The organism is Denitrobacterium detoxificans (assembly GCF_001643775.1).
Lineage (GTDB): Bacteria > Actinomycetota > Coriobacteriia > Coriobacteriales > Eggerthellaceae > Denitrobacterium > Denitrobacterium detoxificans.
Map to the genome: position 1 here is coordinate 1,891,802 of NZ_CP011402.1, position 115,343 is coordinate 2,007,144.

Here is a 115,343-nt window from a genome sequence, read left to right on the forward strand (position 1 = left end):
GTGCCCGAATACGCCCCCATGCCATGCACGGTAGCCAGATACCCCGAGCCCAGCTCCACGGCTCCCGCTTGGGGCTCAACGTAGTAGTCGACATTCTGCACGAGTTCCTGCCCCGCAAGAGTCACACTCACGGTGGGCACGCTTTCCCCACCCGTATACACGGCGTCTTTCGCTACCACGGCAGTCCCCGCGGACAAATCAGTTGCAGACGACCAGGGCGAATTCCACGAAATCATGGGATAGCCCATGTTCGCGTCGTAGCTTTCCGCATCGCCATTGGAAGCGACCCAATACGTGCTCCACGCCCCTGCATTGCCCACGGTATTCAGCAGTGCGACGGCATCGGCGGAACGCAGCTGCTCGGTCGTGTACACCACGTTATTCGACGCCGAACCCGACGCCTCCGTCTCGCTTTCCTCGTCGCCATATACGCAATTGTCGTTTTCGACCATGCCCCGCACCAAAATGTTGTCGTGCACATAGCCTTCATTCTCGCCCACGATGCCGCGCTGGCGCATGCCGCTCTTTGCGATGATGGTGCCCTCGTTGTAGCAGCCATAGCATTCGGGAATGGGCGAAGAGGGCTCGTAGACATTCGTGGCCTCATCCTTCTTCTCGTAGGGAGTGAGGAAGCCCGCGATGCCCGCCGCGTAATAACCACTCGCCACGTTCACGTCACGAGTAGACTCGTTGCTCCAAGTGGCGCTCATAATGGTGGCGAAATTCGCGCAATAGCACACATCGCCATGCGTATTGCCCACAATGCCTGCGGGTGCGGGCTTGTTCCAGCGCGTCGCAACCACGTACGAACGAACTTCAGTCGTGGTATCGCCCGAGGTATACGTCTTGTACATGTTCATACAACCCGAAATGGTGGTATAGCTACCCGAGGCGCCAACAACGCCACCCACGGAATTCAGGCCATACAAGTCACCATAGTTCACGCAGTCGGAAACCACGATGGGGTCATTCTCGTTGCCGTCGTCGCCCGAGGCAATGCTCGTAACGTTGTCGCACTGCATGAAGTAGCGCAAAGACCCCACGATACCGCCCACGCTCGTGCCATGCTCGGCGCGAATGTACCCAACATTAGACACGCTGCCATTCGAGGCCTGCCTACCATTTACGCAATTGGAGACGGAACCCTGGCTATATCCCACGATGCCACCCACGGCCTCGCTGCGTGCATACGCGGTGCTGCCGAAACGATCGACGCCCGAGGTGCTCGGCGTATCGACGGTGATCTGCGCCGTATTCACGCAACCCGAAATGCTGCCATGTTGCGACGCTTCGGCCTCAACCGCCTCCTTTGACGTTCCCACACGCGTCTCATCGCCGCAGAAGCCTGCGACGCCGCCTACGTACTGCACAATGCGCGAAGTCTCCAGGTCGGTTTCCGGCGTGGTACCCGACGATATGGTAAGCGCTCCGGCATTCGAGCAATTGGTTACACTGCCAGCGCACGAACCCGCTACACCACCTACGTAGCCCACCATCTGCAGGGCGTCCTTGGTTTGCACCGCATCAGACGACACCCGCACGGAAGCCGCATTCGAGCAGTTGGACAACGAGCCGCCACAATACCCGGCAACCATGCCCACGTGATTGAACACAAGCGTGTCGCTTTCCGCCACGAGGCTTGCATTCGAGCCAACGGCAACGTTGCTTACGTCGCCACCCACATACCCAAAGAAGCCCCGGTAACTTGTACGGTCGATGGCGTCGGCATCGCTGGTGCCCACGCAGATGCGGAAGTTGTCGAAGGTGCTTCCCCCGCCATTGAACGACCCAAGGAAGGGATGCTCGGCGCTACCAATGGGCGTCCACGACATGCCACCAAAGCTATACGACCCGTTCCAAGACTCGGCCACCGTAACCGTGGCCCCCTGGAACGTAACTGCCTCATCGGCCACGCCGTCGCCATCCACGTCGGCCGTGCCATTTACCAAATTGGCAAAGCCGCAAATGTCGCCCACCGTGCTCAGCACGTAGGAGCTCTGGCCTGGCGTATACCAATCGTACGTGGGGTCGGTCGACAAGGCACGCGCTACACCCACGCCCACCACCAGGCACGCCGCAGCCAAGGCCAACGCCAAAACGGCTGCCATTCCTCGTTTCACTACGCTCATCAGACATGCATCCTTCCCACGGACCCTTCCGCCTTCGATACGCTATTTGACTGCAACGCCCTTTGGGCTGCGCACCTGCATGCGGAATCGCACGAACGACTCCACGCCACCCGCGGCGACAAGCCCCGCCGCACTGGGCAGTGCAAAGGGCTCGAACGGGTTCTCGACATCCAACTGATCGGCAATCGACTGGTTATTGCTTACCGCCTGGAGCACCGACCAGGCACGCTCGTTGGCGCTTCCATCCTGCGTCTCCGCTTCCTCTTCGGAAGTGGAAGCGGGGGTGGTATCGTCGGCGGTTCCCTGCGCGCCGCTATCAGCTTGCTCGGTAACATCCGAGGCGTCATCTTGCCCAGACGCTTCGCCCGCTACCGTAGCGTTGGCGGAATCGCTGCCCGAACCACTCGTCGCATTTGCCGAGGTACTCCCCCCTTGCGATGAGCCAGAATCGGCGTCGTCGCTTCCGCTCCCCGTTCCTTCCGAGGAGCCATTCGTTGCCGGTGGGGACCCCGCCAAGACGATATGAATCGTATGAATCCACTTGATCTGCTTGCTCGTGGTAGTGCCACCATCCTGCGTGGCGCCGAACAGCAGACGGAAACGCGTTGCGTCGGAAAGCTCATCGGCGGAATACACGGTGCACGAATTGACCGCTTCCTTCGAATCGATGGCGATCATCGGCCACACGGGCTCCGCCTCGGCATAGCTGCCGATGTCAATATTCGGGTAGAAGTAACGGCCCGTCTCACCCAGCAATGACCAGCTGATCGTAAAATCGCTGTCGTACGCCTTGACCTGCAGGCTCTTCACGCCGCCGCTGGTATCCACCCCCGCAGCCTCCAGCACGTCATACAAGTTCGGACCACGACCGGTAAGCGTAATGTACGAGCCGCCACCCAGGGCGGTATACGCCTTTACGCTCGTGCCAAGGGCCTCGAGGTCCCCCACTGTAAACGTCTTAGAAATGGCAATGACGCCCGGCTGGGTCTCCCATTCGGCTTCGACGGTAAGCGTGTCCTGCGGGTGGGCGTCGCTACCCTGGCCGTTGTCGTTTTCGTCGGGCATGATAACGGCAACGCTGCCACTCACCAGCGCCCCGCTTTCACCAGCCGTAGACGAGGCCACCACTTCATTCGTAGCAGCCACCGATGGGCGATATATGCCCTCTTCGCTTACGGTGCCAAACGCACCCACCGTCACGCTCCACGTAAGATCGGGGAGCTCGCCGCCCGTCTGCGAAGCAAGCCCCGACGCAGGCGTAACCTGATAGACCGTGCTCGCGCCCGCAACGGGGTCGTACACCGTTACCGCAGCCTGCAGGTCCAATTCGGCCGTTGCCAACTCGGAGCCCTTGGGAAACGAATACGATCCATCGATGGGGACGCCGTCTTCGCCGCACACCACGATCTTGGTTACGAACGGCGCGGTATCTTGTCCGGTAATGGTGACGTTCACCTGGGCTTCAAGCGTGGAGCCATTCGTCTCGCCCGACTTCGTGGTAGAGCACGTAACCGTAACGGTGCCGTTGGCCTTCGCCGTGAGTTCGCCGGAACGGGCGTCGATCGTTGCCACGCTTGCGTCGTCCACGCTCCACGTCACATTGGAATACCCGCCCTCGGAAGAGCCATCATCCCAGATGGAAAGGGCGTCAAAGTCAATCTGACCGCCCCGCGAGCTAATCTCGGCAGACCCCGCCTTGCTCGTGGCGTAGGCATACACCGTACGCGGGCTGTCGTGATCGTAGATGCCGATATCTTCGACGTAATGCGTCGTTGGCTGCGTAGACGAACCACCGGAATCGCCCGATGCGCCCGTCTCACCCGATGCGCCCGTCGAGCCCGATGCGCTCGAAGAAGCGCCTTCACTCGCGTCGGAAGACCCAGCCGCAAATGCCCCCTGAGCGCCCCACGTGAGCGAAAACGTCAGCACAAAAGACAGGGCTATACGGCAGATAGAAGAGAGCCTCATTAGTCGGCACCCGCCTGACGTTGCGTAAGCGCATCACTCGACAGCCCGCTCGACGATGATCCGCTCTGTGCGCCATCGCCCGAATACGTATACTTCGCCTGTCTTCCCACGGGAGGATAGCTGTTCCCCAGTAGGTCGAGCGCCTGATCGACGGTGATATCGCACCAGTACATACGACTATAGAAGTCGCGCGTAACATCTACCATGTCGACATCGTAGGCATCGGGGTACAGCATATTGGCCAACCATTGAATGCCGATGAAGCGATTGACTCCCGGCGGACGATCGAGCCACGCAAAGGGAGCATTGGGCATGGTATACACACGCTCGTTCTTCACCGCGCGAATGCCCGCCCAGGTATCCTTCGTACGAATGATTTCGTCGGCACCGCCGCGAATGGCGTCATCCCAAGCCACGATGACCTCGGGGTCCCAAGCTATGACCTGTTCGAGCGACACGTTGCTCATGCCCAACCCCTGATTGGCATCCACCGCAGCGACGTTCTTCGCACCCGCCACCGCAAAGGCGAGAGCATGTTGGCTTTCATCGGGTTCCGTTTGCAGGCCCAGCGGGCCCTCTGCATAATACACGCTCACGCGCTCCGATTCCGGCACCGTGGCTACAGCGGAAGAAACGTTCTCGTAGACATCTTCCAGATAGGTCGCAAGTTCTTCGGCGCGATCGGCGCACCCCAGGATGTCACCCAGGAAGCGATACGCCTCGGCAATGCGGCTGAAGCTGCCATCGACCAGGACTACGGGTATGCCCGTCTGGTCCTGCAGCTTTTCCGCTTCCGAGATATTCGACGCCGTAAGGTCGGTGCCCGAGATGCTGAAGACCACCTGCACGTCACGCGCAATGAGCTCCTCGCGGTCGATTTCCCCATTGGAAGACAGACTTCCCAAGTTGGGTAGATCGGCCATGTAATCGGGCATCATGGCAAGCTCCTGCTGCGAAAACGTGATTGCTGTTCCCGCCTGAAGCTGCGGAATGAGGCTGAACACGAAAACCTGCGCCAACGCGCTCGTGAAGTAAACACGCTCGAGCGAGGAGGCAACCGGCACCGTCACTTCACGCCCCGTATGGTCGGTAATGGTGCGCTCGCCCAGCAACAGCTCGTCGCCAGCAGCAGAGCGACACCCCGTAAGCGCCGAAAGCCCACCCAGCGGCAAAGCAACGGATAGCGCAAGCGCACCACCAAACTGAATGAACCCGCGACGCGACATGCCGCACGCGTTGGGGGTACCCCCACCCACGCTGTTTTCGCTCACCAGAGACGCGTTCGCGCTCATCTTTCCCCTATGCACTGCAGAACTCCTCCTCGTCGGCAGGCACGCATACGCGCTTCAACCGACCGTCTTCCAAACGCACATCAAGCACATCGACCCTCGTCTGGTAGATGCGCTGCAGAACCTCCGTCGTAATCGTTTCGCCAGGCGTGCCCTCGCAGAGCTTCCGCCCCGCATCCATAACGACCACCTTGTTTGCGCAGTACAGCGCATGATCGGGGTCGTGGGTAACCATAACAACCGCCATGCCGGCACGCGCCAGCTTGCGCATGCGCGCAAGCACCAGCTGCTGATTGCCGAAATCGAGACTGGCAGTGGGCTCGTCCATAACTAGCAAGCGCGGCTGCTGGGCCAGCGCGCGGGCAATGAGCACCAGCTGGCGCTGGCCACCCGAAAGAGCCGTATAGTCTTCGCCCGCCAACCCCTCTATGCCCATCTGGCACATGGCATCGAATGCAATGCGGCGGTCCTTTGCGGAAACGAACGAAAGCCTGCTCAGGTAGGGGGTACGCCCCATAAGGACCACGTCGCGCACGGCAAAGGGAAACGGCGGCGTATGCTCTTGCGGAATGTAGGCGAAGCGACGCGCCAGCGCGCGCTCATCCATGGCGAGCACGTCTTCCCCGTCCATGGAAACGCTCCCCGCCGTGGGGTGCAGTAGCCCCATCGTGTTCTTCAGAAGCGTGGTCTTGCCGCAACCGTTTGCGCCAATGATGCAGCAGAATTCACCCGCCTCCACGCTGAAGCTCACGCCGTGCAGTATTTCTGTAGCGCCATACGACGCATGCAGATCCTTCACTTCCAGCAAGGCCATTACTTCCACCCCCTCATGTTGTGGCGGAAGATGATCACGAAGAACGGGACGCCCATAATGGCGGTCAGGATGCCAATGGGGATTTCCACGGAGAGCATCAATCGGGCGATATCGTCCACGATCAGCAAAAACGTGGAGCCGATAATCATGCTGGCAGGCAGAAGCACCCGATAATTGGGCCCCACCACGGCACGCGCCACATGGGGCACCACCAGGCCCACCCAGCCTACAATACCCGAAACGGCAACCGAGCAGCTTACCACCAACGTGCTTGCGAAAATGACCACCAGGCGCACCAGGCGCGTGTTGATGCCCATGCTGCGCGCTTCCTCGTCGCCGAACGAAAGCACGTTGAGCTTCCAGCTTTCCAGCAACAGCAATGCGAAGCCGCCCAACATGGGAAGGATAATTACGGCCAGCTGATCGGCGTCTTCGCTCGCAAAGCTGCCCATCAGCCAAAACGTGATGGAGGGCAGCTTGTCGTTCGCGTCGGCCAGCAGCTTTACGACGCTCGTGCCGCTCTGGAACAGGGTGCTCACCAGAATGCCGCCCAGCACCAGGCCGAGGATAGGGTCGTACCGCACGAGCTTGTTCAGCCACACCGCCAACCCCACGGCCAGCATGCCGCCACAGAAGGCAAAGAGCTGAACGTAGGCATTCGGCAGGTCGAGCAGCAATGCCAGGCACGCGCCAAACGAGGCGCCCGCGCTGGCGCCCAAAATGTCAGGCGAAACCAGCGGGTTCTTGAACATGCCCTGATAGCTGGCGCCGGCAACAGCCAGGGCCGCACCCACCAAGAGCACCACGCAAATGCGCGGAAAGCGTATCTTGAACAGCACGTTTTCCAACGTTCCATCGATGGGCGCACTTGGGTCGATAAGATGCGCGAAATGAGCTATCACGCCCTGGAACCATTCCACGGGCATGACGGGGTACCTACCCAGCATAAAGCTGCCAAAGAACACCACCACGAACGCCGCAACGATGCCCAGCTTCACCCACGGCGAGAGCTTGCGATTGAGAGCACGCTCCGCCTCCTGGGCAAGATGTTCTTCTATGATGCGCTCCTCTTGCGCGGCTGCTGATTCGCCTCTTACTTCCGTCATTCAGAGGAACCTTCGCTCGAAGAGGAATCGCTGGAACTCGCACCGTCGCCGTCTTCCAGCAAGTAGAGCTTACCCGTATGCGGGTCCTGATACACCGTACCCTTTTGAATGTACCCGCTTCCGCTGCTATCGGGATCTTGCAGCTGCTCAATATCGGCGTCAGAAACTTCCTGGGATTCGTCGATTTCGACTTGCGTAGCTGCGGAAATGTTAACGTTGTACGCCACCACCAGTGCAACCAGAATGCCGCACGCAAACACGAGCATGGCGTCGCTTAGGTTGGCAAGGCCTGCAAGGGGGTCGCTTTCCGCGTGCATTCGACGCGTGTGTCGGAACGAACCGGCATCACCATAATACCCGGCCATTATGCCTGCGCCTTTACGGAATCGTGCGCCATTTCCTGCGCCAGAGGCTCTGCATCGGGAACCTTGGATGCTCCCACCGCGCCATTGGCGAACACGATGGACGCAGCAGAACGATTTGTATCCATGGTCGTTTCACCAGGCTGTTTAACGTCGGGGCCAAAATCCGCTTCGCGCATATCGCCAATCTTCTGCAGCATGGTGGCCATGGCGGAATCGAGCGCCGTCATGTAGTTCTCGTACCAACCACGGCGGACCTTCGCCACGATCAGGCAAACTACAGCGGTGGCCAAGCCCGCAACCGTCGTGTCGAACGCAACGATAATGCTCTGCGAAAGCGACGTGACGTCACCCGTTCCCAGCGCCGCAATGCCCGGACCCAGCGGAATCAACGTGCCCATAAGGCCTAGCATGGGAGCAACCTTCGAGGCGATGTCGTTGCGACCCACCACCTTATCGCGGCGCGCTTCCTCCTCGGAGACAGTGCGACGAATAAGCGCCAGCAAGCTATCCCCCGGCAGTGCGCGGTACTCGTATACGGTGAGTAGGGCATCCTTCTGACGATTCAGAAGGCCCGACGTGCGAACCACCTGCTCGATCTCGTTGGGGGCAGCATCGTTGAGCGCTGCAAGGAACTGGGGCATCGTTACGTGGAAATGCCGCCGCTCGATAATGCCCTCCACCACTACGCTTCCGATGCAAAACAGGGCATACCCCATAAACACTAGCAAGAGAACGACATCGGGCAGCAACAACGCCTGCGACGCATCGTGCAAAATAACGCCCAAATACGTCTGATTTGATACAACATCCATGCTATTTCTCGTCCATTATTCATCGCTACGTATAATGCACGTCGCAGTATATTCCTGTTTCTAGATAATGTCTATCATGCACTACCTATGATTTCGGCGAAAAACGCCCAGCCATGAACAAGGGACGGAGGGCATAAGGAAAGGGCCCCGGAGGGCCCTTTCCAAGGAAGGTACTCGTTCGTGCGATTAACGAGTGGTGGTTAGCTAACTACGGCAACAGCATACCAAGCAGTGCCCTCGTCGCGCCAACCAAGCGAAACAAGATGCTTATGTTCGCTTTCGCTGGTGGTGAAGTTATGCGAACCAGAAGTCGCATTCGGGTTGTACTCGCGCAGTACCTTCACGCCCATGGCGTCATCGGAGTACCAGCCGATGCCCTCATACTTCCAGCCAGCCTTCTTCAGCATGTCGCGCTCGTTGACGCTGACGGTGTAATGATGGTCGCCGCCATTCGGATTGTACAGGCGATAGACCGGCGTATTGCTGCTGGAAGGAGCATACCAGCCAATGCCCTCGTACTGCCAACCAAGCTTCTTCAGGTTATCGCGCTCGTTGGTGCTCTGCGTGTAGAAGTGCTCGCCCGAATTCGGGTTGTACAGGCGGAACATCGGTACCGACTCGACGATCTTGAACGTGCCGGTGGCCGTGCCCGTATAGTTGCCCTTGCCCGTTACGGTAATGGTGGCTGTGCCCACTTCCTTATTGTTGGAGTACGCAACCGTGTAATCGGTGTTGTACGTGAGCGTATCGGAACCCATCTTCACCGTGGCCGCAGGCTCCAGCGGAGCACCCGTGTAGGCCATGTTGGAAGCCGTCACGGAAGCCGTGGAGATGTTGGCCTTGGCAATTTCGGTATCAAGCTCTACCGGATCAATGTCATACCCGGTCGTGCCTTCCAGGCCATCGACCCAGCGATAATTATCCGTATCGACCAGCATAGCAATAACGGTGTATTCGTTAGCGTCAATAGCGGTAGCATCCTTACCCTCGGGGAAGGTTGCATCGGGATCAGGCAGACCCGTCATGTGAAGGCCGCCATCGTACACGCCAAGCGTATAGCCCTCGCCGCCCTTCACGAGCGTCTGGGCGGTGCGGTTGTACACCAGGCCCTCAACCGCCTTGGGCTTGATGACCTTATAGCGGTCGATGGTGCAATTCAGGTGAACTTGGCCATCGAGATTGCCAACGAGATTCCAAACGTAATTATCCGAATAGAGCGTCGCGGTAATCTCGTAATCGCCCGCATCGGTAGCAGTGGCATCAGTGCCCTCGGCAAGAGGCTCGCCAGTGCCCACGGCCAGCTGATAACCCTCGCCGCCAGCAACCATCGTCTGGGCTTCGCGGTTGTAGGTCAGATCCTCAACAACCGTGGGAGCCGCAATGGCCTTCGGGGTAACCGTAATAGTGCTCACCCTTACGCCGCTCGCCTTGTCGGCCCATTCGGTGTTGGCCGTGTCGTCGAGCGAGGCAACTACAGCGTAGACGCCTACGCCATCAACCACAACGCCATCCTCCGTAATTACGGGGCTACCCGCAGAGGGAGTAAACGTGTAGTAATCGCTTGCTTCAAGCGCAATCTGACCATCGCGGACGTATTCGAGCTCAAGCGTCTGCTCGGGAATCTCGATGGGCTTCTTTGCGATGACCGCATCGAATTCCTGATCGATGATGGCGCCATTAGCCCACATGTAGTGGTCGGGGTCCACCAGGGTTGCAGAGATGCGATACGTGCCCGCATCCGTAGCCAGGACGTCGCCCGTAAGCGGGTTGAGCTCGGCACCGGCAGCAATTGCCTCGGCGCTGGGAACGAGACCGTACTCACCCAGACCGCCTTCCGCAATTACCTGCTCTTCGCCAGAAAAGACGAGCTCTTCCACTCCAGCGGGAACGGGAATGCGGCCCTTCGAAATCATGGCATTAATGGTCTTGTTCTCGGTGGTGCCATCTTCCCAGACGTAATTGTCCGAGTCGACAAGCTTCGCAGTGACAACGTAGTTCTGATTCTCTATAACCACGGCATCCTGGCCCGGCTCGAGCCATTCACCATTGTCAATCTTCAGCTGATAATGCTCATTGCCAGGAACGATGACCTGAGGCTCACCCGTGTACTCCAGGTTGGCAACGGCCTCGGGAATGGCGACCTCATCCTCGCTGATCTCGACGTCGTAATCGAGGGGGTCGATGCTGGGCTCGGGATCATCATCCCACGCATAGTGCTCAGCAAGCGTAGCGGTAATCTCGTATACGCCAACCTCGGTTGCGATGGCGTCGCCCGTCTCCGGATCGATGGTCACGTCGGGATCGTCGGTGGAAAGCGTGTAGCCCACACCGCCCGCAACGAGAACCTGGGGCTCGCCCGTGTAGGTAATCAGCGGCTCATACTCAGGCTTGTCGATAACAATGCGATCGATGCTTACCGCAGCAACAAACGGCTCGGTGTCCGGATTGGGCACGCCAGCCCACGCATAGTTGTTATCGAGCGTAGCGGTAATCTCGAACTTGCCAATTTCCGTGGCAATTGCATCGCCCGTTTCCTCGTCGATGGTCACATTGAGGTCATCGCAGGAAAGCTCGTAGCCCTCGCCACCCGCAACGAGAACCTGGGGTTCACCCGTGTACTCGAATGAAGAAGGATCGGGGATGGGCTTCGTAATCTGATGGCGCGCAATTTCATCGTCGAAGACCTTGGGGACTTCGGGATCTGCGCCCGTCGCCCATTCATGGCCCTCGTCGAGCACGGCAGTAATGTGGTAATCGCCGGCATCCGTGCCAACCAGGCAATTCGTTTCGGTGTCGAGGTCCACGATGGGCTTGCTATCGTACACGAGCGAATAACCGGAATCGGTAAGCGCCGTAACTACGCCCGTATCGGGATCGGTCGAGTACTCCAGAATCATGGCGTCGCCCAAGTCGACGAGCGGCTTTTTGTCGCCATCATAGACATATGCCTCATGCTCGATCTTCGTAGGAGCAGGCGTCAGGATCTTCGTGATGGAAACTCTAAATTCACGCGGATCAGTAATCGGCGTCAAGACCTCGTCGGACCACACGTAGTTATCCGCATTCTCGCGATATGCAGTGATGTCATAGTCGCCAACGCTCGTTGCATACAGTTTGCCATTGTCGTACGTGACATTGAGCGGATAGGTAAGGAAATAACCCTTGTTCGTGTAGGCTACCGTCTTGCCAGACTCCACGTAGGTACGCAGCACAACGGCGCCCTGAAGATCCATCAGCTCGATAGGCTCACCCGTCCATTCCGTAGTGTTGCCTTCAACGGAAACGGTGGGAACGGTAATGACTGCCTGGTCGATAGCAGGGTACAGCGGAATGGGATCCGTTGCGCTATATCCCTCGGGAGCATCGAACCACTCATAGTTATCGTCGAGATAGGCTTTAACGTTGCTGTAAACGCCTGCATCCTTGGCAATAAGCTGCCCGCCAGAGACATGCAAACCAGTCGCATTGTGCGGGTAGATGATGTAATACCCGCCATCCGTCTCCGCCTTATACGGGTCACTTTCTTCGTTTCCGGGATTATCAGCCGTAATCTCGTCGCCGTTGAGGTCGACTACCTGCTGGAACGCACCCGTGTACGTAAGATCATCGATAGCCTCGGGCACGAGCACGGGCTTCCTGGCGATATTGCCCGTTACGCTATAGGTAGCGATGCTGTTATCAGACCAAATGTAGTTGTCGTTGAGCGTCGCCGTGAAGGGGCCGTACGAACCCGCATTCGTTCCGACAATCTGCCCCTCGCTAACGGCAAAGTCAGCGTAGTAGGCGCACTCGAAGTTGTAGCCCAAATTGGTATACACATTAATCGCGGTAGGATTGGCGGGAACGTCATAGTCCCAACCAGTAACCATCCCTTCACCCAAGTCGATGATCTGCTGGGCTTCGCCGTTATACACCAGGTCGTCAATTGCCTTCGGCTTATCAACGGGAGCCTTGGCAATAGTAGCGTTGATCGTCTTATCCGCGCTACCACCGTCTGCCCATTCGTAATTGTCGTAGCCGCCCGCAATGGAGGCCGTAAATGTATACGTTCCGGCAGTGTTTCCGACAATCTCATTATTAACGTTAAGGCCAACAGCGGTACCCGGAGTAGCAGGTTTAGCCGTCAGCGCTATCGAATAACCCGCACTCGTAACAACAGGAACGTCAGGGAACGTAGCGCCAGAAGCGAAGGTTACACCGTCGCCGTAATCAATGACTTCCTGAGCGCTGCCCGTATACACCACGTTTTCAACAGCAGTAGGCACCGTAACGGGCTGCTTCTGGATAGTGCCAACAACCGTAAATTCACCCGTGGAGCCATCGGGCCACGTAGTGTTCGTCGGATCAACTAGATTTACAAGGATGCCGTACGAGCCAGCATTCACCGCATTGATGGTATTGGCATCGAAATCGACGGTAATCCCAGAGTTATCGAGATAGTAAATCGTATAGCCCTTATTCGTGGATACCCACTTATAACCGTTGTAGGGGCTGGTGCTGTCATCAACAGTGCCGTGACCGATAAACACCGTGCCCTCTTCGAAGGTATACAAGCTCAGAGCGGCGCCGCTATACACGACATCTTCCTTCGGAGTAGGCGAAGCAATGATGTCCGCAATGATGGTGGTCGAGACAACCTTCGGAGCAGTAGTGCCGTCGGCCCAGGTAAAGCCATCCTTAAGCGTAGCAAGAACGTTATAGTCGCCCAGGTTTTCGGCCATGAGGGTCTTACCCTGATCGCCAACGCTTACGGATTTCTGATACTCAAGCGTGTATCCGGCATCGGTGTCGGCAACAACCTTCGAGTCGTACTGCACGGGCTCACCAATGACTTGGCCGCCCTCCAGGCTAATGATGCTCTGCTGGCCGGCGTAATCGAACACCGGGGCAATGGCAACAGGTGCATTCGGGGCCTTGTTGATGACCCACATATCCTTGGACTCAAGGTACGTGCAAACATATCCCTCTTCGATTGCCTGATACGGAATCTTGTTGTTGCTCAACACGTTCGCATGAACCAGAACCGCCAAGAGATCTCCGCCAACCGTATAGCCTTCGTGGCCGAGAATCTTCGTTTCGTTTGCACTCTCGCTAAATACCTCAACGGAGCCGGGCAACTCAGCATAAATGCCGTACTGATTGTCGGCTAGAGTTCCCACCATCGAATTATCCTGAACGACCGCCGAACCGCCAGTAACGGACAAGCCGTATCCCCCATCCGAAATCACCATAGAGTTATCGACGATAAGATTGCCGCCGTACACCACCGCGCCAGGAGCGGTAGAAGTGGAGTTGACATACACATGCGTCAGAGAGACAGACGCATTGCCTTCGACCATAACGCCAGCGCCAGCGGAGATAATCACAGGACCGGAAACATCAAGCGGAGAGACGGAGGAGCCGTTGGTGTTGAGCGAGGAGCTGCCCCTCAATTCAACCTCGGCACTGCCCGATGCGTAAACGCCACCGTTAAGATTGCCGTCACTCATGGAGAAGGAGCCGGCAACGGAAACAGCAAATATGCCGTTGTCCGCGGACACCGTGCCATCACGCATGACAAACGAACCGTCTTCGCCAACCATGATTGCGGCTTCGTCCCCGGCGTCCAGGCCGGTAACGTTAATTTCGCCCGAGTCGAGCGTGAGTTCGCCCGCCTGGATCGAGATAGCGTCGTGACCGGAAGCGGTAATCTTGCCGCCATCCGCGGAAGTGGAAATGCTAAGAGCGGCATTGTCGCCAGAGACAACCCACGCCTGAGTATTCATATCGAGCGTCTTGCCCTCGAGCAGAAGCGTGATGTCCTTCTTAATGAGGGCGTCGCTGGTTTCCGACGAATTACCAATCATGGTGATGGTGGCTTGCGTAACGGTATCGTCTGCATCGATGGCAGCAATCGCTTCGGCAACCGTTACGTAGTACTGGTTATTCCAAATGCAGGAAACACCTACCACGTTATCCGCGGGACTGAGCTGAGCATCGCCCTCGCTCGCGGGCTGAAGTTGGGCAGCGCCCTGAGTTGCAGCCTCATCAGGATCTGCCTGCGTTGTCGTATCTGACGAAACTGACGTTTGCGCAATATCAACCGATTCCTGAGCGGAAAGCTGCGCAGCCTCTTCCGCTACTTGTACCGAAGCTGGTGGAGCGGATTCAGGCTCGACGGCATGCGCCTGATACGGAACGATGGGCGTGAAACCCACCACCGTAACAACGGCCATGAAAGCGCTTAGCACCCCCTTGGCGAATTTCATACGCGAGTTGCGTATGCTTGCAGACCCACTCATTCGATCACCTTCCTCAATCGCACGGACCCAACCCCCATAAGCAAAGGGCGATGAACGATGGAATGCAGGTATAGAGCGAGCGGCAGAAAAGCTCACTCTGCCCCCTTCATACCAACTTCACAATTGTAGCATCATCTGAGGTGGCAAAAGTCCCAATTCGTGGATTTGCTAGCACATTTTTTTCGTTACGGAACCGTCATTTTAGAAATAGTCGCGCAGTTCACAGGATTCCTATAAACCGTACTTTATCAGGGGAAATGATATCGTTCCGATTGCATACTATGCGAATCCGAAAGAATCACCTTCCCCAATCGCGGTAACAAGGAGACAAGAAGGCAACCAACACCCACTCACATCAGGGCGAACAGCGAAGCGCACGAGCCCGGCGCACCCACCCGCAAAACAAAAGAGGAACGCGAGGGAAAACCTCACGTTCCTCTATGGTTCCAGCAACACGCGCCGTGCGAGCAGCGGAGCGGGTGCCCCGCCGGGTTATGCGCCCCGCCGCCCGGGACGACTCGCAGATCGCCCCGGGCGGAAAGGGTTAGATGCTAAAGAGCCCAAACTGGGCGCCTACGTAAGCGACCAGGATGATGGCCAACAGGATGGGGCTGACGTACTTAATCATGACCACCCATACGCCTTCCAGGCGGAACTTGCTGGAGCGCTTCACTTCTTCGACGATGACCTTCGGCTTCACGATCCAGCCAACGAAGATGACGGTGAGCAGGGCCACGATGGGCATGAGCACCGAATTGGAAATGAAGTCGAACAGGTCGAGCAGCGTGCTGCCCTCGCCCAGCGGCTCCAGGAACGAAAGCCCGTTGTAGCCCAGGTTCACGAACACGCCGGCGATGACGACAACGAGAATGGTGACGATAAGCGACTTACGACGCGTCCAGCCCGTGCCGTCGGCGATGATGGAAACGCAGGCTTCGGCCAGGGAAATGGCGCTCGTGAGAGCGGCGAACAGCACCAGCACGAAGAACGCGAAGCCAATGATGGGGGCGATGCCGCCCATCTGCTCGAACACCGTGGGCAGCGTGATGAACATGAGGGAAGGGCCACTCTTCGCAGCTACCGCTTCCGCGGAACCCATGGCGATGAACGCAGCAGGCACGATCATAAGGCCAGCCAGCGTGGAGACTACCAGGTCGGTACCGCCGATCCAGGGAACGCTGCGCGTGAGGCTTTCCTTCTTGTCCAGATAGGAACCATAGGTGACCATAATGCCCATGGCCAAAGAAAGGCTGTAGAACATCTGGCCGAGCGCGCCAATGAGCAGTTCGGGCGAGAACTTGCTGAAATCGGGCAGCAGATAATACGCCAGACCGTCGGTAGCACCGGGCCAGGTAAGCACGTAGATGGCAATGGCCAATGCCGCCACCAGCAGCAGGGGCATCATGATGAGGTTTGCCTTTTCGATGCCGCCCTTCACGCCCAGCGACACGATGAGGAACACCACGGCCATGAACAGCAGCATGAACACGAAGCTGCTATCGGGGCTGGTGATGAAGTTCACGAAGAACGTGCCGCCATCGGCGATTTCGGCAGGAGAATTCACCAGGTAGCTGGTGGCATACTTGGCAACCCAGCCGCCGATGATGCAGTAGTACGGCGTGATGATAAAAGGCACGGCAGCAGCAAGCACGCCGATGAATGAATACTTTTTGCCAAACGAGCTATACGCGCCAATGACCGACTGCCCCGTCTTGCGACCAAGGGCAATCTCGAGCAGCAACATGGAAATGCCGAACGTGAAGACAAGTACGACATAAGTGAGAATGAACATGCCTCCGCCATACTTTGCCGCCAGGTACGGGAAACGCCACATGTTTCCCAGACCCACGGCGCTTGCGGCAGCGGCGAGGATGAACATCCACTTACCCGACCAAGACGAGCGCTCCTTCGCGTTCTGCACCATATAAAATCCTTTCCTATGTAAGCATCCCGTTATTATATACAGAGTAATGCGTCTACACCGATGCGATTCTATTCCGCGGTGAATTAATAAAGCCGAAATACACATAACAATGCACCCGCGCGTAATATGCAGTTTTACCCCGTTTTAACCACTCGCGAACGCCAGCGCGGTACCATATCGCACAGCAATCGAATCGAAGGAGTTCTGCCTATGTGCGGCATCTGCGGTTTTACCGGCGCAAACAAGCGTTCCGATAGCACCGAAACCCTAAAGGCCATGTGCGACATCATGGCGCATCGCGGCCCCGACGGAGAAGGCCAGTACATCGACGGCGATATCGCATTGGGCCACCGCCGCCTTTCGCTCATCGACCTTGCGGGTGGCAACCAGCCCATGGTGCGCTCCACTGGCGAGCACGAGGCCATCATCACCTCGCCCGCGCGCCAGCTGGACGGCACGCCGTGCGGCACCGAAGAGGACATGCTGGCCACGGGCGATTTCGCCATCGTATTCAACGGCGAAATCTACAACTATCGCGACCTGCGCGCCGAGCTTGAAGCAAACGGCTGGACGTTCCGCACCAACTCCGACACCGAAGTGCTGCTCACCAGCTACCTGGCCTGGGGCAAAGACACCCTCACGCGTCTGCGCGGCATGTTCGCATTCGCCATTTGGAACCGCGCCACCGGCGAGCTCTTCTGCGCACGCGACTACTTCGGCATCAAGCCCTTCTACTACACGCAGCAGCAGGGCCAGTTCATTTTCGCATCGGAAATCAAGTGCATCCTGGAGCACCCCGCTTATGAACGCCAGCTGAACGAAGAGGCGCTGGCTCAGTACCTGTGCTTCCAGTTCAGCGCCCTGGACGAAACGTTCTTCAAGGGCATCTTCAAACTGCCGCAGGGCCACTGCCTGACCGTTCGCGCGAATGGCGAAGTCGAAGTCGAGCGCTGGTGGCATCCCACGTACAACTTCGACGAGAGCCGCAACGAGGCCGACACAGTGGAGGCAATCCACGAAGCCATGCGCGAAAGCGTGCGCTACCACAACGTCGCCGACGTAGAAGTTGGCTCGTTCCTTTCCTCGGGCATCGACTCCAGCTACATGGCTGCGCTGCTTGCCAAGGAAAACCCCGACATCCATACGTTCACCGTTGGCTTCGCCGAGTACGAAGGCGAGCGCGACGAGATCTCGTGGGCCAGCGAATTGGCCGATGAGCTGCACATTGCCAACGACCACAAGCACATCACCGAGGAAGAGTACTGGGCCAGCCTACCGCGCGTGCAGTGGCACATGGACGAGCCCTCCGCCGACCCCAGTGCCGTAGCCCTGTACTTCGTGGACCAGATTGCGGCCAAGAAGGTAAAGGCAGTCCTTTCGGGCGAAGGCGCCGACGAGTTCTTTGGCGGATACCGCGTATACGAAACGCCGTGCGCCAACGCGCGTTTGTCTTGGTGCCCCAAACCGCTGCTGCGCGCTGGCGCCGCCGTGCTGGGCAAGCTGGGCATTCGCGGAGCCAACTACCTGCGCCGCGCCAGCGAAAGCGTGGAAGACTGGTATTACACGAACGCAAACGGCGTCGCGTTTTCCCAGGCCGAACGCGCGAAGCTGCTGAAGCACCTGCCCGAGAGCCTTCCCACGCCGCAGCAAGTGGTGGCCAAGGCCTACTCCGAAGTTGCCAACATGGACGAGACCACGCGCATGCAGTACGTGGACACGCAGTTCTGGCTGGTGGGTGACATTCTGTTGAAGACCGACAAGATGGCCATGGCACATTCGCTGGAAAGCCGCGTGCCGTTCCTGGATACACAGGTGTTTGGCGTCTCCGCTACCATCCCCACGCGCCTGAAAGTGAGCAACGAGCAGAGCAAGCTCACGCTGCGCCAGGCCGCCGAGCGCGCCATCCCGCAGGCATGGGCGCAGAAGCAGAAGCTTGGCTTCCCCGTTCCCGTGGTGGGCTGGCTGCGTCAGGACACGTACTACAACCAGGTAAAGGAATGGTTCACCGGCCCCGAAGCGCAGCAGTTCTTCAACACCGACGAACTCATGCGCTTGCTCGACGAGCACAAGGCCGGAACGCGCGACAACACGCGCAAGATCTGGATCATCTTCATGTTCCTCATGTGGTACCGCATCTACTTCGTTGACCGCACGGTACCCGAAAAGGTTGTTGCGTAACGCAACGACGTTCATGCGACTTGTAGGCCTCGCTTCCCCTGGGAGCGAGGCCTTTTCATGGAAGGCGTTGACTACGCGGCACCCACGGCATACCAGGCAATCTTTTCGTCGCGCCAGCCGAGGCCGACAAGATTCTTGTGCTCCGAGGCGCTTGCCGTGAAGTTGTGGGCGCCCGACTTGGCATTCGGGTTGTATTCACGCAGGATGGTCACCGCCTGAGCGTCGTCGGAATACCAGCCAATACCCTCGTAGTTCCAACCCACACTCACCAAGTGGTCGCGCTCGTCTTCGCTCGTGGTGTAGTGATGGTCTCCCCCATTCGGATTGTACAAGCGGTAGACTGGCGTGGAGCTTTCCTTCGGGGCCACCCATCCAATGCCCTCGTACACCCATCCGGCTTTCGCCACCGTATTGCGCTCGCTTTCGACTGCCGTATAGAAATGCTCGCCCGAATTCGGATTGTACAGGCGATACATGCGATTGGTCGTACGAGAATCATAGGCATCTGCCCACGATTGCGCATCATAGCCGTAGTATTCCATGACGCCGATTGCATCAGCATAGCCAAGCTTCTTCAACCACGACTTTTGCTGCAAAAGGGGCCCGTCTTCAGGGCTGTCCACGTACATATGCTCAACGAGCACCGACGGTAGGTTGTTCTTGCGCGGGATACGCAGCATGCCGTAATAGTCTGTCAGCGATCCGTCGGGGTAGTAATCGCCGCTCGACAGGCGAATCTTCAAGCCGTTGTACGCAGGATCTTGCGGATGCACGCCCGCAGCCTGCAACTGGGCGGCAATCTCCTCGGCAATGGCGCGTGAAGGCGTCGCCGTACGGGAAAGCCTGTATCCGCTTTCCACGTACTGGTGATACACCTGATAGCCCGAAGCCCCTATCGTGTCTTCGCCCTGGGCGTTGTTGTGCAGGCAAATGATTACGTCGGCCCCCGCCGCCACGGCACGTGCCGTACGCTCGTTCAAGGAAACCGTCTCGTTCTTTCCACGCGTAAGCACCACGCGCACGTTCGGATACTGCACGAGCTTTTCCTTGCAGTATTGGGCGATTTCCCAGTTCACATCCTTTTCCACAACGTAAGACACCGCGCCATTTTCGCTGCCACCATGCCCGGGATCGAGCGCCACGATAAGCGTGCGATCGCTTCCGTACGAAGAGGGAATGGATTGAATGGAAAGGGAAAGCCCGTCGTCGCCCTCGTCGACAAGAGAAACATCTTCGCCGTCGGAGGAGTAGGCATCTTCGGGAGCATATTGCTCAGCCGCGAACGCCACGTGCGGCTCGAAGGCAAGAACGAACGCGAGCGAGCACGCCAAACACAACGCCAAAGCACCAGTAAAACGTGCAAACCAACTCAATGTACGCATGCCCACTCCCAACCCATATACTTCCCTGGCCCGAATATACCACTCCCCGAACCGGCCTCATCCCACGTTCGCTTGGCAAAAACGCGAGGCAAAATTGCAAAAATTCGTCGTTCTGAACATTTTTTCGGAGTCAACGCGCCCCAAACCTGCCAACTTCGCAACCCCGAAGCACGTTTCCCCAGGTCGGCATTTTCGAACCTCGACAAATTGGGCTCAAGGATGTTCAGAACGGCGAATTTTTTACAAACAGGCACGTCTTTTTGCGCGGTGGGCAACTAAGGGCGCAAAAGTAGCACGACATCAGCATCAAACGCGGAAACGACGTGATAATTGGCGGAGAAACGATGAACGCCCGTCCCTTGTTCACGCCGCCCCACCTCCACAAACGCAAAAGCCCGTGCGGCGAAAAGCCAGCACGGGCGCGAGAGACTGTACGAGAACGGCTAGGAAAGGCGATTCGTATCTACCGAGATGATATGACCTTCGGCATCTTCGTAGATGGCCAGCTTGCCATCGCGGGACGCATACAGCTGACGGAAGGTTGCGGGAGCATCATCGTCGCGATTCTGCTTGTCGCGCTTCTTGTCCTTTTCCTTCTTCATCTTCTTACCTTTCTTGCCCTTTTTCTTCTTCCCCTTCTTGTCCTTGTCCTTCTTGCCTTTCTTCTTTTTCTTCTTGGGAGCCTCTTCGAAGGCATCGTAGTCAACGGGCGGGAACGAAGTGTCATAAGACAGGGTGGAGCCCTCAGCGATGAGGCGCTCGACCGCACGATTACGCAACTCAGCGGCCTTGCGCTCTGCCTCGTAATCGGCAGCAGCATGGCGATCGCGCTCGTACGAAGGATTCAAGGGGCGTTCAGTGCCCTGCTCGGGTTCGAATGCGGGCGCCGTTACGTAAACGAACGAGGGCATGTTTGCCGCACGCGGCTCGGTGCTGTCGAGGGCACCCGCAGCTTCCTGTTCGGGGAAACCCGCATACCTGCGACGCTCGCGTTCCACGCTCTCGGCGACCTCTTCGGGCTTGGGAGATTCCTCTTCGGAAACGATGGACACCTCTTCACCCAGGGCATCGCTTGCAAGCGTCCCGTCGGGCGCAAATGCAGGTGCTGCCTGATCGGCGGAAATGGCAAATGACCCATCCTTGGGCTCGTACTCGGTGGCAACGGCCGCAGCAGCCTGCTGAGCAGCGCGCTCGGCCTCCTTCTTCGCCTCGGCTTCGCGCTCGGCGGCAAAGAGCGACTTCACGATCTCGTCGTCTTCGACAGCCGGAGCTTCAGAAGCAGCAGCCTGAACGGCAGGCTCGTCCTGGGCAACAGAAACGACATTGTCTTCGTTGACCCGCAGACGCGGAAGCGGTTCGGAAATGCTTCGTGCAAAGGCGCCTGCAGCCGCAGACGCCGCAGCAATGGACGACGATGCAGAATCGGCCTGCTGTACAGGCTCGTCCGTGGATTGGGCTTCTTCTTGCGCCTGCCCAGTCGATGCAGAATCTGCAGCGAGCGACGAGGGCATAACGCGAGGCTCGGGCTCTGCGGGAGCCGGCTTTGCCGCCTGCTCCGTCGATACGGCAACTTGCTCCGCTTGAGCGGGCTCAGGCGCGGCCTGCTCACCCGCACTACGACCCAGCACCTCGGCAACGGACTCCAAATGCAAACCCGGCACCGATTCGAGCGCGATCGTCTTTTCGGCATGGGGAGCAACAGACTCTTCCTGGGGCTCATCCGCAGGAGCGACGTTCAGCTGCTTCTTCAAGGCTTCGCCAAGCGATTCAAGCTCAACCATCTCGGACATCGAAAGGCCAATGGACTTTTCGGCCTCCAGGAAGGAAATCTCCGGCTCGGACGTTTCCTGCTCAGCAGGCGCAGGAGCGGACACTCCCAGCACTTCCTGAACCACCTGGTCGGGAATGGGCACCTCGGCCACCGGCACGTTTTCGACAACCTCTTCGGCGGAAGCGGGTTCCGCAGGCTTTTCGGAAAGCACCGAAGACAGCGAAGCCACTTCGGCAGAGCCCAACGACTCGAACTTGATCACGCGACCCGACGGAGCATGAGACTCGGCAGCGGGCGCGGGTTCGCTTGCCGCAGGCTGCTCGACAGCAGCTGCGACCGACTCGGCTTCCGCAGGCACCTTGGCAGCAGGCTCGCTCGCCGCGGGGGCTTCGACCACGGGGCTCAACGGCTCAGCGGCCTTCGGAGCAGCATCAGGTGCTTCGGCCGCAGGGGCCTGGGGCGTCGCAGAGGGCTGCTCGGACTCCGTCGTAGGAACAGAGGTTTCCTGAACGGGAGCGCTCGGCTGGGCGGCAGGCGCTTGTTCGCCGGAGGCCGCATCGGCCATGGCGCCGCGGAACACGAGTGGTTCCTGCGTCTGCACATGCTGACCACGCGGAATGACAAACGGGCTCGTAGCATCGTCGTCGACGGGCGCATTGAAGAAACTATCGACCAGTTCCTGGGCCTTGTCGTCGGAAGGAGCCCAATCGGGAAGCACGCCCTCGGAATGCGCGGTAGATTGCGCCTCTTGCGACGCAGATTGCTGCGCGAGCGCACTACCCTCGGAGGGTTGCTGCGCCACCGGCTCGGCCTCCGCAGGCTTTACGGCTTCCCCGGATTGATTCGTCGCCGCAGCTTGCTGCGCAGGCAACTCTGCCTCTGCACCCTGCTGGGCAGACGCGACAGCCTGAACGGGAGCCGCGGATTCCGCAGCGGCTTGAGCGGCTGCGGGCTGTTGCTCGGAAGCATCTGTGCTTGCGTCCTGTTTCTGCGCTTCAGTTACTTCTTCGGCGGCAGGCGCAGACTGCGAAACAGGTTCTTCCGCAGCGGTAACGGGCTTGATGACCTCAGTCTGATCCGAGACGGGCTCTTCCTGCGGCTCTTCCACATGAGCCACCTGAGCTCGATACGTGGAGCCAAGCGACTTGGCGGTTGCGGCCTGCGCCGCATACGTGGTGTCATGGCCTTGCGCACGGCTCGACTGGGCCGCATAGGTGCTTTCCGAAGGAACATTACGCGCAACGATGCGCTCGAGCTCGACGGCAAGACCAGCCAGCTCGGCATTAGACGCCGGAGAATGCTCGAGCTTCTGCGCAATGGAAGCCACACGTTCCCACGAGGCTGCATCTACGGGCGCATCGCCCTGAGGAGCTGCAGACTGGGGCTGTTCCGGCTCCGCGGAAGCTTCGGCGGCAAGCGCCGAAGCAATACTACCCACCACGGCTTCGCCAGGCGAAGCAAGGGGAATCACCTTCTCGCCCATGGGAACCACAACAGGCGACGTGGGTTGTACAGCATTGGCGGCTGCGGGCTGCGACGCTTGAGGAGCATTCACCGCAACGGGTTGACCACCCTGCGAGGCCGCGACCGCGGGTTGGGTCGCTTGTGCGGGAGCGGACGCAGGATCGGCAGTGGCCGTCGTTGGCTGAGCCGCCTGCGCAGGAGCAGGAGCAGGCTCGGCGCCAACCGCTGCAGGCTGAGCTCCTTGCGCAGACTCGCCCGCAACAGGCTGGGCCTGCGGCGCAGCAGCGGAAACCGGCGCCTGAGACACAGACGCAGCCGCTTCTGGCGCACTGGAATCTACGGATTGTTGCGCGGTGGCTTGCTCGCCCGCCGACGCAGAGTTGCCATCTCCCCCATATACAACCACTGAACTGTTCGCGGAAACGACGGCACTTTCCACGACTTCGGACGCCTCTTTCGCGTCCTTCTTCTTACGCTTACGGAATAGCATAGGCGTTCCTTTGATATCTCTACCCTAGGTGCCTATTGTACCCCTCATATCCCACCTGCCAAAAGACCAAACCTTGAGCAGGTGCTTTTTCTCCTGCGGCATCGCGCGAGCACGCTTTGAGCACGCTATCGACCCATGCGGGTTCGCGCAAGCCGCGCCCCACGGCAACAAGCGTTCCAGCAATGGTGCGCACCATGGAATGCAAGAATGAACTGCCCACCACGCGAATGCAAACCAGATCCTGACCGGCAATCTGAACGGGAGCAACGCTCAAATCGAGCACGTTACGGCACGTGGGCTTCCCCACCGCACTGGCAGCCAGGCAGAAGCTCTTGAAATCATGCTCGCCGATAAGGTACTGCGCAGCTTCATTCATAGCCTGAATGTCGAGCGGCTCGCACCGCAAATGCCAGCAGAAATCAGCCATGACGAGCGGGGGCAGGGGCCCCACGGAAAGGTAGTAGCGATACTCGCGCCACTGCGCATCGAAGCGCGCCGAAAAGCCATCGGCCGCCTGCCACACATCGCGCACGCCCATATCTTCCGGAGTAAGCGCGTTCAGCGAACGAAGCAGAACGCGCGGAGTGCGCGTTTCAAGCTCTTCTTCCGAGACATCGTAGCTAATGACCTGGCCCAACGCATGCACACCCGCATCAGTGCGGCCCGCGCACGTGGTATCGACCGGACGACGGTACAACACCTCGAGTGCGCGGTTCAATTCGCCCTGCACCGTGGCAAGGTCGCGGCCATTATGCGGCTTCTGCGTGGCGAATCCGTGGTAGCCCGCGCCGTTGTACTGCAGCAGCAGCGCCATGGTAGCCATTACGATGCAGCGCTCCAGACTTCGCGGCCGAACAGCGAATACAGCTCGCGGTACAAACCGCTATTGCGCGCGTCGACCGTGAGCGGCAATTCCGCGCGAAACTTCTGGCCATTGTTCTGGCGCACGAACAGCACAGCGCCATCGCGACCGGGGTACTTCTTCAAAATCTGCGTGAGGAACTGCATGTTCTGCTGCGAAAAATCGCTTTGCTGAATGGTGATGCCCAGCGTTTTCGGCGGTGCGTCCTCTTCGCTTTCGCCCAGGTCGAGCAGAGAGACCTCGAACGCCATAAGCTGATTGCGATCGCCAGCTTCGTACTTGCCCTTGATCTTCACAATGGCATCTTCCCGGATGGCATCGGCGTAGTCTTCGTACTTGAAGCAAACGCATTCCACGTGGCCCGTGGTGTCTTCCAGCGTAAACGTAGCCATGCGCGTGCCCTTCTTGGTGAGCTTCGTGGCCGCAGCGGAAATCATGCCCACAAACGTAGAGTTCTTGATATCGCGCTCACGTTCAGCCAGGTCGCCAATACGGAACTTGGAAAGCTTACGCAGCTTGCTCTCGTACGGACGCAGCGGATGGTCGCTTACGTAGATCTTCAGAATGTCCTTTTCGAACTTCAGTTTCGTGCGCTTGTCCCATTCGATGCCATCGGGCTCGGGCACTTCCTCATGGAAACCCGAATCCTCGTCATCGGCAAACATGTCGAACATGGAAATCTGGCCGGCATTGCGGTCCTTCTGACGACGCGCAGCGTTTTCCAGCAGCGGCGTATCGTCCAGGAAGTGCATGCACTGCTTACGCGTGTAACCCGTGCTGTCGAACGCACCTGCCTTGATCAGGGCTTCGAGCGTCTTGCGGTTGTAGCTGCGCGCATCCATGCGGCGCACGAAATCGTGCAGACTGGTGTACGCGCCACCCTTCTCGCGCTCGGCGATGATGTCCTCTACGACCTTTTCGCCTACGCCACGCACGCCGGCAAGGCCGAAGCGCACGCCCTCGTCGACAGGGGTGAATTCCAGGTTCGACTCGTTGATGTCGGGCGGCAGTACCTTGATGCCGCTGCCGTTGCAGCTAGCGATGTAGTGAATAAGCTTGTCGTTGCTGCCCAGGTAGCTGGAAAGCACAGCGGCCATGAACTCGTTCGGGTAATGCGCCTTCAGGTATGCGGTGCGCATAACCAGCACGGCATAGCAAGCCGAGTGCGACTTGTTGAACGCGTACTGTGCGAACTTCTCGGCGTCGGACCAGATCTTCTTCGAAACCTCCAACGAGTAGCCGTTTTCCACGGCGCCGTTGTTCCAGTCCTCTTCCAAGGCCTTCATGACCTCGAGCTTTTTCTTACCCATTGCCTTACGCAGCTTGTCGGCCTTACCTGCCGAGAAGCCACTCATGGCCATGGAGATCTGCATCAACTGTTCCTGATAGACGATGGTGCCGTACGTTTCCTCAAGAATGGGACGCAGTCGATCGTCGTAGTACTTTACGGGCTTCTTGCCGCTTACGCGATCGACGTAGTCGTCGACGAAGCCGTTCTGCAGAGGACCCGGTCGGTTCAGTGCAATCGATGCAACGATATCGGAGAAGCGGCGCGGTTTCATGCGCGCGAACAGCGTAACGTACAGGTTGCCTTCCACCTGGAACAGGCCGTCCATGTTGCCGCCGCACATGAGCTTGAAGCTCTCGGGATCATCCAGCGGAATCTTACCGGGGTCAATCTCGATGCCGTGACGCTTCTTCACGTTGGCGCATGCGCGAGAAATTACGCCCAGGGTACGCAGACCCAGGAAGTCCATCTTCAGTAGGCCCAGCTCAGGAGTGTAATGGCCGTCGTACTGGGTGATGATGCCGCCGCCCTTGGTATCGCGCTTTACGGGCACATGGTCGGAGAGCGGGTCGCGGCAAATGATGGTGGCGCAGGCATGCACGCCCTCGCCACGCACCTGGCCTTCGATAGATTGGGCGGCTTCGATTACCGCCTGACAATCGGGGTCGTGCTCGTAGACGTCCTTCAAGTCGGGGTTCGTATCGAGCGCCTGCTGAATGGTGATGCCGATTTCGCCGCCGATGAGCTTGCAAATCTTGTCGCCCACCGCATACGGGTAGTCGAGCACGCGCGCGGCGTCACGCACGGCGTTCTTCGCCTGCAGCTTGCCGAACGTGATAACGCCCGAGATGTGGTCTTCGCCGTAGAACTCGCGCACGTGCTCGATAACGTCCTGGCGATGCTGGTCGTCGAAGTCGACGTCGATATCGGGCATCTCGACACGTTCCACGGAAAGGAAACGTTCGAAGAGCAGGCCATACGGCAGCGGATCGAGGTCGGTAATGCCCATGGCATACGTAACGATGGAGCCAGCAGCGGAGCCACGGCCTGGGCCTACGCCGATGCCGTTGTTCTTGGCCCACATGATGTATTCCTGCACGATGAGGAAGTACGCGGGGAAGCCCTGCTGGATGATAACGCCGGCCTCGTGCTCGTAGCGCTCGATAACGTCGGGGCGCATCTTGCCCAGCTCTTCCATATTGGTGGCCTTGCCCTCGCCATAGCGATTGATGAGGCCCTTTTCGCATTCCTTACGGAACCATGAGACTTCGGTTTCGCCTTCGGGCACGGGGAAGCGCGGCAGAATGGAGTCGCGTTCCAGCACGACGTTGCACTTTTCCGCCAGCTCGACGGTGTTGTCGCATGCTTCGGGGAACTCGGCCATAGCGGCGCGCATTTCCTCTTCCGTCTTCATATAGAACTGGTCGTTCGAGAAGCGCATGCGATCGACGTCGTCGACCTTACTGCCCGTGCCAATGCAGAGCATGATGTCCTGCGCTTCGGCGTCTTCGTGCGTAAGATAATGGAAGTCGTTCGTAGCAATGGTCTTCAGGCCCAGGTCACGCGCGATGCCGGCAAGCTGATGGTTCAATTCCGTCTGCGTTTTGCCATGGTCGGTGGTAATGCCCTGGTTCTGAAGTTCGATATAGAAGTCGCCCGGCTCGAAGCACGCAGACAGCTTGCGCACCCATTCCACGGCGTCTTGGTACTGGTTCACGTCGAGCAGACGCGGGACGATGCCGGCGATGCAGGCCGTGGTACCGATGATGCCCTTGCCGTACTTCTGCAGCATGGCATAGGTGGTGCGCGGCTTGTAGTAGAAGTTGTCGACGTGCGATTCGCTGACGAGGTTCACCAGATTGTGGTAGCCCTCGTTGTTCTTGGCCAGCAGCACCATGTGGTACAGCTTGGGCTTGCCTTCCTTCTTCAGCTCGTCGTCGGTGGTGAAGTAGACTTCGCAGCCAAAGATGGGCTTGACCTTCTGGCCCGTTTCCTTTTCCAGGGCCATGCAAGCATCTTCGAGTTCGGGCACGCCACTCATGACGCCGTGGTCGGTAATGGCAACGGCCGGCATGCCCAGATCAGCCGCACGCTTGACCATGGCTTTTACCTTTGTGGCACCGTCGAGCAGGGAATATTCCGTGTGATTGTGCAAATGAACAAACGCCATAACCAAACCTCTTCGTTGCGTGCGTAGCTTCGTTTCTTGTTTCTCGTACGCCATTCTAACAGCCGTCGCCCATGGGCGGGCAACCGCTTTCAGGTTTCCATGCGATGTCAAAAAGCGAAGCGCAAAGGAAGCGCCTTAAGCAGCATTGGGATTACGCGGCGAGATGGCCGAGGAGTCCAACGACATTCGAAAACACAACGGACGACATGCAATCGAGCCCTATTCGGGCAAAAAAGAAGCCCCGCGAGTGTGCGTGCGCGAGGCTAATAGCCAGCAACGAGAGGAGGGGTATGAGGGGGTCTGGGGTGCCTCCCGCTGTCTGTGGTTACAGTATGCCCAAGCTTCCTTAAAGCAACCTTAAAGGTTTCCTAAAAAAGCTTTAGCCTTGCCCGCGAACGGCATTCATGTGAGCAAACGCCCAGGCGACAGCGCTCGCAGCGCAGGAATGCTATCATGGCGCGCATGGTTTCTGAAGCCGTACATAACGTCATGGTCGCGAACAAGCGCGTAAACACCAAGCCCGAGCTGCTGGTGCGCCGCATGCTGCGCGAAATGGGCTGGTCGGGCTATCGTTGCGACTGGAAGAAATGCGTGGGTCACCCCGACATCGCCTACCCCGGCCGCAAGATTGCCATCTTTGTGCACGGCTGCTTCTGGCACCACCACGAGGGCTGCAAGCACGCCACCACGCCCAAGTCGAACCTCGACTACTGGAATGCAAAGTTCACGCGCAACCGCGAGCGCGACGAACGCGTGCGCGCCCAGCTAGAAGAAGAGGGCTGGCACGTCGTCGTTATTTGGGAATGCGAGCTGAAGAAGGACAAGCTGGAAGAAACCAAGCAGGCACTCCACGACGAGATTGAATACGCATTCGTCACGCTCGACGACGCAAACCAACCCGAAGAGCAGCCCCAAGAATAACGAAGGGCCATCCGGTTCGCACCGAACAGCCCTTCCTTCAGCAATTCCAACTGCGCAATGCGCTACAGCAGATCCTCCTGGGTAAGCGGCTTGAAGCCCGCTTCTTCCAGCGCCTTGGCCGCTTGTTCGGCTTCCTTCGTGCCGGCAATCTTCAGCACGTCGACGGCCTTGTCGCCATTCACGGAGAAGCAGTAGCCATACTCGATGTTCAGGCCCATCTTCGCCAGCGTATCGAGAAGGCTGGCAAGCCCGCCGGGATGGTTCGGCACCTCAATGGCACTCACCTTGGTAACGAGCGCACGGAAGTCATTCTCACGCAGCACGTCCGCCGCACGTTCGGGTTCGTTGCAGATAATGCGCACCAAGCCATAGTCAGCCGTATCGGCGATGGTAAGCGCGCTCATGTTAATGCCCGCAGCGCCCAGCGTGCGCACCAGAGCATCCAAGCGACCCTCGGAGTTCTCGAGGAAAACGGTAAGCTGATCGATCATTAGCGAATCCCCTCTCGTTTGTCGATGACACGCTTGGCCTTGCCCTCGCTGCGCGGAATGCTCTTCGGCTCCACGATGCGCACCTGCACGGCCACGGCCAGGGCCTTCTTCAGTTCGGACTGAATGCTACGCTGCACGCGTTCCAGCGCGGCAATCTCGTCGAAGTCGAAATCGGCTGCCGGTTCCACCTTCAACGTTACCACGTCCATGGAACCCTTGCGCGTGAGCTCGATAACGTACCAGCTGCTTACCTGCGGGAACGTACGCATAACGTCTTCAATCTGGCTGGGGAACACGTTCACGCCGCGAATGACGAGCATGTCGTCGGTGCGACCATGCAGGCGGTCGATGCGACGGTGCGTGCGACCGCATGCGCACTCTCCCGGAATGATGCGCGTGATGTCGCGCGTGCGATAACGCACCACAGGCGACGCCTCGCGGTCGAGCGTAGTGATGACCAGCTCGCCCCATTCGCCGTCGGGCAGAACCTCACCCGTTTCAGGGTTGATGATTTCGCAGTAGAAGTGGTCTTCCGCAATGTGCAGGCCGTTCTGCTCGAGGCATTCAACGGCCACGCCCGGGCCCATCGTCTCGGTAAGGCCATACACGTCGAGCACCTTGTAGTTCAGCTTGCGCTCCAGTTCAGCGCGGAAGTTATCGCTGAAGGGCTCGGCACCGTGAATGCCCGCACGCAGCGTGAATTCCTTGGCCGGGTCGATGCCCATTTCGATAGCCGTATCGGCAATGTGCATGGCATAGCTGGGCGTGCACGCCAGAATGGTAGACCCCATCTCGCGCAGAATGCGAATCTGACGCTCGGTCTGCCCTGCCGACATGGGGATGGTGGTGCAGCCCGCAGCGATGCCGCCATAATGAGCGCCCAAGCCACCCGTGAACAGGCCATAGCCATAGCATACGTGGAATACGTCATCGGGCGTGCCGTCGGCATAACGAATGCCACGCGCAAAGCAATCGGCCCAAATCTGAAGGTCGTGCTCGGTATAGGCGCCTACGGTCGCCACGCCCGTGGTACCGCTGGACATGTGAATCTCGCGCACCTCGCTCTGGGGCACGGCCAGCATGCCATACGGATAGGCATCGCGCAGATCCTGCTTGGTTACAAACGGAGCCTTCTGCAAGTCCTCGAGCGACTGCACGGCATACGGATCGAAGCCTGCGTCGTCAAACGACTGCTTATAAAAGGGAATGTGCTCGTAACAGTTGATGACGGTCTGCTTGATGCCCTCGATCTGAATCTGTTCGATCTTTTCGTGGGGCATCGTCAGGATATCCTGTTGTTCGGACATGCGATTCCTTCCTTGCCCAATTCGCGCCTGCCCATGCAGGCACTCCACTCGAATAGAGCATATCCTAGCGCATTGCACTCCAGCGCGCGATAGTGAACCAGAAGAAATCGGGGAAATGGCCTAGGAAAAGTTCATGTTCTGAAAGCGATCGGACATGAACTCGTCGGTATAGTTCTGATCGATCCACACGTCGAAGCCCGTTGCGGGAGGAATGCCATCGTGACGTTCGGCAACGCGGTTGAAACACGACAGCGTCATGAAGACGTCGAGCGCCAAATAGACACCCAGCAGCGACACGAGTATCACGCGACGGGGCGTAGTGGGCTCGCCAATGATGAACAGCAATTCGGGCATGATGCACACATACCACACCAGGCCCAACGCACCCCAGAACACTAGAAACGGCACGGCCACCCACTGCGTTATGGCACCCGGTACATTCGAGTAATCCCACGAAGAGGCGTGCATAAACGTGCTCATAGACCAACCGGTGATCTGCTCAAGCAAGCCACCCACCACCAACGCCACCAAAAACACCTGCCATGGAGCGCAGTGCTTACGGCGCATATAGAACGTGATAACGGTAAGCAACGTGGCGCCTACGCCATACAAAGGAGAGAACGGACCCCACACCAAGCCCACGCGACTTTGCGTAAGCCCAGCCGTGACGAACATCCACGTCTCTTCCAGGAAAAGACCCAGAACGCTACCCACAAAGAACAGCAAGACTATCTGATACCAGCCAATGTGCAGCTTGTCGAGGAAGTCTTCGCGACGTTCAATATGCGCAGCACGCACTTTCGCACGCTGCACGCGCGTAAGGTGTGGTTTCTTCTTGCTCACGTGAGGCATGGAGAGCTTGCGCTCATCACGCCATTTCTGCGCATCGTCGATGGCCTGACGCACGTCGTCGCTCAGACGCTGCTCTTCCACCAGGTGGCGAATGGTACGGCCAAAACCCGAACGCACCACAAGCACGCGAATGCCGTAGATGACACCCCCGATGACCACAATAAGAGCAAACAAAGTTGCGATTAAAACGAGCAAGCCGGACTCCCCTTCTTACGGTTGCGCACAGGGTCATGATACCCTATGCCGCATGAGTTTATTTGCACTGCATATTCTGGCCAGCGGCAGCAAGGGCAACGCGGCCATCGTAGAAGACACTTCAACGGGCATGGGCGTGCTCATCGATTGCGGCATTAGCGGCAAGGCGCTCATCGAGCGCAGCGAACAATGCGGATTCGACCCATGCAAGCTTCAAGCGGTCCTCATTACGCACGAACATACCGACCATATCAGCGGACTAGGCGTCTGCCTGCGGAAACTCGCAAAAAGCGGCGTAAACCCCACGGTATTTGCGCAACAGGCATCCATTGACGGCAGCAACACGCTGCGCGAGCTCGCGAACAACCACGACTTCCGTACGTTCAAGGCAACCGAAGACGACTTTGTCCTGGCCGGCATGCGCATCACACCCTTCCCCACCTCGCACGACGCCATGGGATCATGCGGATTCCGCTTCGAAACCGAAACGGACGCGCTGGGTTTCATGACCGATACGGGCATCGTGACGGGAGAAGCGCACGAAGCGCTGCGCGACGTTCGTCTGCTGGGACTGGAAAGCAATCACGACCCGGCCATGTTGCGAGCCTGCGCGTATCCTGCCTACGTGAAGGCGCGCATCGCGGGCGACGGAGGGCACCTTTCGAACGAGCAATCGGCCGCCGAACTTGCCGAGTTGCTAAGCGACAGGCTCGAGCATGTTGCCGCCCTGCACATCTCGCAAAATTCCAACGACTACCGCATGCCCGGCGAAACGCTGCGTGCAGCTGTAACGCGCGCCAGCCACCCCGCCAACGTACACGTGGCCTACCAAAGCAAGCCCATCACCATTCGCTAAGCACACTGCGGCCATACCCAGCCGCGCGCGAAATCGACGAACGAGCTTCCCACCGAGGACACGCGCGCCTTATTCCACGCCACGCCATACCGCATATGCGTCGCCAAATCGGAAAACGGAACAGATGCGATGCCCGTATACTCGCGGCAAAACGTCTGCGGCATGCACGTAATGCCGCACCCCGCATGCACCAGCGAAATCGTCGCCTCGTGATGATTACCCCGCACCACCTTATCAGTATGAATGCCAATGCGCTCAAATGCAGCATAAAGTTTTCTAAAGAATCGGGGAGACGTTTCGGGGCTGAACAGCATCATGGGTTCATCTACGATATCCATGACCGAAACCGTATCCCTGCCCGCAAGCGGATGCGAAGGCGGCATGACCACGCATACGCACTCTTCGAACAGAGGATCAGCCAGAATAGCAGACTGACCCTCGATTTCCGAAAGCTCCATGAATGCCACGTCGAGCTTGCCATCGTCAAGGCGCTTCATTAGGTTATTCCAGGTATCAATTTCGATATCCACTTCCACGTTTGGATTCTGCCCACGGTACGCACGCACCATGTCGGGCACACCCGCCCAGCTCACCGGACCATGAAATCCTATGCGCAGCAGACCGCCCATGTGATCGCCCTCAAGAGCGATGGCGCGTCGCGCGGCATCGTACTCGTCGATTATGCGAGAAAAACGCTCAAACGCAACCTGCCCCGCAGGCGTAAGCGAGATGGTTCTCCCCCTGCGGAGCAACTGCGTACCCATTTCCGACTCAAGCGCTTTCATCTGAGCAGACATGGCCGGCTGCGTGATGAACTGCTCGTGCGACGCCTTCGACAGACTTTGGGTCTGCGCAACGGACACGAAGCATCGCATGCGAAAGATATCCATAAAAGCACCTTTCCATAACAAGACGGCGACGCCCTGCAGAAAGCGTCACCGTCCCTATCATCAAGCCGACCGGGAGGGGAAGGTCAGCACATGATGGTATACCAAATATGCTCTATGCATTAGCAATGAACTCTGCCGCCAAGCGTCCGCCCGTGGCACACCAACCCTGCTCGGCACCAGCCATCACGTCAACGTCATAGCAGAAGCCCGTATAGCTGCTGGCATCGGTGCCCAGTGCAAACAGATGCGGAATGGGCTGCTTGTCGACGTCGAGCACACGTAGGTACTCATCGACATCCAAGCCACCAACGCTCGTGAAGATGGCGCGCTGAATGTGAGCGCCATAGAACGGCGGCGTAGCCAACGGCGCGAAATGAGTCGTGCCGTACACGGGGTCGGCGCCTGCCGCAGCACAATCGTTGTATTCCTTCACCGTTGCGGCCAGCTGCTCGGGATCAAGTTCGAGCTTCTGGGCCAACTCTTCGATCGTATCGGCGCGGAACACATTACCAGCGGCAATGTTTTCCTCTACGGCCTGGCGACCGCCCTGAATGGGCTCGCCCGCGACATGGCCCACAGACACAAGACCAATGGTCATGCCCACATCGCACAGCTGGTCCAGGTATGCCTGGTCCATAATCGTATAGCACGCTTCCTGCGCCACGATGGCATTCGACGCGGCGGAAAAGTCGGCACACATTTCCTCGTTGAAGAAGCGTTTGGCCTGCTCGTTTACGCGCATGGCAGGCTGCCAGGAAAACACCCAGTTAGCGGGCTCTTCGAACTCCGAGCATCCGGGGATGCGCGTGGAGCCATACATGAGGTTTGACGGATTGCGAAGCACGCCGCCCACCTGCCGGGCCATGGTAATGCCATCGCCATCGCGACCAGCAGCGCCCCAGTTCCAGATCTTGTCGTAATCGGCATGGCAGAATTCCTCCACCAGGTCCTTATTGTTGCTGTAGCCGCCTGTGGCCAAAATGACGTTCTGCGCCTTCAACGCGTATTCCTTCTTGGCTTCCTGGAAATACACACCGGCAACTTCGTCGTTTTCCACGATAAGCCCCGTGGCGGGAGCTTCCTTGCGCACGTCTACGCCCAGCTTCTGAGCGAGCTCCACCATGGGATTGATAAGGCCCTTCTGCACACGCTCCACGTTACCCTGCGCGTCGGCCAGCAAGTGCCAACTGGGATACGAGTTTGGCGACACCACCGTGGCCTGATAGAAGTTGATACCACATTCGTCGTGCAACCAATCGATCGTGGCGCCCGAATTATCGATATAGCGATGAAGAACGGCACTGTTGGCGGCCCAGTGATGGTATTCCTGCGTACGCAGGAACACTTCGTTCGTATCGAACTGCAGGCCCTGCTCACGATGCATGTACGAATTCACAGCGCCCAGGCCCTCGGCGTAGCCCGAAGAACCGCCATACACGGCATTCTTTTCGAGCATGACCACCTTGAGGCCCAGCTGAGCCGCGCGAACAGCAGCGCAGCAACCTGCCGTACCCGAACCAACGACAACCAGATCGCACGTAAGCGTTTCAGACGGATTGTGTTCGCTCTTCACAGCAGAGGACGTATCGCCACTTGAAGTGCTCTCGTCCTTCTGGGTCTTTGCAGGCGCGCAGCCCGTCATGGCAGCGGCCATAGCTCCACCGGCAACCATAGCGCCAGCAAGAAAATTCCTGCGAGTAAGTTCCATTCTTTCCTCCATTCCAAAACCGGGCCTCCCGTATGACCCCGGATGGAACTAGCGTAGGTTTGCCATGCGCCAGAAGCAATTTGCAATGGATTATGCAGGCATAAACGAGGGTAATATAACCAGCTCAGAGGCTTATAGACAGAAAAAGGCTCCGCTGTGTGCGGAGCCTTATGCCATGCGATATGTCTGAGTTATGCCTAGGAAAGACGCACGGCAGTGCCATACGCGAGCATTTCCTGCGTGCCCTCCATGACAGTCGAGCCAGCGTAACGCATGGCCACGATGCCATTGGCGCCCAGGGCTTCCGCCTCTTGAATCATACGCTGCTCGGCAATGGCGCGACCCTCGTTCATCATGTCGGTGTAGCTCTTGATTTCGCCACCTGCAATGCTCTTGAAGCCAGCCATAACATCGCGACCAATGTGCTTCGAGGTGACAACATTACCGCGTACGAGGCCCAGGACCTCCATCTGACGGCCGGGAACGGAATCGCAAGTGGTGATAAACATATTGAACTCCCTTTCTCAGAACGACCAATGGCACCATTTTAGTGAAAGGGCCAGACCGGAGCCGTATAACGTTCACAGACGAGACCAAAACGTTACGAATGGTGAGCAGGATGCATCTCGCATACCTCGTCGCACAGACCCATAGTGGATTGGCGATGCGACACAAGCACCACCGCTTCGCCCGCATATTGCTCGCGAAGCGACTTCAGGATGATGGCCTCGTTCAGAGAGTCGAGATTGCTCGTAGGCTCGTCGAGCAACAACAATGGAGCATTGTGCAAAAACGCACGTGCCAAGCCAATACGCTGCGCTTCACCGCCCGACATATTGTCACCCATCTCGCCCACGTTTGTATCGTACCCATGCGGAAGCGTTTGCACGAATTCGTGCAGAGACGCCTTCTTGGCGGCTTCCACCACCTCTTCACGGGTAGCGCCAGACTTGCCCACCGCAATGTTGTTGGCAATGGTGTCGCGGAATAGCCACGTTTGCTGCGTAACGCACGATTCGAACGAACGAAGATCGGACGTATTAAGCTCGCGCACATCGCGCCCCGATACGCTCACCTTGCCCGCGTCGGCATCCCAAAAGCGCATGAGCAACTTCAAGATGGTGCTCTTGCCCGAACCACTGGGACCATGTATGCCCACAACGCGACCGCGGGGCATGCGCAGCGAATAGCCTTCAAGCACGCGCTCGCCCTCGTACGAGAAGGAAACGTTTTCCAGCGCCGCCGCCTCTTCGAGCAAGGCTCGCCCTTCCCCGCTTGCCGGCATAGCGTCGCACACCTCACGTACTTCGGGTTCTTCGTCAAGCAGATCAAGCACGCGCTGGCCAGCGGCAAGCGTGGCATTCAGCGTACTCGAAAGGTTGGAAAGCGCCGTCACCGGACCAAACGAACTCATCATGGCCACTGTAGCCACGAGAACCTGAGCAAACGTTGCCTGACCATTCGCAAAAGCGGACAGCATCACGAAGAGCATCGTCCAGGAGAACACCTGAATGAACAGGCTCGTCACCGAAAGCTGTCCCGCGACCACACGGTTCATTTCCCCGCTCATGCCCGCAATTTCCGTCGAACGCTCTTCCATACGGCACGCGCGAACTTCGCCCCCGCCATATTGGATTGTCTCGTCGAGTCCGTAGAGCGAATCGAGCACAAAGCTATTCAGGTCACCCAACGCATTGCGCATACGATAGCTGCGCTGCGCACCACGACGCCCATTCCATAGTGGAATCCCCAGGCCAACGGCAAGGTAGGCCACCAGCGCTACCACGGCGGCAAGCGGATGCACCCATGCCATGAAGCCCACCATACCAAGCGACGTGAGCACGGCAATGGCGATAGGCGAAATGGTATGCGCGTAGAAGACCTCGAGCAGTTCGATGTCGCTGGTGATGATCGAAACCAAGTTGCCCTTGTCGCGCCCCTCCAGCTTTGCCGGAGCCAGCAAGCGCAGGCGTGCGAACACCTTGTGACGTATGAGCGCGAGCATCTTGAAGGCAATATAGTGATTGCAATACTGCTCGCCGTAATGCAGGAATCCCCTGGCCACGGCGATGACGACAATGACGGCAAACAATCGGCCGGCATCTGCGACGAACGGCCCGCCCAAGGAGGACTGCCCCAACGCCTGCGCGGCCACATCGCCAATGCCCAACGCCGCCAGAATCGTAAGGAAGATGGCGCACAGGAAACCCAGCACGCCCAACACGATAGCAAGCACCATTATGGGCATGAGGGGCGCAACGAGGCCGATAAGACGGCCCATGATGCTTATGCCGGAAGAACGCTTGGAAGACACTTCTTGCGTGCTCATGCAAGCACCCCCTCCTCTTCCACGACCATGCGCGCGGTGGAAACCGTCGCATACTCCTCGAGCTCTCGTTGTGCGTTGAAAAGATGCGCATACGCACCGTCGAACTGCATCAGTTGGGTATGGGTACCCTGTTCGAGAATCCGGCCATCGCGCAGCAGATAGACGACGTCGGAATCAACCACATTCGCCAGGCGATGGGAAATGAGCAGGACCGTCTTGGTCTTTGCCAGTTCGTGGATGACGCTCATAATGTCCTCTTCGCTCTCCACGTCGATGCTACTGGTAGCTTCGTCGAACACGTACACGGGAGCATCGTGAAGCAGTGCGCGAGCCAAGGCCAAACGTTGGCGTTGACCACCGGAAAAGTTGCTGCCACCTTCTGACACGGGCGTAGCAAGACCCTGCTGCTCTTCCAGGAATTCCAGCAGGTTCACCGAAGCAAGCGCCGCATTCATGAGCTCATCGGTTGCCTGGGGGTTCCCCAGCATGAGGTTCGAGCGAACAGTACCCTTGAACAGATGCGCATCACAGCTGACCAGGGTAATGTTCTCATGAAGGCTTGCTTCATCTACCTGCGAGAGCTCTACGCCATTCACGCGGATGCTGCCGGAATACCCGCGGTTGCGCCCCGCCAGCAGGCCCGCAATGGTGCTCTTGCCACACCCCGACGTACCCACCAGCGAAACAAACGAACCCGCAGGAAGATCCAGCGAGACGCCGCGCAGAATGGGGCGTTCGCTTACGTAGGAAAACGAAACATCGCGGAATTCGAAGGACACGGGGCCTTGAGGTACCTGCACCCCCTTCGATTCAGGTTCGGGCAGGTCGAGCAAGGCGAAAATATCATCGCTCGCCGTCATGCCGTTCATGGCAACGTGGAAGTAGCTCCCCAAGCGGCGCATGGGCAGGAAGAACTCAGCAGCCAAAAGCACGATGGCCGTGGCACTAGCCACGGAAATGTTCCCAGCGAACAGCTGCGACAACGCAACCACCATGCCCAGGGCAGCGCCGCCGTAGGCACCAATATCCATAACCGACGTGGAGTTGAGCTGCATCGTAAGCACGCGCATCGTTGCCTTGCGAAAATCCTCGGCCTCCTCGTCCATGCGCTGGGCAGCAGCTTCGTCAGCCTGGTAAATCTTCAACGTGGTAAGGCCCTGCAGGTTATCCAGAAAGCCATCGCCCAACTGGGTGTAACTTCCCCAGTAGCGCTTGAACAAGCGGCCCGCAATCTTTTGCACCAACACGATGGAAAGCGGAATGAACGGCACGCACACCAGTAGCACGCCTGCAGCCATGGGGCTTACGAAAAAGAGCACCGCAAACAGCGTAAGCGGCGCAAGCAGGGCGTAAAACAACTGAGAAAGATAGAGCCCGTAGTACGTCTCCAACTGCTCGACGCCCTCTACCGCCAGCTGCACCACCTTCGATGTGGACACATCGGCCCGGTAGGAAGCACCCAGACGCAGCAGCTTTCGATAGACCTTGTCACGCAGCACGCGCTTCACGTCGACGCTGGCCAGGTACGATGCACGGGTTTCCGCGCGTCCCGCAAAGATGCGCACGGCCACGCCCACAACAACCACCAGCGCGCATAGCGCAACCGCCTGCACGGAAAGCGCGCCATCAAGCGCCGCCTGCAACAACGCAGCCACCTGAAAAACGATGACGATTTGCGCAATGAGCGAAATCCACTTCCAAATTACCTGGTAAACGATGTACTTCTTCGAATCTGCCAGCAATTTGAGCAGCCGGGTCTTAATCATTTCGCATCCGCCTTCGCACAACCGCGCACGCAGGTCGCGGCCCTATTTACCCACATTCAAAACAAACGGCTTGCCGTTCACGGACACCACGTCCAAATCGATGCCATACACTTCGCGCAACAGCTCGCCCGTGACGATTTCCTCGGGCGCACCTTGGGCGGCGATGCGCCCATGCGCCAGGGCGATGACCTCGTCGCTGTAATGCAGTGCCTGGTTCATGTCGTGCAGCACCATGATGATGGTCATGCCGTATTCGCGATTCAGCGTACGCACCAGTTCCAAGATGTCCAGCTGATAGCGAATATCCAGGTATGTCGTAGGCTCATCGAGCAAGAGCACGCTGGAGCCCTGGGCCAGGCTCATGGCGATCCACACGCGCTGACGCTGGCCACCCGAAAGGGCAGAAACTGCGCGCTTGCGCACGTCCTGCAGGTTGGTTACGTCGAGAGCCCAGTTCACGCAGCGCTCGTCTTCCTCGATGGCTTCGGCGCGATGCGCCGTGCACGTGCCATGACGATGCGGGAAGCGGCCAAACGAAACCAGATCCTCGACGGTGAGGTCGGAAGGAGCGGTATTCGTCTGATGCACAATGGCCACGAGCTTGGCGAAATCGAACAAGCGCAGGTCGGCTACGTTGCCGCCACGCAGAAAAATCTGACCGGACATGGGCGAGAGGTTCTTCGTAAGCAAATTGAACAACGTCGACTTACCCGAGCCATTCGCACCGATGAGCGTGGTGATACACCCCTCGCGAATGGTGAGCGACAAATCCTCAAACAGCAGGTTGTCGCGCGTGTACCCAAACGTGAGGTCCTGTACGGTGAAAACGTTATGCGCCATAGGTATCACGCGCCCTCCGCAGCAGGAAGATGAACACGGGGCCGCCGACGATCGACATGATCACAGCAGCGGAAATCTCATACGGAGCAACGATAGTGCGTCCCAGCGTATCGGCAAGCAGCAGGCAAAACGCACCCAAGAGCATGGAGTACGGAATGAGCACCTTGTGGCTCGTGCCCACCAGCAGGCGCGCACAATGAGGCACGATCAGGCCCAGGAAGCTAATGGGGCCAATGATGGCCGTGGTAATAGAGGCCAGGAGCACCGCGATAGCCGAAATGGCCAAGCGATTGAGATTAACGTTCACGCCCAGAGAGCGCGCCGTCTTATCTTCCAGGGAAAGCAGGTCGCAGCGCTTGAACACAAGCAGGGAAAGCACCAAGCCAACAACCGCGTACCCCGCCAACGTGGCAAAATCATCCCACGTCTTCATGGTGATGCTCGACTCGACGATGCTCGTAACGCTCGAAGAAACGCCACCCGTGGAGCCGCTTAGGCAAGCAGCAATGCCGGTGAACATGGCACTCACGGCAACGCCCACCAGAATGATGCGCAAGGGGGAGATACGCCCCGCATGCCACGAAAGCGTATACACCATGCCGAATGCCAGAAGGCCACCGCAAAACGCCAAAATGGGCGTGAAGTAGAACAGCATGGGGAAAAACGCTGTTATAAGCACGGCGCAACATTCCGCACCTGCGGAAATACCGATTATTCCTGGATCGGCCAACGGGTTGCGGATAACCGCCTGCAACAGCACGCCGCTGCACGCCAATGCAGCACCGCCCACCAGCGCTATGAAAATACGCGGGAAGCGCAGGTCGTAGATAGTGGCTACGCTATCGTCATACGACACGAACAGACCGTTGATAAGCTGCTCGGGCGACACCTTCAAGCTACCCGTGTTCACTGCCACGAAAAACAGCGCAATGAGCGCCACCGCCGTTACGACAAACGCCGTAACACGCCGCGCCGTGCTGGGCACCTCGGCGCGCGGGCGCCTCTTCTTCGCTAGATGATGCATGCTACCTTCCGGTTTCCGCGCCTAGGCGCTTTCATAGAGATACGTGCGCAATTCGTTGAGCGCATCGGGGTACGAGAACGTGGCGCTCATGCCAAAGTTCGAATAGGTAAGGTCGTACACCCTACCCTCTTGCACGGCCCTGAAGTGCTTCCAGATGTCGTTCGTCTCGAATTCCTGGGCGAACATCTGACGCACGTCGTCGGGCAGAGCGTGGGCGGTACGCAGGATGATGTCGGGGTCGCGCGAAAGCATGTCCTCGGTATTGGCATCGAGGAATTCCTCGGTAGTGCCGGCGTAGACGTTTTCGGCGCCCGCCATCTGCACCAAACTGCCCGCATAGCAGTTTTCCGTGGCAACCATGTACGAGCCGGGAACGCCCATGAGCACCAACACACGCGGTGCGGTGCTGTCGCTAATGGTGGCATTATACGCACGCATGAACTGCTCATATTCCGCGCGCTGCGCTGCCGCCTGCTCTTCACGGTCGAATTTGCGACCCAGGTAATCAATGGAATCGTACAGACCGGCAACGCTGGTAAGGTCGAGGAATATGCACCCTACGTGAATACCCGCGTACTTCGGCTGCAGATCGGACTGCAGCGTATTCGGCGAGATGACGCACGTGGGATGCATACTGGCGAGAAGCTCTAGGTCGGGCGCCATAGCCGTGCCCACCTGAGTAACGTTTGCATAGCGTTCGGGGACGTCGGACGTCGTGGTGGGGATGCCAATAAGATCGAGCTCGAGCTTATCGGCGATATGCAAGCCCGCGGGGCTCGTCATAACGAGCTTGGGACTACCGCCCTCTTCGAGTTCCGGATGCTGGTTCACGCACCCACACAACGACGCAGGCAAGGCAGCCGCGGCACATGCCACAGCTGCCCAGCCAACGAACTTCCTGCGAGAAATGCACAGCAAGATTAGTCCTGATCGCCCTGATGGGGCCCACGGGCTGCGGCGGCAGCGGCAGCTGCAGCAGCATCCTGCTTGGCGCGATTCGGCTTCAGCACCGCAACGTACACAATAATGCCCGCAACGACCACCACAGCCAGGATAATGCCAATGATGAGCGGGTAATTCAGGCTGTCGGCGCCATTGTCGGCAGCGCCGTCCTTAACCTGGTTGCCATCGGCGTTGTACTCGGACACACCCTTAACAGAATCGCCCGAGGTGGAAACGCTGCCCTCCGAAGAGGCGTTAGATTCGGAACCCGTGGAAGCGCTGGAGGAGTCCGCGGAGGCCGCATTCAGCGCGTCTACATCGATGGTCTGGGCAAAGCCAGCGGTATTGCCCTCGGCCAAGTCGGATATCGTCACGAAGAACGTAACCGAACGGCCCATGGGCGTAACGTACATCTCAAAGCGTAGCGTAGGCGTGGTGTTGGCTGCCGTAAGCTGCAGGTCGACCATATTGGTCTCGGCATTGGTGGAAAGCTTTTCCGCCTGCTGCGACGCACCATACGAAGAGCCATCAGCGCTAGCGGCAACGGTAACATCGCCAATCTGATCCGCCTCGTAGAAACGCACTGATACGAGTACTTCGCCGTTGCCCTGATCCTGCACGAAGGCTTCGGGCTGCACGATGCCCGTAACCATGGTGGCACCCAGGGTCTGGCCGCTTTCGCCGCCGCTATCTTCCACGGCACCCGTAACGGGGTTGGTGTAGCTAGGCGTAGCGGTAGCGGTGTAGACCGCAGCGTTTGCCCAAGCGGCACGGGGGCACACAATGGCGAGTGCAACCAAGGCGCATGCGAAGGCGCACGCCGCAAGAGAAGTGAGTTTCACTCGGTGAGTCATAGCTTGATTCCTTTGCAACTAACTTGCGAAAAACGAGACAGGCTTACTGCTCGTTCATCTTCCTACGCGCAGCAACGGCAACGGCGCCAGCGCCAACCGCAAGAACGGCCGCAGCAGGCACGGCACCCGCGGGCAGCTCGTCGCCGGTATTGGGAAGAACGCTACCGCTGGTGGACACGCCAGAGTCCTTGGCGGACGTTGCGATCTGGCCCGTGTCGCCACCCTTGTCAACAGCCTGTGAATAGTAAATGCGCATATCGGCGGAAACAGGACCGCCACCCAGTTCCTTCATGGGAACGATGGTCATGGTCACGCCATACACGGCGTCGCTTTCCGTGGCAGGCACCGTCATGGTGTACTGACGGCTACTGGAACCTTCATTCGTGATGGAAACCTTGCCCGCGCTGCTTGAAAGCCCCTCGATGTAATCGGGGCGGTTGGTGGAGAAGCTCACCGTATACGTGCCATTCGGCAGATTAGCGGTATCGAGCGTGCCGTACGTGCTATCGGAAACCGTAGCAGCTGAAGCAACGCTTACCGGAGCAACGCCCGCCGTACCGGCAACCAACGTCGCAGCCAAAACGGCGGAAAAGGCAACGCGGCCGCCGCGCATAACCATCGACTCGTTATTCATTCGTTCATACCCTGCTTTCTATCGCATAACGGAGCGCGAACCCCGCTCTTATATACACATGGCTATAGTTAGCCCAGCCTTACTAAATGGGTAATTCTACCCCAATCGGTCATGCTGTCTAGCCCGGTTGGACGAACACCCCAACATCACACGCATGCTCCCCATCAAGGAAAACCGCACCCGAAAAGGAGCTCCGCGCACGTACGCTATTTCACGCCATACCAGCCAACGCCCTCCTTCTGCCATCCCAGGCTCGCCAGGAAGTCACGCTCCTCGGCGCTCGTGGTGTAGTGATGGGAACCCGCAAGGGCATTCGGATTGTACAGGCGGTACAGCGCTTGGCCATTGCTAAAAAGCATGCGAATCCATGCTCCAAATGGAGAATGGATGAACGAATACAGCCCGAAAAGACGCCCCACAGGGACCAATTAACGGCCTCTCCTAAAACGGCAGATATGACCTGGGAAAACGCAACGGCGCCCTATCCCACCATACGGGACAGGGCGCCTGCAACAGGTAAGCAAGACTACTATGCGAGCGGCAATTCCACCGTGAACGTCGTACCCTCCGCGGCGCTACTGGCTACGCGAATAGTGCCGCCATGGTCTTCGGCAATGCTCTTCGCAATGGAGAGGCCCAAACCGTATCCGCCCTTGCCCGACGTACGTGCCTTGTCGGCGCGATAGAACCGGTCGAACAGATGCGGCAAGTCATCGGGCGCAATGGGCGTACCACTGTTATGCACTGAAAGGCGACAGACCTGCGAGCGCTTTTCGAGCGTAACGCGCACCGAACCATTCGATTCCGTGTACTTGCACGCGTTATCGACCAGCGTGGCAACCATGCGCATCAGGCGCATCTGATCGCCCTTGACCTCCATGTTGGGGACGATGCTGCTTTCAATGAGCACGCCGCGCTCGAATGCCACGCTCTCGAATTGCAGAGCGACATTTTGCACCACGTCGCTGAAGTCCAAGCGGCTGAGCACGTGCTCTCGCTCCCCATCTTCCATCTGGGCCAGATAGAGCATGTCGTTTACCAGGCCCTGCATAAGGCGCGCTTCGGTTTCCGTGCTTTCGATCCACTGCATCTGAGACGCCACCGTGGCATCGGGTTGGGAGGCAAGAATGGAATCGTTGGCGATGATCACGGTAAGCGGGGTCTTTAGCTCGTGGCTGGCATCGGCGATGAACTGCTGCTGCTGACGCCACGCACGCTCCACGGGGCGTACCGCCCAGTTGGAAAGCAGCACGCTCACGACGAAAAAGGCCGCCAAGGCGCCCAAGCCCGCAAGCAGGAAGGGCCCCAGCAGAGAAAGCGTTCCCTGGCTTACGTACGTATCGGACGCAAAAGCAAGCATGTAGCCCGATTCGGTCTTTTCGATGCGATAGTAGTACCCCAGACCATCGGCATGTCCCTGGGTCATGGACTCGCCCGATGCCGCAAGGGCATCTTGCGCAACGGAAGCAGCCGACGCGAGCACATCGGAATCCATGCCAAGCGTGTCGGAAATTGCGGTTACCTCGCCGCTTTCGGCATCGATGGAAAACGACGACGTTGCCACCATCTGGCTGCCCATGCCGTCGCGACCCATCTGGTTGCCGTCAACGAATTCCGCGCCCGACGGCTGCTGGGACGCATCACCTTCCGTCGCGTTCCCCGACTGCGCGCTCTGCCCAGAATCTGCTTCCGAAGAATTTTCCAAAGTCTGTTCCGAGGGGGTACCCTCCCCCACGTTTCCTGCGGAAACGGAAGTGTTATCCGCGTTAATGGGTTCGACTCCCGCAGGGGGTACGCTCCCCCAATTCGTAGTTCCGCCAGCAGAATTACCCGCCTTCGACTGCGCAACATCGATGCTCACGCGATGCTGCAACGAATCGTACACTTCGCTTACGCGCTGCGAATAATTGGCCACGCCCACGGCAGAAAGCACCGCCACCAAAACGACGAGCACGAACGCCATGTTCGTAACGACGAACTTCCGGCGAAAGCCTTCGAACGCCGTGTTCCCCTTGCGTTTCTTATGCGTCTTCACCATTGTCGTCCCTTAGGCGATAGCCAAGCTTGCGAAGCGTTTCGATATGCACGGACGAACCCACGAAATCGAGCTTCTTGCGCAGAAAGGAAATGTACGCTTCCACGTTATTGTCTTCCGCAGAGGAATCGTAGCCCCACACCTTGGTAATAAGCGTTTCCTTTGACGTAACGCGCGAGGGATTCGCCAGCAGGATTTTCATGATGGAGAATTCCTTCTGCGAAAGGCGAATGCTCTTCGCGCCACACGAAAGCTCGCACGTATCCAGATCGAGCTTCACGTTGCCGAAGTCCAACGACTCGAACACCACATCGCCCTGCCTGCGCGTAAGCGAACGAATGCGCGCAAGAAGTTCCACGGGGGCAAAGGGCTTGGTCATGTAATCGTCGGCGCCGCTGTCCAGGCCACCCACCTTGTCGGCGATGGCGCTGCGGGCAGTGAGCATGAGAATGGGCACGGGATTCTTCTCGCGACGCAGCTGCTGCGAAATCTCGAATCCGTCCTTATGGGGAAGCATCACGTCGAGCACGATGCAGTCGTAGATGCCGCTCTGGGCGTAATACAGGCCCTCTTCGCCATCGTTCACCACGTCAACCTGATAGTCATTGTTACGCAGGATAGTGGCAAGGGCATCAGCAAGGCGGATGTCGTCTTCTACAACCAGTATTTGCATGTCGGTCCTTTCCCCTCATACATATACATCCCTATTGTATCAACGAACCTGAAACGCCCCTGAATACAAGAAGGGGCAGCTAGCATGAGCTAGTTGCCCCATACGCTATGAAGCTAAACTACAGCGCGAAATCGGCTTCGCCGTTGTAAACGGCCAGAGCGTCGTCGACCTCGTAGTCGGCCAGCGTGATGGCGCTGATGGCCTTCGTGAGGCGCACGGCCTCTTCCAGCGAACGCATGTGGATGTTGCGGCCCGTGGCGTTACCGCAGGCGCCGCCCACATGAATCTGATCGTACAGGTTGGACAGGAACTCCTTGGCGTCGGCCTTGGAACCGCCAGCGCACACCAGGCCGGTGCGGCCAGCAGCCTGGGAAGCGATGGCCAGGCTCTGGGCGCTGGTAGCTTCCTCGGTGTCTTTCGGAGGGTTGACCTTCACGAAGTCGGCACCCAGGCACAGGGCGGCACCAGCAGCGCCAGCGATGAGCGCGGGGGCCTTCTCGTCGGCAACGGCCTTGCCGCGAGGATAGATCCACAGGACCACGATCAGGCCATTTGCATGAGCCTGAGCGATGAGCTCGCCAGCCTCGGCCAGCATGGTGGATTCATATTCGCTGCCCAGGTAGATGGTGTAGCCAAGGCCCACGATGTTGACGCCAGCCTCGCGCATGGCCAGAACGGCTTCCAGGTCGTGCAGCTGGGGAGAATACGGATCGTCCTGAGCCGTCTTCACCAGGTTCGTCTTGGAGTTCATCTTCACCAGGAAGTTGATTTCCGGGTAATCGGGAGCATAGCGAGCAATAAGGCCACGCTGACCAGCCAGAACGCCAATGACGCCTTCCTGGCCAATCTGGAACAGATGCTCGGGATCGTTATCGGAGGGATCGATGCCCTCGCCGTAGAAGTCGCCGTTCAGGTGCTCCATCTTCTGGTCGCAGGCGAACAGCATGAGGCGACCGGTGTTGCGGGTTGCCTTCAGATAGTTGTCGATGTAGGTTTCACGGACCTCAGGCATAACGTCGGCAGGGACTTTCACCTGATCACGAGTAATGCTTGGCATGTGGTTCCTCCTTAAGGAAAGGTCATACTGTTACCGATGTAACCAGACCATTGTACGCGATGCCAGCATATCGGGCTGGCTTTTTGCCGAAAAAGGACGCAAAAAGGCGGTTGACCCCAAGGTCAACCGCCCAAGCATGCGGGGCGCTCCTCCCCGCCCCGCATTATGCAAGGAGACGCTATACGGTAGTCGTCTGCGTCGTGCCGGACTGCTGGCCCTGCCCCGAAGAAGCACCGCCATTGGCCATGTCGCCACCACCGCGACCGCCAAATCCGCCGCCGCCATTACCGCCAGCCATGCCGCCACCAGAGCCCATGGTCGTCGTAGCAGCCTCGGTACTGGCCGTTGCCGTGGTAGCTTCCTGGCCATTCACCAAGATGGTGTACTCTTGGCCATCCACCAGGCTTGCGTTGGAAACGACTACATAGCTGAATCCATTGACCGAGGTATAGCTAGCCACCACATTGCCCGAGGAGTCTTCCACGGTAACCGTCGAGCCGGCCTGCCCGCTGGCGCTTACCGCAATGAAGGGCTGCGTGCTATCGCTGGTGAACGCACCGTCCATGCCCGAGTTGCCCACGACGAACGCCGTTCCGCCCGTAATCGTAGCCGTGGACTCATAGTCGATAGCGCCATTATCGCCGCCCGATACGCCCGAGATATACAGCTCGCCCGCGGTCATTTCGATATTGCCGTTGGAGTCCATGCTGTCGCCATCATCAGTGCAGACAAGCGTGGTGGAGCCACCGGAAATCGTGATGTTGCAGGCGCTCGACGCGCCAGCCATGCCGCCTCCGGCATTTCCGCCAGCCATGTCGCCACCGGTAGAGCCGGAGGCATCGGGGGGCGTACCACCCGCGTCACTGGGAAGCTCGCCACTAGGAGCTTCGCCGCTTGGCATGTCACCCGAAGGAGCCGTGCCACCCGCTGCGTCGCCGCTCGGCGCCTGGGGGGCCTCACCCGTCGTCTGGGTGCTATCGGACGTTGCGGCTGTGCTCGTTGCGGTCGTGGCAGTAGCATCGGTCGTCGCGGTATCGGTAGTGGCGGTCGCGGCATTGATGCCATCATCGCTGGAATACACCAGGTTCTCACCGCCCGAGATCTCCACGCACTGGCCTTCCAGGCCCTCGACGCTCGTCTCGACCGTGGTCTGACCGCCCTCGATACTCAGGTTGTACTCGGCATGCACGCCGTCGTCACCTGCGTTGATGACCAGCTCGCCATCCGCAATCTGCACATCGTAGTCGCCGTGAATGGCGTCGCCCTCGACGTCAATCTCCAGCTCGCCACCGGCAATGCGTACGAGCTTGCTCGCTTGAATGCCATCGTCAACTGCGGTAATGGCAATCGTGCCGCCATCGATGGAGACATAGCCCTTGTCATCTTCGTCCGTTTCCGTGGACTTGATGCCATCGGACTGAGAATCGATGGTGATATCGCCATCGGCGATTTGCACGCTATCCTTGCCATGCAGGCCATCGCCCACCGAGGTAACGTCAATCGTGCCACCCGTGATGGTAAGGTCGTTCTTGCTGGAGATGCCGTGGTTCACCGTGGCATTCACCGTAAGCGATCCACTGCCGTTGATCGTAAGGTCGCATTCGCTGTAGATGGTGGCATTCGGTTCGCCATCCTCACCCGTCAGAGTCCAGCCGCTGCCATCGGAAAGCGTGTTGGTGGAACCGCTATCGAGCGTAATGAACACCTTGTCAGCGGTTTGCACGTTAATGCACGGCCCGCTGGAGCAACTCATGGTCACGCCATCAAGTACCAGCTGCACCTTTTCGTCGTCCGCCGCAGCCACCACGATCTGGGCATCGCTTGCGCTACCCGAGATAACGTACGTACCAGCAGTGGTGATGGTCACCGTGGAGCCATCGGCCGTAGCACCCGACCCACTTACCGTGGCAGAGGAATCGCCAAGCGTGATAGTCGTGGCACTCGATGCATCGTAGCTGGCATCGCTATCGCGATTGGAATACTCGAACGTCATCGACGCAGTATCGGCGGCAACGGCTTCCTTGGCATGCGTCGCCGTACTTTCCGTCGTGGTGGTCGAACTCGTGGACGAGCTGGAATCGCTGCTCGACGCAAGCGACGAGAGAGCGGAGCATCCCACCACGCCAACCAGGGCCAACGTGAGACCGGCCACGGCCATGGCGCGCACGGGGTGCGCAAGCGCGTTAAGGCGATCGCGCACCGTGCGCTTCCGCGCAACAGGCGTACGGTTTGCAAACCGGCGGCTTGCCCCCATCGCATGAAACTGTGGGGAATCCACCGTGGGGTACGTACTCGCCGATTCGTGCTCATGCCACGCGCCGCTCGAGCGGTCCTGCGGCTGCGCACTGGTATCCGACATCGAATACCCAGAGCGAGCGTGTTTGGGTGTAGTCATTGTTAGAGCCTTTCCTGGAACATGGTGGGCCTACCGCATTGGACGGTCAGATTGCCGTTACGCGTGCGGATGGCATCGAGCAGCGTCTTCTCTGCGCGCGCATCCTTCAGCGTGACAAGGTATTCCAACTTGTACAGGCTGCCCATGTTGGTAGTACGGGTATTGACGAGTTCGTGCTTGGAAGTGAAGCGCTCAAACAGGTCGTCGAAGAGGTTCGTGTAGTCAATGTCCTCGGGGATGGTAACGGTAAGGGCACGCTCCACGCGTTCGCCCATCTGGCTGCCCAGCGGGGAAAGCACGAATACGATGTTCGCGATGGCCACGATGACCGTGAACACGCACGCCAGCGCCAGGTAGCCCATGCCCGTAGCCAGGCCCACTGCCATGGCCAGGAACACCGAGCCGATGTCCTTTGCGCTACCCGGAATACTGCGGAAACGCACCAAATTGAACACGCCCATAACGGCAATGCCGGCGCCAATGTTGCCGTTCACCAGGCTGATTACCATCTGCACGATGATGGGCAGCAGGGCGAGCGTCACAACGAAGCTCTTCGAATACGAGTGCTTGAACATATAGATGAACGCGATCGCCACGCCAAGCACGAGCGAGACGGCCGAGCAGAGGAAGAAATCGACGCCGGACATTGCCGCAGCCGTCGAATCGGTGCTAGCGGTTAGCACGCTGGTGAACAGGGAATCAAGCACAATGAGCTCCTTTCACGCGACGCGCGACAGGCGCGCCGTATCGGTCTTTCGTCTGAATGCGTTCAAGCGGCTGCTTCTGGTAGATGGGAACGCGCTTGCCACCCACCTGGGCCACCGGCACAAGGGCCGTATAGGCGCCCGCAATCTTCGAACAGGGCTGCGGATACATCCGCAAGTTGGACAACGCGCGCACCAGCCACAGGGGGTACGCCTTCTGGCATTTGATCTCCAGGATGATGTTGCGCTCATCTTCGCCATAGATGAGATGGCCGCCTTCTCCCTGGTCAAACGTCAGGTTCTGATGACGCCACCGCGCGTTGAAGCCGAAGGTGAAGCGAATGTTGCTGCCGTCGATGCTCTTCAGGGACAGGCGATTCACCACGACCATGATGCGCGGACGCAGCTTCGGGTAGCGCGCAATGGTGGCGTCGATTTCGCGCACTGTCTGCAACTTGCTGGGAGACAGCGCCTCCTCGGCATCCAGCGCGCCAAAACTTGCCGCCACGCGCACGGCCTCCCGGTACGACACATCACCTTGCATATAGGCGATGGCCAAGTCGCGCGGAAGCTGCACGCGACGCTTGTACACGATGCCGTCGAACTTCTTCTTGAGCTCCACGAACACCAGGTCGCTCGCCGCTGCGGGACCGTACGACCGAATGCGCAGCTTCTCCTTGTAGAAGGGCTTTTCCATGGAACGATTGATGAGCGTGTCTTCCATCGTATCGAAATACAGGCTCGAAATCGTGCTGCGCGCGTACTGGTCGTCACGGAGCTTATCGCCAATCGCCTGCATGAGCAGGTCGAACTGACGACGCGTGATCACGTACTTCTTTTCCGTGCGCTCGAAGATGGCAATGGGCTTCGGGCTTGGTTTACTTGCATCAGTCATCGTCATTCCTCTCGTTGACTGTACCCGACTCTACAAACCACGCCTTAAAACAGCCTGAATAACAGGCTGTCGCGAAGTCGAAAACCAGCTGTTTACTGCACCTGAACTGTGAAAATGATAGAATTGAGATTGCATTTCACGCGCGGCAATGGGGGGTCGTTATGCACGTACAGTCGCACTTGAATAGTCCGAAGTCACGGGAAGCAGCACGTTCCGCGGTGGGCCTGGGCGCCCTGCTCTGCGCTGCGTTCGCAATCGTGATGATTCTTCTACCGGCATCCGCCTTTGCGGATACCGAACCCGCCACCTCGTATGCAGGGGGCACGGGCACGGCAAGCGATCCGTATCAGATTGCCAATGTGGCCCAGCTGCGCTACATGATGAGCGAGGTGAACAAGCCCGGAGAGCTCTCGGGCGGCACGTACACGCCCACTGCCGCGCAGACGGCCCACTATGCGCTTACCGCCGATATTGACGCATCGAAAGAAACCGCCTGGTCACCCATTGGCTGGGGCGAGCATACGACCATCGGCGAAGGAGACGAACGCGTAGTCGATTACGCGTACTTCTGCGGCACCTTCGACGGCAACGGGCACTCCATCAAGCTCAAACAAATTGGCATCACCGACTTGACCCTGACCTACAAAATGGCGTCACTCTTCGGAGCCACAGCAGCGGGACATAGCGCCACGTTCAAGGATTTCAACCTTTCGGGCACCACCACGGCCGCAGGCGTGGGACAAATCGCCGCAGGCGTGCTGGGCGTTGCGGATGGCAACGTTACGTTCGAAGGCGTCACGTGTTCCGTTGCAGCCACGGCAAACGGCAGTAACGGCATCGCTGGCGGCCTGGTTGGCAAGGCGACGGGGACTCTCACCATCGACAGATGCAAAACCTGCGGGCCCGTAAGCGGTATGAAGGCCGCAGGCGGCATGGTGGGATATGCGCTCGATTGTAACCTCTCGCTGCACGCATCGCGCAACTACCTGGACTTCAACGCCGCAAGCACCAACACGGGGCTCATTAGAGCAGGCAGCGTGGGCGAAAACGCTGGCAACGCCGGCGGGCTTGTGGGCCTCTGCGAGTCGACATCCGCAAGCTCCCCGAGCGAGGTAACCATCAGCGCATGCGGCAACACGGGCACTGTTTCCGCTTCCGCCGCAGGTGGCGGCCTTGTGGGCGCGAATAGCGGATGCAAACTGACCATTTCGAACTGCTTCAGCGCCGCGGAAAACGACTTCGAATACACCGTCATTGGAACCCCCGTAGGTGGAACGGCGTACCTGGGAGGCATCGTAGGACGTACGCAAGGCGGACTATACCGCCTGGCCATCATGAACACCTATAGTGCAAGCCTCATGGGCAAGCAAAGCCAAGCCGACGGGTCCGCTACCGTAGGCGGCCTGGTGGGCCTGGTGGGCGTGGGCGAAGCAGGCAGCGAAATCCGCATTGGGAACTGCTACTTCCGTGGCGACGCAGCCGCAGGCTGGGACGGCGCGCGAGGGGCCAATACCGGAGGACTCGTTGCCCCCACCATCAGCCAATCAAACGCCCTGCCCCTCTCGTTCGACGATCTGAAGCGACAAGGCGCAAGCAAGCTGGGGGCATACTTCAGCGACGGCCACGAAAGCTCAACGCCCAACTACGGATACCCCGTGCTCTATTGGCAGCTGGGCCAGGAAGAGCCCTCCGTGAATCTGGAGGATGCCGATATCTTTTGTTCCGACGAGGATGTTACGTATACAGGCAAAGCGGTTCTGCCCTCCGATATCCGGGTCGTGCTGAATGACACCGAGTTGGACCCCGAGTCCGACTACACGATTACGGGCGCCAACAACATCAACGTGACCACGGATGGCAACCCCGCTACGTTCACCGTTGTGGGTGCAGGCGCCTATGCGGGCACGCAAAGTGGGCCCAATGAATTCAGAATCATAGCCGCCAACCTGGGTACGAGCAATTGCACGTACACCGCCACGAGCACCTGGAACTTCGGCGGCAACAATCTAGTGCGCCCCTCCATCACCATCACCAATTCCGCAGGCGTACAGCTACAGGAGAACGTGGACTATACGCTAGACTGGAGCAGCAACAACACAAAGATCACGGCACCGCTTGGCAGCGTTGACGCGGTAGCCGTGCCCGGAGGCAACTACAGCGGCAGCATGCAAGTTCAATTTGCCGTTGCCGCAGGCCCCGATTCGTTCGCCAATGCAAGCACAGGCACCGAAAACGACCCCTACATCATCGACTCCGTAGGCGCGCTTGCCTACATGCAGTACTGCATCGAAAACGACTTCCCCACCTATGGCTCGGCGCATTACAAGCTGACCGCCGACCTGGACCTAGACACCGAAACCTCGCCCCTGGTGCCCTCCATTGGCATTGCGTCGCCCTTTGCGGGAAGCTTCGATGGCGGCGGGCACACCATCACCATGCATGCAGGCACCACGCAGCCGCTGTTCAATGCCATCACGGGCTCGCCCGGACGAACGGAGGTCAAGGACCTCGTCCTTGAGGGGACCATGTCGCGACCCGCCCTCGCAGAGTCGGTAAACGGTGGAGAGACAACGTTCTACAACGTCAGCAGTAGCGTAGCCGTTTCCGCGTCTGCGGCCGATCTGGGAGGACTCGTGGGCATCATGAAAGAGGGATCGCTCACGTTCAATTCCTGCTTCACGTCGGGGTCTGTTACCAACGGACTGGAAACCGAAGGCGTGGGAGGCATGCTGGGGCGCGCGCTCCCCAACGCGCACGTCGTGTTCCAAGACTGCGCCAACACCGGGAACATTCAAGCGCCCAACGCTACGCGCGTAGGCGGATTGCTGGGCTTTGCAGGCAACGCGAATGGCGAATCCTGCGCAAGCAGCAGCGAGTTTCTGACGTCGTACAACAGTGGAAACATCACGGCACGCGGCATGGCAGGCGGCCTGGAAGGCTGCGGGTACAATGTACGCGTGGAAAGCGCATACAACACGGGATACGTTACCGTATCGGGTCTAGCCGCCGACGGACCGTATGCCGGCGGCCTGGTGGGCTGGGCGACGAGACAGCTTACCGTAAAGCGTGCCTACAACACGGGGCTCGTAACGTACAACGAAGTGGACCTTACGGGAACCGCGGCAGGCGCCATCTGTGGCGACGTTGCCAATGGAAACGCATCCTTCAGCAATACGCACTACCTGGAGCTTTCCTGCACGCAAGCGGCGGGCAGGCTCGATGGGGACGGCATAACCAAGCAAACGTCGGAAGTGATGCAGAGCGTCGACTTTGCCGACACGACGCTAGGCACGCCCTTCCACTTCGATTCGAACAACGTGAATGGCCACTTCCCCGTCTTCATCGCGAACGTTGTGGATCTAACCACCGAAACCGACGTGATTATCAACGTCGTTTCCCCGCAGGCATACACGGGCAAGGCCGTAACGCCCAACCCCTCGGTCATCGTTAAGGGCGTAACCCTGCGCAAGGATGTCGACTACACCCTGCAGTACGTCAACAATATCAACCCTGGCACCGCAACGGTGTACGTCATTGCCACGGGCCACTACTACAAGGGCTCGCGTCTTGCCGCGTTCCAAATCGTGGACTCCAGCGGTACGAGCAAGCAAAGCATGTACCGCCTGTACAACCCGAACGGCGGCGAGCACTTCTACACCGCCAGCACCGAGGAGCGCGATGGGCTGCGCAAACTTGGCTGGAAGTACGAGGGCATCGGCTGGACGGCGCCCGCAACGAGCAACACGCCCGTATACCGCCTGTACAACCCCAACGGCGGCGACCACCACTACACCTCCAGCGCCGAGGAGCGCGACTGGCTGCGAGGGCTGGGCTGGAAGTACGAGGGCATCGGCTGGTACTCCGACGACAACAAGACGACGCCGCTCTACCGCCTGTACAACCCGAACGCCAAGTCCGGGTCGCACCACTACACGACGAGCGCATCCGAGCGCGATGGGCTGCGCAAACTTGGCTGGAAGTACGAGGGCATCGGCTGGTACGGGCTGTAGCTCTACCCCCTCGTTCCGTCCCGGGGCCGGCCCGCGTCCCCCTGCGGGGCACCGCTCCGCTGTTCGCTCGGTTTTTGCCCCTCAACGGGGCAAAAACCATCGCTCATGCGCTGCGCTGCTTCATGCTTTTACTTCGCGCTGCCGGGGCTTCCGAAGGCGGAGCGGAAACTGCGTTTCCGCTCCGCCTTCGGAAGCCCCTTGAGCAGCGCAATAGAATGATTTCAGAGTGCCCCGCAGGGGGACGCGGGCCGGCCCTACAACCGGTGGTTGCGCTACAGCCCGTCCCATCCGTGCGGGACCTCTTGGAAACCGGGAACCCACTTGGGAGCGGTCGCACGGGCGGATGCGCTTCGCTGTCCGCCCTGCTGCGACTAGATTCCGCTCGCCGGTTCGCAAGCTGGAGCCACGGGCGCTCGCTTCGCCTTGCGCCCTGCTGCGGCTGAGTTCCGCCCGCTGGGTCGTGACGTCGCCGTACGGGCGCCTGCGCCCGTGAGGCGATTCCCGATTGGGAAAGCGCGCCCCAAAGCGCGCGCTTCTGGGGGCACAAGCGGATTGGGTAGCGCTGCGGGGCGGGAGATGCCCTTGGGGGCACTCTGAAAGCAAACAAAAAGGCCCAGCTGAGCTGGGCCCGATTTTTCGCCTTGGGCGAAAAATCCAAGTATATGCATGAAGCAGCGAGCGCACGAGCGTAGGTTTCGGCCCGTGCGGGGCCGAAACCACGCGAGCAGCGGAGCGGGTGCCCCCAAGGGCATCCCCCGCCCCGCAGCGCGGACACTAAATCATGAAGAATGCCACCAGGAACGCAGCCGACGTACCCCACATGAGCGGATGTACTTCCTTGAAGCGACCCATGGCGAACATCACAAAGCAGTAGAAGATGAAGCCGAAACCGATGCCGTCGGTGATGGAGTAGGTCATGGGGATGCCAGCGATCGTCAAGAACGACGGGATGGCCATCGCGGGATCCTTCCAATCGATATCCGCAATCGAACTCATCATCAGATAGCCAACAACAACCAGGGCACCGCAGGTAGCGGAGCTGGAAATCATGCCGATGATGGGAGCCAGGAACGCGCACAGCACGAAGCAGATGGCAACGACCACGTTGGAAAGACCCGTACGAGCACCAGCGGCAGCACCGGCGGTAGATTCCGCGTAGCTCGTAATGGAGCTTGCGCCAATCCAGCCACCAACGGCAGCGGCGATGGAGTCGACAACCAGGATCTTGCGCAGGCCGATGATGCGGCCGTTATGCTCGGCGAAACCAGCCTTCTCGCCCACGGCAAACACGGTGCCGATGGTATCGAAGAAGTCGCTCATGATCATACTGAATACGAACATCAGCAGAACGGGCTCCAGGAACACCTGCAGAATGGCAATGGTGCCTTCGGGCGTGGTCTGAATGGGAGCGGCGAAAGCGCTGAAGTCCAGACCGAAATTCCAATCGGTAGGCAGCACGGTAACGCCCAGCGGAATGCCCACGATCGTGGAAATGAGAATGGACCACATGAGGGCACCGCGTACCTTCAGCACGGTAAACCCGATGGCTAGCACGATCGACAGGATAGACACCACGGCCACAGGCTGGCGAATGCTGCCCATGGTGATGAGCGAGGCGCTGCTATCAACGATAAGGCCGCCGCCCTTCAGGCCAATAAAGGCAATGAACAGGCCAATACCGATGCCAATGGCATGCTGCAGGCTGGTGGGAATGGCGTTCAGGATGGCCTCGCGCAGGCCAAACGCAACCAGCAGCAGAATGACCAGGCCTTCCAGCAGCACGCACGCCATGGCTACGCGCCAGTCGACGCCCGTACCCAAGCAGATGCTGTATACGACCACGGCATTCAGGCCCATGCCCGTGGCCAGAGCAACAGGACGGTTGGCAACCAGGCCCATGATCAGCGTCATGATAGCCGCACCGAAGCACGTGGCAGTGAGCGCCGCGTTAAACGACATGCCCACCAATTGCAGCATAGCCGGATTGACGGCGACCACATATGCCATGGTAAGAAACGTCGTCAGGCCGGCTATAACCTCCGTTCGCACACTCGATCCACGAGCGGAAATCTTGAAGAACTCGTCCATTACCCAACCTTCCATTTCAAGACTCTAAAAACGGAGAAATTATAGCCCTATTGTTACGGAAGGGGAACAATACGAATACGCGAAAGCAACCAGAATGCACGCGCAAACAAGAAGAGAAGGGGAATTTAGAACCATTCGCGACGATCGCGAACGTACAACATTTCAAAATCCTCGGGCGTGCGCGTAAGGTAGATAACGCCCTCGACAATGCCAATAACAGCCATGGCACCTGCGGAAATGCCGAAGCTCAAAATGCCAAGCACCAAAGACATGCCCATCATCATAAGGCCAGCGCCAAAATAGCCAAGGTAAAACTTATGCAAGCCAAGGGCCCCGAAGAACAGGGCAAGCAGCCCCGCTACGACGCGGCTTCGATGAGGCGCATACGTTTGCTCACTCATGCGAATCTCCCCCGCCTTTCCCATGCGTGCCCAGCGCCATAATGCGCTCGCGGAAGACAAAGCCAAGAACCGCAAGCACACCCACGATGACAAACACCGCAATGCCCATGGCGAAGTTGCCCTCGGCCAGGCCCGACGCGGCAAGGGTTGACATAACGACCCCCGGAATGCGCGCAAGCGTGGTAATGGCCAAATAGCGCCCCATGGGCATCTCGGTAAGGGGCACCAGATATGTAAAAACATCTTTCGGCAGACCAGGAATAAGGAACAGGATGATCACCATGATGTCGAGCTTGCCGCTTTTCTCGAACGCCCGAAAGCGCTCGAGATGCTTCGTGGGAACCATGTCCTCCACGAATGGCTGACCCAGTCGATGCACGATCAGGTAAATGATGAAGCTGGAGATAAAGCAGCCCACAAGGATGATAAGCGCGCCAAACCAAGGGCCATACAACATACCCGCAGCGATCTGCACGACTTCACCAGGAATAAACGCAACAATGACCTGCAGCAACTGCATGGCAAGCAGAATGCACACGCCAAACGCACCGGCATCCTGCACTTTGGCGATGACGCGCTCCACGCCACCCTCTTCAAAAAGCTCGCCAATGAACGGCCACACGGCCACAACTGCCGCAATAGAAACGACGAAAAACGCAATGAGCCCCAAAAGCTTGAACAGGTCGGCCTTGGGAACCACATGCCCAAAGACGTTTACGGCCTCCGCATTCCGCGTGCGTTCCTGCTTCTTCTGCCCCATCTGCTCACCCACGAAAACTCCTGCACACTATTTTCCCGACTTCGGCTGATCGTCACCCGAAACAGCCTTGTCGTACTCTTCCTTGAACGCCGAGAACATACCCTTGGCACGCGTGAGCTGGCGCCCCGTAAGATACGCGCCCTTGTTGACGGCCTCGCCCGTGGCCTTCGCCGCCTTCTTCATGCCTGGCTTAGCGGACTCGGCAACCTCGCGGATCTTCTCCTGCGCAATCGCGGCACTCGCGCCCGCTTTTTCCGCAAGGCCGCCCTCCGACTGAAGGCTGAAGATCTCGTCGGAAACCAGAATGGCGCCCGTTTGGGCGTCGTCGTCTTCCAACTGCTCGCCCACCTGCTGTTGCGTGGCAACCGCCACACCGCCAATGCCCAGGCGGAACCCCTTGATCATCTTCGAGGGAATAACCGTGCGACCCAGAAGCGCCGCGTCGAGCGAGCCCTTGTCGGGGCGAACAGCCACGATCTTGCCACTGGACTGCAGAAACTCGATGTCGCCCACCGTACCGCATTCCTTGCCACTTACCGTGAGGATGGGCATGTGCTCCCAGATGGTGCAACGATCCCAGTCGAGCCCCAGGCGCTTGATGGCCGGACGACCGCACGCATACTTGTCTTCGTCGTGAATGCGAATGCGCCCGTCTTCCATTTCGAAGCCGTCGAGCGCAACGAATTCGTCCTTACGGCGGAACATGAGCGCCAAATCGGGACGCTTTACCAGAAAGCCCACGCAACGCTTCTCGGACGGATGAAACACGAAGTAGCGCACCTTGCCAATGTGCTTGGTGCCACTCTTTCCGCCCACTACGCGCGTACCGGAAAGCGCCTTGGTACTGTACGTTCTTGCCGCCATGCGGACCCCCAAACAATCACAAAGCGGCACCCCCGTAGAGGTGCCGCCCAAAAAGAACCACTACATACTATTCTTCGGAAGCGCCTTCGGCAATTTCCTTCGGCTCTTCCGCAGCATCGGCAACCTCGGCCTCTGCCTGAATGGGCTCGGCAGGAGCCTCTGCCTCCTTCGCCTCTTCGGCGTTCTTGGCCACCTGCGCAGCAATGCGCGCACGCGCGGCATCGATCTTCTCACGCAGTTCGTCGTTACGCTCGGTGAAGACGGGCTTCACGTTGCCCGTGGCCGTACGCATGCGATCGGACACATCGTTGATGGCGCCCTGGGCGGCTTCCGAAGCCTGGCCGTATACCGTACGAGCACTCGCGCTGGCGCTATCGTATACTTCCTGGCCCTTGACCTTCATATTGGCATAGATCTGCTGGCCGCGAGACTGAGCTTCGGCTCCGAACTGCTGAGCGCTGCCCCAAGCATCGTTGGCTTTATCCGCAACCAACGCACGCGTTTCCACGCCCGTGCGAGGAGCGTACAGCAGCGCGAGCGCCGCACCGATGCCTGCACCTGCTACAAACCATCCGAATTTTCCACTCATTGCTGCCTCCTATTCACCGTGTTTACGGTTGCAGTGCCAATGTAGTGCCACGAGGGCTTTCAGCCATTATAGAATACTCTTCGCAGATGAGACGTGCGGTTTACAAGTCGTAATAATAGGAATTGACGGTCAAAAGCAGGAGGTTGGGGCATTGCGCCCCAACTGTCTACTCTTCCGACTTTTTGCTAGCCATGAACTGAATCACGAACGCAACGACGCACAAAACCGCTTCAAAGATGGTGCCCATCCAAAAATCGCCATACGCAATGAATACTGCCACGAAGTAGAGGATGCCCGCAAAGAGAGCGAGCAACGCAATGTCGCGCTTTGCCAAAGCGGCAATGTTCATAGCAAGGGCAACCGCCGACACAATCGCCCACGGCACAAGACGCGAAAACGCGTAATCGATACTGTATTGAGCGATAGACGACAACCCGCCCAATCCCGTTGCGCTCAGCGCCGTACTGGCGCCAGCACTGATATACACATAGTAGACTCCAAACCCTATCAAATTCAGAACCCCCAGAATCAACGAGATGATGAGAAGCGGCTTTACGGCGTTTTTCATAAGTCCCCCTTTGTTGTACGTGGTTTTCATACGCCAGCCCCAAGTTTCACCTTGCGAGACGCTAGTTTCATTAACTCGGAGTGTATAAATAGCAATTTCTGCGGCATGCAATGAGCAAAGCCCCCGGCGAGCCACATTGCACTCCCCGCGCAAAATAGCCTTTGCACCACAGATGCATCCGAAATGGCACAAGAGCACTAAACTTATAAGTAGCCCAATAACGGCCTGTCCGCTTTACGGTACAGTCCCCAAGCTACGAAATCGTATTCTTTGCTCAATGCCACACGAATACGTAGCAAAGGAGACACCATGGCATTGATGGACAGGGTGAAAGACGCCGCAAACTCAGCCGTGCAGCAAGCGCAGGGCGCAGTTCAGGAAGCAATGGAGCGCGACGAAAGCAGCGTTCGCAACCAAGGCGCGGGCGGTATCATGCAGGGCCTCATGGGGAATTACTCCTCTCTGTCCCCCGAAGACGCTACCAGGCAATACGGTATGTATCTCATGCCTGGAGAATCCTTCGTCAGCTGCTTTGCACTCCTTCGCGACAAGATGATGTTCACCAACAAGAGAATTATCTTTATCGACCACAAGGGCATGACGGGTACCAAGGTACGCGTTGATTCCATCAACCTGAATAGCGTCATCGACGTGCGCCTGGAAACTGGCGGCGCGGGTTTCGATCATGCCGAACTGTCGTTCAGCTACTTCACCAGTCCGTATTACAAAGCCTACAATCCCACCACCGATTCGAAGGTGCTTGAATTTCCCAAGGGATTCAACGTGCAACCTCTGTACTGCATGCTCGAAGAGCTCGCGTACGGCAACGTGGAGCGCTTGAACGCATAGCTCGCGCCTCTGCCCACACAGTCTTCCACGACCCTTCCTTTCTCTTGGCGCATAATTCCGTGGAAGACGCGACAGCTAGCGTCACCCCCGTAAAAAAAGAACCGCGCTTCCCGTGGGCTGAGCGCGGTTCCTCGTTTTTGACGCGCATGCGATTTGGCAGCTACTTGGCCTCGGGATTCCTCATGGCTACCGACACGATGGCGCACAGAATACCGCCAATCGGCCACACTACCCAGAAGTACGAGCAGACGGTAGTGAGAGTCGCATTGCCCATGTCAGAAGCGGCCATGGAACCAAAGAGCATCAGCAGGCCGAGCGCCGTTGCGACCAGCATGATGATTCCACAGGCACGCGAAATACGCGGGTCGTTGTACTCGTTCTTCTCGTCCTCGCGCTCGCGATTGTAGTTCTCAACGTCCATCAGGCCATGAATGATGCCACCGTGAACAATGAGCCATACGCCTACTGCAATAAAGGCGAGCATTACCGCACCACCAGACTCGCGCAGAAGATCGTTCGAGGAGACATCCGCAACCGCAGCAGTGGCCACCCCCAGCACGATGAGCACGATGCCAATCGTAATGGAGCGAGCGAAACTACGCTGCTCGGCAGCTTTCTGCTTCTCGGTATAGAAGTCCTCCACGAAGGGGTGGGACTTGGCGAACGACGAATGAGCCATGCCCGCCGGCAAGATAAACGCCAAGCCTAGGGCAACGCACAGCAAGAACGCCGCCGGGGAGGCAGCCTCCGACACGCTGCCCAGTGCCAGCGCGTCAAACAGGGCAGCCAGGGCAAAGCCGACAATGATAATGGCGACGCCCGTCGCGACTTTCAGGGCGAACGAACGCATGTGGACATCGTAGCCGCACACATCATCTACGGGCGTACCCTCGGGAATGACCTCCCGCGCGTCGACCTCACGCTGCGTGAGATCGCCAGAGACCAGCTCATCGAGCGTGCAATCAAACAAGTCGGCCATGCGCATGAGCTTATCGACATCGGGCGTCGACTGGCCGGATTCCCATTTCGCCACCGACTGGCGGGAAACGCCCAGCAGCATGGCAAGCTGTTCCTGCGTCATGTTGCGCTGCTGACGGAGGTGCAACAGGTTGTCCCTAAACTTCATTTCTAACTCCTTAGCGGTTTTGCGTTGTCGTTCGTTGCGCGCACCGAGAATAATGCGGCTGCAAACGGCAAAAGGCCATACACCCTGCTTGGCAAACTGCCAAAAGCTGGCAACCAGCAGTTGCATTGCCTGGTCAAGGGCATATTATGCCGAAACATATTCATTCTTGCCATCCCAAGGGAAAAGATCGAAAAGGGCAATCATCTACCCGTGCGCAACCGCCCGGTGCACCATACAAGCCCTTGAAAAGAAGCAGTACGCCCTTCGCAACCATCTACGTTCGCGAGTTGCATTTTCCCAGGTTGTGATACCCTATCTGCTTGCGCGACAAAAGCGCATCATCGAAGCAAGGAGTGTAACTATGTTTTGTCCGAATTGCGGTAAGCAACTTGCCGAAGGCAGCTCGACCTGCGATTCCTGCGGTACGACCGTACCCAACCAGGAAAGCGCCCAGCAGGCAAACGCCACCTACGAGGCACCGCAGCAGCCCAACTACCAGCCTGCAGCCAACCAGAAGGTCTACGCCCAGACCACCGGCACCTCGCGCGCCCTGGCCATGAGCGTCTACTGGGGCCTGCTTCCCCTCATCTTCGCCGCATGTGTGGCCGACAAGGACACCGACCCCTTCATCAAGCACCATCTGAACCAGGCGCTCGTCATCTTCATCGGTTCGATTATTGCGGCCTTCCTGTCCATCATCCTCATTGGCGGCATCCTCGCCATCTTCCTGCTCGTTGTTGGCATCATGGGCACCGTTCAGGCCTACCATGGCGAGCTCACGGAACTGCCCCTCGTGGGAAAGATCAAGCTCCTGAAGTAACAGGACCTTCCATAGCAACGAAAAGAGCCACCAGCACAAAGCCGGTGGCTCTTTTTACGCTCTATCTGAACAAATGCGCTACGCACCCACAATGAGGTTATTGATGAAATTCGCAGCATCGCGGAACGCGGCAAACGACTCAATGTCGCTGAGCATGGATACCTGCACGCGCGCAACGCCACGCTCTTCGTCGAGCCATTCGGTCACGCCCGCGTATACGTAGTCGGAACGCTCCGTTCGCTGCGTAAGCAGGTCGATCGTGACATGCTCCAGCAAATGGGGCAAAGGAGTATGCTCGATGGCGCTTGCGAAGGTATCGCCATTCTCATTCACACAGGAATGATGCGCCAAGCTGGGCATCTTTTCCAACGCGCGATGCGCCATACCCGGCGTGGTGTAACGCAGTGCAGGGCTTACGCGCACGCGACACACCATGCGATCGGAACGCACGGTAATATGGTCGATGACAAGCGGCAAACCCGCCACGGAGTGCTTTCCACGCGGGGCGTTATCTGCCTGTTTGCCTTCCTGCTCCTGCATGGGAGCCTGAGACATCGTTTCTTCCATGGGTCCTCTTTCTAGTTCACGCGGGTAAGCACCGTCGTGCCCGCCCCTGGCGTTTCCGTCAATGCGGTGTCGCTGGCAACGCCCAGGATAACCATCCAGTCCGTCGTTCCGCCATCTTCGATGACCAGCTGCTGCCGGTCGGGGCTGAAATGATAGGCGGCCTGCCCCTGCGCGTTAGCGTACGTAAAGGATATCGTTTTCGCCTGCGTGTCAATGGTATACGCATACGATACGGTATCGGTAAGCCGCATCTGGCTGCCATCGATAATGAGCGCGGCACCCTCCTGGGAAATCCATTCGCCTTGGATATCGGCGGCATCGTCGTAGCGGTACCAGATATCCCAGACGCAATATGCCACCGTAGCGCCCACGGCTAGCACCACCGCCAGCACAAGAGCGAGCACGATCTTCATGCGCTTCGATACTTTGGATGCCCGCTTGGGCGTGGCATTCTTGGACGCTTGCTGAGGCTTCGCCTCTGCCGCCGCCTGCGCCTTTTGCTCGCGCGCCTCGTGCTGCGAGCGCATCTGCGCGACACGCTCGCGAGCATTCACCGTTGCACGACGCGCCTGCTGCTTGGCATCTTCGCCCACGGACTTGCGAACGCTGGGCCTAGCATGCGCACGCGCAGAAGTCTCCTCCTGCGCGCTTGCCTGAACCTTCTTCTCTTTGGCCTCGCTCGCCTTCGAACGCTTGCGGGGCGTGGGCTTCTTGGAATTACTCCGGCTCAATGACCGTAACCCCGCCCATGTAGGGCACGAGCACCTCGGGCACGGTAATGGTGCCGTCGGCGTTCTGATAGTTTTCCATGATGGCAGCCATGGTGCGGCCAACGGCCAGACCCGAGCCATTCAGCGTGTTCACATAGCGCGTGCCCTTGAAGTTCTCGGGGTCGCGATACTTGATGTGCGCACGACGTGCCTGGAAATCGCCACAGCAGCTGCAGGAGCTGATTTCCTTGTAGTCGTTATAGCTCGGCAGCCACACTTCCAGGTCGTACGTCTTGGCGGCAGAGAAGCCCAGGTCGCCCGTGCACAGCGTGATGACGCGATACGGCAGGCCCAGCTGCTGCAGAATGTATTCCGCCTCTTCCGTAAGGCTTTCCAGCTCGTCATAAGCCTCTTCAGGCTTGGCGAACTTCACCATTTCGACCTTATCGAACTGATGCAGGCGAATGAGGCCACGCGTGTCGCGACCCGCGCTGCCGGCTTCCTCGCGGAAGCAGTTCGTGAACGCGGTGTAGCGCAGCGGGAGGTCGGAAGCTTCCAACACTTCGCCGGCGTGGATGTTCGTAAGCGGCACCTCGGCCGTGGGGATGAGATACAGGCTCTCGTCCTTGGTCTTGAACAGGTCCTCTTCGAACTTGGGGAGCTGACCGGTACCCGTCATGGTCTCACGGTTCACCAGGCTGGGGCACCACCATTCCTTGAAGCCACGGCTCGCATGCGTGTTGGCCATGAAGTTGATGAGCGCGCGCTCCAGGCGAGCGCCCATGCCGCCCAGCAGCACGAAGCGGCTACCGGAAAGCTTCGTGGCACGCTCGAAGTCGATCATGCCCAGGTCGGTGCCAAGATCCCAATGAGCCTTGTATTCGAAGTCGAACTCACGCGGGGTGCCCCAGCGGCGCACCTCGGGGTTCTCCGTTTCGTCCTTGCCCACGGGAGTGGACTCGTGCGGAATGTTCGGAACGCTCATGAGCAGCGTATGCATGGCCTCTTCGGCCTCGCGATGGGCAACGGCAAGCTCGTCGAGCTTCTCGTTGATTGCGCGAACCTTGGCCTTGGCCTCTTCGGCCTCGTCCTTCTTGCCCTGCCCCATGAGAGCGCCAATACTCTTCGACATGGCGTTGCGCTCGGCCTGCAGGGCCTCTTCTTCGGTGATGACAGCGCGACGCTTTTCGTCAAGCTCACTGAAACGTGAAGAATCCCAGGGGAAGTTGCGGTTCTTCATCGCGGTTGCGACAAGTTCTGGGTTTTCTCTTACGAAACGTGCGTCGAGCATGATGCCTCCTGCTAGAGCTGATAGTTCTACACGCCCGCGGTTGTTGTGTTTTGCGGCAGAGCACCGCGAAATCCGCTGGGCTAATGCGATGGAATAGTATACTCTATTCAGCAACTATCCTTTGAAACTACAACGTAAGAGGCATGCATGGATTTCGAGGCTGTATATCATTTTCTGTTCGAATCGTACGCTGGCTTGGGCGTACTGTTCGCCGCAACCATCGTCATCTGCCTCATTGCGTGCGTCATCATGGAACGCCGTACGCGCCAGATTTACAAGAATCACGAAAAGTCGGAAGACGACTGGAGCTTCTTCGACGACGATGATGACGACGAGGAATAATCCTCCCAACGCACATTGCTGGAACTTTTGGGGCGTCCGACGGGCGCCCCTTTCTTGTTGGTGCGGGTTGCAGGTCGCCGCAGGCCCGCCCGCGTATCCCCCTTTGGGGCACCCGCTCCGCTGCTCGCGGCTCCGCGAGGTTGCTTCCCGGACGGGAACGCTCGGCTGCGCCTCCGTTCCCGCCGGCAGGAATCGACGGAGCCGCTCGTGCGCTCGCTGGTTCATGCTTTTACTTCGCGCTGTTCGATATGGCCGCGGAATTGCGTGAAGCTTCGCTTCCCGCTCTCCGCGGCCATATCGAACATAGCGCGTATTTGGAATGCTTTCACAGTGCCCCGAAGGGGGATGCGCGGGTGGGCCAAAGTCGGGAGGTTTGACCCACATCAAGCTGAGAGGTTCACCGCATGCCCTGAAATCCAGGCTGGGCGTTGAGCGGATTATAGGCTCCTTTTAAACCAGGGGACCAGTTGAGCAGAGTGCAAATGACCTGCTTGCATGGCGGAATTGCAACATACAGAAGCATAGAGACAATTGCTGTCCGATGCATCCAGTAATAACATGAACCAGCGAGCGCACGAGCGTCGGCTTCGGCCCGTGCGGGGCCGAAGCCACGCGAGCAGCGGAGCGGGTGCTCCGAAGGGGAAGCGCGAACGGGCCCACCGCGCTACAGCCAAATAAAGTCATTTACGTAAATAACCGCAACCGAAGCCACTTTGGCATTGATTGCAACGTACCCTAGTCGTAGAATGTGCCGAAATCATACCAAACTGGAAGGAATTACCTTGAACAAGCCGCTCTATCAGCGCGAAGGCGCCTACATTCCTCGCATCGCCGCCATTCACGATCTGTGCGGATACGGCAAATGCTCGCTCGGCGTGGCAATCCCCGTTCTCTCGGCAGCGGGCTGCGACGTATGCCCCGTCCCCACGGGCCTGTTCAGCAGCCACACGGCCTTCCCCGGATGGTATATGCACGACACCACCGAAATCATGGAAGACTACCTGAACGCTTGGAAGGGCATCGGCGTGGATATCGACGCCGTGTACTCGGGCTTTTTGGGTGCACCCGAACAGGTAGACCGCATTCGCGACGTCTACGAGACGTACCCGAACGCCATTCGCGTGGTAGACCCCGTTATGGCCGATCATGGCAAGGTGTACCCCACCTACACGCCGGAACTATGCCAGGCCATGAGCGATCTGGCCGCAAGCGCCGACATCCTCACGCCCAACCTCACCGAAGCCGCCATTATCCTGGGCATCGAATGGCCTGGTGCCGACATCTCTGAAGATACCGTCCACAGCATGATTGACGGCCTGTTGGAAAAAGGCGCCAAGAATGTCGTGCTGAAGGGCATCGACCACGGTGACGGCAAGATTCACAACTACGTGCAGGGCGAATCGGTCGACTTCACCGTCACCGAAAACGAACTGCTCCCCTACATGCTGCACGGCACGGGCGACCTATTCGCTTCCAGCCTGATGGCCGCCGTTATGGCCGGCCGTGACGTTGCGGAGGCCACGCGCTTCGCCAGCGACTTCGTGGTACGCGCCATGAAGGTTACCAGCCACCAGCCCGATTTCCAGAACCGCGGCGTGAGCTTCGAGCCGCTGCTGGGCGAAATCGCCAACTTGCTGCAGTAGCCCAATAGCGCAGAGCAAACAACGGGGCGCGGGACTTCGGTTTCGTGCCCCTTTTGCGTGAACAGAGGACGAAGCCGCGTTCACGCAGAAAAACAAAAACGGCGACCCGTAGGCCGCCGATCATTTTGGTGCGGGTGAAAGGACTTGAACCTTCATGGGGTTGCCCCCATACGGACCTGAACCGTACGCGTCTGCCAATTCCGCCACACCCGCATGGTGCTTCGTTCGCTTGCCGCGAACAGGCAGGAAAGAATACTAGCGTACGCCGTCGCCCTTGGCAAGCGCTAAAAACAAGTTATTATGGCCTGGTACACATTTTTCGCACGATTCGCCGCCAACACAGCGTTTATCGGGCGAAATCGTGGACCACATCACGAAGAAAAGCCCGCATGCCTTGGCATGCACCACTAAAACGCACCGCAAACGAAGGAACCACGTGGCCGAAGGCGAACTCATACTCAACCGATACAAACCCCTGGGCGAAGCTGGCCGCGGCGGGTTCGGTACCGTACAAGTCGCTTTCGATACGCGCATCAAGCGCCGCGTTGCCGTAAAGAGCATGCAGATCGACGAGCGCATCCTGGCAGCCACGGAAAACGGCGATGCCTCTTCCCTGCTCGATCCAGATGGATCGCCCATCTCCGCCAGCGACATTCCCGGACTCGACGAAGCCCGCACCGCAGCCATGCTGCAAGACCCCAACATCGTGGGCATCATCGACTTCGAAGCCGAAAACGGCACCGCCTACCTCATTATGGAGTACGTAGACGGCATCACGCTCACGCGTCTTCTTGACGAGTTCCCGCAAGACCTCACGCCCGACGTCATGGCGGCCATCTTCCAAGACGTTTCTCACGCGCTGCAGACGGCCCACGAAAACCAGGTGCTTCACCTGGATATCAAGCCCGACAACGTGCTCATCAACCATCAGGGACAAGTAAAGGTAGCCGACTTCGGCCTTGCGAAGCTTTCCGACGCGGAGGGATTCTCGAAAGCAGGCGGTGGCACCATTGGCTACATGCCGCTCGAGCAAATGCGGCTGGAGCCCCTCGACGAGCGTTGCGACGAATGGGCGCTTGCCGCGCTCACGTACGAGATGATCGCAGGCGAGAACCCCTTCTTTGCCCCCGACTTGAAACGCGCGCAGACGGCCATCGAGGAAGCGGAGCTGGTACTCCCGTCGCTCTGCCTCGACGGACTGTCGCCTGAAGCGGACGACGTACTCTTCTACGCACTCGATCCCGATCGTAACGAACGCTACGACTCCGTAGAGGAGTTTGCCGAGGAGTTCCTTCCCCACCTGGGTTCGCCCCGCGCGGGCCACAAGCAGCTCGCAAGCATCGTGGATGCCGCTTGCGAAGATACAGGCGAAGCGAAGCAACCCGCCACGCCCAGCCTGCCCCTTGGCGAGCGCCTACAGGAACGCACGCGCCGCATCGTATATCGCGCCTGGTCGGGCATGGGGTCTGGACTTCTCGGCTTTGCTGCATGCGCCAATATGCCAGCCGTCAACGGTATGAACTCCCCGCTTTTCTGGGGTCTCGTCGCACTCACCATCGCCCTGGGGGCCGCATTGCCCAGCGTGGGCATAGCCGTTGCCGCCATCATCTTCGGCTGCGCGCTCATCGCGGGCAACGCCACAGGGGCAGGCATGCTCCTCGTGGGCATCTCCATCGCCTGGTGGGCCGTTAGCGGGCATGCTCGCTTGGGCGAGCCCCGCGAAGAGGGCGAACGCTCCCACATCCTGGAAGCAGGCGCTTCCGCAGCATGCGTACCCGCGGGCGGCGCGGTGGGCTGCGGCCCGCTCGCTCCCCTGGTATGCGGATTGAACCTGCGCGTCCGCGATGCCCTTGTCACGACGATTTTCTGCTTTGCTTGCGCCCTCTTCCTTGGCGCGCTGGGAAGCTCGAGCCTGGCATTCTGGAACCCCGTTGCGTTCTGGATGGGAATCGACGGCGGCTACTCAGGAAGGCTTGGGCTCATGCTCTCCAACCCCGCCACCTGGATTATCGGCGCAACCTGGCTTACAGCGGCGCTCACCGCCTCGGGGTTCTCGCTGCGCGGGACGCGCGCCTGGTACATGACGGGCACCATCATCGCCGGCCTCATTCTCATTGCAGGCACCTGCCTGGCAGCATGGATGGCAAATGGGCAACCATCGGTAGCGCCCATGCTCACCGACGCCCTGGGCCTGGCAGCGGCATGCACCATCGCGCTCTTCGCCGCCTGGATCAAGGAATAAAACGTACGCCCGCCTGATTACAAGGCGGGTACGCCCGTGTAAGTTGCATTGAAAATGCCCCGCTGATACCCTTTTGTGGCAATATAGACTCCGTATACTAAGTACCCAGTAACGAAGCATACAAGGAGCACTCATGGGCATATTCTCGCGATTCGAAGGCCATGTGGAAGACGGCCTGGAAGGCGCCGCGAACAAGATGTTCGACGCCCCGATCTCTCCTGTTCAGATAGCGAAAAAGGCTGAAAAGGCAATGCGCCGCGAAAAGATGGTCGGCGCGGGCCGCCAATACGCCCCCACGCTGTACACCATCCTGGTGAACCCCGACGACGACCAGCGCCTGTTCGGGTACTACCCCACGCTGGCAGGCGAAACCGAAACGTACCTGGCCGCCAAGGCCAACGAGAACGGCCTGGTCATGGACGGACAGCCGCTCGTGCGCTTCATCGTTGACGAAGAGCTGCGCCACGGCAAGTTCGACGTCATCGCCGAAATGGTCTCGGCGCCCATCATCTCGCAGCTTCGCCAAGAGGAAATGGCGCGTTACGGTCTGGCAGGTGGCCCCCAGATGGGTGGCTTTGCACCGCAGCAGGCATACGCTCCCCAGCGCGGGCCGCAAATGGGCTACGACGCCCCCTACCAGCAGCAGCAAGCATACGCTCCCGCTGGTGGCGGCTATACGGCAGAGCCATCCATGGCGCAGCCTCCGCACAAGGAACCGCTTCCCTACGTGCCGGAAGAGGAAATCGACCGTTCCATCGACTACGGCGAGTACACCTTCAATAGCCAGGATTTCGAAAACTACGAGGAAAACGGCGCAGCCTACACGCCTTCCGCCCAGGGCCGCGAAGGATACGGGCGTCGCACCTCCCAGCCGCTCGACCCCGCATACGCAGGAGGCTTCCCCGAGGAAGACCAGTTCGCAGGCTTTGGAGCTCCGGCACGCCCCACGCCCGCTCCCGCACCTGCGCGTCCGCAGCCCATGCAGGCTCCCGCAACGCGCACGTTCAACGATGCCTCGCCCGCAGCGGCGGTCTACCCCGCACGCTTGGTGAACACGGCAACCGGCCGCACCTATGCGCTCACCGTATCGCGCATGGTCATGGGTCGCAGCAGCGGCTGCGGCATCGTAGTCGACGACATCAACGCTAGCCGCAGCCACGCGGAATTCACCTGCGATGGCAACGGCGTATGGACCATCACCGACCTTGGCAGTACCAACGGCACCTACGTGAACGGCCAGCGCATCACCTCGCAGCCGCTCTACGAAGGCGACCGCATTTCCCTGGGCATGACCGACCTCATGTTCACGCAGAACTAAACGAAGGGATCATCTTTGATCAACGTAACTCTGCTCGTCGGGCGCCTTCTTTTCGTGGCGCTCCTGTATCTGTTCCTGTTCGCCATCATGAAAACGGGCATTGGCCTGGTACGCGGACAGCGTAAGAAGGAAAAGTCCTGGACAATCGCCGTCGAACGCGGTCCAAAAGAACTGCGCGGCGTGCAAATCGCCGTACACGGCCCGGTTATCGTGGGCCGCAACCCCGGAGCCGACATCGTCATTGGCGCAGGGTACGTTTCCGGGCGCCACGCGCGCTTCACCCTCATGGGCCAGAACCTGTTCGTGGAAGACCTGGGCAGCACCAACGGCACCACGGTTAACGGGCACCGCATCTTCGAGCCCACCGCCCTGCGCGACAAAGACACGGTCACCATCGGCGACGTGGTAATGAGGGCGAGGTTCGCATAATGGCGGCCGCACGCACTCAGGCGCAGGTACGACGCGCCCCTTCCGCGAAATTCGGCAGCCGCACCGATATCGGCTGCGTTCGCGAGCACAACGAAGACAGCCTTATCGTGGCCCCACCCCTCTACGCTGTGGCCGATGGCATGGGCGGCCACGCCGCAGGCGAAGTGGCAAGCGAAATTGCCGTTCGCACGCTGGCCAGGCAAGCCCCCAGCGAAGCCGACACGGAAGCGCTGGGCAATGCCGTAATCACCGCCAACTACGCCGTCATCAACGCAGCCCAGGAAAAGGGCCGTTCAGGCATGGGCACCACTATGACCGCCGCCGTGCTACGCGGAGAACGCCTGGCCATCGCCCAAGTGGGCGACAGCCGCGCATACCTGCTCCACCAGGGGCAGATGCAACAGCTCACGCGCGACCACAGCCTTATGGCCGACATGATCGAAGCTGGCGAGATCACCCCCGAGGAAGCCCGCGTCCACCCCAAGCGCTCCATCATCACGCGCGCATTGGGCAGCGACCCCTCCATGCAGCCCGACTTGTACGAGCTCGACGTCTGCACGGGCGACCGCCTGCTGCTATGCTCCGACGGCCTTACGGGCATGCTGGAAGATAGCGAAATCGAGACCATTCTCATGCGCACGCGCGACCCGCAACGGTGCGCCAGCATCTTGGTGAACGAAGCCATCGCCGCAGGCGGGCAAGACAACGTCACCGTCGTGGTCGTCGATGTGGAGGGCAACGAAGAGCAGCGCGTGAAGAAGACGCGCCGCCGCGGACGCGCTTGGGCGATCGTCATCATTCTTGCCATCATTGCTACCGTGCTGGGCATTTGCTACGGCGCGTACCACTACAGCCAAACCTGCGCCTACCTGGCTTCCCAGGACGGCAAGGTCGCAGTCTACCAAGGCGTGCCCGATTCCGTATTGGGCGTTTCCCTGTCGCATCTCGACCACGTGACCAGCGTGGAAGTAAGCGACCTGGAACCCGGCGTTGCCAATCGCCTTTCCGAAGGCGTCATACGCGTCGACAACCTCGACAAGGCAAATCAGCTGGTCGATACCTACGAGGAATACATCGAGGAATCGAAGGCGGCATCTGCCTCCGCAAGCACCTCGAACGAGTCTTCCGAAAACGCAGAGGGCTCCTCGAGCGAATCCGCTGAGAGCAATGAGGAAACCGAAGAGGCAACCAACTCGGCAACCTCGAGCGCATCGAGCTCGCAAGAAGGTGTTGCCTAATGACGCGCCGCAACACCGAACTCCTGCTGCTGCTCATCGCAGCGCCCATCGTCATTCTGCTCTACGCCATGATCGTCATGAACGAGGGGCAAACGCTCAGCGTGGAAACACTTGGAGTTCCCCTGGGCATTTTCGGTTCCTTCGCCGTGGCTCATCTAGCCGTACGCAAATGGGCTCCCGCAGCTGACCCAGCCATCCTGCCCATTGCGTTCGCGCTTTCGGGCATTGGCATCGCATTCATTACGCGCCTGGCGCCCGACATGGCAATTCGCCAGGTCATGTGGCTGTTCCTGGGCATCGTGTGCATGATTGGCGTGCTCGTGTTCATGAAGAACATCGACCGAACGGCCAACTACAAGTACACCCTCATGATCTTCGGCATCCTGCTGCTGCTCTCGCCCATGCTGCCGGGCATCGGCACCGAAATCTCGGGTAGCCGTATTTGGCTCTCCGTGGGCTCGTTCAGCTTCCAGCCTGGTGAAATCGCGAAGATCCTCATCGTCTTGTTCCTTGCGGGCTACCTTGCCGCGAACCGCGAAATGCTCTCCGTCTTCACGATGCGCCTGGGGCCGCTGCGTCTGCCCGACATCCGCACGCTGCTGCCCATGCTTTTGGTATGGGGCCTGGCGCTCATCGTCGTCATCTTCGAGAAGGACCTGGGTAGCGCTCTGGTCGTATTCTTCGTATTCCTCACCATGCTCTACGTCACGACGGGCAAGCGCGTCTACATTGCCGTGGCCATCATCCTGCTGGCCATCGGCGGCGTATTCGCGTACAGCGCGTTTTCCCACGTGCAAATCCGCGTGAGCACGTGGCTCGACCCCTTCGCCGATGCGCAGGGCACGGGCTACCAGCTCTGCCAGGCCATCTACTCCATGGCCGACGGCGGCATCTTCGGCGTGGGCATCGGCAACGGTCTGTGCGACAAGATCCCCGTCGTGGAAAGCGACTACATCTTCGCCGCCATCTGCGAGGAAGCGGGCCTTCTGGGCGCTGCTGGCGTGCTACTGCTGTTCGTCGCGTTCGCCGTGCGCGGCATCGTAACCGCCGCCCGCGCCAAGAGCGACGTAAGCTCCTTCATCGCCACGGGCCTCACCGCCTCCATTGTGCTGCAAGCATTCATCATCGTAGGCGGCGTCACGCGCCTCATTCCGCTTACGGGCCTCACGCTCCCCTTCATCAGCCAGGGCGGCTCTTCGCTGCTGGCGAGCTTCATCGCCGTAGGCATGCTCCTGAAATGCGGCGACGAGGCCACGGGCGTAGGCCGCGAAATGACCGGCGCCATCGGCGGTTCCGCCCACGCGCAAATGGGCGTGCTGGGCCGCGTGGCCTTGGGCAAGCGCCTCACGGGCCTCATGATTGTCATCTGCCTCATGTTCGCCGTGCTGGTAGCAAACCTCACGCTGCTCATGGTGGTCAACGCCGACTACTATCAGAACCTCTCCACGAACAACCACACCACCGCCAAGGAAGCCACGCGCGAACGTGGCACCATTTCCACGAGCGATGGCGTGGTGCTGGCGCAAAGCATTCAGAACGAAGATGGCACGTACACGCGCATTTACCCCGCAGGCGTTTTGGCTTCGCATGTGGTGGGCTACTCGAGCACGAAGTACGGCACAAGCGGCATCGAAAATGCCTGCAATGACACGCTTTCCGGCAGCACCGACTTTGCCACCTGGACCGACGTCATCAACAACTACGCCGGCATCTCCACGAGCGGCAATGACGTGAAGCTCACCATCAATTCCGAGATTCAGCAGGCTGCGCAAGACGCGCTCGACGGCTATTCGGGCGCCTGCGTCGTACTCGACCCCGAAACGGGCGCCGTGCTGGCACTGGCCTCCTCGCCCACCTACGACGCCGCGGAATTCGAGAGCCTGCTTTCCAACAGCACCGATTCGTCTTCCAGCGACGCGCTTTACAACCGCGCCACCCAGGCGCTATACGCCCCCGGCTCCACGTTCAAGATGCTCACGCTGGCCACGGCCCTGCAAAACGGCATTGCCAGCGAAGACACCGTGTACGACGCCCCGGGCAGCATGGACATTGGCAATGCGCCCGTTACCAACTTCGACGACACCAGCTACGGCGAGATCACCCTCGCCCGCGCTACCGAAGTTTCCAGCAACACCGTATTTGGCCAGGTGGGCGTGCAGATTGGCCCCGAACTGCTGGTGCGTAGCGCCGAACAGTACGGATTCAACAACACCACCGCCTTCGAGCTTCCGCTTTCGATGTCGCTCATGCCCGACCCCAGCGAAATGACCACGTGGGAAACCGCATGGGCCGCAGTTGGGCAGCCCGTAGGCGAACACGAGAGCGCCGCCGGCCCGCAGGCAACCGTCCTGCAGATGGCCATGGTAGGCGCAGCCATCGCCAACGGCGGCACCATCATGCAGCCGTACCTGGTAGATAGCGTGTACAACGCCGAAGGCGAAAAGGCGAGCGAGACCTCGCCCACCGTATATGCCAACGTCATGTCCACCAGCACCGCCGATCGCGTGCTCGAAGTGCTGCAGGGCGTTGTGGAAAGCGGAACCGGCAAGGGCGCCGCTATCTCGGGCGTGAACATCGCAGGCAAGACGGGCACGGCCCAGACCGACAAGGAACTCGACAACAGCTGGTTTGTTGGCATGGGCCCCACCGAGGATTGCAAAGTCGTCATCGCCATTGTTCTCGAAGAAAACGATGGCTCTACGAATGCCGCTACGCGAGCAAATAATGTGTTAAGCACCGCTTTGAAAGTACAAGGAGCACTGTAAATGGAGTATGCTAGCGTTAAGGTAATATCTCGCTAGCATGTGCCCAAAAGGAGTTTATACGTGAACGGAAACATGGTAGGCAGAGTCTTCAATAACCGCTATCAGCTCACCGACCGCATTGGCATCGGTGGCATGGCGGAAGTATACCGCGCGCAAGACCGCGTACTCGGTCGCGTCGTTGCGGTGAAGGTCATGCTCCCCCAATACGCCGCCGACGCCGATTTCACGCAGCGTTTCCGCCAGGAAGCTGCATCGGCAGCCAACCTGCAGAGTCCCTACATCGTAAATGTGTACGACTGGGGCCACGACGGCGATACGTACTTCATCGTCATGGAATACGTACGCGGAAGCGACCTGAAGACGGCCATCACGCAGCGCGGCGCCATTAGCCAGCGCAAGGTCGCGGAAATCGGCTCCCAGGTGTGCCAGGCTCTTTCCGTGGCGCATAACCAGGACATCATTCATCGCGACGTGAAGCCGCAGAACATCATGGTCCAGCCCGACGGCAACGTGAAGGTCATGGACTTCGGCATTGCACGCGCGAAGAACTCCATGAAGCAGCAGACGTCCGCCGTACTGGGCACTGCGCATTACATTTCGCCTGAACAGGCGCAGGGTAAAGACCTCACTCCCGCAAGTGACATCTACTCGCTCGGCGTGGTCATGTACGAGGCCGTTACGGGCAAGCTGCCCTTCGATGGCCCCGACAGCGTAAGCGTGGCCATGAAGCAGGTGAGCGAATACCCCGTTCCGCCGAGCGAAATCAACCCCGAGGTCGACCCCGGTCTGGAGCAGATCATCATGCGCGCCCTGGAAAAGGATCCGCTGGCGCGTTTCGCCACGGTAAGCGACATGAAGCATGCGCTGAACGATTACCTCGCCGGTCGCCCGGTGAACATGGCCGACGCAACGCATGTCATGGCAGGCGCATTCGTACCGCCCATGGCCGACGGTACGCAGGTCATGCCTGCCGTCGACGGCGCTACGGGCGCCCCCACCCAGGCGGCGCGCACCATGAAGGCCGTCGACGAAGAGGCCCTGCGCAAGAAGAAGCGCAATCGCAACATCGTGGTAGCCTTGCTGCTCATTGTTGTCGTTGCGGCCATTGCCGCAGCCGTGTTCCTCATTACCAGCAACAAGGAGGGCACGGTTCCCGACGTAACGGGCCAGAGCGCGCAGGCAGCTGCTGTAACGCTGAAGGCATCCGGCTACGAAGTGGGCACCACCACCGAGGTGTACAGCGATACCGTTGCCGCAGGTAACGTGGTCTCCACCGACCCCTCGGCTGGCACAAAGGCCGCCGAAGGCACCACGGTGAACCTGAACGTTTCCAAGGGCAAGGAGCAAATCGAAGTTCCCGACCTTTCTGGCATGACGGCCGACCAGGCGAAAGCCGCGCTTAGCAAGCTGGGGCTCACCGCCAAGGAAGGCACCTCCGAATACTCCGACAGCGCCGCCGAAGGCACGGTAGCCCGCCAGGACGTTACCGCCGGCACGAAGGTAGACGCGGGCACCACCGTTACGTACTACCTGTCCAAGGGCTCTCAGAACGTTTCCGTACCCGATCTTTCCGGCATGACGGAATCCGAAGCCAAGGAAGCACTCGAGGCTGTTGGCCTAACGGGCACCGCAGGTGATTCCCAGTATTCCACCTCGGTAGCCAAGGGCTGCATCATCTCGCAGAATCCCTCGAAGAGCACGAAGGTCGAAAAGGGCACCAAGGTCACCTACGTGGTATCGCTGGGACAGCAGTCCGTTCCCGACGTCATTGGCCTCACCCAGTCGGAAGCGCTTTCCGAGCTGAGCGACTTTGACGTACATGTGGTCGATCAGTCCAGCAGCAGCGTTGCCAAGGGCGTCGTCATCGACCAGAAGAAGAACTCCGATGGGTCCATCTCCATCTACGTCAGCACGGGCCCCGCAAGCTCTTCCAGCTCCTCTTCGAGCAGCTCTGGCTCGTCGAGTGACTCCAGTAGCTCTAACTCTTCCAGTTCGAGCTCATCGAGTTCCAACTAACGCTTACGCGTGATTGCTTTAGGGCCAGCTCTTTGGGGTTGGCCCTTTTCGTATCTATTCGCTCCCGGGCGGACAGGCGGCGTCCCTCCCCGAGGCACCCGCTCCGCTGCTCACGTGGTTTCGGCCCCGCACGGGCCGAAACCTACGCTCGTGCGCTCGCTGGTTCATGCATTTAACTGGTTGCTTGGCTAAGCCAAGCAACTTCGTTATTTGCTTTCACAGTGCCTCGGGGAGGGACGCCGCCTGTCCGCTAGCGCGGATTCGGGTGGGGCCACCACGATTGGCTATCCCCTCAACATCACACGAAACGCTAGTCGCAACTCAAAGAGTCTTGTTGGAACGCGTATGTCCACACGAGGCAGTACACACTCGTTAGCCAACCAACCCCTCGAGAGCGCTACGAATCCCGCGGAGCCCGCGCTGCCGAAGCTGAGAAGGTTTAAACCTTTAAACCCAATTGGCTACAACAGAGGATGGCCAGCAGCGCAAATAAGAGCCGCAACAAAGAAAAGATTTACAAAGGGCCGCACTCATCGTGGTCGGGCAGCCTACATGGTCGCGCCTTGCTTCAAGCCAGCTCGTTGCGAATGAGGTAGTCGCTGGCGCTACAACCCTAAATGGGTAAGGTCGACCGGCATATGCCCGCAGGGGCACTGTGAAAGCAAACAAATGCGCTGCAAATGGGCCTTCCGAAGGCGGAGCGGAAACGCAGTTTCCGAAACGCCAAGGAAGACCCAGGCAGCGCAAGTAAAAACATGAACCAGCGAGCGCACGAGCGTAGGGCAAGGCCCGTGCGGGGCCTTGCCCACGCGAGCAGCGGAGCGGGTGCCCCGAAGGGCATATGCCGGTCGGCCGCGGGACCAGACTAGACTTCAGCAGCAGAAAGCTGCCCCTGTTCAGCAGCGGGCTTGGATTCGAGGCGCGAAGCCACAACGGTGGAGGCCACGATGAGGGCGGCACCGGCGACCCCGAGGCCAGTAAGCACCTCCCCCAGCGCCACGGCACTGATAGCTGCAGTAAAGACGGGCTCGGCGCACAAGATAACGGACACAGTAGCGGAAGGCACGTGGGCCAAAGCGAAGTTCTGCAGGAAGAACGCCAGGCAGGTTCCGAACAAACCCAGGAAGGCGATGGAGGCCCAGCTGGCAACAGGCACCGCGGAGAAGACGGGCATCGGCTCGAATGCGATTGCGGCACCCAGGGCAGCAACGAACGTAACGCCTATCTGGGCCGTGGAAAGCGCAATGGGATCAACCTCGCCCAAACCGCGCTCGCCGAACACCAAGGAGGCAGCGAACGTGGCCGAGCTGAACAGACCGAACAACTCGCCCCATCCGAACTGGAGCGCACCGCCATTGCAGCACAGCAGATACAAACCCGCTATGACCATGCCCTGCAGAAACACCGTACTCTTGCCGAATTTGCTCCCCGTCACGAGAAGGGACAACACGGGCGTGAACAACATGGGCAGAGCAATGAAGAAGCCGGCATTCGTAGCGCTCGTAAGGTTGACGGCCAGGCTGCACGCAAGATAGCTCACGGCCATGAAGGCACTCGAAGGCAGCCAGGCGCCTAGGCGGACGCCGCGTAGCAGGGGCACAACTTTGCGCCCGAACACGAGCATGAACACGGCAAACGCAATGCCAAAGCGCAAGGCGGCACACCACAGGGGAGAGATACCCTCGTAGGCGATCTTCATGACGACGTTACCCATCCCATAGATGGCCGTCTGCATGACAACGAGCCCGATAAATATCCACCTCTTGTTGAACACCGCTTTGCCTTCCTGCGCGCACGAACCTAAGCAGGGGCTACCCCGCTTGCCGCATATGCAACTGATGTTTGGCTCGTGCAACGCGCTATGCGCTGACTTACTACGCTCATACTATCGCGCTTGCATAAAAAAGTATATCGAGAGTATTCTAAGCATATACAAGAGAGTCTTATATACCTCTTGACGTGCTCGTTTATCAATATGAAGTGGGCAAACAATGAACCAGAAGTATGAAGCGTTTGTAAAAGCAGCCGAAACAGGCAGCTTCAAAGCGGCAGCGGAAGAGCTGGGCTACACCCAGGCCGGCATTAGCTACATCATCAATGCCCTCGAAAACGAAATGGGGACATCGCTGTTCATTCGCGACCATGCCGGCGCACGCCTTACGCCCGACGGACGGGCACTCCTCCCCTGGGTTCAAGACGTCTGCAACGCCGAACGCGCCCTCCAAACGCGCCTCGACGACGTACGCCACGTAGAAGGCGGTACGGTACGCATCTCGGCCTTCGCCAGCATCGCAATCCACTGGCTTCCCCACATCATCCGTGAGTTCCAGCAAGACCACCCCAACGTAGAATTCGACATCGCGGTATACGAGGAGCAAGACGCGCAGGAGGCAACTCTCTGGCACGGCGAATACGACTGCGGCTTTTTGGTGCTGCCCACGTCGAAGCACTTCTTCACTATCCCCCTTGCGCAAGACCCCATGTACTTCGTGGTGGCAAAGGACCATCCGCTGGCCAGCGCCGACTTCTTCCCCACCGAGGCCATGGAAAGCGAACCGTACATCAAGGTTCGCAATGACACGCACACGGAAATGGATGCGCTCTTCGAAAACCACAACGTGAAACCGCACGTGAAAATGGAGATCGACAACGACTATGCAGTTATGGCCATGGTGAACCAGGGGCTGGGCTATGGGCTATTCCCCCAGCTGCTCCTGCGCGATATGCCGTACGACCTAGCCATGCTCGAGCCGGAAATCCCCATGCACCGCCAGGTTGCCATCGCGGTACGTAGTTACGAAAAAGCATCCATCGCCGCAAAGGCATTCATTGAATGCACGCGTAACTGGATAGGCTCACAGCAGTCCAAATAGGGCAGCATGCAGGCATAATTCTCCGCACCCAAGAACGGGCATGCATTCATCAATTTCGTACTGATTTTATCCTCATATTGGTATATATTTATCCGTGTTTAACCTCGTATCGGAATAATCTCATACGAGCATATTAGAACAATGGGAGAGGCACACATGGAAGAACCGTTTGCAAACCAGTACACACGTCGTGACATACTCAAGTACTCGGGCGTCGCCGCCCTCACGCTCGCCGTAGGCGGCATATTCGTTGGCTGCGCCAAGCAGTCCACGCAAACCGAAACGGCAAGCGCCAACAGGGACAACGCTGCAACTACCGCATCGCTCGCGGGAAGCTCATTGAACATCTACTGCGGCGCCGGCATGACCGACCCGTTCCAGGAAATCGCCGATGCATTCAAGGCCGAAACGGGCTGCGAGATGAACATCACCTTCGCGAATGCCGCGCAGATCCAAACGCAGATTACCACCACGCAAGAGGGCGACTACTTCATCGCTGGCTCCGCCGACGAACTGAAGCCCGTGGCGGATTACGTAGAGACCAGCACCGACCTGGTAAAGCATATCCCCGTCATCGCCGTGCCAACCGCAAACCCGAAGGGCATTACCGCACTGGGCGACCTGGCGAACTGCGACACGCTGCTCATTGGCGACCCCGATTCCACGCCCATCGGCAAGATCGCCAAGAAGGCACTTACCGACGCCGGTATCTGGGATACCCTTCAGGGGAAGAACGCCATCACCACCACCACGACCGCTCCCCAAATCGCCACGGCACTGGCGTCGGGCGAAGGCGACGCAGGCATCGTATGGAAGGAAAACGTAAAGGCCGACGGCGCCTCCATCCTGGAAACGAGCGATATGGACGCTTACGTAAAGACCGTCCCCGCCGCACGCCTTACCAGCGTTGCCAACAAGGACGCAGCCGACGCATTCGACGCATTCCTGCAGACCAGCACGGCCAACGACATTTGGCAGAAGTACGGCTACGAACTGGCCGGCAAATAGCACCTCCCCTTTGGCCGGGGCGTCCACTCGCGCCCCGGCCAAATGTTGCCATGAATCGACGAAACAAACCTCCCATAAAGCATGCGGGACGACTGAAGGACCGCTTTGGAGCGGTATGCATTGCCATCGCCTGCATTCCGCTTCTCTTCATCGGGTGCGCCATCCTAACCATCATCGCAGGTGGCGTTACGCATCTTTCCGAAGCCGTCTCTTCGGCGGAAGTTCTCTTCTCGCTGCAGATGAGCGTTGCAACATCGACCATTTCCACGGCGCTCTGCCTGCTCATCGCGCTGCCAACGGCGTACGCATTCACGCGCACTAACATGCCATGCAAACGCGCCGCCGAAACGCTCATGCAGCTCACCATGTCGCTTCCGTACATCGTGCTCGGCTTCGCCCTGCTGCTCATGTTTTCCTCCCCTGCGGGAAAGGCGCTGAAAGACATTGGGTTTGCCGTGGTATTCCAACCCGTTGGGATTGTGTTCGCCCAGCTTATCGTGAACCTGCCCTTCTCCATTCGCATGATGCTCACGGCGTTCAAGGACGTGAACCCACGCATGGAGTTCATCGCGAAGACGCTTGGCGCGAGCTCATTCCAGACGTTTCGCACCGTGTTGCTGCCCCTCTGCCGCAACACCATCATCTCCACGTTCGTGCTCACCTGGGCGCGTGGCATCGGAGAATTCGGCGCCACGCTCATGCTGGTGGGCGTTACGCGCATGCGCACCGAAACCCTGCCTGGCAGCGTGTACCTTTCCATTTCCACGGGCAACACCGACACAGCCATGGCCACCGCCATGATCATGCTCGTGGTGTCTGCGGCAACGCTCGTCATATCGAACGTTCTCACCAAGCCCATTGGCGCCGCCCGCGTGAGCAATCGTAAACGCCCCCGAAAGGACGACTAGATGCCCGGTTCTATCGACGTGCACAACCTGATGGTCACACGCGGCGAGTTCACATTGCACGTGAACGACCTGCATATTGAACCAGGCGAGGTATTTGCCATCCTGGGAACAACGGGCTCAGGCAAAACCGTGCTCATGGAATCCATTGCAGGGGCATACCCCATCGAACATGGCAGCATCCTGCTCGATGGCAAAGACGTCGATGGCTTGCCCATTCAACAGCGTCACCTAGGCATTCTGTATCAAGACTACGCTCTCTTCCCCCACATGACCGTGCGCGACAACATCGCATACGGCCTGAAACGCCACAAGGTGCCCCGCGAAGAAATAGCCAAACGCGTGAGCCAAATGCTCGAGCTTTTCGAAATTGAACACATTGCCAAACGGCTTCCCGGAATCATCAGCGGCGGCGAAGCGCAGCGATGCGCGCTTGCCCGCGCGCTCGTACTAGAGCCTGACATTCTCATCCTCGACGAGCCCTTTTCCGCGCTCGACCCCACCACGAAACAGGCCATGTACCGCATGCTTCGCTGCATTCACAACCAGTTTGGGTGCACCATCGTATTCGTAACGCACGACTTTCACGAAGCGCAAACACTCGCCGATCGCGTCGGCATCATCCTGAACGGGCGGCTTCAGTGTGTCGTTCCCGCAAACGAGCTGTTCGACCAAAGCCACTCCCCCGAAATCCGAAAATTCCTGGGAATGGCGTAAGACGGCGATCGCACGCAGGCAGCCCCTCGTCGCGGAGGCGCAAGCACGGCGGGGTACAATACCCACATGACCAAGCAGAGCCCAACATACTTCACCTACGTGCTTCGCTGCGCCGACGACACGCTGTACTGCGGCTATTCCACCGATGTTGACGCACGCGTCGCAACACACAACGCTGGGCAAGGCGCAAAGTACACCAAATGCCGTCGCCCCGTAGAGCTTGTAACATACGCACGCTTCGCATCGAAACATGCGGCCATGAGTGCGGAATGGCACTTCAAGCAACTTTCGCGCAGCGAAAAGGAACGAATGCTCGAAGCGGTTACCAACGAGCAGCCCTTCGAAGCGCTGCTTGCGGAGGCATTTGACATCGACGTACGCCAGACCGACATCGCCCACGACATCGAATCGAGCCTGCAAAGCCTGCACGATAAGAAATACGCCCAGTTCATGGCGCCCCTCATGCCAACCATTACCCCCGAACGAATCATCGGCGTGCGAACGCCCGATCTCAAGAAGCTCGCAAAAACGCTCGCCAAGCGCGACGACGTCGAGCTGTTCCTGAACGCGCTTCCCCATCGCACCTTCGAGGAAAGCCAATTGCATGCGTTCGTGCTGAACGGCCTGAAGGACTACGACGCCCTTGTAGAGGCGCTCGAAGCCTTCCTGCCCTACGTCGACAACTGGGCGACCTGCGACCAAATGCGTCCAGCCACGTTGGCCAAACAACCCGAGCGCACCGCCGCGCTTGCCCTATCTTGGATGGAACGCGGGCAACGCGAAGCCATGACGTACATGACGCGCTTCGGCATCGGCGTGCTCATGCGCTGGTTTCTCGACGAACAATACGACCGCGCCTTCATGGAAGCCGTCGTGAACGTGGAGCCAGGCGAATACTACATCGACATGATGCGCGCATGGTACATTGCCGAAGCGCTCGTCAAACAACCCGCCGATGCGCGTGACGTACTGGAACGAGGAGCTCTCGACACCTGGACCCACAACAAGGCAATCCAGAAGGCCCGCGAAAGCCGTCGCGTTTCCCCGGAAATGAAAAACGAACTCGCCGCGCTGCGGCGATAGAAAGGGCCAGCCGCATACCGCAGCTGGCCCTCGCCTTCATATGCATCGTCGCTCGAGCACTACCGCTTCGCGGGCTACGCGCAAGCTATGCCGTTACTTCCAATCGACGTAGGCAACGTGCGTCTCGAGGAATTCCTCAAGGCCGTGCTCGCCGTCGTCGCCACCCAAGCCCGACTGGCGAACGCCCGCATGGAAGCCCTGGAACGCTTCGAAGTGCTCGCGATTCACGTAGATCTCGCCGAAGTTGATTTCGTTCAGCGCACGCATCACCGTATCGTGGTCGGTGGTGTGAATAGAGCTGGTAAGGCCATACGTGCTGTCGTTTGCCATTTCGATAGCCTCGTCGAGCGTCTCGAACTTGGCAACGGGCAACACGGGCCCGAAGATTTCCTCGGTCATGACGCGCATCTCGTGCTTGCAGTCGACGATGAGCGTAGGCTCCATCCAATAGCCCTTCTTGTCGGTGGGGGCATTGCCGCCCACAACGATCTTCGCGCCCTCTTCCTTGGCGCTATTCACCAGGTCCATAACGATTTCCACCTGACGGCGGTTCACCATGGGACCCATGTCGACGCTGTCGTCGAGCGGGTCGCCGTACGTGGCGCGAGCAATGCGCTCGGTCATCTTCGCCACGAACTCATCGTAGATGGGCGCCTGCACGTACACGCGCTCGGCAGCATTGCAAACCTGGCCGCAGTTCAGGAAGCGGCTGTTGAAGATGTTTTCGATCGTGGCATCGAGGTCACAGTCGGCCATAACGATGACCGGAGCCTTGCCACCCAGCTCCAACGATACGCGCGCCACATGATCGGCGGCGTTCTTCATGATCTGCTTGCCCACGGGCGTGGAACCCGTCATGGTAACCAGCGCCACCTTCTCGTTGCCGGAAAGGGCGTTGCCTACCAGGGCGCCGCCACCCGAAACCACGTTGATGACGCCCGCCGGCAGCGAGCTTTGCTCAACGAGCTTGGCGAATTCATAGCACCCCATGGGCGAGTCGCTAGACGGCTTCAGCACCACGGTGTCGCCCGCAACCAGCGCGGGAGCTACCTTGCGGCCAATGAGGAACAACGGGAAGTTCCACGGCATGATGCCCGCGCATACGCCAATGGGCTTCTTGTACAGGAAGATGTTCTCGTTCGGACGGTCGGACGTAATGATCTCGCCCTTGATATGGCGCGCCTGACGTGCATAGAAGCGCAGGTACTCCGCCAGCCAGCCAGCCTCATCGCGCGATTCGCAAATGCGCTTTCCCATTTCGGCGGTATTCGTCTGGGCGAAGAGCTCCTGGTTATCCTCAACCAGCTGTGCAAGCTCGAACAGATAGTTCGCACGTTCCACGGCGGGAAGCTTGCCCCAGGATTTCTGGGCTTCGTAGGCGGCGTCTACGGCGGCGGCCACATCGGCTTCGGTAGCCTTCGGCACCTGGCCGATGACCTCTTCGGTGGCTGGGTTGATGACATCCGCCATCTCTCGCGAGCCATTCGGCACGAACGCGCCATTGATGAAGAGCTGGTACTGTTTCATGAAAGAACCTCCTAGAGTTTGCGAATGGAGCTTTCTATCCGAACACGCAGACCGATTTCCTCTTCGGCCCACGATGTCGACCTGAAACCATCTTCATCCATTATCGTTAAACACCACTGAAGCAATTCTTACAGCTTCGTATCGTCTGGCGAACGCAAACTCCTAGCGGTCGAACACACACTCCTCATCGAGCACAACGGGGCCACGCAACAGAAAAGGCCGGGCGCAAAGCGCTCGGCCTTTGTATTCCTGGTGCCCCCGATACGATTCGAACGTACGACACCCGCTTTAGGAGAGCGGTGCTCTATCCCCTGAGCTACGGAGGCGCACAAGGCATTCTACCACAGAGAACGCGCAGGGTGCGCTACCCTGCAGGCTAAATGGCTCCCCTCATGGAAAGCGTATCAACCAGCTTGGCCGCCGCCTCGCGTACCGTAGTGCCATCCATGTCGATGGTCACTTCAGCATACTTCTCGTACAGGGGAATGCGCTCCTCGTAGATATCCGCCAGACCGCCCATGCCGTCCTTCATGACGACGCCGCGCTCGTGCAGGCCACCCAAACGGCCCATGAGCTCGTCGAGCGATACCTTCAAGTACACGATGGTGCCGATTTCGGAAAGGTGCTTCATGGCATCTTCGGAGTACACTGCCGAACCACCCGGGGAAACCACCGTGCGATGCACGTCGATGCCGCACAGTACCTCGTTTTCCACCTGGATGAACCCGTCGGGACCCATGGCGTCGATGATCTTCTGCAGCGTCTTGTCACTCTGCTTCTGAATGAGCAGGTCGGCATCGAGGAAGTCGTATCCGATGATCTTGGCCGCAACGATACCCAGCGTGCTCTTGCCCGCGCCGGGCATGCCGATAAGAATCACGTTGTCTTTCTTTACCATGCGCGCTCCTCTCTCTATCGGTATGTTCAGCTCACTATAGCGCAATGGAGCAAAACCGAAAGACTGGCATGCAAAAGCGCGAAAGCCCTGCACAGAACTTGCCACCTGGCAATCAGACGAAGCCGCTAGCCGCGAGGCACAAAAAAGGAGCGAGGTTTCCCTCGCTCCCAGCAATTCGCATGGCGCCGAAATAAGGCTAGCGTGCGCCGCCGCCACCGCCGCCGAAGCCGCCGCCACCGCCGCCGGAGAACCCGCCGCCGAAGCCGCCACTCGACGAACTGGACGAAAGCGCCGAACTCACGATGGATTCCGTATTCGACCACGTAGTATCGAACACGCTGGCAAACGAATCGCCATGACGCGTGCCGTACATGGCATACCAGGGCACGTACCAGCTGTTCTGACCCATAAGGTCATCGTCTTCCTGGAAGATCTGGGGAACGGCCTTGCGCAGCTGAGCAAGGGCTTCCTTCGCCACGCCGAAGATGTAGGCGTACACCATGAACTCGCCCCACACCTTCACGTCCGTAGGCGGACGCTCGTCGAGCGCCGAGAATTCGCACAGCCACCTACGCAACGCCTTGCAGCGCATGTAATCGTCGAGGCCCTTCTGCGTGCGTCGCGTCATGAAGTTGGACAGGGCAAACAGCGCAATGCCCGTAACGATGGAAAACACGAGCGGAATGTAATTCTCCACGATGAAGAACGTAATCAAAAAGCAGATGATAGGATAGCCCAGCGCCACGCTGATGAGACGGCCCTGCCACTTGTTGCCGTTCTCCTCGAAGTAATCGGCCTTGTTCTGGGCTGCGGTTACCTTGCCCTGCCACGCTTCCACGGCATTGTTGAACGCCGAAGGATGGGCCTTGCCATAATCGCGAATGGAACCCAGCCAGAAGGGGTTCTTCCCGTTCGAAACCTTGCGAAGAAGCTTGATGGCTTCCCTGTCGATAGGATCGCTGAGCGCATCGGCCTCTTCGTCTTTGATGGTGATGTAATAATCTTCGACGGTCTTCTTGTTCTTTTGGTACGTACCCTTCGCAATGGTGAGCACACCCGCATGCGACAGGTACATGATTGTGGCCATGAAATCGTTGGAATCTTCCTTGCCGAAACGCCACAGGCGCCCAATGGTGGCAGGATGGACGTTGCGATTGGGCACGTCACGCCAGTAGTCCTCGGTGAACGTGGGCTTGTGCTCCTTGCCATGTCGGAAGTACATCACGACAGCCCACACGATGAGCGCCACCGAAAGCAACGCCCAGAACAGAATGTAGAGCTGGGAGTACATGCGCTGGTAATTCGCCGCGTCGGCCCATTCCTCTTCCGCCTGCAGGATGCTATCGAGAAATGCCGTGTCACCCGTGGATTCCAGGGCGTCGGAGCTGATGTTCGTAAGCCACGTACGAGGGAACACCACGCGCGCTTCGGCGTACTCCCCCGGCTTCACCTTGTCGACCTTGTACGTTACGGCCGTAGCGGAGTCATTGAAGGCAAGCGTACCCGTAAGTGGGCCATGGCCCCAGGCGTACACGTCCGAGCCAATAACGGGAGCCGCCCCAGCGGGAACGGGCATCGTGATGGTGCAGGTAACGTTCTCGTTCGCAACCGCCCAATCGGTGCCAATGTACTGCCAGTACAGGTCGGCACAGTCCTTATACGGCGTGACGCCCGCCTTTACCGTGTAGTCGATCTGGATAACGACATCGCAATCGGTAGCGTTGAAGAACGCGTAGACCGTGTTCTTGCCCGTATCGACCGAGTACGACGTGTAACCCGGGCCGCCTGCATCGCGCCACGACAGGTCGAAGCCTACGCTGGGCATATCAATCAGCGCAACGTCGCCGTTGCTGTCCACTTCGCCGATTTGAACGCTGTTTACCGTGAAGCTGCCGCTACGCATATTCCACCAGATGCAGGAAAACGTGCCATCGAAGCTAAACGTGCGCTGCTCGACCACATGCAGCGAGCCATCGCTTTGCGCATCGGCGGTAATATCCACCTTCGGAATGGTGTAGTCCTTGGCGTAGGCATGCGAAGGAGCGATCGCGCACGCAAGGAGCACCAGAGCCATGAGGCATACGGCAAGAACAAGCGAGCGCAGCGCATGGGTTCCCATCCCCCACGTGGCCGCTGTGCGCCCCGCACTGGCGCATACGGGCCCATCATTACGACGCATTTGCGACAACTTGAATCGCGAAAGCATCCGATTCCCCTCTCTACGTGCGATTTTGGTTCAATTTGGCCTGATTATACCCGAAAGCGCAGACCCTATGTTTTACGCAAAGCGAATGCTTGCATGTTTGGAAATGTCACGGTATCATAGCGTACCGCGTCTAAGACGCATCCGCGGAGAGCTGACCGAGAGGCCGAAGGTGCTCGCCTGCTAAGCGAGTATGCCCCAAAAGGGTATCTGGGGTTCGAATCCCCAGCTCTCCGCCACGACTTTTAAGCAGGTCCCGAAAGGGGCCTGTTTTTTATTATTCGGGATCCGTTACTGGGGATTCGAACCGATGAGGTGGAATTCCGTTAAGAAAGCCGTCCAGTGGACGGCTTTTAGGAATTCGCCCGACCGAGCCTGCGAGGGAGGGGTCGGGGTTCGCGAAGCGAACGCCGGAATCCCCAGCTCTCCGCCACGAAATTTGAGCAGGTCCAGAAATGGGCCTGCTTTTTTGCTTTTCCGATCGCAGCTGCCCTGCCGGTGATGCTCTTCAGGTCACCCGCTCCGCTGCTCGCGTGGTTTCGGCCCCACACGGGCCGAAACCTACGCTCGTGCGCTCGCTGGTTCATGTATTTAAAGGGTTGCTTGGCTAAGCCAAGCAACTTCATCTTTTGTTTTCACAGTGCCCCTATGGGCTACCGGCTCCGGCCGATTAGATGCTATTCCAGGTCGCTCAACCTGTAGCAGCCCCGTTGCACCTCTCCCTCAATCGCTGGCGGAGCGCTGGTAGGCTCTTCGGGTGACGTAGCCGATTGGGAATCGGCCGGCTCCGCACATTGCCCGCGGTTGTCTATCGAGTCCAATTGAACGACTACGGCTTATCGCTAAGCACTGTCGCTTTATACCGCCCCGACGAACTTCAGATCATTCGACTTTGCCACGCTCCCTGCTCACGCCTCCTCGAATTAAGCAAAACCAACTCGAGAACAAGCTCTATCGAGCATTTCGGAAAGCGTTCAACGAACAACAAACCCTAAGCAGCGGTTATGCAAATACAAGCATGCGACCTCGTCAAACTACGCATCATCAGAGAAATCGAGGCAGGCAACGAGATAATAATCTTCACGATAGGCGACGCAACAACAATCCGCCCCGGTTTATAGAAGTCCCGCTTGGATGGGAGGCCGACAAGCCGTAAGGGCGCATGGATAGGGTCGATGCAATTGGATCCGCGTGGGGCGCGGGGCGGGGTTGCCCATAGGGGCACTGTGAAAGCCAATATGAAAGGCGCTGCATACGGACCTTCCGAAGGCGGGGCGGAAACGCAGTTTCCGAAACGCCAAGGAAAGTCCGGGCAGCGCCAAGTGAAAGCATGAACCAGCGAGCGCACGAGCGTAGGGCAAGGCCCGCCTGGGGCCTTGCCCACGCGAGCAGCGGAGCGGGTGCCCCGAAGGGCAACCCCGCCCCGCGCCCGCGACGATTCACAGGCGAACCCTAATCGAGCGCCCCTTCAGGATTGGCGGCATACCAGCCAATGCCTTCGTAGTTCCAGCCCGCCGCCTTGACGAAATCGCTCTCGTCCTGGCTTGCCGTGAACATGTGGTTCCCCGCAAGACCATTCGGATTGTAGAGGCGATGAACGGGAACGCCACTCTCATCGGCGCTGCAGAAGGCAACACCCTCGTCGTTCCAGCCAAGCTTCTTCAGCATATCGCGCTCTTCGACGCTCATCGTAAAGTGATGATCTCCCCCGTTCGGGTTGTACAGGCGATACACCTCAGCACCCTCAAGCGGAGCCTGCCATGCAACGCCCTCGTCGTTCCAACCCGCCGCCTTCACGTTTTCATATTCCGATTCGCTCATCGTGAAGAAATGCTCGCCCGAATTCGGATTATACAGGCGATACACTGCCGCAGACTTTACCTCGGCCTTCGTCGTGGCAATGGCGTAATTCGAGAAACCATCCGTCTCGAACGTAGCCGTTTGCGTCGCGGAATCATACTGCGTAGGCACTGCCACGCAGGTGCCGTCATGCTCCTGATGAACTACCACGACAGAACCGTATTGATCGCCGTCAGCCAGCTTCAGGGAAACAACGGCGTTCTCCTCAAGGGGCTCATCAGATCCAAGAGAGGCCGTCCAGGCAGTCGACGCATCGTTCACGCCCTTGTAGATGACCTGGTTCAAGGAAAGGTCAACGACACTTTGCACCGTATACTCCCCAGCCCCCGTTGCAGCCGTCTGCAGCGCATTAAGCTCATCGTCGCTCACCTTGGCACTATCAACGGACAAGATAGCCGAACCAGAATCGACGTCTTTATCGGACAGCACAATCGACCCGCCCGAAATAGCATCATCATCAGACACCACCGCATCATCGACCTCGTCAAAATGGGCCGCTAGGTGGAAATTGCCCTTCGCAACTTCGAAGGTATACACAGCGGGGTCATCGCCCGCCGTAAACGTTTGCCCATTGGGACCAAACGACACGAGCTGCATGCCATGATCGGGGATGAGCTTCACCGTGAGCACAGCGCCCGCCGGGAACACCGCTCCGCCATCGCCTTCCGCACTCTCGCGCCAATCCATGATTGAGCCCTCAGAAAGATCATCGGCTCCGTACGTAACGCCACCGTATACGACGCTCACGAACTCAATTTTGCCGCGATCGATATAATCATCGTTCCCCTTGTCCTCGTCGCGATACGACCAGAGGAAATTACCTACTGCGGGATCATCATCGCGAACGGTTGACGTAGCAATCTCGTACGTATTAGACCTCGAAACGGTAACATCGAATTCCGTATGCTGATACGTAAACGCGTCGAGCTTTTCCTGCTTCGTATCGGGAATGTAACTACTGTAATCAACGCCGTTGATGGTCAGACTCGTCATCTGATCGATGAAGAGCACAGAGAAATGAAAAACGACTTTATTCTCAGCGGAATAGTACGTGGTTGAATAGCCTTCGAACGAGCCCTGCGGCAAATCGGTCATATTTTCGCCACCATCGCCAACCCGCATGTCAACGGATTCGCCCGTATACGAATACGTGAAGGTAGCCATATCATTGACGGATTGCGTCTCAAGAGACCCCGTGGACGCGGGCGCAAGCTCGCTACCATCTCCTGCTTCATTTGATTGGGGCCCGAGCTCGTTCTGTCCCTCCGGCTGGGCCACAAGCCCATCGGCTTCATCGGACCCGAGCTCCCCAGACTGGTCAGAGCCAACGCTTGAGCCAGTAGCGCCCCCAAGATCGTCCGACACGCCAAACGCCATTGCGGGCACCCAGGCAATCGACAACACGCATGCGAGCAATACGGAGACAAGCTTACGACTGATACCCATAACACCACGCCCCTCTCGTGCTTATGAAGATAGCGTGATTATACATTCAGCTATAGGAGGCGTGGGCTTTCGAACAATGATTGTTACCATTTTAGGCTCATATCATACAGGTGTACTGTCCACGCAGGGATCCCAACGGCCTAGCGCAGGCTAATCGCCTACATGCGCGTAAGTGCACGGCGCAAAAAATGGGCACCCCGAAGGGTGCCCATTCGCTTCAAGCTATGCAGTGGAGACTACGCAGCAACGTTGCCGCTGGCAGCGTGCTCCTGCACCTTGTACCACGCCAGATCAGCCTCGGCCAGAGCCTTGGCAGCCTCGTCGGTTTCGGCCTTGATGGCCTCTTCCGCCTCGGCGATCTGCGCGCGCACAGCTTCCAGGTCGATGCTCTCGACCGGTACGGCACGGTCGGCCAGAACGATGACCTTTTCACCGGTCACCTGCACATAACCGCCCTGCAGCGCGTACGTAGAGGACACGGTGTTGGCATCGGAGTAGACGCGAACAACACCGTCGGCCAGCGTCGACATCAGCTGTGCATGTCCGGGCAGAAAGCCCATGTTGCCTTCCACACCCGGCACGACCACCATGTAGCAGTCTTCTCCGAAGAGCTTCTTTACCGGGGTGACGATGTCGCAGGTAATGCTAGCCATTAGTCTTCCTTCTTCATCTTCTCGTACGCAGCGTACACTTCCTCGATAGCGCCCTTATAGGTGAAGCACTGCTCGGGGATATCGTCGCACTTGCCGTCGAGGATTTCCTTGAAGGAACGCACCGTGTCTTCCATCTTGACGTAGACGCCCGGGTTGCCGGTGAACTGCTCGGCAACGTGGAAGGGCTGACCCAGGTACTGCTGCACCTTACGGGCGCGGCTAACCGTGAGCTTCTGCTCTTCGGACAGTTCGTCCATACCAAGAATGGCGATGATGTCCTGCAGGTCCTTGTAGTTCTGCAGAATCTCCTGGACGCCAACAGCCACGTCGTAGTGCTCCTGACCAACGACTTCGGGGTCGAGAGCGCGAGACGTGCTCTCCAGCGGGTCGACGGCGGGGTAAATACCCAGCTCGGCGATGGAACGGGAGAGAACCGTCTTGGCGTCGAGGTGCGTAAACGTGGTAGCGGGCGCCGGGTCGGTAAGGTCGTCGGCGGGTACGTATACAGCCTGTACCGACGTAATGGAGCCCGTGGTGGTGGACGTAATGCGCTCCTGCAGGTCGCCCATTTCCGTAGCGAGCGTGGGCTGATAGCCTACAGCGGAAGGCATACGGCCGAGCAGAGCGGAAACCTCGGAACCAGCCTGCGTGAAGCGGAAGATGTTGTCAATGAACAGCAGAACGTCCTGACCCTGGTCACGGAAGTACTCGGCTTCCGTCAGGCCAGCCAGACCGACGCGCAGACGCGCTCCGGGAGGCTCGTTCATCTGACCGTACACAAGGCAGGTCTTGTTGATAACGCCGGACTCGCTCATTTCCAGGTACAGGTCTGTACCCTCACGAGTACGCTCGCCTACGCCCGTGAATACGGACGTGCCGCCGTGCTCCTGAGCGAGGTTGTTGATGAGTTCCTGAATGAGAACCGTCTTGCCTACGCCAGCGCCACCGAACAGACCGGTCTTACCGCCGCGGATGAAGGGCTCGATCAGGTCGACAACCTTGATGCCCGTCTCGAACACTTCGGTGCTCGTGGTGAGCGTGTCGTACTCGGGAGCGGGATGGTGGATGGGCATCCACTTCTCGATGTTGTCAGGGAGCTCCTTGCCGTCAACAGGCTCGCCGACCACATTCCAAATGCGGCCCAGAGTTGCCTGGCCAACGGGCATCTTGATGGGAGCACCGGTGTCCTGCACGTCGAGACCGCGAACCAGGCCGTCGGTGGACGACATGGCAACGGCGCGCACAAGATCGCCGGGAAGGTGCATCTGCACCTCCATGACGACGTGAACGTCGCCCAGAGGAGTGGTTGCATCAACCGTCAGAGCGTTGTAGATTGCGGGCATGCTCTCGCGAGCGAACTCGACATCAACAACAGGACCGACGATACGGACGATGCGACCGACACCCCCTTGAGTCTTGTTTTCTTCAGCCATTTATTCCTCCAAAGCTGCTGCGCCACCGACGATCTCGTTGATCTCGGTCGTGATGGCACCTTGGCGAACTCGATTGTAGTAACGCTCGAGCGTTTCCACCATCTCGGTCGCATTATCGGTTGCTGATTTCATGGCGTTGCGGCGAGCGCCCTGCTCACCACAGGCGCTGTCAACCAGTGCGTGGTAGATCATCATCTTCACGTATGCGGGAAGCAAGCTGTCGAGTACGTCCTCGGCGCTGGGCTCGAAGTCCACATCGCCAGTGGATACGTTCTCTTCGGCCTCGGCCGCCACGCCTGCCTCGAGTGCCTTGGAGAAATCCTCCTCGCGCGCAAGCGCGCTAGCATCGATGGGCAAAATCGTTTCGGTGCGAAGCGTCTGCTCTGCCGCGTTCTTCGCGTGGTTGTACACGATGACGACCTTATCGTAGTCGCCGTTCGTATACCCGGTGATGGCACGCTGCGCGATAGTGGCGGCTTCATCGAACGTCGGGTCTGCGGAAAGGTCCTTGAACACCATGTCCAATTCGATTCCGCGGAAGCTGAAGTACGAGATTGCCTTCTTGCCACACGCGATAACGTGAGTATCCACACCCTCCGCGGAAAGCTTCTTGATCTGCTTTTCCACGGTGCGAAGGACGTTCGCGTTGAACCCGCCGGCCAGACCGCGGTCGGAAACCACGGCGATGGCCAGCACGTTCTTTACTTCATCATGTTCCTGCAACAGAGGATTTTCCGAGCCACCTGCACTTTCGGCAACATGCCCGAGCATTTCGGCCATGGAGTCGGAATACGGCGTGGTCGCAGCAACGCGTTCGGTTGCCTTGCGAATCTTGGCCGCCGACACCATTTCCATGGTACGGGTGATCTGCTTCGTCGAGTTGACGGAGTTGATGCGCCTTTGAATGTCGTGTAGGTTTGGCATCCGTTACCGCCTCTTAAGCCTGGGCCGAACCGGCGAACTGCTGCTTGAAGGCTTCGATAGCCTCGTTAGCTTCCGCCTTGATGTCATCGGTCCACTTCTTCTCCGAGCGCAGGTGCGCAAGGAGATCGCCACGGGAAGCACGCACGAAGTCGAGCATCTCGCCACGGAAGCGAACGACGTCCTCGACCGCGATGTCGTCGAGGAAGCCATTGCCACCAGCATAGATGGCCAGAGCCTGCTCCTCGAAGGGCATCGGCACGTAACGACCCTGCTTCAGAAGCTCGGTCATACGGGCACCACGGTTCAGCTGATCCTGCGTAGCCTTGTCGAGGTCGCTACCGAACTGCGTAAATGCCTGCAGTTCGCGATAGGAAGCAAGGTCGAGACGGAGCGAACCGGCAACCTGCTTCATGGCCTTCGTCTGGGCAGAACCGCCTACGCGGGATACGGAGATACCCACGTTAATTGCAGGGCGCTGGCCCTGGAAGAACAGGTCGGTCTGCAGGAAGATCTGACCGTCGGTGATCGAAATCACGTTGGTAGGAATGTAGGCGGAAACGTCGCCAGCCTGGGTCTCGATGATCGGCAGAGCCGTGAGAGAGCCAGCACCGTTCTCGTCGTTCATCTTTACTGCACGCTCGAGCAGGCGAGAATGCAGGTAGAAAACGTCGCCAGGGTAAGCTTCGCGTCCCGGCGGGCGACGCAGCGTCAGCGACATCTGACGGTAGGCGACAGCCTGCTTGGACAGGTCGTCGTAGATGCAGAGCACGTGGCCGCCAGGGTTGTCCTTGCTGGCCGGCTTGCCGTCCTTGCCGTTGTACATGAAGTACTCGCCGATAGCAGCACCAGCCATGGGGGCGATGTACTGCAGCGGAGCGGAGTCGGAAGCGGTGGCGGAGACCACGATGGTGTAGTCCATGGCGCCATGCTTTTCCAGAGTCTCCACCAGACCCGCAACCGTGGAGGCCTTCTGGCCAATTGCCACGTAGATGCAGATCATGTCCTGACCCTTTTGGTTGATGATCGCGTCGATAGCGATAGCGGTCTTACCAGTCTGGCGGTCGCCAATGATAAGTTCGCGCTGACCGCGACCGATGGGGATCATCGAGTCGACAGCGAGGATACCCGTCTGCATGGGCTCGCACACAGGCTGACGAGAGATAACGCCGGGAGCCTTGAACTCCACGGGGCGCATGCCCTCGGCCTCGATGGGGCCCTTGCCGTCGATGGGCATGCCCAGGGCGTTTACTACGCGCCCGAACATTCCGCGACCGACGGGGATTTCCACGATACGACCGGTGGTCTTCACCTGGTCGTTTTCCTTGATTGCGGTGACGTCACCCAGCAGAACGGCGCCTACTTCGTCCTCTTCGAGGTTCTGAGCCATACCGTAAACGGTCTGGCCGTTGGCCCCGGTGAACTCGAGCAGCTCGCCAGCCATCGCGCCCTTCAGGCCATCGATGCGGGCAATACCGTCGCCGACCTGAATGACCGTGCCAACCTCGCGAGATTCCACGCTCGTGTTCAGAGCGTCGAGCTGCTTGCGCAGTGCCTCGTCGATAGACTGTGCGGTGATTTCAGTCACTAGCATTCACCTCCATCAGTTTCTTTAAGCACACTGCGAGCGTTCGAGAGCATGGTGCGCATGCTTGCATCGATACGCTTGCCGTTTGCGTTCATGATGATGCCACCCAGGATGGAATCGTCGATGCTCTCCACGAGCACGATGGTTCCGCCCAGTTCGGCGGCAGCCTTGTCTTTGATAACCTGGCGCAGATGGTCGTCGAGGGCAACGCGCGTGGTCACGTCGATCACGTTCACGTTCAGCTTGTCGACAATCTGCTGGTTGAATGCGGCCCGGATACGGGCCAGGTCTTCCCAATCGCCACGTTCGGCCATAACGCCCAACACCGAAACCAGTTCAGGACGGCAGTCGGAAAAGACGTTCCTAATCAGCTCGCTGCGCTGCTCGACCGTGTATGCAAGATCCTGCATGGCATCGGTGAGCTCGACATGCGAACGATCGTAGGCAACGATCTGATCGAGCTGGGCACGTACGGCCATCACGGCGTCGAGACCACCGGCAGCCTGAGCGGCATCCAGAAGATTGGATGCGTAGACTTCGGCTTCGGCCTGGATGTCGTGACGATTAGTTGGCATTGAAACTACCCGCCTCGCTCACGTAGCGTTCGATCAGAGCGCGGTGCTCGTCGTCGGTCAGATCGTTGGCGATGAGCTTAGAAGCCACGGCAATCGACGTGTCGGCGATAGAGCCCTGCAGTTCGGCGATGGCAGCCTTCTTTTCGGCCTCGATGGCAACCTGTGCCTTCGCGATCATTTCGGCAGCCTCGCGCTGAGCCTGAGCCGTGATGTCAGCCTTGGCGGCTTCACCAGCAGCCTTGGCATCGGCGACGATCTGCGAAGCCTGCGTCTTGGCCTGGGCAAGCTCCTGCTTGTACTCGGCCAGAACGCGCTCGCCTTCCTGACGTGCCTCTTCAGCCTGCTCAAGGTTTTCCTTGATGGTGGAGGCGCGCTTTTCCAGCATCTTATCGAACAGGGGCCAGCCAAACTTCGCCAGGATCACCCAGAGGATGACGAAGGCGATGAGCATGGGCACGAACTCGATAGGATCGGGCAGGATGGCCGCGATACCGCTCTTTTCTTCTGCGAACGCGACAGTGGGGACGCTGAGGACCGACGTAGCCAGCGCGAAAGCGCTTGCACCCGCCAGTACTTTGTTCGTCTTGAATTCCACTCTCTTGCTCCTTTCAGCCTTATTACGGCAGATGAATCCGTTATAAGGTTGAATTTACATAATGAACGTCAGCACGAAGCCGATGAGGGCCAGTGCCTCGGCCAGAGCAGCACCAATGATGAAGTTGGTGAAGATACGACCGGCCAGTTCAGGCTGGCGAGCGGTAGCAACGCAGCAGCCGTAGGTGGCCACGCCGATGCCGATGCCAGGCCCAATGGCGCCGAGGCCATAGCCGACTACCTTAAGGGCGGCGATGGTGAAAATAGTTTCCACTTGTTCCTCCTTTGTTCGATTGCGAAACCGCTTCGCAATCAAGCTGATATATATGATCTGCCGACTGTGTACCCGCCGACATAGATCCGGGATAGAAGACTCGCGTGACGCCGCGAGCAGGCGGCCTAGTGAGCGCTCGTGGCAAGCGAGATGTACACCGCGGAAAGAATGGTGAACACGTACGCCTGCAGGAAGGCTACCAGGGTCTCAAGCGCATACATTGCGATGAGGAAAACGAACCACAGGGGCGAGATGACACCGGGAACGATGCCGCCACCCGCGATGGCCGACGTAAGGAAGATGCTGGATGCCAGAGCGAAGATGCCGAGCACCATGTGGCCAGCGAACATGTTGCCATAGAGTCGCACGGCCAGGGTGAGCAGACGCAGCACCAGCGAGATGAGCTCGAAGAACCAGATGACGGGAACCATCACCACGGGCAGGCCCGAAGGAGCGATGGACTTGATGTAACCCCAGCCACCCTTGGTCTTGATGCCGTAGTAGTTGAAGTAAACGAAGGCGATGAGAGACAGCGCCCAGGTATTGTTCAGCGTGCCCGTGGGGGTCTTGAAGCCCGGCACCAGGCCGATAAAGTTCGAAATAAGAATGAAGAAGAAAAGCGTGGCCAGGAAGGGAATGTGCTTCTCGTAGCCATGGCCAATGGCGTTTTCGCCCATGTCGCGACGAACGAATTCGTAGCCATACTCAACCAGGTTGACGAACTTGTTGTTCGGAACCAGGGTGAGCTTCTTCGCGGCGGTGAGCACAAGAACGAGCACCAGCGCGAACACGATGACCATCCACAGCGTGAAGGTGGTCACAGGACCGAATACGGTCTGAGATTGCAGGGATTCCTGAAGCTCAGGAACGGAATTTGCTAGCTGAGTAAGCGCGTCCACTATATGCCTTTCCCTATTTCCCGCTTGATACGGCCTTCCAAATGCCGAAACCGAGGGCGCAGACTACGATGCCGGCGACCTCTCCCCCGACAAAGGGAAGAACATTGCTACGACTGAGCACGATACAGAGCACAGCCGAACCGAACAAAATGATGGATGAGCCGACAACCGCCAGCAGCAGAATACTGGCATGAGAAAAATTAGACGTACTCGTGACCTTACGAGCGGCCGTAAGCGCGCCTCGCAGAGGCAGGAAGCCAAGGGCTCCCAGAATGACACCAAGGACGATAGGTAACGCCACGTCTACACTTTCTCGTCAGACTCAAAACAACGGTACGTATCATAACGAACTTTCGGATGTGGCCCCAAAGAAAGCGTAAAAAACTGGATAAGTGAGCCGTATTTTCACAGAAATGCATAATATCGCCCATAAAGGGTTACGTATTACATGCGCCTTTCGTAAGCCCGTATATATAAATGCATGAAAGATGCGCCCCAGCGGATGTGCTGGGGCGCATCTGGTCCATAAGGTTCACATGCAACGCGGGCGCTATTTCGCACTTTCGTCATACACGCGCATCTTGATGCCCGACTCGGCAAGCAGTTCGGCGGAAAGTTCGTCGGGATACGGGTTCTTGTACACGATCTCGCTAATGCCAGCGTTGATGAGCATCTTCGCGCACACCACGCACGGCTGGGTAGTGATGTAGATGCACGCGCCAGAAATATCGATGCCATAGCGCGCCGCCTGGATGATGGCGTTCTGTTCGGCATGCAAGCCACGGCAAATCTCGTGACGCTGGCCGCTGGGAACGTTGAGCTGCTGACGCAGGCACCCCGTTTCCGAACAATGGCGCAAGCCACTGGGAACGCCATTGTAGCCCGTTGCCAGAATGCGACGATCCTTCACGATGAGCGCGCCAACCGAACGGCGCAGGCATGTGGAACGCGTAGCCACCTCATCGGCGAGCGTCATGAAGTATTCGTCCCACGAAGGACGATCGATACCCTGTTCCATTGCTTCCCCTGCCATTACGCCTCGGATATATTGCGAGCATTATACTCCCCCATACGACATATAGAAGAGCATTCACACTTCCGAAAACCCACCGACATAAAACGAGGTGGCCGACGCATGCCGGCCACCCCAAAACGTAACTATGCGTTTCGACTTAGAAGTCGAGCTCGGGATAGAGCGGATGCGCATCGATGATGGCCTGCACGCGCTCGCGCGTAGCAGCCAGCGCGGCGGAATCGTCGCGAGCGAAGGCGAACACCGCATCGGCAATGCAGGAGCCAATGGTGTAGAACTCTTCCTCGTTCAAGCCACGCGTGGTGCCCGCAGCCGTGCCAACGCGAATACCGCTGGTCACGAACGGAGAACGCGTCTCGTTGGGGATGGTGTTCTTGTTCACCGTAAGGCCGACTTCCTCGAGGACGCGCTCGGCATCCTTACCCGTGACATCGGCAGGCGTGAGGTCGACCAGGCACAGATGGTTGTCGGTACCACCGGAGACCAGACGAAGACCACCGTCCGTCATGCCGCGACCCATAGCCGCACAGTTCACAACCACATTATGGATGTAGGTCTTGAATTCGGGCTTCAGAGCCTCGCCAAAGGCAACGGCCTTGCCGGCGATAACGTGCATGAGCGGGCCGCCCTGCGTACCAGGGAACACGGCGCTATTGATCTTCTTGGCCAGGGCCTCATCGTTGGTGAGGATCAGGCCGCCACGAGGACCGCGCAGCGTCTTGTGCGTGGTGGTGGTGACGATGTCGGCATAGGGCACGGGGCTGGGATGCTCGCCCGCGGCAACCAGGCCGGCAATGTGAGCCATGTCGACCATGAGGTAGGCGCCCACGCCATGGGCAATCTGAGCCAGGCGCTCGAAATCGATGGTGCGCGGATAGGCGCTCGCGCCGGCAACGATGACCTGGGGCTTCACCTCTTCGGCCTGAGCCTGGAGCGCGTCGTAGTCGATGCGCTCGTCTTCGCCCACGCCATAGGCTTCCACGTGATACAGCTTGCCCGAGAAATTCACGGGCGAACCATGCGTGAGGTGGCCGCCGTTATCGAGGCTCATGCCCAGAATGGTGTCACCCGGCTTGATGATGGCAGCGTATGCAGCGTAGTTGGCCTGAGCGCCGGAGTGGGGCTGCACGTTGGCGAACTTGGCGCCGAAGAGCTCCTTCGCGCGATCGCGCGCCAGGTCTTCGACGATGTCGACCTTCTCGCAGCCGCCATAGTAACGCTTGCCCGGATAGCCTTCAGCGTACTTGTTGGTGAGCACGCTGCCCATGGCCTCCATTACCGCAGGTGAAACGATATTCTCGCTAGCAATGAGCTCGATGGTACCACGCTGACGCGACAGCTCTTCGCTGATGGCGGCAGCAACTTGCGGATCAGTCTTGTCAATAAACTGAAATGGCATGGCGTTCCTTTCGCTCGAAGTAGTATGCGTGCCATGCTAGCACTCCCGCGGCGATTAGGAACCCCCGATATCGGCTACTACACATAGACAGTGATAGCAGCAGGACACAATATAAGAAGCGTGGGGCGAATTAATCGAGGCCCATGATTTTTTCAACGCGGCCAGCATGGCGACCGCCGCCAAATTCCGTGGAGAGGAAGGCGTCGAGAATCTCGCAATTCGTCTCGAAGCTCACGAAGCGACCGGAAAGCGTAATGACGTTCGCATCATTATGCTCGCGACACAGGGCCGCGAACTGGGGCGTAATGATGTTGGCAGCGCGAACGCCCGCCACCTTGTCGGCGGCCAGGGCCATGCCAATGCCCGTTCCGCACACGAGGACGCCGCGCTCGGCTTCGCCCGCGGCCACGTCCTGGGCAACGGGAAGCGCAAAGTCGGGATAATCGACGCGATCGGCGCTATCGCAGCCCCTATCGAGCACTGTGTGGCCCCGCTGCTGCAGGTATGCCTTCAGCTGTTCCTTCTGCTCGAACCCAGCGTGATCGGAGCCCATCGAGATAACCATGTGCGCTTTCCCTTCGTTTATGCCATGCATTCGGCATGCATACGTCCGTTTACGGCGCCATTATAGGCACGCGCGGTATACTACTACCAGCATTACGACAAAACAGGAAGGTATCAACATGACTGTGCTCGAAGAATTCGGCCCGCGCGTAACCGTCGTCGACCACCCCATGGTGCTCCACAAGCTTTCGATTCTGCGCAGCAAGGACACGCCCTGCAGCCAATTCCGCACGCTCGTGAAAGAGCTTTCCCTGTTCGAGGGCTACGAGGCCACGCGTGACCTTACCCTGGAAGAGGTCGAAGTGGAAACGCCCATCTGCAAGACCACCTGCTACCACGTCGACGCAGGCCACGATGTTGCCATCGTACCCATTCTGCGCGCTGGCTTGGGCATGGTCGACGGCATGCTCGAGCTCATCCCCTCGGCCCACATTGGCCATCTGGGCATGTACCGCGACCCGGAAACGCACGTGCCGCACGTGTACTATGGCAAGCTGCCCAACGACATCGCTAACCGCTACGTACTCATCGTCGACCCCATGCTCGCCACAGGCGGTTCTTCCATCGACGCCATCCGCTACCTGCGCGAACAGGGCGTCAAGCAGCTGAAGCTCATGGTGCTCGTGGCCGCACCCGAAGGCCTGCGCGCCGTACTCGATGCCGATCCCGACGTACAGATTTACACCTGCGCCGTAGATGAGCGCCTGAACGACGACGCCTACATCGTGCCCGGCCTGGGCGATGCCGGCGACCGCATCTTCGGCACGAAGTAAACCGCGCGCCACATAGCAACAGTCAAACGATAGAGGGGATCCGTTTTGCAACGGATCCCCTCTTCGCATATGCGCACATCCCAAAGCGCTACGATGCGGCCTCGAGCTGTTCGACGCCAATATCTGCTTCGACATCCTTCAGATTACTCAACGCCTCGTCAAGATGGCGAAGGGCGGTTTCCTTCTGTTCGGGCGTAAGCGTCTGCGAATTCTCGATATCCTCTTTCATCTCCTCAAGGGTCGATGACCCCATCGTAAGGGAAAAGAGATAGGACTCGCTTTCTCTATCGGACGCCGTTTGCTCCCTTGGGGTATCGAACGCGCCATCGTTCGCATGATTTTGCGGAGGGTCGATGAGGTACAGCGACCACAGGATTCCGCCAAAGACCAATATCACCACGAATGCAATGTTCATGATGTCGCGCGGAACGCGCGCAATCCAACGCTCGAGCAGTGGATAGACGAACCAGGCAATGATGGAAGCCGCGACGCCAAAGGCGAGAGCGTTCTGCAAGCACACCTGCCCCATGATGTTTCCGAAGTTGTCGCTATAGTTCCACAGCTGCAAATCGGCATTGACGATGAGGCCCATGCTGAACTCGATGAGCGAGCACACGAGGGCATTGGCAACGAAGCTGATAACGTACGGGATGATGCGGTTATTGAACTTCTTCTTCAGCCACTGGAGCAGGGGGTAGAGCGCCAGCGCGATGATGACCACCGCAGCGCCCTCCATGGGGTACGGATAAAGCCAATCGCGCCACAACATCGTATTCGTTGGATCGTATTCGCCTTGCACAATGCCCAAGCGAATGAACTGGCACATGCCAGCCTCCATCCAATGCCCCAGCACCGAGAACACGATGAAGTACATGATGAGGTTGCGCACGAACGGCCATCCGCGGCGGTTGATGACGAATTCCTCTTTGTCCGCCTTATCCCGATAGAACGATACGTCGTTAACGAGCACTGCCTTCACGCGCTTGGAGAAGATGAAGTAGAAGATGAGGAAGACGTAGTAGATCGAGCCGAAAATGGTGCTGAGTAGCGAGAAATCACCAGCCACGGCTGAGGCTATGCCGGGCACCACGATTGCCACAACCGCCATGGCGATTACGAAGGGACGCGCGATCTTGTAGCGATTCACGAACAGCCAGAAAGCCACGCCCTCGAAGACGATCATGAACCAATCGAGCACGTTCGAAGAACTGTAGACCACGGTGTCTCGTGACGACATGATCAAACCAACGAGCGTAAAGAAGATATGAACTGCGAAGAGGACCTGCACGACGCGCATGAAGCCCATCTTATTCGGCGCGCTGAACTTGATGGCCTGATAGGCCTGGCGCGCCGATTTCGTGGCAGCCGCATGGTCGGCATTGGCCCTCTTACGCGCCGCGCGCTCTCGGGCACGCGCCTCCTTGGCGGCCGCGCGATCACCCGCGCGCTCGGCCTTGAAGCTCTCACGCCGTGCCTCGTCGGCCTCGGCGTCGGATTCCATGGCAACACCGGCCATAGCAACCGCTTCGGCAGCGTCAAGCTGGGCCCCGCGCGTTATGCGCGCGCGGTCGGCGCGCCCCGAATCGACTTCCTTGCTTGCGGAATTCTCAGCTCCCTCGGCCATACGACATCCCCCTCCGATGAACCCAATTTCAACCAGAAATGATGGTTCAATGATAGCAAAAGGGACGACTCAGCCCCGAACATGTCATTCAACGGTTTGATTCGTCCTGGTGCGTTCGATGCACGACTTCCAGCCACTGAGCAACTGAGCACGCCGAGCGGCATCCATCTGGGAAGAGTACACGTTCTCGATGACGCGCTTGCTGCGAATTTCGTCCATATCCTTCCAGAAACCCGTATGCAGGCCAGCCAGGAACGCCGCACCCGCCGCCGTGGTTTCCGCATTCGCGGGACGAACGAGCCTGCAGCCCAGGATGTCGGCCTGGAACTGCATGAGGAAGTCATTACGCGCGGCGCCACCGTCGACGGCCAACGTTTCCACACGCACGCCCGCGTCGGCAACCATGCTGGTCATGAGGTCGCTCACCTGATACGCCAGCGCCTCGAGCGCGGCACGCACGATATGTGCGCGATTCGCGCCCCGCGTGAGCCCATAGATTGCCCCACGCGCCTGGGCATCCCAATAGGGAGCGCCCAAGCCCGTAAACGCAGGCACGATGTAGACTCCCGCGGTATCGGGCACGCTACGCGCCAACTGCTCGCTTTCCGAGGCGGAGCCAATCATCTTCAGCTCGTCGCGCAGCCATTGGATAAGCGCACCCGCCATGAACACGCTACCCTCGAGCGCATACTCCAGGCCCGAAACGCCAGGCTCGCTGGCAGCAATCGTCGTAACCAGGTTGTTCTTCGAACGAATGGCCTCGTTTCCCGTGTGCATGAGCAAAAAGCATCCCGTACCGTAGGTGTTCTTCGCATCGCCTGGGCGCGTGCAGCACTGTCCGAACAGGGCCGACTGCTGGTCGCCCGCCACACCGCAGATGGGAATGCCCGCGGGAATGGAGGGAAACGAAAATGAACCCGCACGCGAAGCCGCAGGCACGCTGCCAGCCGTGACGCCGAAATGCGACGACGAAGGGCGCACCTCGGGCAGCATGGCCATCGGCACGTTGAAGAGCTCGCAGAGCCAATCGCACCATTCGCCTGCATGAATATCGAAGAGCATGGTGCGGCTGGCGTTCGTGTAATCAGTTGCATGCACGGCGCCGCCCGTAAGGTTCCAAATGAGCCACGTATCGATGGTTCCGAACAGGATATCGCCGGCACAGGCCGCCTCACGCGCGCCCGGCACGTTATCGAGCAGCCACGCAATCTTGCTCGCCGAAAAATACGCATCGGGAATGAGTCCCGTGGTGTCAGTAATGCGCTCACGCAGGGCGGGGTCGGCGCAAAGCTCTTCGATGATGGGTGCCGTACGGCGGCATTGCCACACGATGGCAGGGGCAATGGGTTCGCCCGTGCGACGATCCCACAGCACCGTGGTCTCGCGCTGATTGGTAATGCCGATGGCATTCACGTCACTCGGTTGCACGGCAAAGGCATCCATGACGTCATGCAGCACCGAAAGCTGCGTCGAAAGGATTTCGAGCGCATCGTGCTCTACCCAACCAGGCTGGGGATAATGCTGCGTGAAGGTCATCTGGTACACGCCGCGCACGATGCAATCGCGGTCGACAAGGAGGGCGCGGGACGACGTGGTGCCCTGGTCCAGCGCGATAACGTACTTGCTCACAGACGCTCCTCCAGCCAATCCAGCACGTCGGCGTATACCAACTCGTGGGCGGGCTCGTTCAAGATCTCGTGGCGCATGCCCTCGTAGATACGCACCTCAACATCGGAGTGATCGGACGCGATCAGCGCCGCAGCAGCGTTCCTCACGCCCTTGCCCATATCTCCCACGGGATCGCACGAACCCGAGACAAACAAGATGGGGAGCTCGGAGGGAATGCCATGCAGGCACCCCGAAGAAGATGCTTCAAGCACGAGAGAGAGCAGAGAGGCATAGCCACCCGCGGAAAACATCGCACCGCACGCGGGGTCGTCGGCATAGCGCTTCACGCATTCTTCCGACGTGTTAAGCCAAGCCAACGGAGAGGTAGCATCCGGAATGCGCTTCGCATAGGACCCAACGGCCATGTTATGAAGAAACTGGCTGCGATAATCCCATCCACTTGCTCGCGCGATAAGTCGGGAAAGGCGCTCGCCGGCAAACGCAACGGGACGCGGCTGGTCGCCCGATCCGCACAGGATAAGCCCCGCCAAACCCGCACCATGGCGGCCCGCATAGCAGCGCGCGATGAAACTGCCCATGGAATGGCCAAACAGCACGTAAGGGATGCCCGGGAAGCGATCCTGCGCAATGCGACGCAGCGCATCCACGTCGGAGATCATGATGTCGTTGCCGCCAACGGGCAGTTCTCCCAGTTCGCTCACGTGCACCACGCTCTTGCCATGGCCAATATGGTCGTTGCCGAACACCACGTATCCGCTCGCGGCAAGCATGCGAGCAAAGTCGTCGTAACGCTCGATATGCTCTACCATGCCATGCGCAATCTGCACGATAGCTCGGGGCGCGGTGGCGGGAATCCAGGCAAGCACCCTAATGCCCGTCTCGCCATCGGAGGAATCGAAGTAGAACTCCTCGCGCTTGATGGCCTCCTTAGCCTGATCCACCTGTTCCCTTTCCTGCATGGGGTCCTCCTTGCAACTACAGGTAGCCTATTGGTCGGCTTTCGCCGTTTTTGCCTTAACTTCAACCGTGCCCTGACGCACGATTCGGGGGGCATCCCCCGTGCAGTCCACCACCGTGGACGCAACACCGCTTGCACGCACCGAACCGCCCACGACCACGGCAGCACCCGATACGACAGCAGAAGACAGAGCCGAGGCGCTTGCGGGGGCATCCTCCCCCGACACATTCGCGGACGTCGTGGCAAGTGGGCAGCCCACGAGGTCCATAAGCTGCCGCGAAACCGCACTATCGGGCATGCGCAATGCAATGGTGCCCTGGGCCGACTGATACGCCTGCGGCACGGCATCGCTTGCACGCACGATAAGCGTAAGCGCACCCGGCCAATGACGTTGCGCCAGGTCGTAGGCATACGCGGGAACGCTTTCACCATAGACGCCTAGGTCATGCACGCCACGCACGAGCCACGCCACGGGCTTGTTCGCAGGGCGGCGCTTTATACGATAGAGCTCTTCGGGCGACGAAACATGCTCCACTGCCACCCCCAAGCCAAAAACGGTATCGGTAGGAAACGCAACGGCCTTACCAGCACGCAATGCAGCCACGGCCTTCGCCACGTCAGTGCTCTTGGCGCATGCCTCATCGCAGGCACCCTCCCCCGCGCTTTCCGCGGCAGAGCCCAAAGCAAGCTCGCTCACAATGCATTGAGCCACGCGCATGCCGTCGGCTGCCGCAGAGACAATACCGCCGGCATAGCCCGCGCCTTCGCCACAGGGGTACACACCCGTCGCCCCTGCCCGATTGCGCGATGCTTCCGTCCCTAGAAATGCCTGGCAATCGTTGCCACGACACATGCGCACGGGCGAAGACGACCTGGTTTCAGGAGCCGTCATAACGGCCTGGGGCGAGGCAAACCCGTGCAGGCGCGCCTCCATCTGGGGAAGCGCGTCGGCAAGGGTTTCGCACACGAAAGCGGGCAGCACATCTTGCAGCTGCACCTGCACCACGCCACGGGCGTACGTAGGCTGTACGTTTGAGCAGCCCGCACCCTTCGAGGCGGGACGATGCATGCTGGCCAGGAAATCGCCCACCGCCTGAGCAGGGGCAGAATAGGGGGCACCACCCGCTTCCACGGCAACGCGAAACGCACGCTGCTCAACCTCGCGCTGCAGATACATGCCCGCAAGCGGATCGCTCGAGCCAAAATCCGCTGGATCGACGTTCACGAGCAGCGCAGCATTGGCGTTGCGCCCATCGCGTGCACGCTCGCTCATGCCGTTGGTGACAACCGAATGCTCCTCGCTTGCCGCGGGAACCACCGTGCCACCAGGGCACATGCAAAACGTATACGCACTGCGACGCTTATTCACGTGAATGGCCATCTTGTAATCGGCTGCGCGATTGCGCAACGCGGGGTGACTAGCCGCCGACCCCCACTGCGACTGGTTGATCAGAGCCTGAGGATGCTCGATGCGCACACCCATAGAAAAGGGCTTCTGCTCCATGAACAGACCCCATGCACGAATCGCCTCGAATGTGTCGCGTGCCGAATGGCCGCAGGCCACCACCATGCGCGCCACGGGCATCACCGAACGCTCGCCGGTGTGCACGTCTTCCAAAACGGCTTCGCGCAGCCTTCCTTCCGCAAAACGCGCATCCACCAATTGCGTACCAAAGCGCACCTCGCCACCCAGATCGATAATGCGCTCGCGCAATGATCGAACGACCCCAGGCAGGACATCGCTGCCGATATGGGGCTTCGCATCCCACAGGATATCCTGGGGCGCACCCGCCTCCACGAACCACTGCAGGGCATACGGCGTAAGAGGATGCTTGGTATTCGTGGTGAGCTTGCCGTCCGAAAACGTGCCTGCACCACCTTCGCCAAACTGGATATTGGTATGCACGTCGAGTGGCGCGCCTTCGTTGAACGCATTCACGATGCGCATGCGTTCTTCCACGGCATCGCCCCGCTCCACGAGCAGCGGGCGCAAGCCGGCATGCGCCAAGTAGAGCGCGCAGAATAGCCCCGCAGGACCCGCGCCCACCACCAGGGGGCGCGATTCGTCCGAAACGTTCAACTGAGGAAACGCAAGCGGAGCGGGTTCGCGATATGCTTGCGCCTTGCCGCTTTGCACGGCAGCAGCTTCCGCTTGCTCGCCCCGCAGGCACGCACATGCGGTCACGTTGAAGTGCACGTCGGATTTCTTACGGGCGTCGATGCTGCGACGCAGCGTGCGCACCCAAAGCACCTGGCTGGGCGAAACGTCCAGCTTCTTCGCCACGGCACGCACGAGCGCGCCTTCCGTAAACGGGGCATCGCCTCGCGTCTCTCGTTCGCTGTCGAGCGAGCATCGTACGTTGGGAACCCTAATCATCGCGCGCTCGCCGCCTCTCCAGCGACAATGCCACTCGCCCATGCCCAGTGCAGGTTATAGCCACCACAAGGGGCATCCACATCGAGCGCTTCGCCGCAAACGTACAGCCCAGGCTGACCGGCAACCTCCATGGTTTCGGGGCTCACCGCCTCCACGGCAACGCCACCCCGATGCACCTGGCAGAGACGCTCGTCTCCCAGCCCTCTCACCACAAGGGGAAACGCCTTCAACGTGCGAGCCAGCTGGCTCACGCCCGTCTGGCTCATGGGCTCGTGCCCCTTCAGGCCCGCCGCGCGCAACACCGCGTGCGCAACTTCGGGCAGGAGCATGCCCACGCAGAATTCCTCCGCCGTGCACGGCTCCATGACGCCAAGGCGACGCTGCAGCAGCGCTTCGGCGGAATCACCTTCGCACGCAGGCAGGAAATCGATGGCAATGACGTCGCCCGGCCGCACGAGACGAGACAGGTTGAAGGCAGCAATGCCGGAAACGCCGTACTCGCGAAACGTGACTTCCCCCTCTTCGCGCACATCGCCCGATTGAAGCGCACACTTCACGCGCACCTTATCGAGGCCAGCGATGGGGGCAACATCGGTGGCAAGGGGCCCAAGCACGGGCACCGAAGGGCGCACCTGCACGTTGGCGGGCAACACCGACGAAGGAACGTTGCCTCCCGCGCAATACACCACACTGCATGCCTGCAGCTGCATGGTCTGAGCATGCGCGCGGGCGGCTGCAAGATCGCGCGCCGTAACGCGCTTGTTCGTCTGCGGCAGCTGCATACGATCGTAGGCGACCTGCCACGCGTCACCATACAGAAGCACGCTCGTTACGCTGCACCCTAGCTCGATGCGCACGCCTGCGCGTTGTGCCGCAAGAAGCAATGCATCCACGACCGACGTCGCCTTGTTGGCCTGGGGGTACAGACGGCCTTCAGATTCCTGTCGCAGCACCAAGCCGCAGCTTTCCAAAAACGCCAGCGCTCGTTCGGGGGAGCAGGCGCGAAATGCCTGCTCGACAAAGCATTCGTTGCGATACAAGCCCGCATGCGTATGAACATTCGCAATGTTGCAGCGCCCATCGCCCGTACGCTTGATGGAGCGCCCGTGTTCGTAATCGCACTCCAGCACAATGACGCTACGTCCTGCGCGCGCCGCCGTAATAGCGGCAGCAAGGCCCGAAGCCCCGCCGCCGACAATGCATATATCAACTCGTTCAGATTTCATGGCATCGATGATACCGCATACGCACACGAACAACGCGCCTCAGCACGCCCCTTCCCCAAGGGAACATGCCTTGCCTGCAATGCAAAAGCCCGCCACTCGCAGGGAGCAGCGGGCTTCGAAGCCAAGAGGCGAAACGCCTAGATCTCGGCCTTCCACAAACCATGCAGGTTGCAGTATTCGTACACCGCAACGGGAGCATCGTCGTCGGCGACGACAAACGATGCCGCAGGCTTCATGCCAGGCTTGAGCGGAGCGAACTGATACCCCTTCTGCGTTTCCAGGCAGATGAAGGTGATGTAATGCTCCTCGAGCATGGGATGCTCCACCTCGCCCACAACGACATCGATTTGCGGGCCATTCACCGTAACCATGGGAACGTGCTTTTCCTTGGCGGCATCGACGGTATTCGCCGTGAGTTCTTCCATCTTCTGACCGCAGCAGGAAAGCGGCGCACCCGAATCGTAGGGCTTCACGGCAATATTGCCGCACTTGGCGCATTTATAGAAAGCAAGGGCCATGGTTCCTCCTTCTCCGACACCATGTACATGGGATTCATGCTAGCGCATGCAAATTGCCATTCGAAAGGAGGCTACGTACGCGTTACTAAACTGAGACGCACGGCTTCGCCATGCAGACGCTACGCTTCGGGGGAACCCTGCACGTCTTCCGCCTCGTCCTTAGCTTCGGGATGGCCTTGCTGAGGCAGGTGCGTTCGGGAAACCCAGATGAGCATGCAGATGCCCGCGATGATAAGCGGCAGCGAAAGCACCTGGCCCATGGTAAGCCAGTTCGTGCCCAGAAGATATCCCAGCTGCTCATCGGGCAGGCGCACGAATTCCACCAAGAAGCGGAACACGCCGTACAGCAGCATGAACACGCCCAGGAACGTGCCGCGGGAGCGCGGGGGCGTCTTGCGCGAAAGGGCGAACAGGATGATAAACAGCAGCACGCCTTCCAGCAGGGCTTCATACAGCTGCGAGGGATGACGCGGTACGGAACCAGCTGCGCCGCCAAACACGACGGCCCACGGCAGGTCGGTGGGGGCACCCCATAGCTCGCCATTGATGAAATTGGCGCAGCGACCGCAGAACAAGCCAATGGGAGCAGCGATGCAACCCAGGTCGGCAAGCGTGGTATACGGAATGCCGCAGATCTTCGCCGCCACGATACCGGAAAGCAGCGCGCCAATCAGGCCGCCATGGAAGCTCATGCCGCCCTGGGAAAACGCTAGGATCTCGAAGGGATGGGTCAGGTAGTAGCCATCGCCATAGAACAGCACGTAACCCAAACGCGCGCCGAAAATAACGCCCACGACCACGCAGATGAGGATGGTGGACAAGTCGTCGGATGTAACGCGCACGCCCCACCGCTTTGCCGTACGGGAAATGACCAGCGCCGCAAAGAAAAAGCCGACGACATAGGCAAGGCCATACCAGCGCACGGATAGGGGCCCCAGCGTGAAAGCTACGGGGTCGAGCATGTGATAGAGATCGTTGAGCATTGTGTTTCCTGGGGACGCAACGCGACCCGCAGGCCGCGTCTATCGATTAGACGTCTCGCAGCCGCCCATGCCCGCATTCATCTTGCGCGCAGCAGCCGCTATACCTGAACGCATGTCCTGAGGTATGGGCGAAAGCGTAGTGACCTTCGTTCCGCACTTCGGACACTTCAGCGTGAACAATGCGCGTTCGGAGCTGAGCACCATGACGGAGCAATAGTCATGCAAGTCGAAATCGGTTGAACCGCATGTTTCGCATGTCACTACCGTCGCCATACACCCTCGCCCCCGCGCATCTAAGCTTCTGGACTAACGTTCCCTTCGATTGTAGCAGAACATATCCGCGCCTCCGCAGGTAGGTTGGGGAAGCGTCACCGAGACGGGATGCGCGCTAGATTCCAAGAGAAAGCTGGCCCGAGGAAGTTGCGAGGAGGCTGCGCTGATCGGCATCGGTTATCTCGTCATCGGGACCAATCGTTCCGATAAGCAGCGGCGAAGCGGGGTCGTGCGCCGCATAATTTCGCGCAGCCGCAGCGTGGCTCTTGTTGGCATAGCAATAACGACAGCCATTGGGGCATGTCTCATAGGCGCCGATATCGCGGCTCGGATAGCACCCGCAGCCTTCCCGAAGCCCCGGGTGCTTCAGCTTGCGAAATGCGAGGCTGTTGGCCCGCCCCAGGATATCGAGGGTCGTGCAGCCCGACTGGTGAATCCCATAGCGGCTCCAGCTTTCCTTGGTTGCGCACGTTTGCACCCACAACCCATGTCGGCGGGCAATTTCCCCAATGCCACGCGCAAGCCGCTCTTTGTCGGTGTCCGACACTTCCTGCAACTCGGGCATATTCGTCTCGAGCTTCTTATAGCGCTCGACGAAACTGAAAATGCAGCGATCAACATGCCCCGCTAGCCGACCGGAAAGATACTCAAACGTCTCAAGATGGCGCTCGACCGAATACGCGGGCGTTACGAGCACCGGATCGTAGCGCCAGGCAATGCGCCGCGCACCCACGATACGCTCGAGACGCAACAGCGTCTCGACGCTCTCTTCTATAGAAGGAACGCCTGGTTCGATATCGCGCCCGTAAGCGGTAATGGTGTAGTGGAAATAGGTGGGATACTGCTCGGTAATCGAAGGAAGCCCCGCAAGAAGCGGGGCGTAATTCTTCGAGCAGAACATCACAAGGTCTATCTGCTCGGGATTCAGCGCATAGCGCGTCACCTTGTGCGGAAAAAGCGGGTTACGCACCAGCACGTAGCCCTCCGCAAAGCGGTTGAGCAGCCACTTTGCATAGTACTGCGGTATGTCGGTGCGCGCACCCGTGTTTAAAATCATATCTTCGCCCTTCCGCAGAGCATTGTAGCCTCTACGACCCTACAGGCTCATCACCGACTGACGGAACCGATCAAGTTTCCCAGCCCTGGCATCTTCCACAAGACGAGAGAGCTGCGCAAGCAGACGCTCGCGGTCATCGGGCAAATGCCCGCGAATCGGTTCGGGAAGCGTAACATGTTCGGCCTTGAAGATGGTGGGTATTTCCAGGCAGGCAACGAAACCGCACGTTACGATGCGCATGCGATACCATGGCCAGGAAAGATATAGAAAGCGAGATTCATGGCCAAGCATACGCCGCAACATACAAACGCGCCCGCATCGCAGAAGCACGCCATTCCCGCATCGAGACACCTGCGCCTGCTCATTACGCTCGACGTACTTGTCGCGCTGCTCGCCCTTGGCGCTTGGATTTCCATGATCGCCGGCCTCGACGGAGGCGTCCTCTCGCTCACGGGGTTCAGGAGCCTGCGCTACTTCACCGTGCTCTCTAACATACTCGCGGCGCTCTGCTGCGCTCTCTGCGCAATCTTCGAGATCTGCATGCTCTCGAAAGCCCAGGCATCCTTCCCCACCGCACTCCACGTTCTGCGCTTCATTAGCGTAAACGGGATTATGCTCACCTTTATGGTCGTTATGCTCTACCTTGGCCCAGCCCTTAGCTATCCCGCGGTCCTTACCGGTGGCAACCTGTTTCTCCACCTCATCGTTCCGCTTTGTGCCCTTGCGACCTTCTTGATTGCGCAAAGCGGCAAAGTGCTGTCGGCATCCCAGGTGCCCCTTGGGCTTATCCCGGCGCTCGCCTATGCCACCTTCTATGCAGCAAACATCCTCATAAATGGCCTAAGCTTCGGCATCGAGGGCACCGACTGGTACAACTTCACCATATACGGCACCGTTTCCCTGCCCGTGTCATACGCCATCATCACCGCTTTCTGCCTTGCTCTCGCCTATGCACTCTGGTTCGCGAGTGGCGGACGACCGCGCCCTCGTCGCACGCCGCGCTAAAAACGCGACAGTCGATAGCGCAAGGCCCACAACGAAACAAAAGGGCCGCGTCGTTGTTGGAAGCAACTGGCCGCCGGCCCGCATGTGCATCTTGGGCACCTACGGGCCGACGTGGGCACGTCGATCACGGCAGGAACCAACTGCCACATGGCTTTACGGCTTGCAGCGGA

Annotated in this window: 91 protein-coding genes and 3 tRNA genes (1 of these 94 cut by a window edge); 22 read left to right on the forward strand and 72 right to left on the reverse strand. The window is 59.0% G+C overall.

What is annotated here, in order from left to right:
- The 9 genes from AAY81_RS10260 to AAY81_RS07805 form a co-directional block, all read right to left on the reverse strand.
- Positions 1-2,129, reverse strand: the beginning of a protein-coding gene (locus tag AAY81_RS10260; protein ID WP_082867924.1) for a leucine-rich repeat domain-containing protein. 2,200 nt of this gene lie to the left of the window's left edge; the window shows 2,129 of its 4,329 coding nt (coding positions 1-2,129); it begins with the start codon at positions 2,127-2,129; the stop codon falls past the left edge of the window.
- A 42-nt stretch (positions 2,130-2,171) separates the two neighbouring features.
- Positions 2,172-4,097, reverse strand: coding sequence for an Ig-like domain-containing protein (locus AAY81_RS07770; RefSeq protein WP_066663549.1), 1,926 nt, complete (start codon positions 4,095-4,097; stop codon positions 2,172-2,174).
- A complete protein-coding gene (locus AAY81_RS07775) occupies positions 4,097-5,389 on the reverse strand; it encodes an ABC transporter substrate-binding protein (protein WP_066663552.1) in 1,293 nt (430 codons plus the stop codon). The genes AAY81_RS07770 and AAY81_RS07775 overlap by 1 nt, the downstream gene beginning before the upstream one ends.
- 7 nt (positions 5,390-5,396) lie before the next feature.
- A complete protein-coding gene (locus AAY81_RS07780) occupies positions 5,397-6,200 on the reverse strand; it encodes an ABC transporter ATP-binding protein (protein WP_066663555.1) in 804 nt (267 codons plus the stop codon).
- A complete protein-coding gene (locus tag AAY81_RS07785) occupies positions 6,200-7,306 on the reverse strand; it encodes a FecCD family ABC transporter permease (RefSeq protein WP_082867925.1) in 1,107 nt (368 codons plus the stop codon). The genes AAY81_RS07780 and AAY81_RS07785 overlap by 1 nt, the downstream gene beginning before the upstream one ends.
- Positions 7,303-7,671, reverse strand: a complete 369-nt coding sequence (locus tag AAY81_RS07790; protein WP_066663557.1) for a DUF2149 domain-containing protein — start codon at positions 7,669-7,671, stop codon at positions 7,303-7,305. The genes AAY81_RS07785 and AAY81_RS07790 overlap by 4 nt, the downstream gene beginning before the upstream one ends.
- Positions 7,671-8,483, reverse strand: coding sequence for a MotA/TolQ/ExbB proton channel family protein (locus tag AAY81_RS07795; RefSeq protein WP_066663559.1), 813 nt, complete (start codon positions 8,481-8,483; stop codon positions 7,671-7,673). Before AAY81_RS07795 ends, AAY81_RS07790 begins: the two co-directional genes overlap by 1 nt.
- A gap of 200 nt (positions 8,484-8,683) precedes the next feature.
- Entirely contained in the window at positions 8,684-14,731 is a 6,048-nt protein-coding gene (locus AAY81_RS07800; protein ID WP_156501507.1) for a hypothetical protein, read from the reverse strand.
- 577 nt (positions 14,732-15,308) lie between these two features.
- Positions 15,309-16,688 (reverse strand): sodium-dependent transporter, encoded by a 1,380-nt coding sequence (locus AAY81_RS07805; RefSeq protein ID WP_066663564.1) that lies wholly within the window; start codon positions 16,686-16,688, stop codon positions 15,309-15,311.
- 210 nt (positions 16,689-16,898) lie between these two features.
- Between AAY81_RS07805 and asnB the strand changes: the two genes are divergently transcribed.
- The gene (asnB, locus tag AAY81_RS07810; RefSeq protein ID WP_066663567.1) at positions 16,899-18,866 is read left to right on the forward strand and encodes an asparagine synthase (glutamine-hydrolyzing); all 1,968 of its coding nucleotides are present in this window, start codon (positions 16,899-16,901) and stop codon (positions 18,864-18,866) included.
- Between the two features lie 71 nt (positions 18,867-18,937).
- On the opposite strand, the gene AAY81_RS10265 is transcribed toward asnB, so the two are convergent.
- The 4 genes from AAY81_RS10265 to dnaE all read right to left on the reverse strand — a co-directional run bounded on the left by AAY81_RS10265 (position 18,938) and on the right by dnaE (position 28,293).
- A complete protein-coding gene (locus AAY81_RS10265) occupies positions 18,938-20,209 on the reverse strand; it encodes an N-acetylmuramoyl-L-alanine amidase (protein ID WP_169815805.1) in 1,272 nt (423 codons plus the stop codon).
- Between the two features lie 482 nt (positions 20,210-20,691).
- Positions 20,692-23,973, reverse strand: coding sequence for a hypothetical protein (locus tag AAY81_RS07820; protein ID WP_066663569.1), 3,282 nt, complete (start codon positions 23,971-23,973; stop codon positions 20,692-20,694).
- Positions 23,974-23,992: 19 nt separating this feature from the next.
- Entirely contained in the window at positions 23,993-24,796 is an 804-nt protein-coding gene (gene truA, locus AAY81_RS07825; RefSeq protein ID WP_066663578.1) for a tRNA pseudouridine(38-40) synthase TruA, read from the reverse strand.
- Positions 24,796-28,293 (reverse strand): DNA polymerase III subunit alpha, encoded by a 3,498-nt coding sequence (dnaE, locus tag AAY81_RS07830; RefSeq protein ID WP_066663581.1) that lies wholly within the window; start codon positions 28,291-28,293, stop codon positions 24,796-24,798. Before dnaE ends, truA begins: the two co-directional genes overlap by 1 nt.
- Before the next feature lie 453 nt (positions 28,294-28,746).
- On the opposite strand from dnaE, the gene AAY81_RS07835 reads away from it, so the two are divergent.
- Positions 28,747-29,214, forward strand: coding sequence for a very short patch repair endonuclease (locus AAY81_RS07835; RefSeq protein WP_066663584.1), 468 nt, complete (start codon positions 28,747-28,749; stop codon positions 29,212-29,214).
- Between the two features lie 62 nt (positions 29,215-29,276).
- On the opposite strand, the gene AAY81_RS07840 is transcribed toward AAY81_RS07835, so the two are convergent.
- The 3 genes from AAY81_RS07840 to AAY81_RS07850 all read right to left on the reverse strand — a co-directional run bounded on the left by AAY81_RS07840 (position 29,277) and on the right by AAY81_RS07850 (position 32,023).
- The gene (locus tag AAY81_RS07840) at positions 29,277-29,705 is read right to left on the reverse strand and encodes an ACT domain-containing protein (RefSeq protein ID WP_066663587.1); all 429 of its coding nucleotides are present in this window, start codon (positions 29,703-29,705) and stop codon (positions 29,277-29,279) included.
- Positions 29,705-31,012, reverse strand: a complete 1,308-nt coding sequence (locus AAY81_RS07845) for a phenylacetate--CoA ligase family protein (protein ID WP_066663593.1) — start codon at positions 31,010-31,012, stop codon at positions 29,705-29,707. Before AAY81_RS07845 ends, AAY81_RS07840 begins: the two co-directional genes overlap by 1 nt.
- Positions 31,013-31,132: 120 nt before the next feature.
- Complete coding sequence (locus tag AAY81_RS07850; RefSeq protein WP_205630822.1) at positions 31,133-32,023, reverse strand: putative ABC transporter permease; 891 nt, start codon at positions 32,021-32,023, stop codon at positions 31,133-31,135.
- Positions 32,024-32,111: 88 nt separating this feature from the next.
- Between AAY81_RS07850 and AAY81_RS07855 the strand changes: the two genes are divergently transcribed.
- A complete protein-coding gene (locus AAY81_RS07855) occupies positions 32,112-32,915 on the forward strand; it encodes an MBL fold metallo-hydrolase (protein ID WP_066663599.1) in 804 nt (267 codons plus the stop codon).
- Here AAY81_RS07855 and AAY81_RS07860 read toward each other — a convergent pair.
- The 17 genes from AAY81_RS07860 to AAY81_RS07940 form a co-directional block, all read right to left on the reverse strand.
- Positions 32,912-33,805, reverse strand: a complete 894-nt coding sequence (locus tag AAY81_RS07860; protein WP_066663603.1) for a LysR family transcriptional regulator — start codon at positions 33,803-33,805, stop codon at positions 32,912-32,914. The genes AAY81_RS07855 and AAY81_RS07860 overlap by 4 nt on opposite strands.
- A gap of 112 nt (positions 33,806-33,917) precedes the next feature.
- On the reverse strand, positions 33,918-35,513 hold the full coding sequence (locus tag AAY81_RS07865) for an FAD-dependent oxidoreductase (RefSeq protein ID WP_066663609.1): 1,596 nt from the start codon (positions 35,511-35,513) through the stop codon (positions 33,918-33,920).
- A 197-nt stretch (positions 35,514-35,710) separates the two neighbouring features.
- Entirely contained in the window at positions 35,711-36,022 is a 312-nt protein-coding gene (locus AAY81_RS07870; RefSeq protein ID WP_066663613.1) for a YbjQ family protein, read from the reverse strand.
- 92 nt (positions 36,023-36,114) lie between these two features.
- Complete coding sequence (locus tag AAY81_RS07875; RefSeq protein WP_066663614.1) at positions 36,115-37,842, reverse strand: amino acid ABC transporter ATP-binding/permease protein; 1,728 nt, start codon at positions 37,840-37,842, stop codon at positions 36,115-36,117.
- Positions 37,839-39,608 carry an ABC transporter ATP-binding protein/permease gene (locus AAY81_RS07880; RefSeq protein ID WP_066663618.1) on the reverse strand — a complete coding sequence of 590 codons (1,770 nt, stop codon included), beginning with the start codon at positions 39,606-39,608 and terminating at the stop codon, positions 37,839-37,841. The genes AAY81_RS07875 and AAY81_RS07880 overlap by 4 nt, the downstream gene beginning before the upstream one ends.
- A 42-nt stretch (positions 39,609-39,650) precedes the next feature.
- Entirely contained in the window at positions 39,651-40,448 is a 798-nt protein-coding gene (locus AAY81_RS07885) for an ABC transporter ATP-binding protein (RefSeq protein ID WP_066663624.1), read from the reverse strand.
- Entirely contained in the window at positions 40,438-41,472 is a 1,035-nt protein-coding gene (locus AAY81_RS07890; RefSeq protein WP_066663627.1) for a FecCD family ABC transporter permease, read from the reverse strand. Before AAY81_RS07890 ends, AAY81_RS07885 begins: the two co-directional genes overlap by 11 nt.
- Before the next feature lie 21 nt (positions 41,473-41,493).
- Positions 41,494-42,348 carry a heme ABC transporter substrate-binding protein IsdE gene (gene isdE, locus AAY81_RS07895; RefSeq protein WP_066665144.1) on the reverse strand — a complete coding sequence of 285 codons (855 nt, stop codon included), beginning with the start codon at positions 42,346-42,348 and terminating at the stop codon, positions 41,494-41,496.
- Positions 42,349-42,392: 44 nt separating this feature from the next.
- The gene (locus AAY81_RS07900) at positions 42,393-43,268 is read right to left on the reverse strand and encodes a heme-binding Shp domain-containing protein (RefSeq protein WP_082867928.1); all 876 of its coding nucleotides are present in this window, start codon (positions 43,266-43,268) and stop codon (positions 42,393-42,395) included.
- A gap of 43 nt (positions 43,269-43,311) precedes the next feature.
- Positions 43,312-43,902, reverse strand: a complete 591-nt coding sequence (locus tag AAY81_RS07905) for a hypothetical protein (RefSeq protein ID WP_066663645.1) — start codon at positions 43,900-43,902, stop codon at positions 43,312-43,314.
- Positions 43,903-44,108: 206 nt separating this feature from the next.
- Positions 44,109-44,261, reverse strand: a complete 153-nt coding sequence (locus tag AAY81_RS07910; RefSeq protein WP_156501508.1) for a hypothetical protein — start codon at positions 44,259-44,261, stop codon at positions 44,109-44,111.
- A 170-nt stretch (positions 44,262-44,431) separates the two neighbouring features.
- Complete coding sequence (locus tag AAY81_RS07915) at positions 44,432-45,940, reverse strand: sensor histidine kinase (protein WP_066663656.1); 1,509 nt, start codon at positions 45,938-45,940, stop codon at positions 44,432-44,434.
- Positions 45,924-46,610 (reverse strand): response regulator transcription factor, encoded by a 687-nt coding sequence (locus AAY81_RS07920; RefSeq protein WP_066663659.1) that lies wholly within the window; start codon positions 46,608-46,610, stop codon positions 45,924-45,926. Before AAY81_RS07920 ends, AAY81_RS07915 begins: the two co-directional genes overlap by 17 nt.
- Positions 46,611-46,728: 118 nt before the next feature.
- Positions 46,729-47,667 (reverse strand): beta/alpha barrel domain-containing protein, encoded by a 939-nt coding sequence (locus AAY81_RS07925; protein ID WP_066663673.1) that lies wholly within the window; start codon positions 47,665-47,667, stop codon positions 46,729-46,731.
- 178 nt (positions 47,668-47,845) lie between these two features.
- A complete protein-coding gene (locus tag AAY81_RS07930) occupies positions 47,846-49,867 on the reverse strand; it encodes a carbohydrate-binding domain-containing protein (RefSeq protein WP_169815806.1) in 2,022 nt (673 codons plus the stop codon).
- Positions 49,868-50,064: 197 nt separating this feature from the next.
- Entirely contained in the window at positions 50,065-50,769 is a 705-nt protein-coding gene (locus AAY81_RS07935) for a DUF4956 domain-containing protein (protein ID WP_066663679.1), read from the reverse strand.
- Positions 50,762-51,661 (reverse strand): polyphosphate polymerase domain-containing protein, encoded by a 900-nt coding sequence (locus AAY81_RS07940; RefSeq protein ID WP_066663682.1) that lies wholly within the window; start codon positions 51,659-51,661, stop codon positions 50,762-50,764. Before AAY81_RS07940 ends, AAY81_RS07935 begins: the two co-directional genes overlap by 8 nt.
- Positions 51,662-51,822: 161 nt before the next feature.
- On the opposite strand from AAY81_RS07940, the gene AAY81_RS10625 reads away from it, so the two are divergent.
- Positions 51,823-55,671, forward strand: coding sequence for a hypothetical protein (locus AAY81_RS10625; protein ID WP_205630824.1), 3,849 nt, complete (start codon positions 51,823-51,825; stop codon positions 55,669-55,671).
- A 774-nt stretch (positions 55,672-56,445) separates the two neighbouring features.
- Here the strand turns inward: AAY81_RS10625 and AAY81_RS07950 are convergent.
- The 6 genes from AAY81_RS07950 to AAY81_RS07975 all read right to left on the reverse strand — a co-directional run bounded on the left by AAY81_RS07950 (position 56,446) and on the right by AAY81_RS07975 (position 60,941).
- A complete protein-coding gene (locus AAY81_RS07950; RefSeq protein ID WP_066663683.1) occupies positions 56,446-57,759 on the reverse strand; it encodes an NCS2 family permease in 1,314 nt (437 codons plus the stop codon).
- Positions 57,760-57,884: 125 nt separating this feature from the next.
- Complete coding sequence (locus AAY81_RS07955; protein WP_066663684.1) at positions 57,885-58,160, reverse strand: TM2 domain-containing protein; 276 nt, start codon at positions 58,158-58,160, stop codon at positions 57,885-57,887.
- Positions 58,153-58,932, reverse strand: a complete 780-nt coding sequence (locus AAY81_RS07960; protein ID WP_066663685.1) for a TVP38/TMEM64 family protein — start codon at positions 58,930-58,932, stop codon at positions 58,153-58,155. Before AAY81_RS07960 ends, AAY81_RS07955 begins: the two co-directional genes overlap by 8 nt.
- Positions 58,933-58,947: 15 nt before the next feature.
- Entirely contained in the window at positions 58,948-59,784 is an 837-nt protein-coding gene (locus AAY81_RS07965; protein ID WP_066663686.1) for a PRC-barrel domain protein, read from the reverse strand.
- A 67-nt stretch (positions 59,785-59,851) separates the two neighbouring features.
- Positions 59,852-60,373, reverse strand: a complete 522-nt coding sequence (locus AAY81_RS07970; protein ID WP_066663694.1) for a YtxH domain-containing protein — start codon at positions 60,371-60,373, stop codon at positions 59,852-59,854.
- A gap of 166 nt (positions 60,374-60,539) precedes the next feature.
- The gene (locus AAY81_RS07975) at positions 60,540-60,941 is read right to left on the reverse strand and encodes a hypothetical protein (protein WP_066663696.1); all 402 of its coding nucleotides are present in this window, start codon (positions 60,939-60,941) and stop codon (positions 60,540-60,542) included.
- 309 nt (positions 60,942-61,250) lie between these two features.
- On the opposite strand from AAY81_RS07975, the gene AAY81_RS07980 reads away from it, so the two are divergent.
- Complete coding sequence (locus tag AAY81_RS07980; protein ID WP_205630825.1) at positions 61,251-61,790, forward strand: PH domain-containing protein; 540 nt, start codon at positions 61,251-61,253, stop codon at positions 61,788-61,790.
- A 160-nt stretch (positions 61,791-61,950) separates the two neighbouring features.
- On the opposite strand, the gene AAY81_RS07985 is transcribed toward AAY81_RS07980, so the two are convergent.
- Positions 61,951-62,916, reverse strand: coding sequence for a helix-turn-helix transcriptional regulator (locus AAY81_RS07985; RefSeq protein WP_066663699.1), 966 nt, complete (start codon positions 62,914-62,916; stop codon positions 61,951-61,953).
- A gap of 361 nt (positions 62,917-63,277) precedes the next feature.
- Here AAY81_RS07985 and AAY81_RS10560 point away from each other — a divergent pair, with 361 nt between their 5' ends.
- Complete coding sequence (locus tag AAY81_RS10560) at positions 63,278-63,736, forward strand: zinc ribbon domain-containing protein (RefSeq protein WP_066663702.1); 459 nt, start codon at positions 63,278-63,280, stop codon at positions 63,734-63,736.
- Between the two features lie 78 nt (positions 63,737-63,814).
- On the opposite strand, the gene AAY81_RS07995 is transcribed toward AAY81_RS10560, so the two are convergent.
- Genes AAY81_RS07995 through serS form a run of 3 tightly spaced genes read right to left on the reverse strand, consistent with a single transcriptional unit; the run spans position 63,815 to position 66,304 of the window.
- On the reverse strand, positions 63,815-64,303 hold the full coding sequence (locus AAY81_RS07995; protein ID WP_082867932.1) for a cyanophycin synthetase family protein: 489 nt from the start codon (positions 64,301-64,303) through the stop codon (positions 63,815-63,817).
- Positions 64,304-64,314: 11 nt separating this feature from the next.
- Positions 64,315-65,034 carry a hypothetical protein gene (locus tag AAY81_RS08000; RefSeq protein ID WP_066663705.1) on the reverse strand — a complete coding sequence of 240 codons (720 nt, stop codon included), beginning with the start codon at positions 65,032-65,034 and terminating at the stop codon, positions 64,315-64,317.
- Positions 65,021-66,304 carry a serine--tRNA ligase gene (gene serS, locus AAY81_RS08005; protein ID WP_066663708.1) on the reverse strand — a complete coding sequence of 428 codons (1,284 nt, stop codon included), beginning with the start codon at positions 66,302-66,304 and terminating at the stop codon, positions 65,021-65,023. The genes AAY81_RS08000 and serS overlap by 14 nt, the downstream gene beginning before the upstream one ends.
- Positions 66,305-66,451: 147 nt before the next feature.
- On the opposite strand from serS, the gene AAY81_RS08010 reads away from it, so the two are divergent.
- Entirely contained in the window at positions 66,452-66,646 is a 195-nt protein-coding gene (locus AAY81_RS08010) for a DUF6724 family protein (RefSeq protein ID WP_066663711.1), read from the forward strand.
- A gap of 746 nt (positions 66,647-67,392) precedes the next feature.
- Entirely contained in the window at positions 67,393-68,289 is an 897-nt protein-coding gene (locus tag AAY81_RS08015) for a pyridoxamine kinase (RefSeq protein WP_143117311.1), read from the forward strand.
- A gap of 126 nt (positions 68,290-68,415) precedes the next feature.
- Here AAY81_RS08015 and AAY81_RS08020 read toward each other — a convergent pair.
- Positions 68,416-68,502 (reverse strand) — tRNA-Leu (locus tag AAY81_RS08020).
- Positions 68,503-68,725: 223 nt separating this feature from the next.
- Here AAY81_RS08020 and AAY81_RS08025 point away from each other — a divergent pair.
- The 6 genes from AAY81_RS08025 to pknB all read left to right on the forward strand — a co-directional run bounded on the left by AAY81_RS08025 (position 68,726) and on the right by pknB (position 78,297).
- The gene (locus AAY81_RS08025) at positions 68,726-70,531 is read left to right on the forward strand and encodes a serine/threonine-protein kinase (protein WP_066663714.1); all 1,806 of its coding nucleotides are present in this window, start codon (positions 68,726-68,728) and stop codon (positions 70,529-70,531) included.
- Positions 70,532-70,664: 133 nt separating this feature from the next.
- Entirely contained in the window at positions 70,665-71,849 is a 1,185-nt protein-coding gene (locus AAY81_RS08030; RefSeq protein ID WP_066663716.1) for an FhaA domain-containing protein, read from the forward strand.
- 15 nt (positions 71,850-71,864) lie between these two features.
- A complete protein-coding gene (locus AAY81_RS08035) occupies positions 71,865-72,278 on the forward strand; it encodes an FHA domain-containing protein (RefSeq protein WP_066663719.1) in 414 nt (137 codons plus the stop codon).
- Positions 72,278-73,516 carry a Stp1/IreP family PP2C-type Ser/Thr phosphatase gene (locus tag AAY81_RS08040; protein ID WP_066663722.1) on the forward strand — a complete coding sequence of 413 codons (1,239 nt, stop codon included), beginning with the start codon at positions 72,278-72,280 and terminating at the stop codon, positions 73,514-73,516. The genes AAY81_RS08035 and AAY81_RS08040 overlap by 1 nt, the downstream gene beginning before the upstream one ends.
- Positions 73,516-76,281 (forward strand): FtsW/RodA/SpoVE family cell cycle protein, encoded by a 2,766-nt coding sequence (locus tag AAY81_RS08045; protein ID WP_066663731.1) that lies wholly within the window; start codon positions 73,516-73,518, stop codon positions 76,279-76,281. The genes AAY81_RS08040 and AAY81_RS08045 overlap by 1 nt, the downstream gene beginning before the upstream one ends.
- Positions 76,282-76,353: 72 nt before the next feature.
- Positions 76,354-78,297, forward strand: coding sequence for a Stk1 family PASTA domain-containing Ser/Thr kinase (gene pknB, locus AAY81_RS08050; protein ID WP_066663737.1), 1,944 nt, complete (start codon positions 76,354-76,356; stop codon positions 78,295-78,297).
- An 865-nt stretch (positions 78,298-79,162) separates the two neighbouring features.
- Here pknB and AAY81_RS08055 read toward each other — a convergent pair.
- Positions 79,163-80,071, reverse strand: a complete 909-nt coding sequence (locus AAY81_RS08055; protein WP_066663740.1) for a DMT family transporter — start codon at positions 80,069-80,071, stop codon at positions 79,163-79,165.
- 217 nt (positions 80,072-80,288) lie between these two features.
- On the opposite strand from AAY81_RS08055, the gene AAY81_RS08060 reads away from it, so the two are divergent.
- The 5 genes from AAY81_RS08060 (at position 80,289) to AAY81_RS08080 (ending at position 84,883) form a co-directional block, all read left to right on the forward strand.
- Positions 80,289-81,170, forward strand: a complete 882-nt coding sequence (locus AAY81_RS08060; protein ID WP_066663742.1) for a LysR family transcriptional regulator — start codon at positions 80,289-80,291, stop codon at positions 81,168-81,170.
- Between the two features lie 156 nt (positions 81,171-81,326).
- Positions 81,327-82,178 (forward strand): molybdate ABC transporter substrate-binding protein, encoded by an 852-nt coding sequence (modA, locus tag AAY81_RS08065; RefSeq protein WP_066663744.1) that lies wholly within the window; start codon positions 81,327-81,329, stop codon positions 82,176-82,178.
- Between the two features lie 50 nt (positions 82,179-82,228).
- Positions 82,229-83,086: an ABC transporter permease gene (locus AAY81_RS08070; RefSeq protein WP_066663747.1), complete on the forward strand. Its 858-nt coding sequence runs from the start codon at positions 82,229-82,231 to the stop codon at positions 83,084-83,086.
- A complete protein-coding gene (locus tag AAY81_RS08075; RefSeq protein ID WP_066663750.1) occupies positions 83,087-83,800 on the forward strand; it encodes an ABC transporter ATP-binding protein in 714 nt (237 codons plus the stop codon).
- Positions 83,801-83,866: 66 nt separating this feature from the next.
- Positions 83,867-84,883, forward strand: a complete 1,017-nt coding sequence (locus AAY81_RS08080; protein WP_074777106.1) for a GIY-YIG nuclease family protein — start codon at positions 83,867-83,869, stop codon at positions 84,881-84,883.
- Positions 84,884-84,976: 93 nt separating this feature from the next.
- Here the strand turns inward: AAY81_RS08080 and aldA are convergent, their stop codons facing one another.
- The 4 genes from aldA to AAY81_RS08100 form a co-directional block, all read right to left on the reverse strand.
- Positions 84,977-86,410: an aldehyde dehydrogenase gene (aldA, locus tag AAY81_RS08085; protein ID WP_066663753.1), complete on the reverse strand. Its 1,434-nt coding sequence runs from the start codon at positions 86,408-86,410 to the stop codon at positions 84,977-84,979.
- Between the two features lie 250 nt (positions 86,411-86,660).
- A tRNA-Arg gene (locus AAY81_RS08090) sits at positions 86,661-86,736 on the reverse strand.
- Between the two features lie 50 nt (positions 86,737-86,786).
- Positions 86,787-87,308 (reverse strand): shikimate kinase, encoded by a 522-nt coding sequence (locus AAY81_RS08095; RefSeq protein WP_066663756.1) that lies wholly within the window; start codon positions 87,306-87,308, stop codon positions 86,787-86,789.
- 196 nt (positions 87,309-87,504) lie between these two features.
- Positions 87,505-89,427 (reverse strand): DUF2207 domain-containing protein, encoded by a 1,923-nt coding sequence (locus tag AAY81_RS08100; protein WP_066665156.1) that lies wholly within the window; start codon positions 89,425-89,427, stop codon positions 87,505-87,507.
- A 232-nt stretch (positions 89,428-89,659) separates the two neighbouring features.
- Here AAY81_RS08100 and AAY81_RS08105 point away from each other — a divergent pair.
- Positions 89,660-89,750, forward strand: a tRNA-Ser gene (locus AAY81_RS08105).
- Between the two features lie 1,213 nt (positions 89,751-90,963).
- On the opposite strand, the gene AAY81_RS08110 is transcribed toward AAY81_RS08105, so the two are convergent.
- The 13 genes from AAY81_RS08110 to rpiB form a co-directional block, all read right to left on the reverse strand.
- Positions 90,964-92,817: a hypothetical protein gene (locus AAY81_RS08110; RefSeq protein ID WP_066663757.1), complete on the reverse strand. Its 1,854-nt coding sequence runs from the start codon at positions 92,815-92,817 to the stop codon at positions 90,964-90,966.
- A gap of 236 nt (positions 92,818-93,053) precedes the next feature.
- Entirely contained in the window at positions 93,054-93,470 is a 417-nt protein-coding gene (gene atpC / locus AAY81_RS08115) for an ATP synthase F1 subunit epsilon (protein ID WP_066663758.1), read from the reverse strand.
- Complete coding sequence (atpD, locus tag AAY81_RS10630; RefSeq protein WP_066663760.1) at positions 93,470-94,903, reverse strand: F0F1 ATP synthase subunit beta; 1,434 nt, start codon at positions 94,901-94,903, stop codon at positions 93,470-93,472. The genes atpC and atpD overlap by 1 nt, the downstream gene beginning before the upstream one ends.
- Positions 94,904-95,827: an ATP synthase F1 subunit gamma gene (gene atpG / locus AAY81_RS10635; protein WP_066663763.1), complete on the reverse strand. Its 924-nt coding sequence runs from the start codon at positions 95,825-95,827 to the stop codon at positions 94,904-94,906.
- A gap of 13 nt (positions 95,828-95,840) precedes the next feature.
- A complete protein-coding gene (gene atpA, locus AAY81_RS08130; RefSeq protein WP_177168491.1) occupies positions 95,841-97,418 on the reverse strand; it encodes a F0F1 ATP synthase subunit alpha in 1,578 nt (525 codons plus the stop codon).
- A complete protein-coding gene (locus AAY81_RS08135; protein WP_066663768.1) occupies positions 97,412-97,987 on the reverse strand; it encodes a F0F1 ATP synthase subunit delta in 576 nt (191 codons plus the stop codon). Before AAY81_RS08135 ends, atpA begins: the two co-directional genes overlap by 7 nt.
- A complete protein-coding gene (atpF, locus tag AAY81_RS08140; protein WP_066663769.1) occupies positions 97,977-98,582 on the reverse strand; it encodes a F0F1 ATP synthase subunit B in 606 nt (201 codons plus the stop codon). Before atpF ends, AAY81_RS08135 begins: the two co-directional genes overlap by 11 nt.
- 54 nt (positions 98,583-98,636) lie before the next feature.
- Complete coding sequence (gene atpE / locus AAY81_RS08145) at positions 98,637-98,855, reverse strand: ATP synthase F0 subunit C (RefSeq protein WP_066663772.1); 219 nt, start codon at positions 98,853-98,855, stop codon at positions 98,637-98,639.
- A gap of 125 nt (positions 98,856-98,980) precedes the next feature.
- Positions 98,981-99,754: a F0F1 ATP synthase subunit A gene (atpB, locus tag AAY81_RS08150; protein WP_066663775.1), complete on the reverse strand. Its 774-nt coding sequence runs from the start codon at positions 99,752-99,754 to the stop codon at positions 98,981-98,983.
- 13 nt (positions 99,755-99,767) lie between these two features.
- Positions 99,768-100,055 carry a hypothetical protein gene (locus AAY81_RS08155; RefSeq protein ID WP_066663778.1) on the reverse strand — a complete coding sequence of 96 codons (288 nt, stop codon included), beginning with the start codon at positions 100,053-100,055 and terminating at the stop codon, positions 99,768-99,770.
- A gap of 249 nt (positions 100,056-100,304) precedes the next feature.
- Positions 100,305-100,772, reverse strand: a complete 468-nt coding sequence (locus AAY81_RS08160) for a deoxycytidylate deaminase (protein ID WP_066663780.1) — start codon at positions 100,770-100,772, stop codon at positions 100,305-100,307.
- 154 nt (positions 100,773-100,926) lie between these two features.
- Positions 100,927-102,186, reverse strand: a complete 1,260-nt coding sequence (gene glyA / locus AAY81_RS08165) for a serine hydroxymethyltransferase (protein WP_066663787.1) — start codon at positions 102,184-102,186, stop codon at positions 100,927-100,929.
- A 130-nt stretch (positions 102,187-102,316) separates the two neighbouring features.
- Entirely contained in the window at positions 102,317-102,751 is a 435-nt protein-coding gene (gene rpiB / locus AAY81_RS08170) for a ribose 5-phosphate isomerase B (protein WP_066663790.1), read from the reverse strand.
- Between the two features lie 118 nt (positions 102,752-102,869).
- On the opposite strand from rpiB, the gene upp reads away from it, so the two are divergent.
- Positions 102,870-103,523 carry a uracil phosphoribosyltransferase gene (gene upp, locus AAY81_RS08175; protein ID WP_066663794.1) on the forward strand — a complete coding sequence of 218 codons (654 nt, stop codon included), beginning with the start codon at positions 102,870-102,872 and terminating at the stop codon, positions 103,521-103,523.
- A gap of 88 nt (positions 103,524-103,611) precedes the next feature.
- On the opposite strand, the gene AAY81_RS08180 is transcribed toward upp, so the two are convergent.
- The 10 genes from AAY81_RS08180 to AAY81_RS08225 all read right to left on the reverse strand — a co-directional run bounded on the left by AAY81_RS08180 (position 103,612) and on the right by AAY81_RS08225 (position 114,408).
- Positions 103,612-105,147: a putative ABC transporter permease gene (locus AAY81_RS08180; RefSeq protein ID WP_066663796.1), complete on the reverse strand. Its 1,536-nt coding sequence runs from the start codon at positions 105,145-105,147 to the stop codon at positions 103,612-103,614.
- An 84-nt stretch (positions 105,148-105,231) separates the two neighbouring features.
- Positions 105,232-106,776: a glycerol kinase GlpK gene (gene glpK, locus AAY81_RS08185; protein WP_066663798.1), complete on the reverse strand. Its 1,545-nt coding sequence runs from the start codon at positions 106,774-106,776 to the stop codon at positions 105,232-105,234.
- Positions 106,773-107,735, reverse strand: coding sequence for an alpha/beta hydrolase (locus AAY81_RS08190; protein WP_066663802.1), 963 nt, complete (start codon positions 107,733-107,735; stop codon positions 106,773-106,775). The genes glpK and AAY81_RS08190 overlap by 4 nt, the downstream gene beginning before the upstream one ends.
- Positions 107,736-107,762: 27 nt before the next feature.
- Complete coding sequence (locus tag AAY81_RS08195; protein ID WP_066663805.1) at positions 107,763-110,111, reverse strand: L-threonylcarbamoyladenylate synthase; 2,349 nt, start codon at positions 110,109-110,111, stop codon at positions 107,763-107,765.
- The gene (locus AAY81_RS08200) at positions 110,108-111,364 is read right to left on the reverse strand and encodes an aminoacetone oxidase family FAD-binding enzyme (protein WP_143117313.1); all 1,257 of its coding nucleotides are present in this window, start codon (positions 111,362-111,364) and stop codon (positions 110,108-110,110) included. Before AAY81_RS08200 ends, AAY81_RS08195 begins: the two co-directional genes overlap by 4 nt.
- A gap of 110 nt (positions 111,365-111,474) precedes the next feature.
- Entirely contained in the window at positions 111,475-111,855 is a 381-nt protein-coding gene (locus AAY81_RS08205; RefSeq protein WP_066663809.1) for a desulfoferrodoxin family protein, read from the reverse strand.
- A 119-nt stretch (positions 111,856-111,974) separates the two neighbouring features.
- The gene (lgt, locus tag AAY81_RS08210; protein WP_066663812.1) at positions 111,975-112,838 is read right to left on the reverse strand and encodes a prolipoprotein diacylglyceryl transferase; all 864 of its coding nucleotides are present in this window, start codon (positions 112,836-112,838) and stop codon (positions 111,975-111,977) included.
- A 39-nt stretch (positions 112,839-112,877) separates the two neighbouring features.
- Positions 112,878-113,111, reverse strand: coding sequence for a hypothetical protein (locus AAY81_RS08215; protein WP_066663814.1), 234 nt, complete (start codon positions 113,109-113,111; stop codon positions 112,878-112,880).
- A 115-nt stretch (positions 113,112-113,226) separates the two neighbouring features.
- The gene (locus tag AAY81_RS08220; protein ID WP_066663816.1) at positions 113,227-114,168 is read right to left on the reverse strand and encodes a DUF1848 domain-containing protein; all 942 of its coding nucleotides are present in this window, start codon (positions 114,166-114,168) and stop codon (positions 113,227-113,229) included.
- Between the two features lie 39 nt (positions 114,169-114,207).
- Positions 114,208-114,408 (reverse strand): hypothetical protein, encoded by a 201-nt coding sequence (locus AAY81_RS08225; protein ID WP_066663818.1) that lies wholly within the window; start codon positions 114,406-114,408, stop codon positions 114,208-114,210.
- Positions 114,409-114,447: 39 nt separating this feature from the next.
- Here AAY81_RS08225 and AAY81_RS08230 point away from each other — a divergent pair, with 39 nt between their 5' ends.
- Entirely contained in the window at positions 114,448-115,173 is a 726-nt protein-coding gene (locus AAY81_RS08230) for a hypothetical protein (RefSeq protein ID WP_066663820.1), read from the forward strand.
- The last annotated feature ends 170 nt before the right edge of the window (positions 115,174-115,343 follow it).

Coding starts and splice junctions, on each gene's coding strand:
- AAY81_RS07770 (WP_066663549.1), bottom strand. CDS start 4,097: ATGAGGCTCTCTTCTATCTGCCGTATAGCCCTGTCTTTTGTGCTGACG.
- AAY81_RS07775 (WP_066663552.1), bottom strand. CDS start 5,389: ATGAGCGCGAACGCGTCTCTGGTGAGCGAAAACAGCGTGGGTGGGGGT.
- AAY81_RS07780 (WP_066663555.1), bottom strand. CDS start 6,200: ATGGCCTTGCTGGAAGTGAAGGATCTGCATGCGTCGTATGGCGCTACA.
- AAY81_RS07785 (WP_082867925.1), bottom strand. CDS start 7,306: ATGACGGAAGTAAGAGGCGAATCAGCAGCCGCGCAAGAGGAGCGCATC.
- AAY81_RS07790 (WP_066663557.1), bottom strand. CDS start 7,671: ATGGCCGGGTATTATGGTGATGCCGGTTCGTTCCGACACACGCGTCGA.
- AAY81_RS07795 (WP_066663559.1), bottom strand. CDS start 8,483: ATGGATGTTGTATCAAATCAGACGTATTTGGGCGTTATTTTGCACGAT.
- AAY81_RS07800 (WP_156501507.1), bottom strand. CDS start 14,731: ATGAAATTCGCCAAGGGGGTGCTAAGCGCTTTCATGGCCGTTGTTACG.
- AAY81_RS07805 (WP_066663564.1), bottom strand. CDS start 16,688: ATGGTGCAGAACGCGAAGGAGCGCTCGTCTTGGTCGGGTAAGTGGATG.
- asnB (WP_066663567.1), top strand. CDS start 16,899: ATGTGCGGCATCTGCGGTTTTACCGGCGCAAACAAGCGTTCCGATAGC.
- AAY81_RS07820 (WP_066663569.1), bottom strand. CDS start 23,973: ATGCTATTCCGTAAGCGTAAGAAGAAGGACGCGAAAGAGGCGTCCGAA.
- truA (WP_066663578.1), bottom strand. CDS start 24,796: ATGGCTACCATGGCGCTGCTGCTGCAGTACAACGGCGCGGGCTACCAC.
- dnaE (WP_066663581.1), bottom strand. CDS start 28,293: ATGGCGTTTGTTCATTTGCACAATCACACGGAATATTCCCTGCTCGAC.
- AAY81_RS07835 (WP_066663584.1), top strand. CDS start 28,747: ATGGCGCGCATGGTTTCTGAAGCCGTACATAACGTCATGGTCGCGAAC.
- AAY81_RS07840 (WP_066663587.1), bottom strand. CDS start 29,705: ATGATCGATCAGCTTACCGTTTTCCTCGAGAACTCCGAGGGTCGCTTG.
- AAY81_RS07845 (WP_066663593.1), bottom strand. CDS start 31,012: ATGTCCGAACAACAGGATATCCTGACGATGCCCCACGAAAAGATCGAA.
- AAY81_RS07855 (WP_066663599.1), top strand. CDS start 32,112: ATGAGTTTATTTGCACTGCATATTCTGGCCAGCGGCAGCAAGGGCAAC.
- AAY81_RS07860 (WP_066663603.1), bottom strand. CDS start 33,805: ATGGATATCTTTCGCATGCGATGCTTCGTGTCCGTTGCGCAGACCCAA.
- AAY81_RS07865 (WP_066663609.1), bottom strand. CDS start 35,513: ATGGAACTTACTCGCAGGAATTTTCTTGCTGGCGCTATGGTTGCCGGT.
- AAY81_RS07870 (WP_066663613.1), bottom strand. CDS start 36,022: ATGTTTATCACCACTTGCGATTCCGTTCCCGGCCGTCAGATGGAGGTC.
- AAY81_RS07875 (WP_066663614.1), bottom strand. CDS start 37,842: ATGAGCACGCAAGAAGTGTCTTCCAAGCGTTCTTCCGGCATAAGCATC.
- AAY81_RS07880 (WP_066663618.1), bottom strand. CDS start 39,608: ATGATTAAGACCCGGCTGCTCAAATTGCTGGCAGATTCGAAGAAGTAC.
- AAY81_RS07885 (WP_066663624.1), bottom strand. CDS start 40,448: ATGGCGCATAACGTTTTCACCGTACAGGACCTCACGTTTGGGTACACG.
- AAY81_RS07890 (WP_066663627.1), bottom strand. CDS start 41,472: ATGCATCATCTAGCGAAGAAGAGGCGCCCGCGCGCCGAGGTGCCCAGC.
- AAY81_RS07900 (WP_082867928.1), bottom strand. CDS start 43,268: ATGACTCACCGAGTGAAACTCACTTCTCTTGCGGCGTGCGCCTTCGCA.
- AAY81_RS07905 (WP_066663645.1), bottom strand. CDS start 43,902: ATGAATAACGAGTCGATGGTTATGCGCGGCGGCCGCGTTGCCTTTTCC.
- AAY81_RS07910 (WP_156501508.1), bottom strand. CDS start 44,261: ATGCTTTTTAGCAATGGCCAAGCGCTGTACCGCCTGTACAATCCGAAT.
- AAY81_RS07915 (WP_066663656.1), bottom strand. CDS start 45,940: ATGGTGAAGACGCATAAGAAACGCAAGGGGAACACGGCGTTCGAAGGC.
- AAY81_RS07920 (WP_066663659.1), bottom strand. CDS start 46,610: ATGCAAATACTGGTTGTAGAAGACGACATCCGCCTTGCTGATGCCCTT.
- AAY81_RS07925 (WP_066663673.1), bottom strand. CDS start 47,667: ATGCCAAGCATTACTCGTGATCAGGTGAAAGTCCCTGCCGACGTTATG.
- AAY81_RS07940 (WP_066663682.1), bottom strand. CDS start 51,661: ATGACTGATGCAAGTAAACCAAGCCCGAAGCCCATTGCCATCTTCGAG.
- AAY81_RS10625 (WP_205630824.1), top strand. CDS start 51,823: ATGCACGTACAGTCGCACTTGAATAGTCCGAAGTCACGGGAAGCAGCA.
- AAY81_RS07950 (WP_066663683.1), bottom strand. CDS start 57,759: ATGGACGAGTTCTTCAAGATTTCCGCTCGTGGATCGAGTGTGCGAACG.
- AAY81_RS07955 (WP_066663684.1), bottom strand. CDS start 58,160: ATGAGTGAGCAAACGTATGCGCCTCATCGAAGCCGCGTCGTAGCGGGG.
- AAY81_RS07965 (WP_066663686.1), bottom strand. CDS start 59,784: ATGGCGGCAAGAACGTACAGTACCAAGGCGCTTTCCGGTACGCGCGTA.
- AAY81_RS07970 (WP_066663694.1), bottom strand. CDS start 60,373: ATGAGTGGAAAATTCGGATGGTTTGTAGCAGGTGCAGGCATCGGTGCG.
- AAY81_RS07975 (WP_066663696.1), bottom strand. CDS start 60,941: ATGAAAAACGCCGTAAAGCCGCTTCTCATCATCTCGTTGATTCTGGGG.
- AAY81_RS07980 (WP_205630825.1), top strand. CDS start 61,251: ATGGCATTGATGGACAGGGTGAAAGACGCCGCAAACTCAGCCGTGCAG.
- AAY81_RS07985 (WP_066663699.1), bottom strand. CDS start 62,916: ATGAAGTTTAGGGACAACCTGTTGCACCTCCGTCAGCAGCGCAACATG.
- AAY81_RS10560 (WP_066663702.1), top strand. CDS start 63,278: ATGTTTTGTCCGAATTGCGGTAAGCAACTTGCCGAAGGCAGCTCGACC.
- AAY81_RS07995 (WP_082867932.1), bottom strand. CDS start 64,303: ATGGAAGAAACGATGTCTCAGGCTCCCATGCAGGAGCAGGAAGGCAAA.
- serS (WP_066663708.1), bottom strand. CDS start 66,304: ATGCTCGACGCACGTTTCGTAAGAGAAAACCCAGAACTTGTCGCAACC.
- AAY81_RS08010 (WP_066663711.1), top strand. CDS start 66,452: ATGGATTTCGAGGCTGTATATCATTTTCTGTTCGAATCGTACGCTGGC.
- AAY81_RS08015 (WP_143117311.1), top strand. CDS start 67,393: ATGTGCCGAAATCATACCAAACTGGAAGGAATTACCTTGAACAAGCCG.
- AAY81_RS08030 (WP_066663716.1), top strand. CDS start 70,665: ATGGGCATATTCTCGCGATTCGAAGGCCATGTGGAAGACGGCCTGGAA.
- AAY81_RS08040 (WP_066663722.1), top strand. CDS start 72,278: ATGGCGGCCGCACGCACTCAGGCGCAGGTACGACGCGCCCCTTCCGCG.
- AAY81_RS08045 (WP_066663731.1), top strand. CDS start 73,516: ATGACGCGCCGCAACACCGAACTCCTGCTGCTGCTCATCGCAGCGCCC.
- pknB (WP_066663737.1), top strand. CDS start 76,354: ATGGTAGGCAGAGTCTTCAATAACCGCTATCAGCTCACCGACCGCATT.
- AAY81_RS08060 (WP_066663742.1), top strand. CDS start 80,289: ATGAACCAGAAGTATGAAGCGTTTGTAAAAGCAGCCGAAACAGGCAGC.
- modA (WP_066663744.1), top strand. CDS start 81,327: ATGGAAGAACCGTTTGCAAACCAGTACACACGTCGTGACATACTCAAG.
- AAY81_RS08070 (WP_066663747.1), top strand. CDS start 82,229: ATGAATCGACGAAACAAACCTCCCATAAAGCATGCGGGACGACTGAAG.
- AAY81_RS08075 (WP_066663750.1), top strand. CDS start 83,087: ATGCCCGGTTCTATCGACGTGCACAACCTGATGGTCACACGCGGCGAG.
- AAY81_RS08080 (WP_074777106.1), top strand. CDS start 83,867: ATGACCAAGCAGAGCCCAACATACTTCACCTACGTGCTTCGCTGCGCC.
- aldA (WP_066663753.1), bottom strand. CDS start 86,410: ATGAAACAGTACCAGCTCTTCATCAATGGCGCGTTCGTGCCGAATGGC.
- AAY81_RS08095 (WP_066663756.1), bottom strand. CDS start 87,308: ATGGTAAAGAAAGACAACGTGATTCTTATCGGCATGCCCGGCGCGGGC.
- AAY81_RS08100 (WP_066665156.1), bottom strand. CDS start 89,427: ATGGGAACCCATGCGCTGCGCTCGCTTGTTCTTGCCGTATGCCTCATG.
- AAY81_RS08110 (WP_066663757.1), bottom strand. CDS start 92,817: ATGGGTATCAGTCGTAAGCTTGTCTCCGTATTGCTCGCATGCGTGTTG.
- atpC (WP_066663758.1), bottom strand. CDS start 93,470: ATGGCTAGCATTACCTGCGACATCGTCACCCCGGTAAAGAAGCTCTTC.
- atpD (WP_066663760.1), bottom strand. CDS start 94,903: ATGGCTGAAGAAAACAAGACTCAAGGGGGTGTCGGTCGCATCGTCCGT.
- atpG (WP_066663763.1), bottom strand. CDS start 95,827: ATGCCAAACCTACACGACATTCAAAGGCGCATCAACTCCGTCAACTCG.
- atpA (WP_177168491.1), bottom strand. CDS start 97,418: ATGCTAGTGACTGAAATCACCGCACAGTCTATCGACGAGGCACTGCGC.
- AAY81_RS08135 (WP_066663768.1), bottom strand. CDS start 97,987: ATGCCAACTAATCGTCACGACATCCAGGCCGAAGCCGAAGTCTACGCA.
- AAY81_RS08160 (WP_066663780.1), bottom strand. CDS start 100,772: ATGGAACAGGGTATCGATCGTCCTTCGTGGGACGAATACTTCATGACG.
- glyA (WP_066663787.1), bottom strand. CDS start 102,186: ATGCCATTTCAGTTTATTGACAAGACTGATCCGCAAGTTGCTGCCGCC.
- rpiB (WP_066663790.1), bottom strand. CDS start 102,751: ATGGTTATCTCGATGGGCTCCGATCACGCTGGGTTCGAGCAGAAGGAA.
- upp (WP_066663794.1), top strand. CDS start 102,870: ATGACTGTGCTCGAAGAATTCGGCCCGCGCGTAACCGTCGTCGACCAC.
- AAY81_RS08180 (WP_066663796.1), bottom strand. CDS start 105,147: ATGGCCGAGGGAGCTGAGAATTCCGCAAGCAAGGAAGTCGATTCGGGG.
- AAY81_RS08190 (WP_066663802.1), bottom strand. CDS start 107,735: ATGCAGGAAAGGGAACAGGTGGATCAGGCTAAGGAGGCCATCAAGCGC.
- AAY81_RS08195 (WP_066663805.1), bottom strand. CDS start 110,111: ATGATTAGGGTTCCCAACGTACGATGCTCGCTCGACAGCGAACGAGAG.
- AAY81_RS08205 (WP_066663809.1), bottom strand. CDS start 111,855: ATGGCCCTTGCTTTCTATAAATGCGCCAAGTGCGGCAATATTGCCGTG.
- lgt (WP_066663812.1), bottom strand. CDS start 112,838: ATGCTCAACGATCTCTATCACATGCTCGACCCCGTAGCTTTCACGCTG.
- AAY81_RS08215 (WP_066663814.1), bottom strand. CDS start 113,111: ATGGCGACGGTAGTGACATGCGAAACATGCGGTTCAACCGATTTCGAC.
- AAY81_RS08220 (WP_066663816.1), bottom strand. CDS start 114,168: ATGATTTTAAACACGGGTGCGCGCACCGACATACCGCAGTACTATGCA.
- AAY81_RS08225 (WP_066663818.1), bottom strand. CDS start 114,408: ATGCGCATCGTAACGTGCGGTTTCGTTGCCTGCCTGGAAATACCCACC.
- AAY81_RS08230 (WP_066663820.1), top strand. CDS start 114,448: ATGGCCAAGCATACGCCGCAACATACAAACGCGCCCGCATCGCAGAAG.